Source organism: Pseudomonas sp. NPDC012596, assembly GCF_042902325.1.
GTDB lineage: Bacteria > Pseudomonadota > Gammaproteobacteria > Pseudomonadales > Pseudomonadaceae > Aquipseudomonas.
On the sequence record NZ_JBIBEB010000013.1, the window covers coordinates 1 to 111982 of the forward strand.

107 protein-coding genes (1 of these 107 cut by a window edge) are annotated in these 111982 nt (G+C 63.6%); 54 read left to right on the top strand and 53 right to left on the bottom strand.

All coding sequences use genetic code 11. The annotated features are described in order from the left end of the window. The coding region (locus tag ACFY68_RS16440; RefSeq protein ID WP_387529232.1) for a hypothetical protein at nt 1-292 on the bottom strand (292 nt) is incomplete at its 3' end. Here ACFY68_RS16440 and ACFY68_RS16445 point away from each other — a divergent pair. From ACFY68_RS16445 to ACFY68_RS16460, 4 genes are all read left to right on the top strand, one after another. Then, complete coding sequence (locus tag ACFY68_RS16445; protein WP_387529235.1) at nt 291-818, top strand: (2Fe-2S)-binding protein; 528 nt, start codon at nt 291-293, stop codon at nt 816-818. The two genes, ACFY68_RS16440 and ACFY68_RS16445, sit on opposite strands and share 2 nt — an antisense overlap. Continuing rightward, entirely contained in the window at nt 815-1816 is a 1002-nt protein-coding gene (locus tag ACFY68_RS16450; RefSeq protein ID WP_387529238.1) for an FAD binding domain-containing protein, read from the top strand. The genes ACFY68_RS16445 and ACFY68_RS16450 overlap by 4 nt, the downstream gene beginning before the upstream one ends. Further along, complete coding sequence (locus ACFY68_RS16455) at nt 1813-4014, top strand: xanthine dehydrogenase family protein molybdopterin-binding subunit (RefSeq protein ID WP_387529241.1); 2202 nt, start codon at nt 1813-1815, stop codon at nt 4012-4014. Before ACFY68_RS16450 ends, ACFY68_RS16455 begins: the two co-directional genes overlap by 4 nt. A 100-nt stretch (nt 4015-4114) precedes the next feature. Then, a complete protein-coding gene (locus ACFY68_RS16460) occupies nt 4115-5461 on the top strand; it encodes a cation:proton antiporter (RefSeq protein ID WP_387529244.1) in 1347 nt (448 codons plus the stop codon). Nucleotides 5462-5490: 29 nt separating this feature from the next. Here the strand turns inward: ACFY68_RS16460 and ACFY68_RS16465 are convergent, their stop codons facing one another. From ACFY68_RS16465 to ACFY68_RS16515, 11 genes are all read right to left on the bottom strand, one after another. Then, the gene (locus tag ACFY68_RS16465; RefSeq protein ID WP_387529246.1) at nt 5491-6297 is read right to left on the bottom strand and encodes a DUF3618 domain-containing protein; all 807 of its coding nucleotides are present in this window, start codon (nt 6295-6297) and stop codon (nt 5491-5493) included. Beyond that, the gene (locus ACFY68_RS16470) at nt 6294-6722 is read right to left on the bottom strand and encodes a phage holin family protein (protein ID WP_387529249.1); all 429 of its coding nucleotides are present in this window, start codon (nt 6720-6722) and stop codon (nt 6294-6296) included. Before ACFY68_RS16470 ends, ACFY68_RS16465 begins: the two co-directional genes overlap by 4 nt. Next, entirely contained in the window at nt 6722-7321 is a 600-nt protein-coding gene (locus tag ACFY68_RS16475) for a hypothetical protein (RefSeq protein ID WP_387529252.1), read from the bottom strand. Before ACFY68_RS16475 ends, ACFY68_RS16470 begins: the two co-directional genes overlap by 1 nt. 214 nt (nt 7322-7535) lie before the next feature. After that, on the bottom strand, nt 7536-7808 hold the full coding sequence (locus ACFY68_RS16480; protein ID WP_346614383.1) for a PepSY domain-containing protein: 273 nt from the start codon (nt 7806-7808) through the stop codon (nt 7536-7538). A gap of 66 nt (nt 7809-7874) precedes the next feature. Continuing rightward, nucleotides 7875-9821: a response regulator gene (locus ACFY68_RS16485; protein ID WP_387529255.1), complete on the bottom strand. Its 1947-nt coding sequence runs from the start codon at nt 9819-9821 to the stop codon at nt 7875-7877. Next, on the bottom strand, nt 9811-10686 hold the full coding sequence (locus tag ACFY68_RS16490; RefSeq protein WP_387529258.1) for a sensor histidine kinase: 876 nt from the start codon (nt 10684-10686) through the stop codon (nt 9811-9813). Before ACFY68_RS16490 ends, ACFY68_RS16485 begins: the two co-directional genes overlap by 11 nt. After that, on the bottom strand, nt 10679-11695 hold the full coding sequence (locus ACFY68_RS16495; RefSeq protein ID WP_387529261.1) for an ATP-binding protein: 1017 nt from the start codon (nt 11693-11695) through the stop codon (nt 10679-10681). The genes ACFY68_RS16490 and ACFY68_RS16495 overlap by 8 nt, the downstream gene beginning before the upstream one ends. Next, complete coding sequence (locus ACFY68_RS16500) at nt 11686-12090, bottom strand: ATP-binding protein (protein WP_387529264.1); 405 nt, start codon at nt 12088-12090, stop codon at nt 11686-11688. The genes ACFY68_RS16495 and ACFY68_RS16500 overlap by 10 nt, the downstream gene beginning before the upstream one ends. After that, on the bottom strand, nt 12087-12449 hold the full coding sequence (locus ACFY68_RS16505; RefSeq protein ID WP_346614388.1) for an STAS domain-containing protein: 363 nt from the start codon (nt 12447-12449) through the stop codon (nt 12087-12089). The genes ACFY68_RS16500 and ACFY68_RS16505 overlap by 4 nt, the downstream gene beginning before the upstream one ends. Nucleotides 12450-12453: 4 nt before the next feature. Next, a complete protein-coding gene (locus ACFY68_RS16510) occupies nt 12454-13305 on the bottom strand; it encodes an STAS domain-containing protein (RefSeq protein ID WP_387529267.1) in 852 nt (283 codons plus the stop codon). A gap of 182 nt (nt 13306-13487) precedes the next feature. Next, nucleotides 13488-14624 (bottom strand): GlxA family transcriptional regulator, encoded by a 1137-nt coding sequence (locus ACFY68_RS16515; RefSeq protein WP_387529270.1) that lies wholly within the window; start codon nt 14622-14624, stop codon nt 13488-13490. A 31-nt stretch (nt 14625-14655) separates the two neighbouring features. Here ACFY68_RS16515 and ACFY68_RS16520 point away from each other — a divergent pair, with 31 nt between their 5' ends. From ACFY68_RS16520 to ACFY68_RS16530, 3 genes are all read left to right on the top strand, one after another. After that, complete coding sequence (locus tag ACFY68_RS16520; protein ID WP_387529273.1) at nt 14656-15675, top strand: ABC transporter substrate-binding protein; 1020 nt, start codon at nt 14656-14658, stop codon at nt 15673-15675. Between the two features lie 59 nt (nt 15676-15734). After that, nucleotides 15735-16853, top strand: coding sequence for an aryl-sulfate sulfotransferase (locus tag ACFY68_RS16525; RefSeq protein ID WP_387529276.1), 1119 nt, complete (start codon nt 15735-15737; stop codon nt 16851-16853). Between the two features lie 123 nt (nt 16854-16976). Further along, nucleotides 16977-19268: a TonB-dependent receptor gene (locus ACFY68_RS16530; RefSeq protein WP_387529633.1), complete on the top strand. Its 2292-nt coding sequence runs from the start codon at nt 16977-16979 to the stop codon at nt 19266-19268. A gap of 6 nt (nt 19269-19274) precedes the next feature. Here the strand turns inward: ACFY68_RS16530 and ACFY68_RS16535 are convergent, their stop codons facing one another. Next, nucleotides 19275-20039 (bottom strand): hypothetical protein, encoded by a 765-nt coding sequence (locus tag ACFY68_RS16535; RefSeq protein ID WP_387529279.1) that lies wholly within the window; start codon nt 20037-20039, stop codon nt 19275-19277. Between the two features lie 373 nt (nt 20040-20412). Between ACFY68_RS16535 and ACFY68_RS16540 the strand changes: the two genes are divergently transcribed. From ACFY68_RS16540 to ACFY68_RS16560, 5 genes are all read left to right on the top strand, one after another. Then, the gene (locus ACFY68_RS16540) at nt 20413-21255 is read left to right on the top strand and encodes an IclR family transcriptional regulator (protein ID WP_387529282.1); all 843 of its coding nucleotides are present in this window, start codon (nt 20413-20415) and stop codon (nt 21253-21255) included. Between the two features lie 126 nt (nt 21256-21381). Further along, a complete protein-coding gene (locus ACFY68_RS16545) occupies nt 21382-22764 on the top strand; it encodes an MFS transporter (protein WP_387529285.1) in 1383 nt (460 codons plus the stop codon). A 141-nt stretch (nt 22765-22905) separates the two neighbouring features. Beyond that, entirely contained in the window at nt 22906-23835 is a 930-nt protein-coding gene (locus ACFY68_RS16550) for a dihydrodipicolinate synthase family protein (protein WP_346614397.1), read from the top strand. A 116-nt stretch (nt 23836-23951) separates the two neighbouring features. Further along, the gene (locus ACFY68_RS16555) at nt 23952-25196 is read left to right on the top strand and encodes an OprD family porin (RefSeq protein ID WP_387529288.1); all 1245 of its coding nucleotides are present in this window, start codon (nt 23952-23954) and stop codon (nt 25194-25196) included. Nucleotides 25197-25384: 188 nt separating this feature from the next. Further along, on the top strand, nt 25385-25768 hold the full coding sequence (locus ACFY68_RS16560) for a tautomerase family protein (protein ID WP_346614399.1): 384 nt from the start codon (nt 25385-25387) through the stop codon (nt 25766-25768). Nucleotides 25769-25786: 18 nt separating this feature from the next. Here ACFY68_RS16560 and ACFY68_RS16565 read toward each other — a convergent pair whose 3' ends face one another. Further along, a complete protein-coding gene (locus ACFY68_RS16565) occupies nt 25787-26206 on the bottom strand; it encodes a tetratricopeptide repeat protein (protein ID WP_387529291.1) in 420 nt (139 codons plus the stop codon). 81 nt (nt 26207-26287) lie between these two features. Continuing rightward, nucleotides 26288-27172 carry a LysR family transcriptional regulator gene (locus tag ACFY68_RS16570; protein WP_387529294.1) on the bottom strand — a complete coding sequence of 295 codons (885 nt, stop codon included), beginning with the start codon at nt 27170-27172 and terminating at the stop codon, nt 26288-26290. 106 nt (nt 27173-27278) lie between these two features. On the opposite strand from ACFY68_RS16570, the gene ACFY68_RS16575 reads away from it, so the two are divergent. Beyond that, nucleotides 27279-27713 (top strand): GFA family protein, encoded by a 435-nt coding sequence (locus tag ACFY68_RS16575; protein WP_387529297.1) that lies wholly within the window; start codon nt 27279-27281, stop codon nt 27711-27713. A gap of 34 nt (nt 27714-27747) precedes the next feature. Here ACFY68_RS16575 and ACFY68_RS16580 read toward each other — a convergent pair whose 3' ends face one another. Then, nucleotides 27748-27909, bottom strand: coding sequence for a DUF2986 domain-containing protein (locus tag ACFY68_RS16580; RefSeq protein WP_387529300.1), 162 nt, complete (start codon nt 27907-27909; stop codon nt 27748-27750). 134 nt (nt 27910-28043) lie between these two features. Here ACFY68_RS16580 and ACFY68_RS16585 point away from each other — a divergent pair, with 134 nt between their 5' ends. From ACFY68_RS16585 to arsH, 3 genes are read left to right on the top strand one after another with little or no spacing between them, the layout of a single operon-like run. Next, nucleotides 28044-28391: a metalloregulator ArsR/SmtB family transcription factor gene (locus tag ACFY68_RS16585; RefSeq protein ID WP_387529302.1), complete on the top strand. Its 348-nt coding sequence runs from the start codon at nt 28044-28046 to the stop codon at nt 28389-28391. Between the two features lie 37 nt (nt 28392-28428). After that, nucleotides 28429-28899: an arsenate reductase ArsC gene (locus ACFY68_RS16590; protein WP_387529305.1), complete on the top strand. Its 471-nt coding sequence runs from the start codon at nt 28429-28431 to the stop codon at nt 28897-28899. A 14-nt stretch (nt 28900-28913) separates the two neighbouring features. Then, on the top strand, nt 28914-29615 hold the full coding sequence (gene arsH, locus ACFY68_RS16595) for an arsenical resistance protein ArsH (protein WP_387529308.1): 702 nt from the start codon (nt 28914-28916) through the stop codon (nt 29613-29615). Between the two features lie 77 nt (nt 29616-29692). Here arsH and ACFY68_RS16600 read toward each other — a convergent pair whose 3' ends face one another. Together ACFY68_RS16600 and ACFY68_RS16605 are read right to left on the bottom strand one after the other, a co-directional pair. Further along, nucleotides 29693-29893, bottom strand: a complete 201-nt coding sequence (locus ACFY68_RS16600) for a DUF1289 domain-containing protein (protein ID WP_346614407.1) — start codon at nt 29891-29893, stop codon at nt 29693-29695. A gap of 113 nt (nt 29894-30006) precedes the next feature. Continuing rightward, nucleotides 30007-32238 (bottom strand): methyl-accepting chemotaxis protein, encoded by a 2232-nt coding sequence (locus tag ACFY68_RS16605; RefSeq protein WP_387529311.1) that lies wholly within the window; start codon nt 32236-32238, stop codon nt 30007-30009. A 230-nt stretch (nt 32239-32468) separates the two neighbouring features. On the opposite strand from ACFY68_RS16605, the gene ACFY68_RS16610 reads away from it, so the two are divergent. Continuing rightward, nucleotides 32469-33131 (top strand): class I SAM-dependent methyltransferase, encoded by a 663-nt coding sequence (locus tag ACFY68_RS16610; protein WP_387529314.1) that lies wholly within the window; start codon nt 32469-32471, stop codon nt 33129-33131. 169 nt (nt 33132-33300) lie between these two features. On the opposite strand, the gene ACFY68_RS16615 is transcribed toward ACFY68_RS16610, so the two are convergent. Then, nucleotides 33301-34179 carry a hypothetical protein gene (locus tag ACFY68_RS16615; RefSeq protein WP_387529316.1) on the bottom strand — a complete coding sequence of 293 codons (879 nt, stop codon included), beginning with the start codon at nt 34177-34179 and terminating at the stop codon, nt 33301-33303. 212 nt (nt 34180-34391) lie between these two features. Here ACFY68_RS16615 and ACFY68_RS16620 point away from each other — a divergent pair, with 212 nt between their 5' ends. The 3 genes from ACFY68_RS16620 to ACFY68_RS16630 all read left to right on the top strand — a co-directional run bounded on the left by ACFY68_RS16620 (nt 34392) and on the right by ACFY68_RS16630 (nt 37722). Next, nucleotides 34392-35372, top strand: coding sequence for an aliphatic sulfonate ABC transporter substrate-binding protein (locus ACFY68_RS16620; RefSeq protein ID WP_387529319.1), 981 nt, complete (start codon nt 34392-34394; stop codon nt 35370-35372). A 16-nt stretch (nt 35373-35388) separates the two neighbouring features. Continuing rightward, nucleotides 35389-36753, top strand: coding sequence for an LLM class flavin-dependent oxidoreductase (locus ACFY68_RS16625; RefSeq protein WP_387529322.1), 1365 nt, complete (start codon nt 35389-35391; stop codon nt 36751-36753). A gap of 132 nt (nt 36754-36885) precedes the next feature. After that, nucleotides 36886-37722 carry a bifunctional allantoicase/(S)-ureidoglycine aminohydrolase gene (locus tag ACFY68_RS16630; RefSeq protein WP_008093910.1) on the top strand — a complete coding sequence of 279 codons (837 nt, stop codon included), beginning with the start codon at nt 36886-36888 and terminating at the stop codon, nt 37720-37722. A 108-nt stretch (nt 37723-37830) separates the two neighbouring features. On the opposite strand, the gene ACFY68_RS16635 is transcribed toward ACFY68_RS16630, so the two are convergent. Then, complete coding sequence (locus ACFY68_RS16635) at nt 37831-38958, bottom strand: MFS transporter (RefSeq protein ID WP_387529636.1); 1128 nt, start codon at nt 38956-38958, stop codon at nt 37831-37833. 329 nt (nt 38959-39287) lie between these two features. Between ACFY68_RS16635 and mexE the strand changes: the two genes are divergently transcribed. The 5 genes from mexE (at nt 39288) to ACFY68_RS16660 (ending at nt 48056) form a co-directional block, all read left to right on the top strand. Continuing rightward, entirely contained in the window at nt 39288-40529 is a 1242-nt protein-coding gene (mexE, locus tag ACFY68_RS16640; protein ID WP_387529325.1) for a multidrug efflux RND transporter periplasmic adaptor subunit MexE, read from the top strand. A gap of 12 nt (nt 40530-40541) precedes the next feature. Beyond that, nucleotides 40542-43721, top strand: a complete 3180-nt coding sequence (locus tag ACFY68_RS16645; RefSeq protein WP_387529328.1) for an efflux RND transporter permease subunit — start codon at nt 40542-40544, stop codon at nt 43719-43721. Next, nucleotides 43718-45133, top strand: coding sequence for an efflux transporter outer membrane subunit (locus tag ACFY68_RS16650; RefSeq protein ID WP_387529331.1), 1416 nt, complete (start codon nt 43718-43720; stop codon nt 45131-45133). Before ACFY68_RS16645 ends, ACFY68_RS16650 begins: the two co-directional genes overlap by 4 nt. Nucleotides 45134-45277: 144 nt before the next feature. Further along, nucleotides 45278-46333, top strand: a complete 1056-nt coding sequence (locus ACFY68_RS16655) for a tetratricopeptide repeat protein (RefSeq protein ID WP_387529334.1) — start codon at nt 45278-45280, stop codon at nt 46331-46333. A gap of 94 nt (nt 46334-46427) precedes the next feature. Continuing rightward, complete coding sequence (locus ACFY68_RS16660; RefSeq protein WP_387529336.1) at nt 46428-48056, top strand: response regulator; 1629 nt, start codon at nt 46428-46430, stop codon at nt 48054-48056. Here the strand turns inward: ACFY68_RS16660 and ACFY68_RS16665 are convergent. Further along, complete coding sequence (locus tag ACFY68_RS16665; protein WP_387529338.1) at nt 48040-50028, bottom strand: ATP-binding protein; 1989 nt, start codon at nt 50026-50028, stop codon at nt 48040-48042. The two genes, ACFY68_RS16660 and ACFY68_RS16665, sit on opposite strands and share 17 nt — an antisense overlap. A 332-nt stretch (nt 50029-50360) precedes the next feature. Here ACFY68_RS16665 and ACFY68_RS16670 point away from each other — a divergent pair, with 332 nt between their 5' ends. Both ACFY68_RS16670 and ACFY68_RS16675 read left to right on the top strand, forming a co-directional pair. After that, on the top strand, nt 50361-51053 hold the full coding sequence (locus tag ACFY68_RS16670) for a type 1 glutamine amidotransferase domain-containing protein (RefSeq protein ID WP_387529342.1): 693 nt from the start codon (nt 50361-50363) through the stop codon (nt 51051-51053). Between the two features lie 125 nt (nt 51054-51178). Beyond that, nucleotides 51179-51985, top strand: coding sequence for a CSS-motif domain-containing protein (locus tag ACFY68_RS16675; protein WP_387529345.1), 807 nt, complete (start codon nt 51179-51181; stop codon nt 51983-51985). A 16-nt stretch (nt 51986-52001) separates the two neighbouring features. Here ACFY68_RS16675 and hppD read toward each other — a convergent pair whose 3' ends face one another. After that, on the bottom strand, nt 52002-53078 hold the full coding sequence (hppD, locus tag ACFY68_RS16680; RefSeq protein WP_387529348.1) for a 4-hydroxyphenylpyruvate dioxygenase: 1077 nt from the start codon (nt 53076-53078) through the stop codon (nt 52002-52004). A 301-nt stretch (nt 53079-53379) separates the two neighbouring features. On the opposite strand from hppD, the gene ACFY68_RS16685 reads away from it, so the two are divergent. Beyond that, nucleotides 53380-54966 carry an EAL domain-containing protein gene (locus tag ACFY68_RS16685; RefSeq protein ID WP_387529351.1) on the top strand — a complete coding sequence of 529 codons (1587 nt, stop codon included), beginning with the start codon at nt 53380-53382 and terminating at the stop codon, nt 54964-54966. A gap of 32 nt (nt 54967-54998) precedes the next feature. Next, nucleotides 54999-55886 (top strand): EamA family transporter RarD, encoded by an 888-nt coding sequence (rarD, locus tag ACFY68_RS16690; protein WP_387529354.1) that lies wholly within the window; start codon nt 54999-55001, stop codon nt 55884-55886. Here rarD and ACFY68_RS16695 read toward each other — a convergent pair. Beyond that, entirely contained in the window at nt 55849-57420 is a 1572-nt protein-coding gene (locus tag ACFY68_RS16695) for a TerC family protein (RefSeq protein WP_387529357.1), read from the bottom strand. The two genes, rarD and ACFY68_RS16695, sit on opposite strands and share 38 nt — an antisense overlap. A 258-nt stretch (nt 57421-57678) precedes the next feature. Here ACFY68_RS16695 and ACFY68_RS16700 point away from each other — a divergent pair, with 258 nt between their 5' ends. Continuing rightward, nucleotides 57679-58260 carry a LysE family translocator gene (locus tag ACFY68_RS16700; protein WP_387529360.1) on the top strand — a complete coding sequence of 194 codons (582 nt, stop codon included), beginning with the start codon at nt 57679-57681 and terminating at the stop codon, nt 58258-58260. On the opposite strand, the gene ACFY68_RS16705 is transcribed toward ACFY68_RS16700, so the two are convergent. After that, nucleotides 58253-59038 (bottom strand): AraC family transcriptional regulator, encoded by a 786-nt coding sequence (locus ACFY68_RS16705; protein ID WP_387529363.1) that lies wholly within the window; start codon nt 59036-59038, stop codon nt 58253-58255. The genes ACFY68_RS16700 and ACFY68_RS16705 overlap by 8 nt on opposite strands. A gap of 10 nt (nt 59039-59048) precedes the next feature. Beyond that, nucleotides 59049-59591 carry a helix-turn-helix domain-containing protein gene (locus tag ACFY68_RS16710; RefSeq protein WP_387529366.1) on the bottom strand — a complete coding sequence of 181 codons (543 nt, stop codon included), beginning with the start codon at nt 59589-59591 and terminating at the stop codon, nt 59049-59051. Nucleotides 59592-59742: 151 nt separating this feature from the next. Between ACFY68_RS16710 and ACFY68_RS16715 the strand changes: the two genes are divergently transcribed. Then, entirely contained in the window at nt 59743-60525 is a 783-nt protein-coding gene (locus ACFY68_RS16715; RefSeq protein WP_387529369.1) for an aldolase, read from the top strand. A gap of 33 nt (nt 60526-60558) precedes the next feature. Next, nucleotides 60559-61452, top strand: coding sequence for a dihydrodipicolinate synthase family protein (locus ACFY68_RS16720; RefSeq protein ID WP_387529371.1), 894 nt, complete (start codon nt 60559-60561; stop codon nt 61450-61452). A gap of 47 nt (nt 61453-61499) precedes the next feature. Here ACFY68_RS16720 and ACFY68_RS16725 read toward each other — a convergent pair whose 3' ends face one another. The 4 genes from ACFY68_RS16725 to ACFY68_RS16740 all read right to left on the bottom strand — a co-directional run bounded on the left by ACFY68_RS16725 (nt 61500) and on the right by ACFY68_RS16740 (nt 66782). Next, nucleotides 61500-63707, bottom strand: coding sequence for a TonB-dependent siderophore receptor (locus tag ACFY68_RS16725; RefSeq protein ID WP_387529374.1), 2208 nt, complete (start codon nt 63705-63707; stop codon nt 61500-61502). Between the two features lie 159 nt (nt 63708-63866). After that, nucleotides 63867-65285, bottom strand: coding sequence for a short-chain fatty acid transporter (locus ACFY68_RS16730; RefSeq protein ID WP_387529377.1), 1419 nt, complete (start codon nt 65283-65285; stop codon nt 63867-63869). Nucleotides 65286-65391: 106 nt separating this feature from the next. After that, nucleotides 65392-66048 (bottom strand): CoA transferase subunit B, encoded by a 657-nt coding sequence (locus ACFY68_RS16735; RefSeq protein WP_387529380.1) that lies wholly within the window; start codon nt 66046-66048, stop codon nt 65392-65394. A 35-nt stretch (nt 66049-66083) separates the two neighbouring features. Further along, nucleotides 66084-66782, bottom strand: coding sequence for a CoA transferase subunit A (locus ACFY68_RS16740; RefSeq protein WP_346613175.1), 699 nt, complete (start codon nt 66780-66782; stop codon nt 66084-66086). A gap of 138 nt (nt 66783-66920) precedes the next feature. Between ACFY68_RS16740 and ACFY68_RS16745 the strand changes: the two genes are divergently transcribed. After that, nucleotides 66921-67826 (top strand): LysR family transcriptional regulator, encoded by a 906-nt coding sequence (locus tag ACFY68_RS16745; RefSeq protein ID WP_387529383.1) that lies wholly within the window; start codon nt 66921-66923, stop codon nt 67824-67826. Next, nucleotides 67814-68635, top strand: a complete 822-nt coding sequence (locus tag ACFY68_RS16750) for an aldo/keto reductase (protein ID WP_387529386.1) — start codon at nt 67814-67816, stop codon at nt 68633-68635. The genes ACFY68_RS16745 and ACFY68_RS16750 overlap by 13 nt, the downstream gene beginning before the upstream one ends. Nucleotides 68636-68708: 73 nt before the next feature. On the opposite strand, the gene ACFY68_RS16755 is transcribed toward ACFY68_RS16750, so the two are convergent. From ACFY68_RS16755 to lexA, 4 genes are read right to left on the bottom strand one after another with little or no spacing between them, the layout of a single operon-like run. Next, nucleotides 68709-71789, bottom strand: coding sequence for an error-prone DNA polymerase (locus ACFY68_RS16755; protein WP_387529389.1), 3081 nt, complete (start codon nt 71787-71789; stop codon nt 68709-68711). Continuing rightward, nucleotides 71786-73204: a Y-family DNA polymerase gene (locus tag ACFY68_RS16760; protein ID WP_387529392.1), complete on the bottom strand. Its 1419-nt coding sequence runs from the start codon at nt 73202-73204 to the stop codon at nt 71786-71788. Before ACFY68_RS16760 ends, ACFY68_RS16755 begins: the two co-directional genes overlap by 4 nt. 6 nt (nt 73205-73210) lie before the next feature. Continuing rightward, nucleotides 73211-73831 carry a translesion DNA synthesis-associated protein ImuA gene (imuA, locus tag ACFY68_RS16765; protein ID WP_387529395.1) on the bottom strand — a complete coding sequence of 207 codons (621 nt, stop codon included), beginning with the start codon at nt 73829-73831 and terminating at the stop codon, nt 73211-73213. Then, a complete protein-coding gene (lexA, locus tag ACFY68_RS16770; RefSeq protein WP_346613169.1) occupies nt 73831-74448 on the bottom strand; it encodes a transcriptional repressor LexA in 618 nt (205 codons plus the stop codon). Before lexA ends, imuA begins: the two co-directional genes overlap by 1 nt. 94 nt (nt 74449-74542) lie before the next feature. On the opposite strand from lexA, the gene ACFY68_RS16775 reads away from it, so the two are divergent. After that, nucleotides 74543-75217, top strand: a complete 675-nt coding sequence (locus tag ACFY68_RS16775) for an HAD family hydrolase (RefSeq protein WP_387529399.1) — start codon at nt 74543-74545, stop codon at nt 75215-75217. A 518-nt stretch (nt 75218-75735) separates the two neighbouring features. On the opposite strand, the gene ureG is transcribed toward ACFY68_RS16775, so the two are convergent. From ureG to ACFY68_RS16815, 8 genes are read right to left on the bottom strand one after another with little or no spacing between them, the layout of a single operon-like run. Then, nucleotides 75736-76359, bottom strand: a complete 624-nt coding sequence (gene ureG, locus ACFY68_RS16780; RefSeq protein WP_008093751.1) for an urease accessory protein UreG — start codon at nt 76357-76359, stop codon at nt 75736-75738. A gap of 11 nt (nt 76360-76370) precedes the next feature. Continuing rightward, complete coding sequence (locus ACFY68_RS16785) at nt 76371-77045, bottom strand: urease accessory protein UreF (RefSeq protein ID WP_387529403.1); 675 nt, start codon at nt 77043-77045, stop codon at nt 76371-76373. Beyond that, nucleotides 77045-77590 carry a HupE/UreJ family protein gene (locus ACFY68_RS16790; protein ID WP_387529406.1) on the bottom strand — a complete coding sequence of 182 codons (546 nt, stop codon included), beginning with the start codon at nt 77588-77590 and terminating at the stop codon, nt 77045-77047. Before ACFY68_RS16790 ends, ACFY68_RS16785 begins: the two co-directional genes overlap by 1 nt. A 20-nt stretch (nt 77591-77610) precedes the next feature. Further along, on the bottom strand, nt 77611-78096 hold the full coding sequence (ureE, locus tag ACFY68_RS16795) for an urease accessory protein UreE (protein WP_387529409.1): 486 nt from the start codon (nt 78094-78096) through the stop codon (nt 77611-77613). A 10-nt stretch (nt 78097-78106) separates the two neighbouring features. Next, nucleotides 78107-79810 carry an urease subunit alpha gene (ureC, locus tag ACFY68_RS16800; RefSeq protein ID WP_387529412.1) on the bottom strand — a complete coding sequence of 568 codons (1704 nt, stop codon included), beginning with the start codon at nt 79808-79810 and terminating at the stop codon, nt 78107-78109. Continuing rightward, nucleotides 79807-80124, bottom strand: coding sequence for an urease subunit beta (locus ACFY68_RS16805; RefSeq protein ID WP_346613163.1), 318 nt, complete (start codon nt 80122-80124; stop codon nt 79807-79809). The genes ureC and ACFY68_RS16805 overlap by 4 nt, the downstream gene beginning before the upstream one ends. Nucleotides 80125-80143: 19 nt before the next feature. After that, the gene (locus tag ACFY68_RS16810; protein ID WP_346613162.1) at nt 80144-80446 is read right to left on the bottom strand and encodes an urease subunit gamma; all 303 of its coding nucleotides are present in this window, start codon (nt 80444-80446) and stop codon (nt 80144-80146) included. 9 nt (nt 80447-80455) lie between these two features. After that, complete coding sequence (locus tag ACFY68_RS16815) at nt 80456-81289, bottom strand: urease accessory protein UreD (protein ID WP_387529415.1); 834 nt, start codon at nt 81287-81289, stop codon at nt 80456-80458. 325 nt (nt 81290-81614) lie between these two features. Between ACFY68_RS16815 and ACFY68_RS16820 the strand changes: the two genes are divergently transcribed. The 5 genes from ACFY68_RS16820 to ACFY68_RS16840 all read left to right on the top strand — a co-directional run bounded on the left by ACFY68_RS16820 (nt 81615) and on the right by ACFY68_RS16840 (nt 85764). Continuing rightward, the gene (locus ACFY68_RS16820; RefSeq protein WP_387529418.1) at nt 81615-81992 is read left to right on the top strand and encodes a glyoxalase superfamily protein; all 378 of its coding nucleotides are present in this window, start codon (nt 81615-81617) and stop codon (nt 81990-81992) included. Next, a complete protein-coding gene (locus tag ACFY68_RS16825; RefSeq protein ID WP_387529421.1) occupies nt 81989-82351 on the top strand; it encodes a hypothetical protein in 363 nt (120 codons plus the stop codon). Before ACFY68_RS16820 ends, ACFY68_RS16825 begins: the two co-directional genes overlap by 4 nt. 198 nt (nt 82352-82549) lie before the next feature. Further along, entirely contained in the window at nt 82550-83566 is a 1017-nt protein-coding gene (locus ACFY68_RS16830) for a branched-chain amino acid aminotransferase (RefSeq protein WP_387529424.1), read from the top strand. Nucleotides 83567-83714: 148 nt separating this feature from the next. Further along, nucleotides 83715-84395 carry a response regulator transcription factor gene (locus ACFY68_RS16835; protein WP_346613156.1) on the top strand — a complete coding sequence of 227 codons (681 nt, stop codon included), beginning with the start codon at nt 83715-83717 and terminating at the stop codon, nt 84393-84395. Next, on the top strand, nt 84373-85764 hold the full coding sequence (locus ACFY68_RS16840) for a sensor histidine kinase (RefSeq protein ID WP_387529427.1): 1392 nt from the start codon (nt 84373-84375) through the stop codon (nt 85762-85764). Before ACFY68_RS16835 ends, ACFY68_RS16840 begins: the two co-directional genes overlap by 23 nt. Nucleotides 85765-85871: 107 nt before the next feature. On the opposite strand, the gene cysS is transcribed toward ACFY68_RS16840, so the two are convergent. Together cysS and ACFY68_RS16850 are read right to left on the bottom strand one after the other, a co-directional pair. Then, nucleotides 85872-87254, bottom strand: coding sequence for a cysteine--tRNA ligase (cysS, locus tag ACFY68_RS16845; protein WP_387529430.1), 1383 nt, complete (start codon nt 87252-87254; stop codon nt 85872-85874). A gap of 9 nt (nt 87255-87263) precedes the next feature. Then, nucleotides 87264-88967 carry a glutamine--tRNA ligase/YqeY domain fusion protein gene (locus tag ACFY68_RS16850; protein ID WP_346613153.1) on the bottom strand — a complete coding sequence of 568 codons (1704 nt, stop codon included), beginning with the start codon at nt 88965-88967 and terminating at the stop codon, nt 87264-87266. A 248-nt stretch (nt 88968-89215) separates the two neighbouring features. Here ACFY68_RS16850 and ACFY68_RS16855 point away from each other — a divergent pair, with 248 nt between their 5' ends. After that, nucleotides 89216-89719 carry a peptidylprolyl isomerase gene (locus ACFY68_RS16855; protein WP_387529433.1) on the top strand — a complete coding sequence of 168 codons (504 nt, stop codon included), beginning with the start codon at nt 89216-89218 and terminating at the stop codon, nt 89717-89719. Beyond that, a complete protein-coding gene (locus ACFY68_RS16860) occupies nt 89716-90438 on the top strand; it encodes a UDP-2,3-diacylglucosamine diphosphatase (protein ID WP_387529436.1) in 723 nt (240 codons plus the stop codon). The genes ACFY68_RS16855 and ACFY68_RS16860 overlap by 4 nt, the downstream gene beginning before the upstream one ends. 131 nt (nt 90439-90569) lie before the next feature. Here ACFY68_RS16860 and ACFY68_RS16865 read toward each other — a convergent pair whose 3' ends face one another. Continuing rightward, nucleotides 90570-92882, bottom strand: coding sequence for an acylase (locus ACFY68_RS16865; RefSeq protein ID WP_387529439.1), 2313 nt, complete (start codon nt 92880-92882; stop codon nt 90570-90572). Between the two features lie 199 nt (nt 92883-93081). Here ACFY68_RS16865 and ACFY68_RS16870 point away from each other — a divergent pair, with 199 nt between their 5' ends. Then, nucleotides 93082-93456: a fe2+ zn2+ uptake regulation protein gene (locus tag ACFY68_RS16870; protein ID WP_387529441.1), complete on the top strand. Its 375-nt coding sequence runs from the start codon at nt 93082-93084 to the stop codon at nt 93454-93456. A 34-nt stretch (nt 93457-93490) separates the two neighbouring features. On the opposite strand, the gene ACFY68_RS16875 is transcribed toward ACFY68_RS16870, so the two are convergent. Further along, entirely contained in the window at nt 93491-93679 is a 189-nt protein-coding gene (locus ACFY68_RS16875) for a hypothetical protein (RefSeq protein WP_346613148.1), read from the bottom strand. 148 nt (nt 93680-93827) lie between these two features. Here ACFY68_RS16875 and ACFY68_RS16880 point away from each other — a divergent pair, with 148 nt between their 5' ends. The 4 genes from ACFY68_RS16880 (at nt 93828) to ACFY68_RS16895 (ending at nt 96310) form a co-directional block, all read left to right on the top strand. Next, nucleotides 93828-94286: a hypothetical protein gene (locus ACFY68_RS16880; protein WP_387529444.1), complete on the top strand. Its 459-nt coding sequence runs from the start codon at nt 93828-93830 to the stop codon at nt 94284-94286. A 276-nt stretch (nt 94287-94562) separates the two neighbouring features. Beyond that, entirely contained in the window at nt 94563-94943 is a 381-nt protein-coding gene (locus tag ACFY68_RS16885) for a Mor transcription activator family protein (protein ID WP_387529447.1), read from the top strand. 68 nt (nt 94944-95011) lie between these two features. Continuing rightward, the gene (locus ACFY68_RS16890; RefSeq protein ID WP_387529450.1) at nt 95012-95680 is read left to right on the top strand and encodes a DUF2589 domain-containing protein; all 669 of its coding nucleotides are present in this window, start codon (nt 95012-95014) and stop codon (nt 95678-95680) included. A gap of 72 nt (nt 95681-95752) precedes the next feature. After that, the gene (locus ACFY68_RS16895; protein ID WP_387529452.1) at nt 95753-96310 is read left to right on the top strand and encodes a DUF2589 domain-containing protein; all 558 of its coding nucleotides are present in this window, start codon (nt 95753-95755) and stop codon (nt 96308-96310) included. Nucleotides 96311-96319: 9 nt separating this feature from the next. On the opposite strand, the gene ACFY68_RS16900 is transcribed toward ACFY68_RS16895, so the two are convergent. From ACFY68_RS16900 to ACFY68_RS16910, 3 genes are read right to left on the bottom strand one after another with little or no spacing between them, the layout of a single operon-like run. After that, complete coding sequence (locus ACFY68_RS16900; protein WP_387529455.1) at nt 96320-99994, bottom strand: translocation/assembly module TamB domain-containing protein; 3675 nt, start codon at nt 99992-99994, stop codon at nt 96320-96322. After that, complete coding sequence (locus ACFY68_RS16905) at nt 99991-101733, bottom strand: autotransporter assembly complex family protein (protein WP_387529639.1); 1743 nt, start codon at nt 101731-101733, stop codon at nt 99991-99993. Before ACFY68_RS16905 ends, ACFY68_RS16900 begins: the two co-directional genes overlap by 4 nt. Before the next feature lie 51 nt (nt 101734-101784). After that, a complete protein-coding gene (locus tag ACFY68_RS16910; RefSeq protein ID WP_346613142.1) occupies nt 101785-102435 on the bottom strand; it encodes a GNAT family N-acetyltransferase in 651 nt (216 codons plus the stop codon). Between the two features lie 162 nt (nt 102436-102597). Here ACFY68_RS16910 and xthA point away from each other — a divergent pair, with 162 nt between their 5' ends. Further along, nucleotides 102598-103410, top strand: coding sequence for an exodeoxyribonuclease III (gene xthA / locus ACFY68_RS16915; protein WP_387529458.1), 813 nt, complete (start codon nt 102598-102600; stop codon nt 103408-103410). 51 nt (nt 103411-103461) lie between these two features. On the opposite strand, the gene ACFY68_RS16920 is transcribed toward xthA, so the two are convergent. After that, the gene (locus tag ACFY68_RS16920) at nt 103462-104214 is read right to left on the bottom strand and encodes an anti-sigma factor family protein (RefSeq protein ID WP_387529461.1); all 753 of its coding nucleotides are present in this window, start codon (nt 104212-104214) and stop codon (nt 103462-103464) included. Then, nucleotides 104211-104732, bottom strand: coding sequence for a sigma-70 family RNA polymerase sigma factor (locus tag ACFY68_RS16925; protein WP_387529464.1), 522 nt, complete (start codon nt 104730-104732; stop codon nt 104211-104213). The genes ACFY68_RS16920 and ACFY68_RS16925 overlap by 4 nt, the downstream gene beginning before the upstream one ends. Before the next feature lie 131 nt (nt 104733-104863). Here ACFY68_RS16925 and ACFY68_RS16930 point away from each other — a divergent pair, with 131 nt between their 5' ends. The 4 genes from ACFY68_RS16930 to ACFY68_RS16945 all read left to right on the top strand — a co-directional run bounded on the left by ACFY68_RS16930 (nt 104864) and on the right by ACFY68_RS16945 (nt 108358). Next, complete coding sequence (locus ACFY68_RS16930) at nt 104864-105910, top strand: catalase family peroxidase (protein ID WP_387529467.1); 1047 nt, start codon at nt 104864-104866, stop codon at nt 105908-105910. Further along, nucleotides 105907-106440 (top strand): cytochrome b, encoded by a 534-nt coding sequence (locus tag ACFY68_RS16935; protein ID WP_387529470.1) that lies wholly within the window; start codon nt 105907-105909, stop codon nt 106438-106440. Before ACFY68_RS16930 ends, ACFY68_RS16935 begins: the two co-directional genes overlap by 4 nt. An 87-nt stretch (nt 106441-106527) precedes the next feature. Continuing rightward, nucleotides 106528-107733 carry an MFS transporter gene (locus ACFY68_RS16940; protein WP_387529472.1) on the top strand — a complete coding sequence of 402 codons (1206 nt, stop codon included), beginning with the start codon at nt 106528-106530 and terminating at the stop codon, nt 107731-107733. 79 nt (nt 107734-107812) lie between these two features. Beyond that, a complete protein-coding gene (locus ACFY68_RS16945) occupies nt 107813-108358 on the top strand; it encodes a cupin domain-containing protein (RefSeq protein ID WP_346613135.1) in 546 nt (181 codons plus the stop codon). A 57-nt stretch (nt 108359-108415) separates the two neighbouring features. Here ACFY68_RS16945 and ACFY68_RS16950 read toward each other — a convergent pair whose 3' ends face one another. After that, nucleotides 108416-109021, bottom strand: a complete 606-nt coding sequence (locus ACFY68_RS16950; protein WP_387529475.1) for a 2-hydroxychromene-2-carboxylate isomerase — start codon at nt 109019-109021, stop codon at nt 108416-108418. A gap of 29 nt (nt 109022-109050) precedes the next feature. Next, on the bottom strand, nt 109051-109782 hold the full coding sequence (locus ACFY68_RS16955) for an SDR family oxidoreductase (protein WP_387529477.1): 732 nt from the start codon (nt 109780-109782) through the stop codon (nt 109051-109053). 88 nt (nt 109783-109870) lie between these two features. Here ACFY68_RS16955 and ACFY68_RS16960 point away from each other — a divergent pair, with 88 nt between their 5' ends. Continuing rightward, nucleotides 109871-110434: a TetR/AcrR family transcriptional regulator gene (locus tag ACFY68_RS16960; RefSeq protein WP_387529480.1), complete on the top strand. Its 564-nt coding sequence runs from the start codon at nt 109871-109873 to the stop codon at nt 110432-110434. Beyond that, on the top strand, nt 110421-111014 hold the full coding sequence (locus ACFY68_RS16965) for a DUF4157 domain-containing protein (RefSeq protein ID WP_387529482.1): 594 nt from the start codon (nt 110421-110423) through the stop codon (nt 111012-111014). Before ACFY68_RS16960 ends, ACFY68_RS16965 begins: the two co-directional genes overlap by 14 nt. A 43-nt stretch (nt 111015-111057) precedes the next feature. Here ACFY68_RS16965 and ACFY68_RS16970 read toward each other — a convergent pair whose 3' ends face one another. After that, nucleotides 111058-111982: the 3' portion of a bile acid:sodium symporter family protein gene (locus tag ACFY68_RS16970; protein ID WP_387529484.1), read on the bottom strand. It continues 68 nt past the right edge of the window; only the last 925 of its 993 coding nucleotides appear in the window; its start codon lies off the right edge, out of view; the stop codon is at nt 111058-111060.

The following is a 111982-nucleotide window of genomic DNA, read 5'->3' on the forward strand; positions in this document are numbered from 1 at the left end:
ATGGCCTGACTGGAACGGCGCGTTGCAACAAATGTGGGAGCGGGCTTGCCCCGCGAAGCGCCGCGCGGGCGGCGCTCGATCTCAAGGGCGCTGAAAGTCTCAAGGCAAGCGCGGCGCGATCGGCCGTTGCGGCCTGGTGCGCACGGCGCGGCTGCTGTTCGACGGGTACGTTTGCATTGCGCAGCAGGTCTGGTCGCCCGCCGATAAAACCTGAACGTTTGCCAAACACCTCCGGTCGCAGCAAATAGACGCAGCCGACTGCGCGATGCATTCCTGACCGTGAGGTTTCCATGAGCACGAACTCCCAAGCGGGCGTCGATGGGCATGCCATCAGCCTGACACTCAACGGCGTCCCCCGGTCGCTTCAGGTCCAGCCGTGGACGACGTTGCTCGACCTGCTGCGCGAGCAGCTTGACCTGATCGGCAGCAAAAAGGGCTGCGACCATGGGCAATGCGGTGCCTGCACTGTGCTGCGCGACGGCAAGCGTATCAATGCCTGCCTGACCCTCGCCGTGATGTGCGACGGCGCCGAGCTGGTTACCGTAGAGGGGCTGGCCGAGGGTGAGCAACTTCACCCGATGCAACAGGCCTTCATTACCCACGACGCCTTCCAGTGCGGGTACTGCACCCCAGGGCAGATCTGCTCGGCCATCGGCCTTGCCCGCGAAGGCCGGGCCCACACGCGTGAAGCCATTCGCGAGCTGATGAGCGGCAACCTGTGCCGCTGCGGCGCCTACAACAACATCGTTGCCGCCGTGGAAGAGGCCCTGCCGCTGATGCCCGATGAGCGCGAGCCGCAAGGAGGGTCGCAGCCATGACCCCCTTCAGTTACCACAAGCCGTCTTCTGTCAGCGAAGCGGTCAATCTGGCAGACCAGGCCTCGCGCTTCATTGCCGGGGGTACCAACCTCGTCGACCTGATGAAGGAAAACGTGGTGAGCCCCACCCGCCTGATCGACATCACCGCCCTGGCGTTGAACGGCATCGAGCAGACCTCAAGCGGCGGCGTAATGATCGGCGCCCTGGTCAGCAACGCTGACCTGGCCTGGCACCCCTTGATCGAGCAGCGCTACCCGCTGCTGTCGCAGGCCATCCTCGCGGGCGCCTCGCCCCAGTTGCGCAACATGGCCAGCACCGGCGGCAACCTGCTGCAACGTACCCGCTGCTACTACTTCTACGACACCGGTACGCCCTGCAACAAACGTGAGCCGGGCAGCGGCTGCCCTGCGCGCACAGGCCTCAACCGGATACATGCCATTCTGGGCGCCAGCGACAGCTGCGTGGCCACGCACCCCTCGGACATGTGTGTTGCCTTGGCCGCGCTGGATGCCGTGGTCCACGTGGAGGGCCGGGCTGGGCAGCGGCGCATCCCCTTCGCCGAATTTCACCGGCTACCGGGTGACACGCCCGAGCGCGACAACCAGTTGAGCGCTGATGAACTGATTACCGGTATCGAGCTGCCGCCCCCAGCGTTCGAAACGCATTACCGTTACCTGAAGATTCGTGACCGCGCCTCCTACGCCTTCGCACTGGTGTCGGTGGCTGCCGCGCTCAAACTCGACGGCGACGTGATCCAGGACGCTCGTGTAGCGCTAGGGGGTGTCGCGCACAAACCCTGGCGAAACGAGGCCGTCGAAGCGACATTAAAAGGCCAGGCGGTGTCGCCCGCGCTGTTCGCACGTGCGGCCGACGCATTGCTGCAACAGGCAACGCCGCTCAAGCACAACGCTTTCAAGGTAGCCCTCGGCAAACGCGCGATCGTCCGTGCGCTCACAGAAGCCGCGGCCGGCGCCAGCACCTGCAGGACAGCCCCATGAACCGAATGAAAACTGTAGTGGGCACGCCCCTCGACCGTGTGGATGGGGTGGCCAAAGTGACGGGCAAGGCACGCTACGCCGGTGAGTATCCCGAGCCTGGGTTGCTGTACGGCAGTGTGGTTTCGAGCACCATCGCCTGCGGCCGAGTACGCAGCATCGACACCGCGCAGGCGTTGAACGTGCCGGGGGTGATCGCGGTGCTGCACCACGCCAATCGGCCGCGGATTTCCAGCTATGACGACGATTACAGCGATGCCGACGCCGCCGAAGGTTCGCCGTTGCGCCCCCTGTTCAATGACCGCGTCCTCTACAGCGGGCAACCGCTGGCGCTGGTGGTCGCCGAGAGCCTGGAACTGGCGCGGCATGCCGGCTCGTTGATCCGCATCGACTATGACCAGGAAGGCCACCAGACGGACTTGCATGCCGTGCTCGACCAAGCCCACCCTGCCCCTGCTGAAACCCCGAAGCCCCGTGGCGATTTCGCCGGGCAGTATGCGAAGGCGGCCGTACAGCTCGACGCAACCTACGACACGCCCAACGAGCACCATAACCCCATGGAGCCCCATGCCTCCACGGTGTTCTACAAAGCCGACGGCGCGCTTGAGATCCATGACAAAACCCAAGGCACGCAAAATTGCCAGGACTACCTGCACAAGGTGTTCGGCCTGCCCAAAGACAAGCTCAGGATCCTCGCCGCGTTCGTCGGCGGTGCCTTCGGCTCGGGGCTGCGCCCGCAGTACCAGCTGCCCTTGGCCGTGATGGCAGCCCTGCACCTGAAACGCTCGGTACGCGTAACCCTGACCCGCCAGCAGATGTTCACCTTTGGCTACCGCCCACGCACCCGGCAACGGGTCCGGCTGGGCGCAACCGCGCAGGGCAAGCTGCTGGCGATTGCCCACGATGCCATCGGCCAGACCTCGCGCTTCGAAGACTTCACCGAGCACTTGGTGGAATGGAGCGGCATGCTCTACCAGTGCGACAACGTGGCGCTGAGCTACCGCCTGGCCCCGCTGGATGTGTACACGCCGCTGGACATGCGTGCGCCGGGCGCCGCGAGTGGCGTGATCGCCCTTGAGTGCGCGATGGATGAGCTGGCGTGTGCCGCGAACCTCGACCCAATCGAACTGCGTCGCACCAATTTCGCCGCCAGCAATGGCAATGAAGGCAAACCGTATTCCAGCAAGGAACTGCTGGCCTGTTACGACCAGGGCGCCGCACGGTTCGGCTGGGGCGCGCGTACACCGCAGCCGCGCAGCATGCGCACCGGCAACCAGCTGATTGGCTGGGGGATGGCCGGCGGTGTCTGGGAAGCGATGCAGATGAAGGCCAGCGCCAAGGCCCGCATCGACCGCCAGGGCAAACTGACCGTCAGCAGCGCCACTACCGACATCGGCACCGGCACCTACACCGTGATGACCCAGATCGCGGCGGATGCTGCCGGCGTCATGGTGCAGGACGTGACCTTCGTCCTGGGCGACTCTTCACTGCCGACAGCGCCTTTGCAAGGTGGGTCGTTCACCGTGTCTTCGGTGGGCTCCGCCGTGCGCCAGGCCTGCCTGGCCCTGCGCACCCAGGTGCTGGCGCTGGCACGCCAGGCCTTCCCCGCAATCGCTGCAACGCCGGCGCAGGCAATAAACTTCGGCGACGGGTTCCTGCAGGCTGGCCAACACCGTATCGCTATCGCCGATATCGTCGCCGGGTCTGCAGACGGTGCCCTCGAGGTACAGGTTACCGCCGAGCCCAGCGCCAAGCGTGAGCCATACGCCACGGCCACCCATTCGGCGGTGTTCGTCGAGGTCCAGGTCGATGAGGACCTTGGCACCATCAAAGTGACAAAGGTGGTCAGCGCGGTGGCAGCGGGCCGCGTGGTCAACCCGAAGACCGCCCGCAGCCAGATTCTCGGCGGCGTGGTGTGGGGCTTGGGCATGGCGCTGCAGGAAGAAACCCAAACCGACCACCAGCTAGGTCGGTTCCTCAACCACAACCTGGCCGAATACCACGTGCCGGTGCATGCCGATATCGCGGACATCGAGGTGATATTCGTTGAAGAAAACGACCACATCGTCAACGAACTGGGCTCCAAAGGGGTGGGCGAAATCGGCATCGTCGGCGTCGCGGCCGCAGTTGCCAATGCCATCTACCATGCCACCGGCAAACGCGTGAGGGAGTTCCCGGTCACCCTCGACAAGGTGCTATAGGGCGGCTGACCGGCGGTGGCCCCGCCAGCGGAACGGCTACTGGCCGGGTGGCGTCTGAACTACAGGCCCGGCGCCCGATTGCGCGGAGGCAACTGCACACATGAGCTTTATTGTCTGGGTCGCCATGCTCGGCGCAGTGCTGTTGCTGCTGGCGCTGACCGCCTCCTACCTGCGCTGGGTGCCGGTCACCACCTCGGTGGTGTGCCTGGCGCTGGGCATCGCCTTGGGCCCGAGCGGGTTGGGCCTGCTGCAACTGGATCTGGCCAAGGCCAGCGGCTGGATCGAGCACCTCACCGAAGTCGCCGTGCTGTTTTCCCTGTTTGTCAGCGGGTTGAAGCTGCGGCTGCCGTTACGTAGCCGCAACTGGCGGATTGCGTCGATGCTGGCCGGACCGCTGATGCTGATGTGCATCGGTGGGGTCAGCGTGTTGCTGCATTACGGGTTGCACATGAATTGGGGGTTATCGCTGTTGATTGGCGCGATTCTCGCCCCCACCGACCCGGTGCTGGCGACGCTGGTGCAGGTCAACGACGCGCAAGACTACGACCGCGTGCGCTTCAGTTTGTCTGGCGAAGCGGGCCTCAATGATGGCGTGGCCTTCCCGTTCGTGATCCTGGGCCTGTTGCTGCTGCAGAACACCGCAGGCGAACAATGGCTCATGGACTGGCTAGTCCAGGACCTGTTGTGGGCCGTGCCCGCCGGGCTGCTGTGTGGCTACTGGATGGGGCGCGGGCTTGGGTATTTTGCCCTGTACCTGCGCACCCGGCACGACGACAGCACCGTTTCGCCCAACGATTACCTGGCGCTGGCCCTCATTGCGATGGCCTATGTGCTCGCCGACCTAATCCATGGCTACGGTTTTCTCGCCGTGTTCGCCGCAGGCCTGGGCTTGAGGCAAGCCGAAGTCCACTCCACCCCCGAGCCGCACGAGCCCGCCGAGCACCTGGTGCAGCCGGTGGTTGGCCATCAGCACGTGGCCCCCGAGCATGCGATAAAAGGCGATGTTGCCGACCTGGAAGACACGCAAGTGGCGGCGGGCATCATGCTCGGCGACATGCTTTCGTTCGGCGGTCTGGTGGAGCGTGCGATGGAGGTGTTTCTGGTCACCTTGCTCGGCGTGGTCTTGCTTGAGCACTGGGACTGGCGGGCGTTGTGGGTCGCTGGGGCGCTGTTCGTGCTGATCCGGCCACTCAGCACCTTGGTACTGCCTTTCGGCGGGCTGCTGGACGTGCGTCAGCGCGGCATGCTGGGGTGGTTTGGGATACGCGGGATCGGCAGCCTGTACTACTTGTTCTACGCGCTCAACCACCAATTGCCGCCGGACGTCGCGGCGTCCAGCACCAACCTCACACTGTCGGTGGTGGCGCTGAGCATAGCGGTGCACGGGCTCAGCGTGCAGCCCATTCTGGCGCGGTATCAACAGCGGGGTGCTCGCCCCAGTCGCTGATGCAACCGGGGCGAGCACACGTTGGCGCTTCAGGAAGGGAAGCCCAGGCCCGCAGACAGGTCCGAATCCCCTGCCCTGTGGGTCCCGCTGGGCGCTTCTTTGGCCGTCGCTTCCTTCACCGTTTCCTTGACCGCCTGCTTGGCTTGCTCGCCCTTGGCTTTCAAGGTATCGGTCAAACGGTCACTGCTGGCGCCCATCAGTTGGTCTTCCTTGCGGGTGCCAGGCAGCGCCGCCCCAAGCGCTGCGCCCAAGGCAATGCCCAGGGCGGCCAGCACCAACGGTTGCTCTTTGAGCAGATGATCGAACTGGCCTTTCAATGCCGTGGCTTGTGCACTGACCTGATCGGCTGCACCGCGCAGGCTGTCAGCCGAGCCCTCGACCGAATCCCGAGCACCTCGGCCAATGTCACCCGCCCGGTCCCGCAGGTCATGGGCTTTGCCGCTCACGCTGCGACCGGCATCATGCAGCGCTTCACCCGCATGGGCAAAGGCGCCTTTTACCGCGTCGACCGCCTCGCCAAGCTTTTCACCCATACCCGGCCCGGTATGCGCCGGGCCGGGGTTGAACGGGCGGTTCTGATTAAGGCCCAGCCAGGCCAGCCCCAGTACCGTCAGGGTCGTCGGCACCGGATTGTTCTTAAGCGTCGTGCCCAGGTTATGGAAGAATTCGCCGCCATTACCCTTGGTGTAAGCGAGCATCTGGTCCATCAGCTGGCCCGGGCTCAGGCGTTGTTCGAGGGCATCGACCAGGTCACTGATGTGCTCACGCTTGGCGTTGATTTCCTGCTCGAGCACGTCCGGGTCCTTGTGCGTGTCATGTTCGAAGGAGGTATTCATGGCAGTTTCCTCTTCAGCGCGTCCTTGTCCTGCTGCATGGCATGCAGCGTGCGATCCGGGGCCAGTTGGCCGGGTTCGAACTGTTTCTTGCCCGACTGCAGCATGACGAAGCCGACGATCATGGTAATGGCACCCACGATCAACGCGGCCAGCCAGGGCGCGACGACCATGGCCAAGGCATACACCGCAGCCAGCAGCACGATGATGAAGCCCGCCAGCAGCACGATCGCGCCTGCCGCCACGGCAGCGGTGCCCGCTTTCAGGGTATTGAGGTTGTGCTGCAGCTCTGCCTTGGCCAGCGCCAGCTCCTTGGTAAAGAGCTCGGGTACTTCACGCATCAGTTGACGCAGCAGGCTACCGACACCCACGGCGTCTTCGATGGGGGTGTGCAGCGGGGGGGTGGCTTGTAGCGGGTCCTTGTTCATCATTCACCTCCTTTGAGCGGATCGCGGTCCAGGGGCCCGCCGCTTACCAAGGTTCCGGCGCCCATGCCGACCGGGTCGACCGGGGTATAGGGTTTGTGGGTGGCCACGTCGCTGGCGCGGTCGGGCTGGGGCGCCGTGCTGTGGTAGGGCTCGCTGGCACCATAGGCCGTGGCTGGGGAGGTGGCGGCCGGTACATGGCTGGCGCTGGCACGCAGGAACCGCGACAAGGCGAAACCGACGGCCACGCTGCCGGCCAGGAACAGCGCAGGGTTGTCCCGCGCCAGGCGCGAACCTCTGTGCAGCAGGTCCTCAGCACTCTCGTGGCGGATCTGCTCGGCAAAGCTGCCGATGTATTCAGCGGCCTGGCCCAGGTATTGGGAAAGCCCCAACGAGTCGTTGCCTTCCAGTGCAGAGGCTGCTGACTGCGCGCCCTGCTTCAATGAGTCCAGCTGCTCGGCGGCGGTGTCACGGTAGTGTTCGAACTGCTCGGTGCCTTGCGCCTTCGCCTCGTTCAGCAGCGCGCCCGCTTCGTCGGTAATGGCGTGCAGGTGCTCCTGGGTATCGCTGGGGGGCGATGCTGAGTTTTGCTCGCGTTCCATGGTCATGTCCCTCGCAAGTGGTCATCCGGCGGCTGCCGGAATGTGTGCCTCTCACACGGGTGACGTGGCGCATGGGCGTGGAGTTCATTGAGAGTGATCGGCGACCGGTAGCTGTCGCACCAAGAGCTTGCGTGGGGGTTACTGGTGCGCGACCGGCAACAAAAAGGCTGGGGCCGCTTTGCGGCCCCAGTAACAGCACAGCTCGTTTACCGCATCAGCGATCCAGCTCGTCTTTGATGATGGTGCCGTTGTGCGGGTCTACCTGAAACTCGTATTGCTTGCCATCAGCCTTCAGGCCCTCGCCCTCCCAGTGCCCGTCATCGGCTTCGATCTTGGTGATCTGGGTGTAGCCGGCGCCCTTCAATGTGGCTTCGGCCTGGTCCTTGGTGACCTTCCAATCAGCGCCGGGCTGGTCTGCCCAGGCAGCGGAAGCGCCCAGTGCACCGACCAGAGCCAGGCCGGTAAACAGTCGAGTCATCGCTTTCATTGCCAACATCCTTTTTTGTCGGGTTCAAGACTGCGACTCATCCAAGACTGCGGCAGTTCCATCGGGTCAACTCACCAGGCCCAGCGTGCGCCCGACCTTGGCGAGCAGTTCGCTGGTCTGGAACGGCTTGATCAACAGGTCCATGCCCGTGTCGAGGAAGGCCTGGCGATCCAGCGCCGTCTCGGCGTAACCGGTCATGAACAGCACCGGAAGCCCCGGCCGGTAGGTTCGCGCCATGTCGGCCAACTCTCGGCCACTGATGCCGGGCAGGCCGACATCGGTCAGCAGCAGCTCGATGCTCGGGTCTTCGCGCAGGTGGTCCAGCGCCCGCTCGATGGTGTCGGCCAGGGTACAGCGATAACCGGCATCGGCCAGCACCTCGGCCACCGACAGCCGCACCGAGGCCATGTCCTCGACCACCAGCACATGTTCGCCGCCACCCTGCTGGTCGAGCTGTGGCCCGCGCTCCTCACGGGCCTCCTGCTGGTTGCTGGCCGGCAACAGCAAGGTCACTTCAGTGCCCTGCCCGACAACGCTGCGCAATGCCACATGGCCGCCGGACTGGCGAGCGAAGCCGTAGATGGTCGACAGCCCCAGCCCCGTGCCCTGCCCCACCGGCTTGGTGGTGAAGAACGGGTCGAACACCTTTTCCAGCAGCTCAGGCTCGATGCCACAGCCGTCATCGCGCACCGTGACCGCAACATACGGGCCGTCCTGCAGGTTGGGGTCACCGTGTGACCAGGTAGCGGCGGTGGTCACCCAGATACGCCCGCCCTTGGCCAAGGCATCGCGGGCGTTGATCACCAGGTTGAGCACCGCGCTCTCCAGCTGGATCGGGTCGACCAGGGCAATGGTCGGCTCGCTGGAAAGGGTGAGGGCCAGCACGATGCGCTCGCCGATGGTACGGGTAAGCAGCTCTTCCAGCGACCGTACACGGTCGTTGATGTCCACCGGGCGCGTGTCCAACGGTTGTTGCCGGGCGAAGGCGAGCATCCGATGGGTCAGTGACGCGGCGCTCATGGCCGAGCTGAGGGCCGCGTCGGCGTAGCTTGGGACTTTTTCCACACGGTTCTGCGCCACGCGTTTGCGAATCAGTTCAAGGCTGGTGATGATGCCGGTGAGCAGGTTGTTGAAGTCGTGGGCGATGCCTCCGGTGAGGCTGCCCAGGGCGTCCATCTTCTGCAGTTGCAACAGTTGCGCCTCGGTCCGCGCACGCTGCGCCACTTCGCGGGCCAGCTGGGTATTGGCATCGTCCAGACGCGCCAGGTGCGAGCGCTCACGGTGGCGGTGTTCGGTGACATCCTCGACGAACACCAGGCACAGCCCCGGCGCGCGGTAAGGCGAAAGCTGCCATTCGGTGTCCCGTGGCTGGCCGCTCACGGTCATGCCCAGGTTGCCGCGCCAGCGCTGACCATCCGCTACATGGCGGCGCAAGGCGGCGATGGCGGCCTGCTGGTCGGCGCCGAAGCACTCCTGCAGCGCTTCGGGGTTGCGGTTGTCCTGGATCAGCTGGGCGAACGCCTGGTTGCACTCATGCACCTTGAGCCCGGCATCGAGCACGGCGATGGGCGCAGAGACATTGCTGAAGATCTCACGAAACCGGGCCTCGCTGTCACGCAGCGCCCGCTCGGTATCGCGCACCCGCAACAGGGTACGCAGGGTCGCCACCAGCACGTCGGCATCCACCGGGTGCACCAGGTAAGCGTCGGCCCCGGCATCCAGGCCAGTAATGATATCGCCGCTCTGGATCGACGCCGCCGACACGTGAATCACCGGCAGCAAGGCGGTCGCCGGGTCTGCCCGCAGCAACCTGACGATATCGAAGCCACTCATGTCGGGCAAATTGACGTCGAGGATGAGCGCATCGATCGGTTCGCTGCGGATCAAGGCCAGGCCATCACCCCCGGTTCCAGCCTCCAGAACCTGATAGTCATGCAGCGCCAGGCGCCGGCGCAGGGCATAGCGCGTGGCGGCGTTGTCGTCGACGATCAGCAGGCGGATGTCAGGGTTCATCAGTGCGCGCCTCGGGGGCCAGTGCCAGCGGGAGAGTGACGAAGAATGACGAGCCAACGCCGGGCGCGCTCTCCACGCCCACCTCGCCACCCAACAACGCGGCGAAGCGCTTGCACAGCGAAAGCCCCAGGCCGGTGCCGCGCAGGCGTTTCTGCAGGGGCGAGTCGAGCTGGGCGAAGTCTTCGAACAGCCCGCCAAGCAGTTCGGGCGCAATGCCGATGCCGGTGTCGCTCACCGCAAAACGGACCTGGTTGCTGCCATGCAACTGCGCCGACACCCGCACTTCACCACGGGTGGTGAACTTCAGTGCGTTGGAAATGAAGTTACGCAGTATCTGCGCCAGCTTCTTGTCATCGGTATACATCTGCGGCAAACCTTGCGGCTCTTCGAAGATGAGATCGACCGTGCCGGCGTCGACGATCGGGCGGAACATCCCGCGCAAGGCGGCAAACAGGTCGAGCATGTCGAACCAGGCCGGTGAAATGGTAAGCCGCCCCGCCTCGATCTTGGCCAGATCGAGCAGGTCGTCGACCATGTCGCTGAGTTCGCGCGTCGCGGTGCTGATAAACGCCACCTGCAACTGCTGCTCCTTGCTCAACGGCCCGTCCACCTCGTCGGCGAGCAGGCTGGTGATGCTCAGGATCGACCCCAGCGGCGTGCGGAACTCGTGGCTCATGTACGACAGGAAGCGGCTTTTCAGGTCCGATGCCTGGCGCAATTGCTCGGCCTGGATGTCCAGCTCGGCATACAGCGCCAGCACACCCTGGTTGGTGTCCTCGAGTTCGGCGCGCAGGGCCTGGTTTTCGGCGTGCAGGCGGGCTACGTCGGCCTGCGCGGTGCTGCTGTCGGGGGTTGGCTCAGCCATGCACGGCCTCCAGATCGATGACCAGCACCGTCACATCGTCCCGCCCACGGCAGAAGTCGCGGTGCAGCACGGCGGCGATCACCGCCGGGTGGCGGTGAGCGAGGCCGGGGTAGGTTTGCAGGTTCCAGCGCGTTTGCAGGCCGTCACTGAACATGACCAACAGATGCCCCTTCAAGTGAGCGTAGTCGAACACCTGGCCCTTGCGGTATTGCCCGCCGACGATGCCCGGGTGCGAGGCCAGGCCCCGCGGGCGGTCGCCGCCCACCAGGGTGGCGCCGATATTGCCGATGCCGATGAATGCCAGGCTGTCGCGTTCCCCGTCGTACTGGGCGATCGCCACAGCCCCGCCGCGGGTCCCACCCATGGCATGGTGCAACTCGCCGAGCAGTTGCTGAGGGGGGGTGAAAGGCGCCTGCACGAACGCATCCACGCCGGCCCTGGCCGCGCGCTCGGCTTCCTCGCCGTGGCCGAGGCCGTCGACCACCAAGGCGCTCACGCGCTGACCGTCCAGCGTCACGTGCCAGCTGTCACCGCAAGCCGGGTCGTCATGCAGTGAATGGTGGCTCACGCCCACGCGTACATCCTTGCCCTGGTCGTCTTGCCGGTAAAGGCGTGCCAGCACCACGGCGCCCTGGGCGTCCGCATGCACATCGAACACCTGGGCCAGGCGGCTGACCGCCCCCAGGCCAATGCCCTGGGTGCCCCCGGTGGAATAGCCATCGACCAAGCAACTGGGCAGGTCGAAACCGTGGGCGCGGTCCACCGCGATCAGTTCGATCCCAGGCTGGCTGCCATGCGCCAGCACCCGCAGGTGCAGTTCACCGCGCTGGGCGTGCTTGAGCACATTGCTGGCAAGCTCCGTTGCGACGAGGGCCGCCCGGCCGGCATCGGCCGTGGCAAACCCATGCTGCTCGGCGAGCTTCTGCACCACGCGGCGGGCGTGGCCGACCTGGCTGGCATCGTCGAGCCGCAGGACCTGGGTAAGGCTTGCCGCCAGGTTCAGGCCCATCGGGTGATCGTTACCCGGGTACCTTGCCCGGGCGTGGTGTCCAGTTCGAATTCATCGACCAGGCGCCTGGCGCCGGTCAAGCCCAGGCCCAGGCCACCGCCTGAAGTCCAGCCATCGGTGAGGGCCAGCTTGATATCAGCGATACCCGGCCCTTCGTCGCGGAACACCAGGCGCAGGCCAACCCGGCCGGCGTCCTCGATCACCGCCCAGTCCATGTCGCCGCCACCACCGTACACCACGGTGTTGCGGGCCAGTTCACTGACGGCCGTGACCAGCTTGGTCAGGTCGACCAGGCGCATGCCGCACTCGCTGGCAACCTTGCGCGTGAGTTGGCGGGCCAATACCACATCCTGTTCGATACGCACCGGTTGGCTGCCACTTTGGCGAATGGTCATGGGCGGCCTACCCGCTGGCGCAGCAGGTTCATGCCACGGTCGACATTCAGGGCTGTGCTGACCCCGGGCAGGGTCAGGCCGAGCTCCACCAGGGTGATCGCCACCGCCGGCTGCATGCCCACCAGCACGGTCTCGGCATCCATGATGCGCGACAGCCCGGAGATGCTGGCGATCATCCGGCCGATGAACGAATCGACCATGTCCAGGGCGGAGATATCGATCAGCACGCCACGGGCCGAGGTCTGGTCGATCCGGTCGGTGAGGTCGTCCTGCAGGCGCAGCGCCAGCTGGTCATGCATGTCGACCTGAATGGTCACCAGCAGGAATTCGCCCATTTGCAGAATGGGAATACGCTCCATCGGCTCACACCCGCTCGCCAGTGCTGGTGCCCAGGCGCGACAGCGCCAGTTTCAGGGCATCGGCCAGGTTGGACTTGGTGGTCAGCGTGCCCAGGTCCAGGCCCAGGTGCACGATAGTCTGGGCGATCTGCGGGCGCACGCCGCTGATGATGCAATCGGCGCCCATCAGGCGGATGGCCGTCACGGTCTTGAGCAGGTGCTGGGCCACCAGCGTATCCACGGTGGGCACACCGGTGATGTCGATGATGGCGATTTCGGAGCCGGTGTCGACGATGCGCTGCAGCAAAGATTCCATCACGGTCTGGCTGCGCTGCGAGTCGAGCGTGCCGATCAGCGGCAGGGCCAGTACGCCCTCCCACAGTTTGACGACCGGGGTAGACAGCTCCAGCAGCTCCTCCTGCTGGCGCTTGATCACCGCCTCACGGTTTTTCTGGTAGGTGCGGATGCTGTGCAGGCCTAACGCATCGAGCAGCTGCGAAACTTCCCAGAGCTGCTCGGCCAGCAACGCCGGTTGCTCGCGGTAATGCGCCTGCAGCAGCGTGAACAGCGGGCCTTTGAGGGCAAAGATGAAGTAGGCAGTCTGGTGTGACTCTTGGCCGACCTGCGCACGGCTGGCAGATAGCTTCTCCAGAAAACGTCGGGTTTCCTCCCAGCCCGCAACACCAATCTCGGTACCACACTCGCTGCGCAGGCCGTCGATCACCAGCTGAAGAAAGTCGCGTGTTTCCTGGCGCAGGTCCTGCTCACGGATATTTCGCGTGGCGCCATTGGCTTCGAGTGCGGCCAGCCATTCCCCTAGCAGTTGCGCCTGATTGCTGACAATCGCTTCCAACGTGCTGTTCTGCAGTGCTGCCATGTGCGGTTCGCTCCTGAAAATGACATGCCGACTGACCGATGATCATGGCGGCTTCGAGAAGTGACAGCCGGCGATGAAAATAGTTGTGGTCTGGTTCGATAATTTCATTGCGCCATCTAGCGTGCCGCTAACTTTAGGCCAAGTTCACCGGCCGCGTGGCCTGTCGCGCGAATCAGCCGTGATCAGTTGGCAATGCGCGACAGCCCGACCAGCACCGCTTCATCGTGACGGTAGCCGGTCTGGCCCTGCATTGGCGCCTGCCCTTCCAGTTGCCGGGTGCGCGCCCGCGAGCGATAACCCAGCGGGCTGATGCCAAGCTGGCGTTGGAAACTGCGGCGCATACGCTCTTCGTTGCCAAAACCGGTAGACACCGCAATGCGCTTGACGGGCTCGGCGCTGGTCTCCAGCAGCCGGCAGGCAGCTTCCAGGCGTAGCGTTTCGACGGTCTGGGCCGGCGTGCCGCCGGTGGCTGCAACATAGGCGCGGGCAAAATGCCGGGGGCTCATGCCGAAGCGTTCGGCCAGCCGCTCGACGCGCAGGTCGCCGCCCAGGTTCTCTGCCATCCACGCGTGCAGGCGCACCAGGCGCTGATCCCGGTCGGTGCGCAGGGCGTCGCTCTGGGCCTTGAGGGTGGCGCTCAGTTGCGACTGTTCTGCAGAGCGGCGCAGGAACACGGTGAAGTAGCGGGCAAGGGCCAGCGCGGCATGGGGGCCTAGGTCTTCCTCCAGCAAGGCCAGGCCCAGGTCGATGCCTGCTGCGGCGCCGCCGCAGGTCCACAACCCTTCATCGCGCAGGAACAGCGCGCTGCGCTCCACATCCAGGCTGGGGTAATTGCGCTGCAGGTCATCGGCGAACTTCCAGTGGGTGACCACCCGCCGCCCCTCCAGCAGCCCTGCCGCGGCCAGGGCGAAGGCCCCCGTGCCCACCGAACAGACCCGCCGCAGCGCCGGAACACGGGCACGCAGCCAGTCGATCACACCGCTGTCCTGTTCAACCACAGTAACGCCAGGGCCGCCGATCACGATCAGTGTGTCCACCGCCTCGTCGCCACCGATATCGGCAAGGGCTCGGGTTTGCACGACGATGCCAGAGATGCTTTCGATCGGCCCGCCTGCCGGCGACGCCAGCACCACCCGGTAAGGCGGCTGCCTGGCGAACGCGTCGCCCAGCACGCGCGCGGCGGCCGCAAACACCTCCAGCGGCCCGGCCGCGTTGAGCAGCAATGCCCCTGGAAACGCCAGCACCAGCACGGTACGCGGGCAGCCCATGGCAGAAAAGGAGGGGTGTTTGGCATAGTGGCGCAGCGGTTGCCTCGACATACTCAAGCCGTCCGATGATTCGAGAGCCGCAATGATGCACACAAAGCCGAGCCTGACCAAGCGCCTGCACACCCTGCTCTTCAGTGCGCTGGCCAGCCACCTGCTGCTCGCAGGCCAGGTGCAGGCCGAACCCTCGGCGCTGGCAGGCCAAAGCCCGGCAGCGCTGGCCGAGGCGCAGCTGAAGGTCGGCGACCAGAGCGGCCTGACGCGCGCGCTGCTAAGCGCCGCTGGGGAAGACCGCGCGCTGCCGTATCACCTGGCCTGGCGCCCCTTCGTCGCTGGCCCGCCGCTGCTCGAGGCGCTGAACGCCGGGGCCATCGACGTAGGCGTGGTGGGCAACGCCCCACCCGTCTTCGCCCAGGCTGGCCACGCTCAGGTGCGTATCGTCGCAGCAGCCGAAGGCGCGCAGAACAACAATGCCCTGCTGGTCCCCGGCGACTCGACCGTTCAGCAGGTAGCCGACCTCAAGGGCAAGCGCATCGCCGTGGCCAAGGGCACCAGCGGGCACTACCTGCTGCTCGCCGCCCTTGCCCAGGCGGGGCTGGGCAGCCGCGATGTAGAGGTGGTGTATGCAAGCCCTGTGGACGCGCAGAATGCCTTTGCCGGTGGCCAGCTGGACGCCTGGGCGGTGTGGTACCCCTTCGTTGGCCAGGCCATCGCACAAGGCGCGCGGCGCTTGCTGGACGGCAGCCCGTGGCCGGAGACCGGCCTGAACTTTACCCTGGCCAGTGAGCGTTCGCTGGGCGACCCGCTGCAGCGCGCACTGGTCGGCGACTTTATCCAGCGCCTGGCCAGGGCACAGGCCTGGGCCAGCGCCAACCCCGGGCCCTGGGCCGAGCAGCTGGCGCAGGCCACGCGGCTACCACTGCCGTTGGTGAAGGAGATGCTCGACCATCAGCAGCTGCGCTTCGTACCGCTGGATGATCGGGTCAGCGCACTGCAACAGCGCCTGGCCGATGCCTTCGCCCAGGCCCGCCTGATCCCCCGGCCGGTGCAGGTCAGCGACTTCTTCGACCCGCGTTACAACGCCCTGCTGCCCACCGCCCACTGAACCCGTTTCGCCCGCCTGCCGCCCCACGCGGTACGGCGGCGCTCACCCTGGAGAAACCGATGTCACGACTCGATACCACCACCCTGCGGCGCCACGCCACCGGCCTGATCGCCGTGGACGAACAACGCTCCGCTGGCGGCTACACCCTGTTCGCCCCGCAGACGGCAGGCGGCAAGGTCTTTTTGATCGACCTGCAAGGCCGCGAAGTGCACAGCTGGGCGCTGCCCCAGCGCCCTGGCCGCGATGCAGTACTGCTGGCCAACGGCAACCTGGGCTACAACGGCAACCACCCGGACTCGGCAGATCGCTTCCCGGGCTGGTCGGTGTGGCATGGCGGCCAGTTCAGCGAGGTGACCCCGGAGGGCGAGATCGTCTGGCAGCACACCGACCTTGCGCACCACCACGATGCCCAATGGCTGGCCAACGGCAACCTGCTGTACACCACCGCCGAACCGCTGCCAGTGCACGTTGCACAGCGGGTGCTGGGCGGCATCCCGGGCAGTGAAGCCCCCGGCGGCGTCATCTACGGCGATGTGGTGAAGGAAGTCGACCGCGCCGGCAACCTCCTGTGGGAGTGGCGCAGCTGGGAGCACCTGGCCCCGGAAGACTACCCCCTGCACGACTGTTTCGAACGCTACCACTGGCCGATGACCAATGCCGTGACCCCAGCCAGCGATGGCAAGGTGCTGCTCAGCCTGCGCAGCGTGTCTTCGGTAATCTGCGTGCAGCGCGGCAGCGGCCGTGTGCTGTGGCGCCTGGGCCATGACCTGGTGGCGCAGCAGCATTGCCCCAGCGAGCTGGAAAACGGCAACGTGCTGGTGTTCGACAACGGCATTTCGCGGCCGCATGTGTCGATGCCGCATTCGCGCGTGATCGAGGTCGACCCGGTGGAGCAGCGCATCGTCTGGCAGTATGCCGATGCCCCCGGTTACGCGTTCTTCAGCCCGTTCATGGGCGGTGCCCAGGCGCTGCACAACGGCAACGTGCTGGTCACCGAAGCCAACTTTGGCCGCCTGTTCGAAGTGACCCGCGCCGGTGACGTGGTGTGGGAGTACATCAACCCGCATTTTGCCGCCTACCCGGACGCCGCCTCGCGGGCCTACCTGCCCGGTGAAAACAACGCCATCTTCCGCGCACACCGTTACCAGCGGCAGGACATCCCCTGGCTGCGCGACTGACCCCTACCCCACCCCCAACCGTTGATCACGCTTACGCAAACCACGCGCAGCGAGGTCCATTCATGCCTGGAGTTCATGATGACCACGCCCGTTCCACACCTCGCCTGCGCGTGCGCCTTGCGCATGCTGGCCCCTTCCCTGCTTGCCCTGGCCTGCGCGCCGCCGGTATGGGCCGCCCCCGCTGACAGCACAGCCGTAAACACCGGCGCCGCGGCCAGTGACACCACCCTGCGCACGGTCACCGTCACCAGCCGCCGACGCAGCGAAGATGCGCAGTCGGTGCCTGCCGCCATGACCGTGCTCTCGGCGCAAACCCTCGATGACCAGCGCCTTTATCGCCTGCAAGACCTTCAGCAGGCGCTGCCCAGCGTCAACGTCGCGTTCATGCACGCCCGCCAGTCGAGCCTGTCGATTCGCGGGCTAGGCAACAACCCGGCCAGCGACGGCCTTGAAGGCAGTGCCGGGATCTACCTGGACAACGTCTACCTGGGCCGCCCGGGCATGGCCGTATTCGACCTGCTGGACATCGACCAGCTGGAGCTGCTGCGCGGGCCGCAAGGCACGCTGTTCGGCAAGAACACCACTGCCGGGGTGCTGAACATCAGCACCCGCAAGCCGACCTTCACCCCGGAGGGGCGCGTGTCCAGCTCGTTGGGCGAAGACGGCTACGTGCAGAACCAGGCAAGTGTCTCCGGCCCGTTGAGCACAACAGTGGCCGGGCGCGTCTCGGCTTACCGCACCCGCGAGAACGGCTACGTGCAAAACGATTTCGACGGGCATACCCTGGGCGGCGGCACCCGCCAGGGCGTACGCGGCCAGTTGCTGTTCGAGCCCAACGAAGCGTTCAACGCACGCTGGATCGCCGATTACAACGAAGAAGCGTCCAGTGCCGGTACCCGCTCACTGTTCAGCACCGGGCCGACCATCAACGGCGTCAACCTTTACCAGCAGCGCGCGGACGCGGTCGGCGCCACACTGGCGCACGGTCGCCACGTCAACCTGGACGCCGACCAACGCGTAACGGTGTTCCAGGGGGGTACCAGCCTGGAAGCCAACTGGACCACACCCGGCGACTACACCCTGACATCCGTCAGTGCCTACCGCTGGTGGGATTTCACCCCACGCAACGATGACGAACTGAACGTGCCGGTGATGTACAACGTCGGCCAGTCGGCGCGCGACGAGCAATACACACAGGAGCTGCGCCTGGCGTCGCCGTCGGGTGGCACATTCGACTATGTACTGGGGGCGTTCTACTTCCATCAGGCCATGCGCAACAAGGTGTTCACCGCTTACGGGCCACTCGCCGACACCTGGAACGGCACGCCCCAGGGCGCGCTGAACAACGTCACCAGCATCGGCCACGGGCATGTCGATACCGACAGCTTGGCGCTGTTCGCCCAAGGCACCTGGCACCTTTCGCCCCGCCTGGAATTCACTGCCGGCGTGCGCGGCACCTACGAGGCCAAACAGGCACGCGTTACCCGCGATGCACCGGTTGGAGGTGTGGCCGTCGACGGTCGTGCTGCCAACGTGCGCAACGCAAGGCTCGGCGCCTACGACTCGGGCGACCTCAACCTGTACAGCTTCAGCCCCTCGGCGCTGCTGAGCCTGAGTTATCGCTTCGATGAACAGGTGATGGGCTACGTTTCGCTGTCCCACGGCGAGAAGTCCGGCGGCGTCAACCTGTCAGTGGCCAGCGCCCCAGTGGCAGGCGCCGATTCGCTGCTGATCGGCAGCGAGCGCGCCAACGATGCCGAGCTAGGGATCAAGAGTTCGCTGTTCGACCAACGCCTGCAACTCAACGCCAACCTGTTCTGGACGCTGGTGCACGGTTACCAGACCAACGCTTACGACGACGCCAACCTGACCAGCTACCTGACCAATGCGGGTTCGGTGCGCAGCCGTGGCGCCGAGTTCGAGGCCACCATTCTGCCCGCAAGAGGGCTGACGCTAAACGTCAACGGCGCCTTCAACGACGTGCGCTACCTCTCCTACCCCGACGCACCCTGCCCGGCCGAGATGGCACTGCAGCCAGGCGCGCCGGCTTCCTGCGACCTGGGTGGGCACGCTGTGGTCGGCGCCTCGAAGTGGACCTTCAATGGCAACGGCACCTACGAATGGCAACTGCAAGCACTGCGGCCCTACGTGAATGCCAGTTACGCGTTCCGCTCCCATGCCGTGGGCACAGTCGACGACTCGCGCTACGCACAATTGCCGAGCTATGCGCTGGTGAATGTATCGGCAGGGCTGCGCGGCGACCTTGGGGATGGCCAGTGGGACGTCTCGCTGTGGCTGAAAAACGCCTTCGACAAGACTTACTACACCACCTTGTGGAATTCGCCCAATGGCGCCTACACCGGCGTGCTGGGCACGCCGCGCACGCTGGGGGTAACGGCCCGCTACGACTTCTGAGGGCGCTCAACGCCTGCCCAGCACCTTCGCCAACACGAAGGTCGCCACCACCGCAAGCACCACTGCGGCCGAGATCGACGGCACAGTCCCCAGCGCTACGATGGTGCTTTTCACAGCAAGGTAGAAGCCCAGCACCCCCACCGCGCCAATGGCATTGCCACGCACAATGGCCCCCAACTCGTGGTGCCCGCCCTGAACGTGGGCGAACACCGCGAGCGGCCAGGCAATGATCGGGATCGGCGCCAACAGGCCGCTGGCGACCGGCCCGAGCCATTGGGCACTGGCGGTAATCGCCGCCAGCAGCAGGGTTGCCGTGAGCATGCGCATCGGGATCACCCAGCGTGGTAACGGCACAACGTTCGCGGCATGGGCCTGCGCCTTCGTCGAGGTGACGACGATGATCAGCGTCAGCAGCAGCACCGTCACGCCGACCGACAGCGCCACCGCCCCTATCCGGCTCATTACAAAGGCGGTCGCAGCGTAGACCGCCAGCGCCGCGATGCAGCCGGTAAGCGCACCCACGCGGCGCGTCACCAGGAAGTAGAACAAGTAAGTCGCCTGCACCGCCGCCAACCCCGCCAATGCCCCAGGCACCGCCTGCAACGCAAAGCCCGGCCCTTGTTCAAGGCTCAGAAACAGCATGACCAACGCGGACGTCACGGGCAGCCCGGAGAGCAGCCCGCCAATTTGCGTACCCCAGCGCCTGGCCGCCAGCGAGATGGCCAGCATGAGTGTGGGGGTGATGAGGAACTTGAGATAAAAGACGGTCATCGGGAGCTATGTCAGTTCGCAGAGAAGGGAGCCTGATGCGCCAGGCAGGCGGCATTGGGCGCCCCATGCTAATTGAACCGGGGTGACATTACGCTGTTTTTTAGTGGCATGAAGCGCGTGGGCGATCAGCGCAGAAGCCGTCGACGAGTCCAATGGCACACTGGTTAAACTAATGAAAATAAAAGCATTAATACCGTCCCAGCGCGCAGGGTGTAGCCCAAACGACGCATAGCCAACTGGCTTGCTTATTCATTATCAGAATAGAAAAGAGTTTAAGCGATTAAAAATCGAATAGATCGTTAGCAGACTAAGTGATAATCTAAATGAAAGAAAAATATTTCGCAATCCGAAAAAACAAAAAAGGTGCGAAGCCATGGATAAAGTCGTTAAACAAGTTGCTCCCGGCACTACCGCCATGAAGGAACTGGATGACAAGAAAGCACGCAGTACTGTGCAATCGCTGGCAAAAGGTTTCCGGGTACTGGAGTCGTTCACTGCCGACAATGAAGAGCTCACGCTGAGCCAAATTGCGGCAGCCGCTGACCTCGACCCCGGCACCACGTTCAGGATGCTCAATACCCTGGTGGACTTGGGCTATGTCTCCAGGCTGCCAGAGAGCCGCCGTTTTGCCTTGACGCTAAAAGTGCTCGACCTTGGCTTCCACGCCATTGCCAGAACAGACCTGCGCAGTATCGTGCGCCCCATTCTGCGGGGCCTGGTCAGCGAAACCCATGAGGCGGCAAGTTTCGCCGTGCTGCAGGGGGCCGACGTTCTTTACCTGGAGCGAGTGCGCGCAGGCATCACCCGCCTCGGTGTCGATATTCGAGTCGGCACCACGGTCCCCGCAGCGCAAACCGCTGTTGGCCGTGCGATCCTGGCCTTCCTGCCAAAGGCTGAGGTGGAACGCATCGCCCAATTGCAGCCTTTGATGCCTTTCATCATGAAACCGCAAGCGGATGAACAACGGCTGGCGGACACCCTGGAACACATTCGTGAAAACGGATACGTGCTGACAGACTCCCTGTTTACCGAAGGCTTGAGAATACTCGCAGTGCCGGTGTTGGATATCGATGGTTACCCGGTGGGGGCTATCAGTATTGCCGCGCCGGCGGTTCGTTGTACGGCCGAAGAACTGAAAGTTCGAGCGTTGGAAACAACTCTGGCGGCCGCCGATGCCATTGGCAAAGCACTGCAGGCCAATGGAAGCGTCGGCTGAGCCACCGGCGCGCCTGTATCGAAACAGTGCTGTAACTGCAGCGGTAAACCCAATAGCTGAACAATAGACAGCGGGCTCTGCTCGTCCCTGATAAAGCTAAAAACAATAAAAGGACACGCTATGTTGATGCAGCAGGAAGTTGAAACATTGCCCGACAAGGTCAAAAGCCAGGCGAATATCAGCGCACGGCTTGAACGGCTTCCAATCACCCGTCAGGTGTTCTGGGCACGCAACATCATTGGCGCCGCCACGTTCTTCGACGGCTATACCATCATCGCAATAGCCTATGCCATGCCGGTATTGGCCAAAGAGTGGGGGTTGTCCGGTGCACAGATCGGCATGATTCTCTCTGCCGGCTACCTGGGCCAGCTGTTCGGCGCGTTGATTTTCGGTTGGCTTGCCGAGCGCATCGGGCGCATGAAGGTGCTTACCTTCACCATCCTGTTGTTCGTGGCCATGGACGTTGCATGCCTGTTTGCCTCCAGCGCAGCGATGATGATCGCCTTCAGGTTTATCCAGGGCATCGGCACGGGTGGCGAGGTGCCGGTGGCCAGTGCCTATATCAACGAGTTGATCGGGTCGAAAAAACGCGGCAAGTTCTTTTTGCTGTACGAGGTGATGTTCCTCCTGGGCCTGGTGGGTGCAGGCATCATCGGCTACCTGCTCGTCCCCGTGTACGGCTGGAAAGCCATGTTCGCGGTGGGCCTGGTTCCGGCCACACTGCTGATCCCGTTACGGTTTTTCCTCTTCGAGTCGCCCCGCTGGCTGGCTTCCAAAGGGCGGCTTGAGGAAGCAGACCAGATCGTCAATCGGCTGGAGGACAGCGCCATCAAAGCAGGCAGAGTGCTGCAGCCGCCCGTTGAAGTGCCACAGATCCAGCGCACCCCGGATGCCCAGGGCTGGAAGGAACTGTTCCGGGGCATGTACCTCAAGCGCTCGCTGGTGATCTGGGCGATGTGGTTCGGCTCTTACATGGTCGCCAATGGCCTGATTACCTGGCTGCCCACCTTGTACCGACAACACTTCAACCTGCCGCTGGAAACCAGCCTGGCGTATGGCTTTATCACCTCGGCAGCCGGTGTGGTGGCAGCGGTGATATGCGCCCTGCTCATCGACAAGGTAGGGCGCCGCCGCTGGTACATCGGGGCCTTGTTCCTCGGTTCAGTGCCATTGGCCCTGCTCACCTTCACAGGGGCAACGGCCCCCCTGCAGATCCTCGCCCTGGCGGGCCTGGCATATGCCTTGGTACAAACCGTGACGTTCTCACTGTACCTGTACTCGGCAGAGTTATACCCCACTCGCCTTCGCGCACTGGGCACCGGTGTTGGCAGTGCATGGCTCAGGTTAGGTTCCGCCACAGGCCCATTGATCGTCGGCCTGACAGTAGGCGGTGGCGGTGTCCACTACGTGTTCGGCGCATTCGCATTGGTTCTGGTTACCACAGGCTTGATGACATCGCTGTTCGCCATTGAAACCAAGGGCCGCATTCTGGAAGAACTCTCGCCCTGAAACTAAACCCGCAACGTTTATAAAACCGTAATTACCTGCAACACCGAAGTTCAGATCCCAACTTACCAGAAAGTACAGACCTGTATTTTTTGCGCCCCCGCACGCGTCAGTGGCGGCATTTCATAACCAAGAGGAAACATCATGAGCACTAAAAATACCCTGGATCTCAAAGGCCTGGTTCCTGCGCCGGTTACCCCATTCACCCGTGAGGGCCAGGTGGACTACGACGCCATTCACAAGCTGGGGGCCTGGCTGGCCAGTTTCGACGGCGTCAAAGGCCTGGTGGTGCTGGGCCACGCCGGTGAAGGCACCTTCCTGACCCAGGCTGAACAAGGGCGTGTCATTCAAGCGTTCAAAGAATCCTGCGGTGGCCGCCTGCCTATCATCGCCGGCATTACCGGTGAAGGCACGCAAGTGGCTGCCGAAGAAGCAAAGCGTGCCGTAGATAATGGTGCCAGCGCCGGGCTGGTGTACCCCTCCCACGGCTGGCTGCGCTTCGGCTACCAGAAAGGCGCAGCACAAGACCGTTACAAGGCAATCTATGAAAACAGCGGCCTGCCGTTGATCCTGTTCCAATACCCGGATGCCACCAAAGCCACCTACGACCTTGAAACACAGTTGGAGATCGCCAAACAACCCGGCGTCTTCGCCATGAAAAACGGCGTACGCAACATGCGCCGCTGGGACACCGAAATCCCGGTGATCCGCAAAGAAGTGCCTGAACTGCAGATCCTCACCTGCCACGACGAGTACCTGTTGCACACCATGTTCGACGTCGATGGCGCTCTGGTGGGTTACGGCGGCCTGACCCCTGAGCCTCTGATCGACTTGATCGCTGCCGGCAAGCGTCGCGATTACCCAGCTGCTCGCGCCATTCACGACAAGTTGCTGCCGGTAACACGCAACGTCTACCACCGTGGCTCCCACATGGAAGGCACCGTGGCCCTGAAGCACGGCCTGGTTGCCCGCGGCATCCTGGACCACGCCACGGTACGCTCGCCGCTGCTGCCACTTGCCGAAGGCGCAGATCGTGAAATCGCCGACGCACTGCGTTCGGCTGGCTTGATCTGAACAAACCCTTGGCGCCTGCCCCAGGCGCCGCACTCAACCACTGAAACAAACAAGGCCCTGTGTTGACAGGGCCTTGTCACCACCTGAACCCATCAATAAAAATAACAAGGGTTGGCATGTTGAAAATACACGCGGGTTCGCGCATCAGGGTATTAGTGATTCCCTTCGCCATGGGCGCTGCGCAGGCTTATGGCAATGACTTTATCGACAACACGAAAGCGACGCTAACGACCAGAAACTTCTTGTTCGATAGAAACTTCACGTCATCGAATACCCCTCAACACCACGCACGCGAGTGGACACAAGGTTTCATCTTCGACCTGAAATCCGGCTTCACCTCAGGGCGTTCAGGCGTGGGCATTGATGTGCTTGGTAAATATGCCATCAAGCTTGACGGCGGCGCGGGGCATTACGGCGCGCTCTTGCTGCCCAAAGATGATGACGGAGGCCCCGCACGCAACTTTGGCCGACTGGGCATCGCCTTCAAGGCGAAGTTTTCAGCCACTGAACTGAAAGCGGGTGAATGGATGCCCAATCTTCCTCTTGTTACAGCAGATGACTTCCGCGCGCTGCCGCAAACGTTCAGGGGCGCACAGCTTACCTCTGACGCCCTCAAGGACTGGAGCCTGTACGCTGGCGAGTTCACAAGCACCAGCTTGCGCAACGACTCTTCGATGGAAGACTTGGCGTTCGCAAATGCCCGCTCGGATGCCTTCCGTTTCGTGGGCGCTGACTATCGGCTACCCACGCAAAAGACCCAGTTGCGCCTGGCATCAGGGCAGCTGAAGGATATCTACAAGCAGCACTATGTAGGCCTGATGCAAGGTTGGCAGCTCGCGCCCGGGATAGCACTGAACGCAAACCTTGCCTATTTCCAGGGCAGCGACGATGGGCGCGCGAAGGCAGGGCGCCTGCAGAACAAGACGGCGTCCGCATTGATCGGGCTCACTGTGCGGCAGCACACCGTGAGCATGGGCCTGCAGGATGTCAGCGGTGAGAGCGGATGGATGAGAATCACCGGCACCGGTGGCGGTTACCTGGCCAACAACACGTTCAACCATGCGTTCGATAACCCCAGGGAAAAATCCTGGCAGGTTCGCTATGACCTCAACTTCGTAGGCTACGGCATCCCGGGCCTGACATTCATGACGCGCTACGTGCAGGGCCGCAACGTGAAGACATCGGCCGTGGACAATGGCAAGGAATGGGTCAGGGAGACGGAGATCGGGTACGTGATCCAGAGCGGGCCGCTGCGAAATGCATCAGTCCGCTGGCGCAACGCGAGTGTTCGCCGTGGCTTCAACGCCAGCGACTACGATGAGAACAGGCTGATTATCAGTTATCCGATAAACATCTTCTGACATCTGGCCTGGCCAGTCGTGGCTGTTTTGTAGCCGCGGCAAGGCCGCTGCCACAAAGCCCGCGAGCGCCGCAGTGGCAGCGTTCAAGCAAGGTCGCCGCCGATGATGATCGGCCAGCGGCGGTGGCTTGCGTTGGCTAAGCTCGCAGGTGAGCTGACCTGCCAAGCTTTCAAGCCTAGGAGCCGCCCATGCCTCTGGTACGCATCGACATCAGAAGACACCCCGACCCCACTCACCTGCAAAAGCTGGGTGGCGTCGTTTACGCCGCCCTCAAGCAAACGATCAATGTGCCCGATCACGACAACTTCCAGGTGCTGACCGAGCACGATGGCGACCGCCTGGTGTATGACCCACAGTACCTGGGCATCCAGCGCACCGATGGCCAGGTGTTCATCCAGATCACGCTCAGCGAGGGGCGTACGGTCGAACAGAAAAAGGCGCTGTACCTGGCCATCGCCGAAGGGCTCAACCGCGAAGCCGGGGTGCGCATGGAGGATGTGTTCATCAACCTGGTCGAGGTGCGCAAAGAGAATTGGTCGTTTGGCAACGGCATTGCCCAGTATGCCCTCTAGCACCCGCGCAGCGGCAGGCTAGTGACTTTGAATGGCTGAGGCCTTCATGGCGCGGGGCAGCTTGCCTGACGCGCGGGCCTTGTTCGCCGCCTGAATCAATTGCAGGTTGCGATTGCGCAATGCCACGTTGCGCCCGACACGCAAGTTGGAACGTGCCGCCAGCACTTCAGCCTGATCGTACTGCCCCTGCTCCAGCCGCAGCACACCGAGGTAGTGCAGCGTGGCGGGATTGCTCGGCTGTATTTGCAGAGCCCGCTCCAGTGTGGCGGCAGCCTGGTCGAGCCGGCCTTCGGCATATTGCCTGGAGGCGGTTTCGATCAACAAGGTCGAGGCGGTGTTACTGCGTGCAGGCGCCCTATGCTCGCCGGCGAGGCTCAAAGAGCACACGGCGACACTGAACAACAGGGTAAGGGCCGACAGCATACGCTTGCTAGGCATCAAGAAAGCACTCGACAAGGCCAGGTGGGTCTGGCTCGAAAGAAGGGGCTATCGACCTCAACAAGGCATCCAAGTTCCCGTTCAGGCGCTCAGGTGGCCATGCAACGCCTCGCCCAACACCTCGAACACCTGAGCGATACGCTTGATCCGGCGCAGGTCGCTGTGCATCGCGATCCACACATCGACCTCAAAACCGAAGCTGTCGGGTAGCACGTGGGTGAGCCCCTGCTGTTTGCCGATGCAGGTCGGGCACAGGCCGAAACCCAGCCCAGCCTTCAGCGCAGCGAGCTGGGCCAGATGATTGTCGGATGCTACGGCGAAATACTGATCCGGTTCACATAGCCCTGTTTCAACCCACCGGCGCACATCGGCCGAGCGCCGGTCAGGGCCGATCAGCGGGCCGCGGCGCAACGCATCGAGGTTTTCAGGTTTGCCGTAGCGCTGCAGGCATTCGGCGCTGGCATGCACGCCGATGCGCAAGCTGCCGACGCGCCTAACGGTGATGTCGGCTTCAACCGGGCGCAGCAGGCGCACGGCAATGTCCGACTGCAGCCTGGCGATGTCTTCCAGCGCGTCGCCGATGCTCAACTCCAGCTTCACGCCGGTGTGGCGATGATGAAAGTCGCGCAATAACCCAGGCAGCACCTCGACGCCCAGCAAGTTGCCACAGGTTACCCGCACCGTACCGCTGTCGGTGGCCGTTTCGGCGCTGGCCATGCGGCTGAACGCCTGCGCAGCATGGTCCATACGCTCGACATGCTCGATCAGCCCGCGCGCCGCCGTGGTCGGCGTGAGGCCCGCAGGCGTGCGGGTGAACAGGCTCAGGTCCAGCGAGCGTTCCAGGTGGTCGAGCCGGCGCCGCGCCGTGGCCTGGGCAATCCCCAGCAGCTTCGCCGCGCCGCTCAGGCTACCGGAACGCAGCACCGCCAGAAACACCCGCTGGCTTTCCCATTCAAGCCCGCTCATACATTCTTGACCAACGGCTGCTCCCTTTTCGCTCTTCTACCGGGGGCGGCCAACGAGGATGATGCGCCCCTGATTCGTCTCGGACGCCATTGTAAGGACTAACACCATGCGATTCACCGGTCATTGCCGCTGCGGGCAACTCGCGCTCGAAATCGAAGCCGCTGCGCGCCCTCCCCTGTATGCCTGCCACTGCCTCAATTGCCAGCGCTGGAGCGGCAGCGCGTTCGGCCTGCATATGCTGTGCGTGGCGTCAGCGGTGCAGTTAACGGGGGAACCCAGCATCTACACCCATGAACATGAGGGGCAGACGTCGACGCAATATGCCTGTGGCATCTGTCATACCCGCATGTTCAACGAGACGACAGCCGCGCCCGGCATGCGCGTGGTGCGCGCCGGCGTGCTGGAGGGCGCAGAGCACCTCACCCCTGTCGCGCATATCTGGGCCCGACGCAAACAGCAGTGGGTAACCCTGCCGGAAGGCGTTGCACAGTGGCCGGAAACGCCAACAGCCGAAGCCTTCGCGGCTGCGTTGATGGGGTGAGACGCCTGGGGTAGCGGCCGCCAGGCAGGCGGCCTCAGCCCTCGGAAACGGTGCTCTGCTCGCCGGCAGCCTGCGCCTCCATCTTCAATCGGTCGGCCTTGCAGATGTACTTGGGCTTGCTCTTGGGCGCCAGCTTCGCCGCGGCTTTTTTCTGGTGGGCTTTCAGTAGCTGGTTGATTTTTTTGCGACGGTTCATGGTGCCACTCGGTTAACAGGTTTGATCAATTGGCATCATACGCGTGCTCCTAACCAACATCACATTGCTGATGAGGGCTTGCGATAGAAATTCGAATATGCGCATATACGTATATTCACATCCAAGGATGCCCCATGATCACCCCTCCTGAAGTCTTCAAGAGCCTGGCGGACGAAACCCGTGCCCGCGCCACGCTGCTGATCGCCAGCCAGGGCGAGTTGTGCGTCTGCGAACTGATGTGCGCGCTGGATGACAGTCAGCCGAAAATCAGCCGGCACTTGGCGCAACTGCGCAACAGCGGCCTGTTGCTGGACCGTCGCCAGGGCCAATGGGTCTATTACCGCCTCAACCCTGCCCTGCCGGCTTGGGTGGGCGAGATGTTGCACGTCACGCTGCGGGCCAATGCCGATTGGCTGGCGCACGACTGCGCACGCTTGAAAACCATGGACGGGCGCCCCGTCCGTGAAGCCACCTGCTGTTGAGCCCTTTGACGCCGCCACACAGCGGCAGGAGTTATCGATGCGAGTGTTGTTCATGTGCACGGCCAACAGTTGCCGCAGCATCCTGTCCGAAGCGCTGTTCAATCACCTGGCGCCGGCAGGCTTTGAAGCTGTCAGTTCCGGCAGTTTTCCCAAAGGCCAGGTATTGCCGCGCAGCCTCACCACGCTGCAGCAGGCGGGTATCTCGATCGAAGGCCTCAGCAGCAAAGGGAACGATGCCTTCGAAGGCAACCCGCCAGACCTGGTCATCACAGTCTGCGACAAGGCAGCCGGCGAGACTTGCCCGGTGTACTTCGGCGCTGCCCTGAAGGCGCACTGGGGGCTTGAAGACCCGTCCGATGTCACAGGGGACGATGCACAGATCAACGCCGCTTTTGTCGCCACGCTGCTGCGCATCGAAGTGCGCTGCAGAGCCTTCTTCGCGCTCGCCTTCGACGAGCTCGGCCCTCAACAACTCAAGCACGAGCTGGACCGCATCGGCTCGCTCTGAACAGGTACAACTGCATGCACGATGAATTGCCCAACCTCGACCTTTCCCTGTTCGGCGATGCCCCACCCGAAGCCCGCGCCAGCAACCACAAGCCGCGCATCTTGCTGCTGTACGGCTCCACGCGAGAGCGTTCGTTCAGCCGACTTCTGGTAGAGGAAGCCGCCCGCCTGCTGGAGCACTTCGGTGCGCAGACCCGCATCTTCGATCCATCGGGGTTGCCGCTGCCCGACGATGCGCCAGTCGAGCATTGCAAAGTGCAAGAGCTGCGCGACCTCATGCAGTGGTCGGAGGTCCAGGTGTGGTGCTCACCAGAGCGTCACGGGGCGATGTCTGCCGTGTTCAAGGCGCAGATCGACTGGGTGCCACTGGCGCTCGGTGCCGTTCGCCCCACCCAGGGCAAGACGTTGGCGGTGATGCAGGTTTGCGGCGGGTCGCAATCCTTCAACGTGGTCAACCAGCTGAGGGTGTTGGGCCGCTGGATGCGTATGTTCACCATCCCTAACCAGTCTTCGGTGCCCAAGGCGTATCTGGAGTTCGACGAGGCGGGGCGAATGAAACCCTCGGCCTACTATGACCGGGTTGTCGATGTGATGGAGGAACTGGTGAAGTTCACCCTGCTGCTGCGCGATCGCAGGGACGCGCTGGTGGACCGCTATTCCGAGCGCAAGGAAAGCGCCGAGCAGCTGTCGGCGCGGGTCAATCAGCGTTCCATCTGAAGCCCGCCATGAACTGGGAGCAGGATCGTGCTCGGCCGCTTGCGGCATGCACGGCCTGGCCACTAACGGGTAAAGAATCAGTCGCTGCCCTTGCGCTTGGCGCTTTTCTTGACGATGGCCTTCATTCGCGTGGCGGCCCGCTGCACCGTGGCCATTTTCTCGGGGCGCTTCATGCCGCGCCACTTGCGTATTTCATCCCGCGTTCGGCCACAGCTCACGCACAGCTCGCTGTTGAGCTGGCAGAGCGAGACGCAGGGGTTGTCGATGTCCTTGGCCATGGGCGGCTCCGTTTGCGGGGTGCGGATGGTAACGCAAGGCAGCAGCGTTGGGTGAATCGCAAATAGACCGCCGCCCATAAACTCGCGCCCAAGTCATTGAGCCACACTGCAGTTCACGCCGCTGCCACCCGTTCGCTATCGCTGCTGACCTCGAACTGCCCTACCAGCTTTTGCAGTTTGTTGGCATTGACCTTCACCGTCTCTGCACTGTTCTGCAACACCACCGCCGTCTGGCGCATTTCGCTGGAAGACTGGTTGACCTGCTCGATGGTCTTGCCATACACGAGGCTGCGCCTGTGAAGCTGCTGAATGATCGCGAACATGCCTTCCACCGCTTGATGCAACTGCACGTTTTCCGACGACGCACCTTCAGCCAGGCGCAGGCTGTCATCGACGTTCTGCACGCCCTCCTCCATGAAGCTCACTGCTTGTTGGGTTTCGTTCTGCAGGCCTTCGACTTTGTCGCGGATGTCATCGGCGGCGCGCGCAGTGCGCAGGGCCAGGCTGCGTACCTCATCCGCCACCACTGCGAAGCCGCGGCCATGTTCACCCGCCCGCGCGGCCTCGATGGCAGCATTGAGGGCCAGCAGGTTGGTCTGGTTGGTGATGTCGCTGATCAGCCCGGTGATGTTGCCGATCTGCGTCATCCTGCTGTCGAGCGACTGCACGCTGGAGGCTGAGCGCGCCACCACATCACGAATCGACTGGGTGCCCTCCTGCACCGCCAGGTATTGCTCACGGGCACGGCTGACCACCTCATCCATGGCCTGTTTCATCTGCTCGGCGCTGACCGAAGCTTGCTGCAGTTCGCCCAGTTGATCCTCCATGATGATCATCATCTGGTGCACTGCATCGGCTACCTCGGCAGAGCTGACGCTCGCCTCCTGGCTGCGCCCCAGCATCATCTGGTTGGTGGCGCCCACCGTGCGGCTGGCCTTGACCACTTGCCCCACCACGGAATCCAGGCGGTCGATGAAGCTGTTGATCCAGCGCGCCATGTCGCCGGTCTCGTCATTGGCCATGGCCGTGGTGTCCAGGCGTTGGCGCAGGTTGCCTTCACCCTCGGCGATGGTCCGCAGCACCCCGCTCATGTCATTGAGCCTGGCCGCCAGCCTTCGGGGCCCAACCACGCTGAACAACAGCGTGGCCCCCAGCATGCTCAAGGCTGCCAATGCATCGTTCAGCCCTTGGGCCAGGCCGGCGTAGTGTTGCACCAGGAAGTTGCAACCGAACAGCCCGGCCATGATCGCAATGTACGGTTTCATCAGCCCGTAGCTGAGCGAGCGCCGGCGGTAGACTTCTTCCAGGTCGGCTTCACACATCATCCCCCAACGGTCCGGTGAACCGGGCAACTGAAACGTGACGCCTTTGCCCACTACCGGTACATGGCGGTAGTCGGAATAACCGGGGTATGTGACGAACAGGTTGGCGCCGTGGCGGATGGTTTCCCGCACGCCGGGGTGAAGTAGCTGCGTGGCCGGGTCGGTGAAGCGCAGCTCAAGCTCCGTATGGCGTTGAACCTGCACGGTGGCCCAGCGCGTATGTACCCCGCTCTTGAGGTTTTCGCCCTGGGTGAACGTAGCGTCTTCGAAACGCGAGCGTGACAACGCGGTGCCCGGCTGGACTGCAGGGTCGAAGCGCGAGTGCGCCATGAACAGGTAGTTGTCCCCCGACTCGGCGAAGATGTGCCCGGCCTCACGCTGGATAAGGTCCCCCAACACATCGTTGGGCACCCGGCCGCAGAGGCAGCCGACCACCTTGCCGTTGGCCTTGAGCGGCTGATAGAACATCAAGGTGACTTCATCGTGAAAGCGCGACGACGAGGGGCCAATCTGCAGGGTCAGCGGGTCCCTGTAGGGGCCGTGCAGGAACGCTGCCTTGAGCCCTTCGGCCACGGCTGCGGTTTGCTCGACCCGCTGCTTTGCGCGTTGCGGCCAGGTCGAGGCGATGACCGTGCCGGTGCAGTCGATGACGAACAGTTCCGAGAAGTCTTCAGCCTGCGCAAGCTTGCTGTGAAGTGCCGTACTGTCGAGATTGGCGAAGCCCGGCGTCAGGTGATCGGCCAGTTCGCTCAAGTGCTCCCACTGTTCACGGGCCCAACTGTGCAGCAACTGCATGCGGGTCTGGGCGATGGCTTCAAACGTTTGCTCGATCACTGGGTAGCTGGCCCGGTTGAGCCAGCAGGCCCAGCCCATGCTGAATCTACCTGTTTTTCCCAACCAAGGGAGCCAACGCTTTTCGTTTGAGGACAACGGCATGGAGCTGCTTGAAAGCGACATTATCTTCACCACATGCGACATGAAAGTGGCAAAGTGATAGCAAGTAATGCGCCAACTCGTACGCATGCTAACGATTTCGTCGTTGTGGGCTACTCAACGCACGCGTGCTGCGCACCAATTAGGTGCTTCGATCACGCCGCGCGCCGAAGCGGAGCGACGCGCCGTCAAGCCGCAGCAGGGGGTGAGCAGCCTGAGGCCGGCGAAGTACGTGAACCCCGCATGGCGGTGGCTGGCAGGGGTAGCCGGAGCCGCTCCGGGGCATTTATGCTTGGTGAACGTTTCGCCAGGATACCGCCATGCCGTCCTCTGAAGCCGACTTGCTGCATAGCTGGCAGCTCAATGCCAAAGCCTGGATCGACGCCGTTCGCGGCGGCGCCATCGAAAGCCGGCGGCAGGTCACCGACCAGGCTATCCTGCTGGCGATTCTCGGCCGCCAGCCTGAACGGGTCCTCGATCTTGGTTGCGGCGAAGGCTGGTTGCTTCGCGCCTTGGCTGACCGGGGCATCGATGCTGTCGGAGTGGACGGTGATGCTGTGCTGGTCGAAGCGGCGCGCGCAGCCGGTTCGTCAGCGGTTCATAAAGCCAGCTATGAACAACTGGCCGCTGAAGAAGTGGACATTGGCGGCGACTACGACCTGGTCTGCGCCAACTTCGCCTTGCTGCACCAAGACATCATCCCCCTGCTGGCGGCGATGAAAGCGCTATTGGCCCCAAGCGGCACGATGGTGATCCAGAGCCTGCACCCTTGGAGCATGGCGAACGGGGATTACCAGGATGGTTGGCGCGAAGAATCGTTTACCGGGTTTGCCGGCCAGTGGCAGCCGATGCCGTGGTATTTCCGCACCTTGGCCAGCTGGTTGAATGCGCTGGATATGGCGGGGTTGCGCTTGGTGAACTTGCAGGAGCCGCAGCATCCTCAAAGTGCTGTGCCGCAATCTTTATTGTTGGTCGCTGAATAAGTGTTTTGCTGCGCCACCCATTCGCGGGGCAAGCCCGCTCCCACAGAACAAAAGCTAACTTACTGATTTGGCAGGGATCCTGTAGGAGCGGCTTCAGCCGCGAACACCGGCAAAGCCGGTGCCGAAGGGCTGGGTAATCTCCCACAGATACCGTCGTACAGACCCGCCGCTAACGCTGCGCGGTGCTGTGCTCGGCCGGTGGAGTCAGTTGCAGCACGCGGTTGCGGCCGCCTTCGGCCAGCAGGTAGCCGCCTTTGCCATCCGCCACGATCGACTGTGGCGCCTTGAGGAACGTCAGCACCGTGTGCTGGGTGCCATCGGCATCAACGCGCAGCAGGCGGGCGCGGTGCGTATTGTCTTCGCTGATCCACAGGCCGCGCTGATCGCACATCAGGAAGGTGGGGTGGCGCAAGCCTTCGACCACCACCGGGTCCTGGCCATCGTCAGACAGCGCACGCACCTTGCCGGTGCCTTTTTCGGTGTACAGCAGGCGGCCATCGGCGCAACGGGCCAGGCCTTCGGTTTCGGTCAGCCCCGAACGCAGTACGTCCAGCTGGCCGCTCGCCCACTGGTAACGCATCAGCCGGCCATTGCCCCTGCGGTCCTCGATGGCATACAGGTAATCGCCGTCGTTCCACAGCCCCTGCACGCTGTCCCCTTCGAACAGGTGGGTCACCTGGCCATCGCGAGACAAGCTGACCGGCGCCTGGCCACCTTCCTGGCTGAACACCCAACCGCCTTGCGCCGCCACCATGCCGTCGGGCTTGGACAGGTTGTCGATCAGCACCACGCGCTCGCCCTGGGCGGTGATTTTGAGGATGCTGCCATGCCCATCATCCAGCTCACGGCTGACCAGCAGGCTGCCATCGGCTTGGGGCAGCAGCGATGCGGCCTTGGCGACGTCCGTGTGCAGTACCTCAACGCTCCAGCCATTGCTGGCCTGGACCGGGTAAAAGCTTTGCCAGGCAAAAAAGCCCAGGGTGGCGGTAAGCAGTGCGGCGGTAGCGGCAAGGGCAATGCGCGGGCCGCGCAGGCGCAGGATGGGCATGAAAAGGGGGCTCCAAAGGTTCGCGCAGGATCCTAGCAAGAGGATGTGAAAAAATTGTCAATCGCGAAAAACAGCCTCACACGTGCTGCAAAAAATAAAAGGATATAAAAAGAACAAAACATTCTAACTAAATGGAATTAAAAAATTGAAAGCCAAACGCCACCTCCTTAGGCTGGGTACACCGCTTCCCACCCCGCCCAAGGATCGCTCCCATGCCCGCCCGTGCCTTCTCACCCCTGCGCCGCCTGCTCGTCGGCGGCTTGCTGGCGACCGTCGCCAGCGCCCTGCTGCCCTGGTCCAATGCCGCCGCCGATGACGGCAAGACCCTGCGCATCGGCTATCAGAAATTCAACAGCATCAACATCCTCAAAGGCAGCGGCGCCCTCGAAAAAGCCCTTGCCCCGCAGGGTGTAAAAGTCAGCTGGCACGAGTTCGCCGCTGGCCCGCAACTGCTCGAAGCCTTGAGCACCGGCGCCATCGACCTTGGCCACGCCGCCGACGCGCCCTCGGTGTTCGCCCAGGCTGCTGGCAAGCCGGTGGTCTACCTCGCCGCCGAACAACCCTACCCACGCGGCATCGGCCTGGTGGTACGGGAACAGGACAACCTCGGCGGCGTGCAGGACCTCAACGGCAAGCGCGTGGCCACCGGCCGCGGCTGGAACGCCCAGTACCTGCTGGCGGTGGCGCTGGAACAGGCCGGCCTGAGCTACAAGGACATCACCCCGGCCTACGTCAACAACGCCGCCGACGCCGTGGCCGCCTTGCAGTCGGGCAGCGTCCAGGCCGCCACCCTGTGGGACCCGTTCCTTGCCGCCGCGCAAAGCCAGCCTGGCCTGAAAAGCCTGCGTGATGGCAGCGGCCTGTCCAACAACCGCACCTTCTACTTGTCCACCGCCGCGTTCGCCGACCAGCACCGCGCGCTGCTCAAGACCTTCTTTGCCGAGCTGGGCAAGGTCAGCCGATGGGCCAACGCCCAACCCGCCGAAGTCGCCGCGCTGCTGGCGCCGCAACTGGGCATCAACGCTAGCGTGCTGGAAGTCGCCAGCGAGCGGCGCAACTACAACGCCGTGGCCATCACCCCACAGATCGTCGCCGAACAGCAGAAGCTGGCCGACACCTTCCAGGGCCTGGGCCTGATCCCGCACAAGCTGCAGGTGGCCGATGCGGTCTACCCGGCTTCCGTGCTGCCTTGAGCGGAGAACCTTAGCGATGCCCCGTCACATTCGTTTCAACGCTTTCAGCATGAACGCCGCCAGCCATCAGTCGCCTGGGTTATGGCGCCACCCGCGCAATACCAGCGTGGCCTTCAATAGCCTCAGCTACTGGACCGACCTGGCGCGCCTGCTGGAACGCGGGCTGTTCGATGCGCTGTTCATCGCCGATGTACTGGGCATCTACGACGTGTACCAGGGCGGCCCCGACGCCGCCCTGCGCGGCGGCGTGCAGGTGCCGGTCAACGACCCGCTGCTGCTGGTGCCGGCGATGGCCGGGGTCACCGAACACCTGGGTTTTGGCGTGACCTTTTCGCTGACCTACGAACACCCCTACCCCTTCGCCCGGCGCATGTCCACGCTCGACCACCTGAGCAATGGCCGCGTCGGCTGGAACATCGTTACCGGCTACCTGGACAGCGCCGCGCGCAACCTGGGCCTGGCCCGCCAGCTTGGCCACGACCAGCGCTACGACCTGGCCGAGGAGTACCTGCAGGTGTTGTACAAGCTCTGGGAAAAAAGCTGGGACGACGACGCCGTGGTACTGGACCGGGAAACCGGCCGCTACATCGAACCGTCGAAAGTGCACGCCATCGGCCATGCCGGCGAGCACTTCCAGGTGCCTGGCATGCACCTGTGCCAGCCCTCGCCGCAACGCACGCCGGTGCTGTTCCAGGCCGGCGCCTCGGCACGCGGCCAGCAGTTTGCCGCCATGCACGCTGAATGCGTATTCATCAGCGGGCCAACGCCTACCGTACTGCTCCGCTATGCCGACGGCATTCGCCAGGCCAGTGAAGTGGCCGGCCGTGGCCGCGACGAGGTGCTAATTTACGCCCAGGCACTGCTGATCGTCGCTGCGACCACCGAGCAAGCGCAGGCGCGTTTTGCCGAATACCGCCGCTACGTCGACCTGGATGCAGCGTTGGCCCTGCTGTCGGGCTGGACTGGCATCGACTTCGCCGGCCTCGACCCGGACACCCACATCGAGTATGTCGAGAACGATGCCGGCCGCGCCGCCCTGGCTGCCTTCACCGCCGCCGACCCCGATCGCCGCTGGACCGTGCGCGAAGCCGCCGAGTTCATTGGCCTGGGTGGCCGCGGCCCGGTGCTGGTAGGCAGCGCCAGCGAGATTGCCGACCAGCTGGAAACCTGGCTCGACCAGACCGGCATCGACGGTTTCAACCTGACGTATGCCGTGCAACCAGACGACCTGGCCAACGTGGTCGAGCTGCTGGTGCCCGAGCTGCAGCGCCGCGGCCGCTACCCGCTGGGCTATGCCGACGGCACCTTGCGCCACAAGCTGTTTAGCCGGGGCGATCATCTGCCTGAAGCCCACGCTGGCCGGCAAGTCCGCATTCAGTAAGCAAATACGGGGTATTACAACATTTAATTTGTGGATGACACGGGCTGGCCCCTATGCTGTCCGTGCATCCCCTGCACGCACCGGCCGGTGTGGTCCAAGGCACGGGGAGAGAACAACAAGTCGAGACCGTTCATGTCGAATCACTCCTACTTCGCCCCCCACGGTGGGCACCCAGCTCAAACCGAGCTGCTGACTGACCGTGCCATGTTCACCGAAGCCTATGCCGTCATCCCTAAAGGCGTTATGCGTGACATCGTCACCAGCCACCTGCCGTTCTGGGACAAGATGCGCATGTGGGTCATCGCCCGCCCGCTGACCGGCTTTGCCGAAACCTTCTCCCAGTACATCGTCGAGCTGGCCCCGGAAGGCGGCAGCGAGCGCCCGGAGCTGGACCCTAACGCAGAAGCTGTGGTGTTCATCGTCGAAGGCGAGCTGGACATCACCGTTGAAGGCAAGCACCACACCCTGGTACCTGGCGGCTATGCCTTCCTGGCCCCAGGCGCCGAATGGAGCCTGCGCAACAACAGTAAGTCCAACGTCACCTTCCACTGGCTGCGCAAGCACTACCAGAAGGTCGAAGGCCTGGACATTCCCGAGTCGTTCGTCACTCACCGCGACAACGCCACCGTCATCGAAATGCCGGGCACCGAAGGCCGCTGGAAAACCACCCGCTTCGTCGACATGGCCGACATGCGCCACGACATGCACGTCAACATCGTCACCTTCCAACCGGGCGGCGTGATCCCATTCGCCGAAACCCACGTGATGGAACACGGCCTGTATGTGCTGGAAGGCAAAGCGGTCTACCGCCTGAACCAGGACTGGGTCGAAGTGGAAGCCGGCGACTTCATGTGGCTGCGCGCCTTCTGCCCGCAAGCCTGCTATGCCGGCGGCCCAGGCAACTTCAGCTACCTGCTGTACAAAGACGTGAACCGTCACGTGCACCTGACGCTGAACCCACAGCGTTAAGCACTGACAGCTTCAGCGAAGCCCGCCTTCTGGCGGGCTTTGTGTTTGCCATGACGCTCAGCGCGCCTGGAAGACCGAGCGGCGCTCGGTCTGCGCCGCACTGAAACTTTATCGCCAAGCCCCGGATCGCACGCGCCGCATCACCACCCCCACCAGCACCACATTGACCAACGCCAGCGAGCACAGCGTCAGCAACACCCCCATCGAGCCAAAGTGCTCGAACAGGTAGCCCCCCACCAGCGGCGTCAACGCCTGCCCGATCAGCGAGGGCCGCGACATGCGCCCCATCAGCAGCACATATTGCGCCGGCGGCATCATCGCTAGCGGCAATAGCCCGCGCACGATCGCCCGCAAGCCATTACCGCAGCCGAACACCAGCAGCCCCACCGCGGTGGCCGCCGGTACCAGCGTCACCATCAACAGGCCCACCAGCACCAGGCTTACCCAGGCCAGCGCCGTCCAGATCGGGTGACGTTTGCCAGCCAGGATTTGCAGCACTCTCGATGCCACCTGGCTGGGGCCGAGCATCGCCGCCAGGCCGATCGCCACCGGCAGCGAATGCCCAAGGCCCTGCAGCACGGCCACCAGTTGCACGGCAATCGCCGTCATGATGATCGCGCCAATGGCGAACATGCTGGTCAACAGCAGGTAGAGCGGCCGATCCACCCCGGTATCGGCGTTTTTCTCCTGGGACTTGCGCGCCTCGACCCGCCCGCCCGGCGGTAACACCCGCCAATACAAGGGTGCTACCACTAACAGCAACACGATTGCATAGCACACGCAGGTGATGCGCCAGCCCAGGTGTTCGATGGCCAATGCCACAGTTGGCCAGGACAGGGTCGAGGCAAAGCCGGCGATCAAGGTAATGCCGGTAATGGCCTTGCCGGCGCCGTCGCCATATAGCCCGCCAAGCGTGGCGAACAGAGCCTCGTACAGCCCCATGGCCATACCCACCCCGATCACCGCCCACGCCAGCAGAAACAGCGCCAGGCTTTGGCTGACAGCCATGATCAGCAGGCCCACTGCTACCACCGCGCCGCTGGCCGCCATTTGCGGGCGGCCGCCATAACGGGCGACCAGCCGGCTGGACAGCGGGGCGAACAGGGCAGACACCATCAGGCTCAGCGACAGTGCGCCATACACCCACTGGCTGGGCCAGCCGGTGTCGCGGCTGATCGGGTCGGCCATTACCGCCATGAGGAAGAACGAACCGCCCCAGACCAGGATTTGCAGGATGCCCAGGCAGACGATGCCAAAGGGCCTGGGGAATTGCGGGGTACTGGTCACGGTAAGGCCTTAGGTCATGTGCGGGGTGTCAGGGCCGGCCTCTTCGCGGGGCACGCCCGCTTCCACAGGTAGCCGATTGCCATCGAGTGCTGCACGGTACCTGTGGGAGCGGGCTTGCCCCGCGAAAGGGCCGGCACAGGCACCCTACCATGCCCGCCATCGATGAAATATCCCGACATATCATTGCGCGTGATAATAACCTTCGCTGCATTCGATTCGTGCGTCACGCGCAAGGCACTCACACTCCGCCCACTACTAATACATTGGCGGAGTTCTCCATGGACCACTCACTCAAACCCTCGCGCTTTCCCCTCGCTGCCCTGGCAGTGGTGGTGCTCAGCGCTTGCGGTCGAACCCCAGACGCCGTGCAGGCTCCCGCCGCGCCGAAAGTCACCGTTGCCAAGGTGATCGAACAACCGATCAACGAGTGGGACGAATTCACCGGCCGCCTCGAAGCGCCGGAAACCGTTGAAGTACGCCCACGGGTCTCCGGCCAGATCGACCTTGTCGGCTTCACTGAAGGCGCCCAAGTCAAGAAAGGCGACCTGCTGTTCCAGATCGACCCGCGCCCGTTCCAGGCTGAAGTGCGCCGCCTCGAAGCCCAGCTGCAACAAGCCAAGGCCACGGCCATCCGCAGCGCCAACGAAGCGCGCCGCGGTGAGCGTCTGCGTGACAGCAACGCCATCTCCGCCGAGCTTGCCGAATCGCGCAGCAGCGCCGCCGCCGAAGCCCGCGCCGGTGTGGATGCGATCCAGGCCCAGCTCGACCTGGCCCGCCTGAACCTCAGCTTTACCCGCGTCACGGCGCCTATCAGCGGCCGTGTCAGCCGGGCCCAGTACACCGCCGGCAACATCGTCAGCGCCGATGTCACGCCGCTGACCAGCGTGGTCTCGACCGACAAGGTATATGCCTACTTCGACGCCGACGAGCGCGTGTACCTCAAGTACACCCAGCTGGCGCGCGAAGGCCAGCGCGGCCAGACCACCCCGGTGTACCTGGGCCTGACCAACGAAACCGGCAGCCCGCACCTTGGCCAGATGAACTTCGTCGACAACCAGGTCAACCCGCGCACCGGCACCATCCGTGGTCGCGCCGTGTTCGACAACCGCGACGGCCAGTTCACCCCCGGCCTGTATGCGCGCCTGAAACTGGTCGGCAGCGCCCAGTACGACGCCATGTTGATCAACGACGAAGCCGTGGGCACCGACCTTGGTAAGAAGTTCGTGCTGGTCATGGACAAGGACAACAAAGCCACCTACCGCGCCGTGGAACTGGGGCCGAAGCTTGAAGGCCTGCGCATCGTGCGCAGCGGCCTGGCCAAGGACGACCGCATCGTGGTCAAGGGCCTGCAGCGGGTACGGCCGGGCTCGCCCGTCACTCCGGAAGAAACAGCAATGGCCAGCGAACAGACCCTCGCCGCCCTCGCCAAGCAACGCCAGGCGCTCGAGGCCAGCAACACGGCGCAGAAGGTAGCGGGCTCCACCGAGAAAGTCGCCAGCGCCCAAGCGCCACGCGGTTAAGGGATCACTCCGATGAACTTTTCCAAATTCTTCATTACCCGGCCGATCTTCGCCGCGGTGCTATCGCTGGTGCTGCTGATCGCAGGTTCGATCTCGCTGTTCCAGTTGCCGATCAGCGAATACCCGGAAGTAGTACCGCCTACCGTGGTGGTGCGCGCCAACTTCCCCGGCGCCAACCCCAAGGTGATCGGCGAAACCGTCGCTGCGCCCCTGGAGCAGGCTATCACCGGTGTCGAGAACATGCTGTACATGTCCTCGCAGTCCACCGCCGATGGCAAGCTGACCCTGACCATCACCTTCGCCCTGGGCACCGACCTGGACAACGCCCAGGTACAGGTGCAGAACCGCGTCACCCGCACCCAACCCAAGCTGCCGGAAGAAGTGACGCGTATCGGTATCACCGTCGACAAGGCCTCGCCGGACCTGACCATGGTCGTGCACCTGACCTCGCCGGACCAACGCTACGACATGCTCTACCTGTCCAACTACGCCATTCTCAACATCAAGGATGAGCTGGCGCGCCTGGGCGGCGTGGGCGATGTGCAGCTGTTCGGCATGGGCGACTATTCGCTGCGCGTGTGGCTCGACCCGAACAAGACCGCTTCGCGCAACCTGACCGCCAGTGACGTGGTCGCAGCCATCCGCGAACAGAACCGCCAGGTAGCGGCCGGCCAGTTGGGTGCCCCGCCCGCCCCCGGCTCAACCAGCTTCCAGCTGTCGATCAACACCCAGGGCCGCCTGGTCAACGAGGAAGAGTTCGAGAACATCATCATCCGTGCCGGTGCCGATGGCGAAATCACACGCCTCAAGGACATCGCCCGGGTCGAGCTCGGCTCCAGCCAATATGCCCTGCGCTCGCTGCTGAACAATCAGCCGGCCGTCGCCATCCCGATCTTCCAGCGCCCAGGCTCCAACGCCATCGACATCTCCGACGAAGTGCGGGCAAAAATGGCCGAGCTGAAGAAGGATTTCCCGGAAGGCATGGACTACAGCATCGTCTATGACCCGACCGTCTTCGTGCGCGGTTCCATCGAAGCGGTGGTGCATACGCTGTTCGAAGCGCTGGTACTGGTGGTACTGGTGGTAATCCTGTTCCTGCAGACCTGGCGCGCCTCGATCATCCCACTGCTGGCTGTGCCGGTATCGCTGATCGGTACCTTTGCCGTGATGCACCTGTTCGGCTTCTCACTTAACGCGCTGTCACTGTTCGGGCTGGTACTGGCGATCGGCATCGTGGTGGACGACGCCATTGTCGTGGTGGAGAACGTCGAGCGGAACATCGGGCTGGGCCTGAAACCCCTGGAAGCCACGCAAAAGGCCATGAGCGAAGTGACCGGGCCGATCATCGCCACGGCGCTGGTGCTGTGCGCCGTGTTCGTACCTGCCGCATTCATTTCCGGCTTGACCGGGCAGTTCTACAAGCAGTTCGCGCTGACCATCGCCATCTCCACCGTGATTTCGGCATTCAACTCGCTGACGCTGTCGCCGGCCTTGGCTGCGGTGCTGCTCAAAGACCACCACGCACCCAAGGACCGTTTCTCGCGGTTCCTCGACAAACTGCTGGGCAGCTGGCTGTTCGCCCCGTTCAACCGCTTCTTCGACCGTGCGAGCCACCGTTACGTGGGTGGCGTGCGCCGGGTCATCCGTTCCAGCGGCATCGCCCTGTTCGTTTATGCGGGCCTGATGGGCCTGACCTACCTGGGCTTCTCGTCCACTCCGACCGGTTTTGTGCCGGCCCAGGACAAACAGTACCTGGTGGCCTTCGCCCAGCTGCCGGATGCCGCCAGCCTCGACCGTACCGAGGCGGTGATCAAGCGCATGAGCGAAATTGCCCTGAAGCAACCGGGCGTTGCCGACTCGGTGGCCTTCCCGGGGCTGTCGATCAACGGTTTCACCAACAGCCCGAACAGCGGCATCGTGTTCACCCCGCTCAAGCCGTTCGATGAGCGCAAGGACCCAAGCCAGTCGGCTGCGGCCATCGCCGCCGCGCTGAATGCCCAATTCGCCGACATCCAGGACGCCTACATCGCGATCTTCCCACCGCCGCCGGTACAGGGCCTGGGCACCATTGGCGGCTTCCGCCTGCAGATCGAGGACCGCGGCAACCTGGGCTACGAAGCGCTGTACAAGGAAACCCAGAACATCATCGCCAAGAGCCACAACGTGCCGGAACTGGCGGGCCTGTTCACCAGCTACCAGGTCAACGTTCCGCAGGTCGATGCTGCCATCGACCGCGAAAAGGCCAAGACCCACGGCGTGGCGATCACCGACATCTTCGACACCCTGCAGGTCTACCTGGGCTCGCTGTACACCAACGACTTCAACCGCTTTGGCCGCACCTACCAGGTCAATGTCCAGGCCGAGCAGCAGTTCCGCCTCAATGCCGAGCAGATCGGCCAGCTGAAGGTGCGCAACAACTTGGGCGAAATGATCCCGCTGGCGACCTTCCTCAAGGTCAGCGACACCTCCGGGCCTGACCGCGTGATGCACTACAACGGGTTCATTACCGCGGAAATCAACGGTGCCGCAGCCCCAGGCTACAGCTCCGGCCAGGCCGAGGCGGCCATCGAGAAGCTGCTGAAAGAGGAACTGCCCAACGGTATGACCTTCGAGTGGACCGACCTGACCTACCAGCAGATCCTCTCCGGCAATACCGCGCTGCTGGTGTTCCCGCTGTGCGTACTGCTGGCGTTCCTGGTGCTGGCGGCCCAGTACGAAAGCTGGAGCCTGCCGCTGGCGGTGATTCTGATCGTGCCGATGACTCTGCTGTCGGCGATTACCGGGGTGATCGTCTCGGGTGGCGACAACAACATCTTCACCCAGATCGGTTTGATCGTACTGGTGGGCCTGGCGTGCAAGAACGCGATCCTGATCGTCGAGTTCGCCAAGGACGAGCAAGCCAAGGGCCTCGACCCGCTGGCCGCAGTACTGGAAGCCTGCCGCCTGCGTCTGCGGCCGATCCTGATGACCTCGATCGCCTTCATCATGGGCGTGGTGCCGCTGGTGTTCTCCTCCGGTGCCGGCTCGGAAATGCGCCATGCCATGGGTGTCGCGGTGTTCTCGGGGATGATCGGCGTGACCGTGTTCGGGCTGTTCCTGACCCCGGTGTTCTTCTTCCTGATCCGCCGTTTCGTCGAGCGTCGCCAGGCCCGCAAGGCCGAACGCGTTCAATCGCTGGAGAGCCACGCATGAACCTGCTCAAACCCCTGACCCCGAGCTTGCTGGCATTGGCCCTGGCAGCCTGTGCGGTAGGCCCGGATTACCAGGCGCCGGCCACTGAACCTGCACATCTGGACAGCACCGTGCAGGCCAAGGCCTTCGACCGTAGCCGCTTCGAGAGCGTGTGGTGGAAGCAGTTCGACGACCCGGTTCTGAACCAGCTGGTGCAGGCGTCGCTGGACGGCAACCGTGACCTGCGCGTGGCCTTTGCCCGGCTCAAGTCGGCACGGGCGATTCGCGACGATGCCGCCAACGACCAGTTGCCGGTGGTCACCAGCCGCGCCAGCAGTGAAGTCGGCAAGGGCCAGGTGCCCGGCGAGACCGAGCAGCGGGTCAACAGCGAGCGTTACGACCTGGGCCTGGACATGGCCTGGGAACTCGACCTGTTCGGCCGCATCCAGCGCCAGATCGAAGCCAGCGATGCCCAGGCCGACGCCGCCCAGGCTGACCTGCACCAGCTGCAGGTCAGCCTGATCGCCGAGCTGGTCGATGCCTACGGCCAGCTGCGTGGCGCGCAATTGCGCGAAAACATCGCGGTAGCCAACCTCAAAACCCAGCAGGAGTCACGCACCATCACCGTGACCCTGCGCGATGCCGGGGTCGGCAACGAGCTCGATGTGGTGCGTGCCGATGCGCGGCTGGCCGGGGTCGAAGCCACCGTGCCGCAGCTGCAGGCGGTACAGGCACGGGCGCGACATCGCATCGCCACCCTGCTCGGCCAGCGCCCGGACGCCCTGACCGTGGACCTCTCGCCCAAGGCCTTGCCGGCAATCGCCAAGGCGCTGCCGGTGGGCGACCCGGGTGAGCTGCTGCGCCGCCGCCCGGACATCCGCAGTGCCGAACGGCAGCTGGCCGCAGCCACTGCCAACGTTGGCGTAGCCACGGCCGACCTGTTCCCGCGGGTGAGCCTCAGCGGCTTCCTGGGTTTCACCGCCGCGCGCGGCTCACAGATCGGCTCCTCGGCGGCCAACGCCTGGGCGCTGGGCCCCAGCATTACCTGGGCAGCGTTCGACCTGGGCAGCGTGCGGGCCCGCCTGCGCGGCGCCAAAGCCGACGCCGAAGGCGCCCTGGCCAATTATGAGCAGCAGGTGTTGCTGGCCCTGGAGGAATCGGCCAATGCCTTCAGCGACTATGACAAGACCCAGCAGCGGCTGTTGTCGCTGATGCGCCAGAGCGATGCCAGCCGCAAGGCGGCAGAGCTGGCTTCGGTACGCTATCGCGAAGGCACCGTGGACTACCTGGTGCTACTGGACGCCGAACGTGAACGGCTGAGTGCCGAGGACGCCCAGGCGCAGGGCGAAGTTGACCTGTACCGCGGCATTGTCTCGATCTACAAGGCACTTGGCGGTGGCTGGCAGCCGGAGACAGTCGCCAGCGCACGCTGACTCGTCCCGTTTCAACGACTCCTTTGGTTGGCTCCTCCCCCAACCGTTTGCCCCGCTGGCCTCGGCCCGCGGGGCTTTTTTATGCGGCTTGCACCCCAGGGCATTCTGCCCCAAGCTCTTGCTTCCCCCGCTTTGGACCGCCCGATGCCCAGACGTCACCATTACCTGATCGCTGTGTTGCTGCTGATCCTGGTATCGGTCGGTATCGCGTACCTGCGCCGTGAGCCCCCCTCGGCGCCCGCGGCACTGCCGCCGCACAGCTACGTCAAGGCACTGCGCCAAGCCCACGACGGCCAGCCGGGTGCTGCCCGGGTGCTTTACCAGCAGCTGCAACGCCACGACCTGGCGCCGATCCGCCGCGCCGCCCTGTACGCAGAGCTGCCCAACTACCCGTCGCCGCAAGCGCTGAAACTGGCCCAGGTAGACCTGGAAAACGATGAACCACTGGTGCGTCGCGCCGCGATCGCCAGCATCCGCCGCCTGCTACCCGCTGCCCAGCGCAGCCTGGTGCTGGGGCCGCTGCTGGACGATGACGAGCAAAGCGTGCGGTTTGCCGCTGTCGATGCCTTGCTCGGCCTCGACCCGGACGCCATCGGCCTGTATTTCGGCCCGCTGCAAGCTGCATTGGAGCAGTATCAACAGGCGCTGCAGCAAAAGCCTGACGACGCCGAAGCCCAGGTTCACCTGGCGCGCCTGTACTTGCATGAAAATGAATACACTCAGGCCGCAGCCGCCCTGCAGCGCAGCCTCGCCCTGGCCCCGGAAAGCCCCGATGCCCTGGCGACGCAGGTGCGCCTGCTGGAGCGCCAGGGCCATCATGACCAGTCCAGACAGGTGCTGGCCAAGGCTTTGGCACTGCGGCCTGACTCGGCCTTCCTGCAGCACGAGCTGGGCCTCTGGTTGATCCGTCACGACCAGCGTGAATACGCCCTGCTCGCCCTGTCACGCGCGGTCGAACTGGAGCCGGACAACGCCGATTATCGCTACACGCTGGCGGTAACCCTGCATGATCTGGAGCAGTCCGATGCAGCACAGAAGCAGCTCGAAACCTTGCTCAGCCGGCAACCGGCCAACCGCCGGGCACGGGTGCTGCTGATCCAGTACTGGAAAGAAACCGGGCAGTTGCAGAACGTTCAGGTATTGCTGGCTGAACTCGAACGGCAAAACCCGGACGACCCTATCTTGCAGCAAGGGTTGTAGATGCTTTGAACCCTGGGGGAAGGGCTGTGGTCCAGAGGGTATCGGACCACCCACGGCATGGCCAAGCATGGCAGTGCCTTCAAGGAGAATCGCATTGGCCAGCTCGCTGTCGCTGGACGAACGTGCCCTTATCCTGGCACCCACGCAACTCGCCACGGACACCTCGACGTTTTTGGCGAGCGCCGGGATCGATTGCCTGTGCTCGCGTGATATCGGCAGCTTGCGAGACGGCCTTGGCGAAGGTGCAGCGCTGGCCATCATTGCCGAGAATGCGCTCAACGGCAGCCAGCGCGATTTACTGCAGGGCTTTATCGATGAGCAGCCCCCGTGGTCGGATTTGCCCATCGTGCTGCTTACCCATAGCGCTCAAGCCTCCCCTGCCACGACACCTAACGACCATCCGCTGGGCAACCTGACGCTGTTGACCATTCCATTCGAAGAAGAACAGCTGCTGGAGCTGATCAAGCTCGCGTTGCGCCACCGTCGTCGCCAGTATCAGGCACGCGACAAATTGCTCGACCTGCAGCAGCGCCTGGATGCCCGCAGCCAGGTGCAACAGAGCGCCGAACTGGCCCTGCACCAGACCCGCAAAATGGAGGCGATTGGCCAACTCGCCGGCGGCGTCGCTCACGATTTCAACAATTTGCTCACGAGTATCGGTGGCAGCTTCGAACTGATCGACCGCCGCCTGAAACAAGGCAGTACCAAGGGCGTTGAGGGCATCCTGCGCATGGGCCAGGAAGCCGTTTCTCGCGCTGCGCGGCTGACCCATCGCCTGCTGGCGTTTTCTTCAAGGCAATCACTGCACAGCCAGCGCATCGATTTGCATGCCATGTTGCAACAGCAGCGGCTCCAAGCCCCGTTTGAGCAAAACGTTGTTCTGGATGTGCGTCTACCTGCCGACCTCTGGCCCGTGCAGGCCGACGATGGGCAATTGCAGGAAGCACTCGACAACCTGTTGCTCAATGCCCGTGAAGCCATGCCCAGTGGCGGCGTGCTGCGCATCGTGGCGAGTAATTGCAAGGTGGCGACGAAGCAGTTCGCCGACGGCGGCCTGGCAAACGGTGACTATGCGTGCCTGAGTATCATCGATGAAGGCCAGGGCATGTCGCAAAGTACCCTGGAACATGCCTTCGAGCCGTTCTTCAGCACCAAGCCGGTCGGCCAGGGCATCGGCCTGGGCCTGTCGATGGTGTACGGCTTCAGCAAACAGTCGCAAGGCCATGTGGAGCTGCACAGCCAGATAGGCCAGGGCACTCGCGTGGACCTGTACCTGCCACGTCACATCGACCAGGCGCAGGCGCACAAGCCTGCCAAGCCGCTCCCGACGGGTAACGGCTGCGATGTATTGCTGGTTGAGGACGACCCGCATGTTCGCCAGCTGTTGTGTCAGGCCCTGCAGGAGCACGGCTACCCGTGCCGCAGTGCCTGCAATGCCAGCGAAGCTTTGCAGGTGCTGCGCTCATCCCAGTCGATCGACCTGCTGATCAGCGACGTAGGGCTGCCCGGCATGAACGGCCGCCAACTGGCAGAAATTGCCCGCACCTTGCGCCCGCAACTGCCGGTGCTGTTCATCACCGGTTACGCCGAGACGGCAATGGCGCGGGAGGGGTTTCTTGGCCCAGGCATGCAATTGATCTGCAAACCGTTCGAGCTCAAGCAGTTACAGGCCCAGGTGGCACAGATGATTGGCGAGGCCAGCCCCGTCAATCGGCCAGCATGAGCAGCGCCTGATTGCCCAGGGTGGCCAGTTCGAATGGTTTGAGCAGCAACGCTGTACCCGGGACTTCCAGCAATTGCGGCTCCAGCGGGTGATCAATGTAGCCAGTGATGAAAAGAATCTTCTGTTCAGGGTTGATCATGCGCACCGCTCTGGCCACTTGGCGCCCACTGAAGCCACCCGGCAAGCCGATGTCGGTGATCACCAGGTCGAAAGGCCCATCGTGCCTGTACCGCCCCAGCGCAGCATTGGCATCCGTTACATCACACACCACAAAACCACGTTCGCGAAGGTATTCCCGCATCAGCAAACGCAGGTTGTGCTCGTCATCGACCAGCAGCACGCGCTGCCCCTTGGCCGGCGAAACTTGCGGCACAGGCGGCATGGGCGGCTCTGCTATCGCCTCATGGCAACGAGGGAACAGCATGCAGGCCTTGGTCCCGTGGTCCGGCACCGATTCCAGCCAGATGTAACCACCCGACTGGCCGACAAACCCATGGACCATGGGCAACCCCAGCCCGGAGCCGCGCCCGGTGGATTTGGTGGTGAAGAACGGCTCGAAGGCCTTGGCCAAGTCATCGGCCGGCATGCCATGCCCATCGTCCATGACCTGCAGGGCAACATAATCTCCCGGCGGCAGCCCGAGCTCATCAGGGAACGCAGAGGCCAGGCGTGTGTTGATCGTGCGTATCGTCACATTGCCCTGCCCCAGGCAGGCTTCGTACGCATTGGCGCAAAGATTGACCAGGCTGTTCTCCAGCTGGCCGACATCCAGCAAGACGGCCCACGGCTCTACATCCATTTCCCAGTTCAAGCGGATTTCCGCACCGAGCACCTGACGCAACAATGGCTCCATGTCCGCAAGCTGGCTGTTCATGTTCAGCGGCTTGGGGGCCAGGGGCTGTTGCCGGGAAAACGCCAACAGCCGATGCGTCAGGCTCATGGCGCGCTGCACCGAATCGCGGGCCAGGTCCACATAACTGTCGATGCGCTCCATGCGCCCTTGGCTCAGGCGTCGCTGCAACAACTCAAGGCTACCGCCAATCCCCGACAGCAGGTTGTTCATCTCATGTGCCATGCCGCCGGCAAGATGGCCGACAGCCTCCAACCGCTGGCTGTTTCGCAACAAGGCTTTCGACTGACGCATCGCCTCTTCGCGATCCTCGCTGATGTCACGCCCCACGGCCGTCAGCACATGACCATCAAAGCTGGCATTCCAACGGAACCAGCGGTAGTGGCCATCCGCATGGCGCATGCGTGTTTCGAGCTGTTCGGCGCCGCGCTGGCGGACGAAATCCATCACAGACACTTGCAACTCGGCCCGGTCTGCCGGGTGGATCAGTTGCAGGATCGGCAAATCCTTTACCTGTTCCTCGCTCCAGCCCAGGATACGGTGCCAGGCCGGGTTGGCAGACTGCAGCTTGAGGTCGCGGGTGACAATGATCATCGCGTCGCGCGACAGCTGCCACATGTACTCGCGATCATCCATGTAGCGCTTGATCTGGCGCTCGAAGGTCTGCGCCTGCTCGCGCCATTTATGATGCAGATCCACGCTGGCGGTGGTTTCGATCACTGTATGCAGAAACCCCACCACCTCGTGTTGCTCGTCACGAATGGGCGTATAACTGAACGCATACCACGCCTTGACACCACTCTTCGCGCACTCGATCCATAGTGGTTGATCTTCGACAAAGCTGGAGCGCCCCTCGAGTGCCTTGAATACCCATGGGCCCACATCACTCCAGGCCGCCTGCCACAACGTATCGAAGCTTCTGCCCAACCCATGCTCAAGATTCTCGAGCAATGCCACATAGGCGTCATTGTGGATGACGATCAAGTTCGGCCCCCAGACAACAGCACTGGGAAACGGCGAAAGCAGCATCATGTCCACAGCAATGCGCAACGACGCCTGCCAGTGCGGCAACTGGCCAAGCCCGGTCTGCCGCCAGTCGAAATGCGCGATCCTGTCACCCATGCCTGCGGCCGGCTTTGCGCCCGAGGACAGCTGCACGCCACGGGGCGAAGGTTTGTGCGAAGGACCGTTAGCGCTCAATGGAGTGATCCGCCTGTGCTCTAGGGGAAATAGGGTTGCTGCATCATCTGCTGCCGTGTTCGCTACTGCAATAGCGGCCGTGTGAACACCGTCGCTATCCAGCCGCACGCTGAAGGACAGCACATGATGGCAGCCCAACAAAAGTAGCACAATGCCACCAGTCAAGTGCATATCCCTGAGCGGCAGCTATGCTGTTCAGGTTTCCCTGCTCCATGGACTGACTTCCCCGTTTGACTACAGACAGGAGTGTAGTGATGAGCAAGAAGATTCTGGTTGTGCTGACCAATACCGCCAAGTACCCGAGCCTGAACCGAGCCACGGGTTTATGGCTTGGCGAGGCGGTGCATTTTGTCGATACCGTACAAAAAGCCGGCTATACCGTGGACTATGTCAGCCCCGGTGGGGGTTACGTGCCAATTGATCCGCATAGCCTGCAGATGGCGCCAGAACTGGATTGGCACTATTACGACGACAAAGCATTCATGAACCGGCTGGGCACTTCGTTGAGCCCCGGCCAGGTCAAGGCCGACGAATACTGTGCCATTTATTACACGGGTGGCCATGGGGTCATGTGGGACTTCCCTGATAACCAGCCGCTGCAAGAGTTGGCACGCAAGATCTACGAAAAAAACGGAGTTGTCGCCGCCGTGTGTCATGGGGTGGTCGGCCTGCTTAACATCAAGCTCAGCGATAACAGGTTATTGCTCAAGGATCGCCAGGTCACAGGTTTTTCGAACACTGAAGAAAAACTTGCGGAGCTTGAAGGTGCAGTGCCATTCCTGACTGAAAACGAACTGGGTGCGCGAGGCGGCAACTACATAAAGCATGATGAGCCCTGGAAACCTTTCGTGATGTGCGACGACCGCGTGCTGACAGGACAGAACCCGGCCTCAACCCAGTTGCTGGCCGAAAAAGTTGTCGAGGCACTCGAAAAGTTATCGGTCTGACACGCCGACTGCGTAAATCGTCAGGCAAACGCGGCTGCGGATTACAGTAAGGGCATCCCCGACTCCATAGGCTCTTCGTTCAACTGTCCAGCTCGGACAACTTGAATCAGGAGGGCTGCAGGCCTATGTCAAAATTCAAGGTTATTGGTCGCGGGGTGATGGACCTGGTGCTCACGTTGGCGATCAGTTCCATACCCATCGCTTCAGGCCTGATGGTGATGCACTACCACCAGGACAGCAAACTCAGTGAAACCGCGCGTGTTTCGGCCAAGGAAGCCATTTTCTCCGTTGATTTGGCTATAAACCGATTACATGAAGCGGCGACAGCAGCAATCCCGTATGCCGGCAGCCCTTGCGAAACAGCAAAGGAGCATCTGCTCAAGCAGATACAAGACGTTCAGTATCTGCGTGCGTTGGCGTTGGTTGCCGATGGTCGGACCTATTGCGACACGTTGGTACCGCCCCACGAAAACGACTTGCTGTATGCCGCCCTGGAATCACCGGTACAACTGATCTTCGATTCACCCGCCACACCCAACGCAGTACTTGTCGCCTATCAACTGCGTCAAGGAAATCTGAGCGTGATCGCCTCAACCTATGGCATGGAGCTACGCAACGAGCTGCGTGCATTTCAAACGGGCGTGGTATTGCTGCTGGAATTTGGTGATACATACATATGGGCTGACGGTGACAGCCGCGACGCTGTACGCCCTTCTCAATCAGAGTTCTTCACTACAGAGCATTCGACGAAATTTGGCTACACCGTGAAAGTCGGCTACCCCGAAGGTTTTGCAGCCAACGATCGGCGCCAAGCGTTGACGCAGGTGCTTCCGTCACTTGCGCTGGTCGGCATCATCACCGGCTCGATCTTCTATTGGAGTGTGTTCAGGCAGCGCAGAAGCCGTGGGCGTACCGCCGCCGACAACGCGTGACGGCGGTACGCTTCACTCATTCGGCGTTAAGTACACCGCGGCGTACCTGGTCGCGCTCGATCGACTCGAACAGCGCCTTGAAGTTACCTTCACCAAAGCCATCGTCACCCTTGCGCTGAATGAACTCGAAGAACACCGGCCCGAGCAGGGTTTCCGAGAAGATCTGCAGCAGCAGGCGCTTGTCGCCCTGCTCGGAAGCGCCGTCGAGCAGAATGCCACGCGCCTGGAGCTGGTCAACAGGCTCGCCATGGCCCGGCAGGCGCTCTTCGAGCATTTCGTAATAGGTCTGCGGCGGCGCGGTCATGAAGCGCATGCCGTAACCCTTGAGCGCATCCCAGGTCTTGAGCAGGTCGTCGGTAAGGAAGGCTACGTGCTGAATGCCCTCGCCGTTGAACTGCATCAGGAACTCTTCGATCTGCCCCGCCCCTTTGGACGACTCCTCGTTGAGCGGAATGCGGATCATGCCGTCCGGCGCGGTCATGGCCTTGGAGGTCAGGCCGGTGTACTCGCCCTTGATGTCGAAGTAGCGAATCTCGCGGAAGTTGAACAGCTTCTCGTAGAAGCCGGCCCAATAGGCCATACGCCCGCGATAAACGTTGTGCGTCAGGTGGTCGATGATCTTCAGGCCTGCGCCCACCGGGTTGCGATCGACGCCCTCGATGAAATTGAAATCGATGTCGTAAATCGAGCTGCCTTCTTCGAAACGGTCGATCAGATACAACGGCGCACCACCGATACCCTTGATCGCTGGCAGGCGCAATTCCATCGGGCCTGTTTCGATTTCGACAGGCTGGGCACCCAGTTCCAGGGCGCGGGCATAGGCTTCATGGGCATTGCGCACGCGGAAGGCCATGCCACACACCGACGGGCCATGCTCGGCGGCGAAGTAGGAAGCGATGCTTTTCGGTTCGTTGTTGAGGATCAGGTTGATGCCACCCTGTCGGTACAGGTGCACATCCTTGGAACGGTGGGTGGCCACCTTGGTGAAACCGAGAATTTGGAAGACCGGTTCCAGTACGCCAGGCGTCGGCGAAGCAAGTTCAATGAATTCGAAGCCCATCAGGCCCATTGGGTTCTCAAAGATATCAGCCATGTTCGTGTCCTCATCTGCAGCGGAAATTATTGAATGCTCAGGATGTTGAACACAAAAGGCGGGGCGCACGGAATACCGCGCACACTGCGGGCGAGGAACCCACCCATGATCAGCTTGAACCCATTGTCTGCCATATGGACCCATTCTCGGTCGAGTTGACCCTTCGACAACGAAGGACCTTATTGTTGTATTCGTAAACGGATTCTACAGTGCGTAAATTCCTTTGTCGCGTATTACTTGGCCACGGGCTCCGACAAGCGGCTATCCTCTGCACATTCTCCTACATGAAGATCAGGCTAGCATGCCCCTCTCGGTTAAACGTTCCGCCCGCTGGAGTTGGCGCGCCCTCCTCCCCTGGGCCATTGGCGCAGTGCCGCTGGTGTTCGGCCTGGTGGTGATGAACTGGCAAATCGAGCGGGAACTTCGCGCCAGCAGCCAGGCCACCACACGCCAAGTGGTGGAGCAGGTGGAGCGCATCCTCGACAACCTCGCCCAGGCTGCTCAGGCCCTGCTGCCGTTGGCCGGCAGGCCGTGCGAGGAGGCCCAACTGGCCCTGCGTGGCGAGGTCACGCGCAATGCGTTCGTGCGCTCGACCAACCTGTTCCAGCACGACACCCTGTATTGCACCTCTTTGTTCGGCGAATTCGATGAACCGGTCGACGCCAGCGACTACACCGATGGCACGCTGTGGCTGATGGACGGCAACTCGGTCACACCTGGCCACGCGCTGCTGGTTTACCGCACCAGCAGTGGCGACCGCGGTGCCATCAGCACCGCCGATGGCGACCACCTGGTAACCGCACTTCGGTTGATCGCCCCCGATGAAGACCTGCAATTGCGCGTTGGCAATGCCTGGATGGGCAGTGACGGGGTTGTACATCACGGCCAGCCACCGGCGTACCCTGTCGCCGACATTACCTTGGGTTCGACCCGCTACCCGTTCAGCGTGCACGGCGGTTTTACCGCCGCCAAACCCGGCGAACTGCTGCGTAACCACTACCCGGCCCTGCTTAGCCTGCTGCTGTTGCTCGGGGTGGCGGCCGGCGTGGTGTGCCGCTGGCAAATCCGCCGCGCCAACTCCCCGCGCGCCGAATTGCGCCGCGCCTTGGAGGCTGACGAGTTCCTGCCGTACTTCCAGCCCGTGGTGCGCAAGGGTGATTACCGCTGGGCCGGTGCCGAAGTGCTGATGCGCTGGAACCACCCGCATGAGGGCCTGGTACGCCCCGACCTGTTCATCCCCTACGCCGAGCACAGTGGCCAGATCGTCGAGATGACCCGCGCACTGATGTTGCATACAGCACAAAGCCTGGCGCCTTATGCGGCCTTGCTGGAGGACGGCTTCCATATCGGCGTCAACATCACCGCCGACCATTGCCGCGACCTGGCGCTCATCAACGATTGCCAGACCTTCCTTCAGCACTTCCCGCCCGGCCGGGTGCGACTTACCCTGGAGCTGACCGAACGCAAGCTGATCGAAGCGACCCCCGCTACACTGGAGCTGTTCGAGAAGCTGCATGAAATGGGCGTGATGATTGCCCTGGACGACTTCGGCACGGGCCAGTCCAGCCTCAATTACCTGCGTCAGTTCAAAGTCGATTACCTGAAGATAGACCAGAGCTTCGTAGCGATGATCGGCAGTGACGCGCTGTCGCAACACATCCTCGACAGCGTCATCGAACTGTCCGGCAAACTGGGCCTGGGCATTGTTGCCGAAGGCGTGGAAACCGAAACTCAGCGTGACTACCTTGCCAGGCACGATGTGGACTATCAGCAGGGGTATCTGTTCGCCCGCCCGATGCCGGCGGCCGAATTTCTCCAGGCGCTGGCCACCCGTCCAGGCGTTGCGCGGTTGCCGCAGGACGCGCCCCCTGAGATCATGCGCGGCTGATCCAGCCGCTTACCCCCCAATTCGAGGCATTCGTGTCAAAAGGCATTCTCTGTTCGGTCACGGCATCCTGCCTGTTCGCCGTGATGTACTTCTATACCTCCCTGCTCGCACCGCTTGATGGCGAAGAAATCTTCGGCTGGCGCACATTGTTGACCCTGCCTTGCCTGACGCTGTTCATGCTGGTGAGCAAAGACTGGACGCGGGTCGGCGACCTGCTCGCACGCGTGCGCCAGACGCCCGTATTGTTGCTGGGCATGGTCGGCACCTCGTGGTTGATGGGCGTGCAGCTGTGGCTGTTTCTTTGGGCGCCACTGCATGGGCGCAGCCTTGAGGTGTCGATGGGCTACTTTCTGCTGCCGCTGGCGATGGTACTGACCGGCCGGCTGGTCTATGGCGAACGCCTGTCTCGCCTGCAAAAAGTAGCGGTGGGCTGCGCGGCGCTGGGGGTTGGCCATGAGCTGTACCAAAACGGCAGCTTTGCCTGGGAGACCATGCTGGTGATGATCGGTTACCCGATCTACTTCGTTCTGCGTCGGCGCTGCCGCACCGACCACCTGGGTGGCCTGTGGTGCGACATGTGCCTGTTGCTGCCGTGGGCGTTGTACTTCGTGATCCAGGGGCCGCTGTCGACAGCAGACTTGCTGGGCCACCCAGGCCTGTACGGCCTGATCCCCCTGCTTGGGGCGATCAGTGCCTCGGCCCTGATCGCCTACGTGCTGGCCAGCCGCCTGTTGCCGTTCAGCCTGTTCGGCCTGCTCAGCTACGTCGAGCCGGTGCTGCTGGTGGGCGTGGCGCTGCTGCTGGGCGAGAGCATCGGCCCGGATCAGTGGCTGACTTACCTGCCGATCTGGGCCGCGGTCCTGGTGCTGGTGCTAGAGGGCTTCAAGCATTTGATGCGCCAGCGTCGGCGTTCGGTTTGAGGCGCACCTGGCGCACCCGCCGCTCCTCCACCGCCACCACGGTCATGCTCCAGCCGTTCCAGGCCAGGTGGTCGCCGACCACTGGCAGGCGGTCCAGCAGGCTCATTACCAGGCCGGCGAGGGTCTGGTAATCCTCGGTGGCGCGGGCGCTGAAACCGGTCCGCGCCTGCACCTGGCTGAGGTTCAATGCACCGCTGACGACGAAGCCGTCGGCCTCCTCGACGATGCCGGGGCCTTCCACCTCACTGGCATCCGGCAGCTCACCCGCGATCGACTCAAGGATGTCGGTCATGGTCAGCAGGCCGGTAAAGTCACCGAATTCGTTGACCACGAAGGCGATGTGCGTCGACTGGCTGCGCATCTGCTCCAATGCGTTGAGGATGCTGAAGCTTTCCAGCAGGTTCAACGGTGCCCGGGCCATGCGCTCAAGGTCTGGCTGATTGCCTGACAAAAACTCCTTGAGCAGCTCCTTCTTGTGCACGAAGCCCAGCGGCTCATCGATACGACCCTCGCGAATCAGCGGCAGGCGCGAGTAAGGCGAGTTGGCCAAGGCCTCGGTAATGGCAGCTGCAGGCTGCGCCAGGTCGAGGACATCGACTTCGGCGCGGGCGGTCATCACCGTGCGGATCGGCCGCTCGGCCAGGTTGAGCACACCACTGATCATCACTCGCTCGCGGCGGTCGAACAACACATGCTCTTCACCGCCCTCGACCAGGTCGGCGATCTCTTCACCCACTTCGTCCGCCTCCACCCTGCGCCCGCCCAACAGGCGCAGCACGGCATGCGCAGTGCGCTCACGCAAGGGCCGGTGCTGCTGCAGGCTACGCTTGCGGCGGGCACGGGCCAGCTGGTTGAACAGCTCGATAAGGATCGAGAAGCCGATGGCCGCGTACAGGTAACCTTTCGGGATATGGAAGCCCAGGCCTTCGGCAGTCAGGCTGAAACCAATCATCATCAGGAAGCCCAGACACAGCATGATCACCGTCGGGTGGGCGTTGACGAAGCGGGTCAGCGGCTTGCTGGCGACAATCATGATGCCGATCGAGAAGACCACCGCGATCATCATGATCGACAACTCTTCGACCATGCCCACGGCGGTAATTACCGCATCCAGCGAGAACACCGCGTCAAGCACGACGATCTGCGCCACGATCGGCCAGAAGGCGGCATGGCGCAGCGTACCACTGGCTTGCGTGACATGGCCTTCGAGGCGTTCGTGCAGCTCCATGGTGGCCTTGAACAGCAGGAACACACCACCGAACAGCATGATCAGGTCACGGCCCGAGAAGCTCTTGCCAAACACATCGATCAGCGGCGCGGTCAGGGTGACCATCCACGAGATGCTGGCCAGCAGGCCCAACCGCATGATCAGGGCCAGGCTCAAGCCGATCACCCGCGCGCGGTCGCGCTGATGCGGCGGCAGCTTGTCGGCCAGAATGGCGATGAACACCAGGTTGTCGATACCCAGCACCAGCTCGAGGACGATAAGCGTCAACAGGCCCAGCCAGGCCGTGGGGTCAGCTAGCCATTCCATTAGCGGGTACTCTCGGGGACGGCGTCACGAGGACGCAGGGAGGATGGCCGTGAAAGCCAGAAACTGGGGGGCTCCGCGAAGGTGCTCATAGGGACCTTGATAGAAAATTGGGAAAATGATCCTACTAGAACAGCAGATTTTTTTGATAGCGCATAACTATTACAAAACCTGTAGGAGTGTTTGAGGGGACTTTTCTTCAATACCCGCTCTGCCCTCACGCGCAGAATGTCGAGCATCTCCAGCTAAGGAACTTCCCCGATGAGCCTGTCTCTTTCCATGGCTGCGTTCGCCCTGGCAGCCTCGATATCTCCCGGCCCCGTCAATATCGTCGCGCTTGGCAGCGGCGCCCGCCACGGCTTGCGCGCCAGCCTTGCGCATGTGGCAGGGGCGACTCTGGGGTTCTGCCTGCTGTTGGTTGTGGTTGGCTTGGGTCTGCATGCAGTGCTGATACGCTGGCCGTCAGTGGGTGCAGCACTGCACTGGGGCGGCGTGGCGTTCTTGGTGTACATGGCCTGGAAACTGGCCATCGATGACGGCCATTTGGGCAGTGAGTGCCAGCGACGCGCACCCTCGGCATGGCAGGGAGCGGCGATGCAGTGGCTGAACCCCAAGGCCTGGCTGGCGGCAGTGGCGGGCGTCGGTGCCTACACCGGCGGGGAGCAGCCGCTGCTTTGGCTGTTTACTGCAATCTATGGCCCCGTCTGTTTTGTTTCGGTGGCCAGTTGGGCGTGGGCGGGCAGCGTGATTCGGTCTTATCTGAGTGAGCCGTGTCATATGCAGTTACTCAACCGCGCCCTGGCCGTATTGCTGGTGATCAGTGCAGGCTACCTGGTCATTTGAGGTTGGCATCGCGATAATGCCCCGGCGTTGCTGCCAGGTGCTGTTTGAACGCGCGCTGCAGATGCGCCTGATCGGAAAACCCGGCTTCCAGCGCCACCTCGGCAATCGCTCGCCCGCTGCGCAGTTGCGCCCGCGCATGTTGCACCCGCTGGTCGAGCAGGTAGCCGTGCGGGGTCAAGCCAAAACGCTGGCGAAACGCGCGGATCAGGTAAGACCGGGAAAGGTTGCTGGCACTGCAGATGTCTTGCAGCGTGAGCGCGTCAAGCCGATGGGCGCGAATGAACGCCGCTGCCGCGTCAAGGCGCGGGTGTGCATTTTGGGGTTCTTCGCAAGCTGCCTGCAGATAGCTCGGCAGCTCAATGAAAAAGCTCGTCAGGCGCTCTTCCCGTCCTTCCTGCTGGCTGTCGAACAGGTCAGCAAACAGTTGCAGCAGGCGACTGTACAACGCAGGAGAGGTGCTGCAGGTCTGCACTGGCAGTGCGAAGCCAAGCGTTTGCAACCAAGGCATATCGACGAAAAGCATCAGATATGACCACGCCTGCCCCGCAATCGGATTGCAGGTGTGGACCACGCCTGGGTTCATCAGCACGGTGGTGCCGGCACGCACCTCGCCCTGGTTGCCACCACTCAGGTAGGTGCTGCGCCCGCCCGTGATCACGCCAATCGAGAAGCTCTCGTGGGAATGGGCGGCATAACACACCTTGCGCCCATCCCCAACGCGCCGCGCTTCGACAAAGGGCAATGCCGGATCCCGCCAGAACCGTGACACCTCGATCATCGCCCTGCCCTCAATCGCCGCTGTCGTGCACCACCACCAGCAACTGCGCCGGGCGCTCGCCGACCGAGCGCAGGCGGTGGGGTGTCTGGGCATTGAAGTGCAGCGCGTCACCCTGCTGCAGCAGCACCCGTTCATTCATGAAGTCCACTTCCACTTGCCCTTCATGGACGAACAGGAACTCTTCGCCCTGATGCTCCTTGAAAGTGGGGTCGCTGAACGCGGTCGGCGGCTGGATCAGAAACGGCAACAAACTCCGCTGCCCAACCTGGCTGGTCAGCGCTGCATAGCCCGGCCCGTGCCCATCCCCCACCAGGGCCTGGCGCTCGCCTTGGCGCACCAGGCTGTAGCGGCTTTGCCCGGGCTGCTCTTCGGCGAACAATTCTTCCACATTGACGTTCAACGCCCGCGCCAGCTTCAGGGCGGCAGCGATCGACGGCGTATTGAGGCCACGCTCGACCTTCGACAGGTAGCTCTTGGTCATGCCGGCCTTGTCAGCCAGCGCCTCAAGCGTAACGCCAAGTTTTTTTCTTAGTAATTTCAGTCGGTTAGACATGCAAAGCGATTTTCCCGGGCTTACCTGCTTGCTTATGACACTTTGTGTCATATAGGATATTTTGTGTCACCAGCTGAACACCCCTCCACCGACCAAAGCATCGGAGTGTTCAGGCACTGACACCGCTCATCACGCCCCAGAGGACGCTTCCATGGCCAAGACCCTGACCCACAGCAAAGACCAACTGGTACAGAAAGCATTGGCGCAGATGCAAGGCTCGCTCGCCGATAATACGTGGACTGTGCAGGAAAAGCTGGCCCTGACCTGCCGAATTCTCTTCGACCACGGCCACGACTCGGGCCTTGCCGGGCAGATCAGCGCCCGCGGCCCGCAGCCAGGCACCTTCTATACCCAGCAACTGGGCCTGGGCTTCGATGAAATCAGCGCCAGCAACCTGCTGCTGGTCAACGAGGACCTCGATGTGCTCGAAGGCCAGGGCATGCCCAACCCCGCTAACCGCTTCCACAGCTGGGTGTACCGCGCCCGCCCGGACGTGAACTGCATCATCCACACCCACCCCACCCACGTGGCGGCGTTGTCCATGCTGGAAGTGCCGCTGGTGGTCTCGCACATGGACCTGTGCCCGCTGTACGACGACTGCGCGTTCTTGGAAGCCTGGCCCGGTGTGCCGGTGGGTAATGAAGAAGGCGAGATCATCAGTGCCGCCCTCGGTGACAAGCGCGCCATTCTGCTCTCGCACCATGGCCAACTGTCCACCGGCACCAGCATCGAGCAGGCCTGCGTGTACGCCCAGCTGATCGAACGCGCCGCACGCCTGCAGTTGCTGGCCATGGCCGCCGGCACCGTCAAGCCCATCGCCCCGGCACTGGGCCGCGAAGCGCACGACTGGATCGACCGGCCAAAGCGCCACGCCGCCGCCTTCAACTACTTTGCCCGGCAGAGCCTGCATACCCACGCCGACTGCCTGAACTGACCCCTGAATGCCTTGCTTGCGGAGCCTACAACCATGACTACAGATTTCCACGGCATCATCGGCTACACCATCACCCCATTCAGCGCCGCCGGTGAACACCTCGACCTGCCAGCGCTCGGCCAGTCCATCGAGCGCTTGCTCAAGGGCGGCGTGCAGGCCATCGCGCCACTGGGCAGCACCGGCGAAGGCGCCTACCTGAGCGACGGCGAATGGCAGCAAGTGGCCGAATACAGCCTCGCCCAGGTCGGTAAGCGTGTGCCGACCATCGTCAGCGTGTCCGACCTCACCACCGCCGGCGCCGTGCGCCGCGCTCGCTTCGCCCAGGCACACGGCGCCGACGCGGTGATGGTGCTGCCAGCGGCGTACTGGAAGCTCAGCGAGGCTGAGATTCTTCAGCACTACAGCACCATCGGCAAGGCGATCGATATCCCGATCATGCTCTACAACAACCCCGCCACCAGCGGCACCGATATGCCGGTGGAGCTGATCCTGCGCATCGTGCGCGAAGTCGCCAACGTCACCATGGTCAAGGAGAGCACTGGCGATATCCAGCGCATGCACAAGCTGCAACTGCTGGGTGAAGGCCAGGTGCCGTTCTACAACGGTTGCAATCCCTTGGCACTGGAAGCATTCGTGGCGGGGGCCAAAGGTTGGTGCACGGCGGCACCGAACCTGATCCCGGCGCTTAACCAGCAGCTTTACCAGGCAGTGCTGGCCGGCGATCTGCAGCAGGCCAAGGCAGTGTTCTACCGGCAGTTGCCATTGCTCGATTTCATTCTCAAGGGCGGGCTGCCGGCGACGATCAAGGCCGGGCTGGGGATGACCGGGTTGGCGGTGGGCGAGCCGCGGCGGCCGGTGTTCGGGCTGGATGAGCAAGGGCGTAAGTGTTTGGCCACACTGCTTGGCAAATTGGACATCGAGGTCTGATACCCCCCTGTAGCAGCAGCAAGCCTGCTGCTACAGGATCCCAGTTTTTAAAGCGTCCAGTCCAGGCTCACCATCATCGTCCGTGGCTCGCCGTGGTACACGCCGTTATAGAAGCCCAGATTGTTGTAGTAATGCTCGTCGAACAGGTTCTTCACGTTCAGCGAAGCCGACAGGTGCTCGTCGAACCGGTAGCGCGCCATCAACCCAACCACAGAAAACGCCTTCTGGCTGATGGTGTCGGCAACGGTGATGATCCTGCCATCCGCATTGCGCCCTACTGGCCGGCTGGCTGCCTTGTAGTTGTCGCTCTGCCAGTCTACCGTGCTGCCCACGGTCAACGCCGGGGTGAGCTGGTAGGTGGTGGAGAAACGCACCAGGTTCAGCGGCTGCTCGGTGTTCTTGCGCTGTTTGTCGCCGGTGGCGGCGTGCGTGTAGCTGTAGCCCAGGCTCATCTGCCAGTCAGGGGTCAGTTCGCCGGCAATCTCGGCTTCGAAACCTTCCACCACCACGCCCTTGCCACCGGATTTGTAATAGATCTCGCCATTGGGCCCCGGCGGTACCGAGTCGTCCTGCTCGGCGACGTTGTCCTGCTTGCTGCGGAACACCGCGGTGCTGAGGTTCAGTCGGTCATCCAGCAGCCCGCCTTTGAGGCCGACTTCGTAGACCTTGCCGACGATGGGCTCGAGGTATTTCTCGTCAACATCGCGCACCGTCTGCGGGTTGAAGATGTCGGCATAGCTGGCATACACGGTGTACTGCTCGCTCAGGTCATAGAGGACCCCGGCGTATGGCGTCCACTGATCGTTCTGGGTCTGTTCGCTGCGTGTGCTGCGGGTCACCGCGAGGTTGCTGTCATAGGACCAGGACTTGCTTTCGGTTTCCCAGCTGCCATAACGGCTGCCGAGGACGAAATGCAGGCGGTCGGTCGGGTTGAGGCGCGTGGCGATGTAGCCGGCCTTCTGCCTGACGTTCGAACGCGATGAATCCAGGCCGGTGTCGTAGTCACTGAACTTGACGATAGTGCCCATGTACTTCCAGTCGGGAATCACGCCGTAGCCAGCTGGGTCATTGCGCCCGGCAAAGAATGGCTGACGGTTACGGCGCTCGGACACACCGTAGCCGATCATGAAGTCGTGGCTGCGACCGAGCAGTTGGTAGGGGCCCGCCAGGTTCAGGTCCAACGCATCCATTTTCTCCTCGCCGGAGAAGTGGCTGATGTAGGCGCCCATGCCGCTGCGGTCGGCTGCGGGGAAGCCGCTGCCGCCGTAGTACACCTTGCCATCGGTATCGCTTTGGCGGTGGGTGTAGGCCGCCTTCAGCAGCCAGTCATTGGCCAGGCGTTGGTCGAGGGTGACGAAGGCGGTCTTGTCTTTCAATGGCCATGACGACCAGGGCGCCGACATATTGGTGGAACGTGGCAGGTCGGCCTTGCCGCCCTCGGCGCTCCAGTATGGCACCGTGCCCCACGAGGCCCCCTGCACGTCCTTGTTCTGGTAGTCGTAACCTACCGCCAGGACCGTGCTGTCGGTCAGGTCGGCTTCGAGAATGCCGTAGGCCACTTCGCGCTGGCTGGCGTATTTGTCCATGAACGACTTGCTGTCGCGGTAGGCCAGCACGGTGCGCCCGCGCAGCCGGCCGTCCCAGCCCAGTGGGCCGCCGACGTCCAGGTAGCTGTAGTAGTTGTCGTAGCTGCCGGCGCTGACGCCACTCTTCACCGCCAACTCATGGGTCGGCCGTTTGCGCACCATGGCGATGGTGCCAGAGGGGTCGCCGGCGCCGGTGGTCAGGCCGGTGGCACCGCGCACCACTTCGATCCGGTCGTAGATGATGGTGTCCGAGTCCGACTTTAGCCCTGAGAAGGTGTTGAGCATCCCGTCGATCTGGAAATTGTTGATCGCGTAGCCGCGCGAAAAATACGTCGGCCGCTCGGAGTCGTTGCGCTGCACGGTCACCCCGGTGACATGGGCCAGCGCTTCGGACAGGCTGTCGAGCTGGAAGTCGTCGAGCTGCTGGCGGGTGATGACCGAGACCGATTGCGGGGTTTCCTTGATCGACAGGTTCAGGCGTGTGGCCGTACTCATGCTGCCGGTGGTGTATGAACCGCTGTGTTCGGTCGTGCTGCCCAGGCCTTGGGCGAGGATTTCGGTGGAGCCAAGTTCCAGCACCCCCTCTTCTGCATGTGCTTCGACCGAGCTGAACAGGCTGGCACACAGGCCCAGGGTCAGGGTGGTGGAACGGTTGATGGGCGCGAACATCGCTGCCTTACTCCTTGTACGTTCGATGAAAATCCATGGCTGCCAATAAGCGGCATTCACATGAAAACGAATCTCGTATGAGAATCGTTATTGATTTGTCAGCAAAACGTAAAGAAGGGCGGTGTTCAGCCGCCCTTCTGTCTGCAGCAACCCGTCAATTCAAGGCATCACCGGCGGCACGTATTGCAATGTCGTGCCCAACGCCCACAGCAGCACCAGGACCAGTGGCACATGCACCAGCAGCTGGACAAACGAGAAGCCGATCAGGTCCCGCGCCTTGAGCCCCAGCACACCGAGCAATGGCAGCATGTAGAACGGGTTGATCAGGTTGGGCAACGCTTCGGCGGCGTTGTAGATCTGCACCGCCCAGCCCAGGTGATATTGCAGGTCGTTGGCCACCAACATCACGTACGGTGCTTCGATGATCCACTTGCCACCGCCCGAGGGGATGAAGAAGCCCAATACTGCCGAGTACACGCCCATCAGCAACGCATAGGTGTCGTGAGTGGCGATCTGGGTGAAGAACAGCGAGATGTGATGGGCCAGCGTCTGTTCGTCGATACCTTTGACCTGGGTGAGGATGGCGGCAATCGAGCCGTACAACGGGAACTGGATCAGCACACCGGTGGTGGTCGGCACCGCACGGGCCACGGCGTCGAGGAAGCTGCGCGGGCGCCAGTGCAGCAAGGCACCGAGCATGATGAACAGCAGGTTGTAGGTGTTCAGCCCGGAAATCGCGGTAATGGCCGGTTTGGTGGCGAACTCCTGGTACAGCCAGCCGCCGGCCAGGGCCACCATCAGCAGGATCAGGATCGGGCTGTATTCCAGCCACTCGCCCGGGCGCGTGCGCTGGGGCGCCGGCGGTGCAGTGAAGCTGGGGTCGACGCCGCAGTCTTCGGCGCTGCGCGCGCTGTTGGGGCCGGGTGCGGTGGCGTACGCGATCACCAGCGAAACGATCACCAGCGCCGCCAACAGGACCCCGGACTGCCAGAGGAAGATGGTTTGGGTGAACGGGATCACCCCGGTGATCGACAGGATCGACGGCGGCAGGCTGGCCGGGTTGGCCTGCAACTGCGCCGCCGAGGACGACAGCCCCAGCGCCCACACCGCGCCCAGGCCCAGGTAGGCGGCAGCGCCGGCGGCGCGGTAGTCCATCTTGAGGTCGCTGCGACGCGCCAGCGCACGCACCAGCAAGCCACCGAACACCAGCGACAGGCCCCAGTTGAGCAGCGATGCCAGCATCGAGATCAGCGCTACCCAGCACACCGCTGAGCGGCCATTTTTCGGCACCCGCGCCAGGCGGTCGATCAGCCGGGCGGCAGGTGGCGAGCTGGCCACTACATAGCCGCCGATGACCACGAAGGCCATTTGCATGGTGAACGGGATCAGGCTCCAGAAACCATCGCCAAAAGCCTTGGCAGTGTCGGTGGGTTTGCCCCCCATGGCCAGGGCGCCGAGGCTGACCAGCATGACGGCCAGGGCGGCAAACACCCAGGAGTCGGGGAACCAGCGCTCGGCCCAGTTGGAACAGCGCAGGGCAAAACGGGCGGAGCGGCTGTCTTGGATATCAGCGGCCACGGTGACTTCCTTTTATTGGTTTTATCGGATTGATCTGCAAAAACGCAAAAACCCTGCAGGAGCAGCCTTGCCGGGGCGCTCCTGCAGGGGGGGGACGGTGGAGGATTTAGAAGGACATTTCCTTCACATCATCCGGCACGATCAGCTTACCGGCGGTTTTCGCGATGATCTCTTCAACGCTCACCCCCGGCGCAGTTTCGCGCAGGATAAAGGCGCCGTCTTCGATCTCCAGGTAGGCCAGGTCGGTCAGCACCTTGCGAATGCAACCGGCGCCGGTCAGCGGCAGGCTGCAACGCGGCAGCAGCTTGGACTCGCCGTCCTTGGAGGCGTGGGTCATGGTGACGATGATGTTCTCGGCACCGGCCACCAGGTCCATGGCGCCGCCCATGCCCTTCACCAGCTTGCCAGGGATCATCCACGAGGCGATGTTGCCTTCCACGTCCACCTCGAAAGCGCCGAGCACGGTAAGGTCGACGTGGCCGCCGCGGATCATGGCAAAAGACTGGGCCGAATCGAAAATCGAAGCACCGCGGCGGGCGGTGACGGTCTGCTTGCCGGCGTTGATCATATCCGGGTCGAGGGTGCTTTCGGTGGGGAACTCGCCCATGCCGAGCAGGCCGTTTTCCGACTGCAGCATGACGTCCATGTCGGCCGGTACATAGTTGGCAACCAGGGTCGGGATACCGATACCGAGGTTGACGTAGAAGCCGTCCTTCAGTTCTTGGGCGACGCGTTGCGCCATCTGTTCGCGGGTCAATGCCATTGTCAGGATCTCTTTGTTGTTCTGAAGGGCGGCGCTCAGGCCTTGACGGTGCGCTTTTCTATGCGCTTTTCGAACGTGCCGACAATCACTCGGTCGACGAAGATACCCGGGGTGTGGATTTCGCTGGGCAGCAGCACGCCAGGCTCGACGATCTCTTCCACTTCCACCACGGTGATCTTGCCGGCGGTGGCGGCCAGCGGGTTGAAGTTTTGCGCCGTATTGCGGTACACAACGTTGCCGTAGTGGTCAGCCTTCCAGCCCTTGACGATGGCGAAGTCGCCGGTGATGGCTTCTTCAAGGATGTACTTGCGGCCCTTGAACTCGCGCACTTCCTTGCCCTCTGCGACCGGGGTGCCGTAGCCGGTGGCGGTATAGAAGGCCGGGATGCCGGCGCCGCCGGCGCGCATTTTTTCGGCCAGGGTGCCCTGCGGGGTCAGTTCTACGTCGAGTTCGCCGCTGAGCAGCTGGCGTTCGAATTCGGCGTTCTCGCCCACGTAAGAGGCGATCATCTTGCGGATCTGCCGGTCTTCCAGCAGCACGCCCAGGCCGAAGCCGTCGACGCCGCAGTTGTTGGAGACAACGGTCAGGCCCTTGACGCCACGGCGCTTGATTTCGGCGATGAGGTTTTCCGGAATGCCGCACAGGCCAAAACCGCCGGCCAGTACCGTCATGTTGTCGGTCAGGCCTTCGAGGGCCTGTTCATAGGTTGCTACGCGCTTGTCCAGTCCGGCCATGCTGATCCGCCTTTTGTAGTTGTTGACCGACGAGGCTGTCGGTGAGCGTGTGCAACCATCTTCACCGCTGGCGACTGATTTGTTAATTTTGTTTTCGTCATTGATTGATAACTTTTTCAAAACAACCGTGAGCCCGCCATGAACGTCAAACAACTGCGCGCCTTTGTCGCCGTGGCCAAGTACCAGAGTTTTGCCCAGGCCGGTGAACACCTGCATGTGTCCCAGCCGGCCCTGAGCCTGACCATCAAGGCGCTGGAGGACAACCTCGGCGGCGCCCTGCTCACCCGCACCACCCGCAGCGTCAGCCTGACGGCCGAGGGCGAAGTACTGCTGCCCCTGGCCCGGCGGCTGCTGGCCGACTGGGATGACACCGAGGAGATGCTGCGCCAGCGCTTTACCCTGCAGCTGGGGCGGGTATCGGTGGCGGCGATTCCGGCCTTTGCCGGTAACCTGCTGCCCCATTCACTCAAGGTATTCCGCCAGCGTTACCCCAAGGTCAACGTCACGGTGCACGACGTGATCAACGAACAGGTGCTGGAACTGGTGCGCCATCGTCGCGTCGAACTGGGCATTGGCTTCGAGCCAGACAACACCGACGGTTTGCGCTTCCACCCGCTGTACATGGACCGCTTCGTTGCCGTGGTGCCAGCCGACTCTCCGCTCGCGTTACAGGGCGAAGTCAGCTGGACACAATTGCTGGCCGAGGATTTCATCGCCCTGCAACGCCCCTCGGCGGTGCGCCTGTTGCTGGAGCAGAACGTCGCGGCACTGCACGGCAAGCTGGCGGTGGCGTTCGAGAGCCACCAGCTATCGACCATCGGCCGCATGGTCGCCAGTGGCCTGGGGGTCAGCGCGGTGCCAGCCCTGTGCATCAACCAGATGCAAGAGCTTGGCGCGCGCTGCCTCAGGCTGGTAGAGCCAGCGGTCGAACGGCGCATCGGCGTCATCGCCCTGGGCGACCATAAACTCTCCACGGCAGCCCAGGCGCTGCTTGAGGTACTGCTTTGCACCACTCAGACTCCGGAGGTGACATGCGATACGTGAAACTGGCAGGTAGCGACGTACCGGCCATTGGCCAGGGCACCTGGTACATGGGCGAAGACCCCGCCCGCAGGGCGGCCGAGGTTGCCGCCCTGCAGCAAGGCATCGACCTGGGCATGAGCCTGATCGACACCGCCGAGATGTATGCCGAAGGGGGCGCCGAAGCAGTGGTCGGCCAGGCCATCGCCGGGCGGCGCGAGCAGGTATTTCTGGTCAGCAAGGTGTACCCGCACAACGCCAGCCAGCGCGGCGTGCCGGCTGCCTGTGAACGTAGCCTGAAACGCCTGGGCACCGATGTCATCGACCTTTACCTGCTGCACTGGCGTGGCCAGTACCCGCTGGAAGAAACCGTTGAAGCGTTCGAGCGCTTGCGCGAGCAGGGCAAGATCCGCCGCTGGGGCGTTTCCAACTTCGATGTCGACGACCTTCGTGAACTCCACAATCCGGATTGCGCCACCAACCAGGTACTGTACAACCCGGCGCAACGGGGGATCGAGTTCGACCTGTTGCCGTGGAGCCGGCAGCGCGGCTTGCCGACCATGGCTTACTGCCCGTTGGCCCAGGCAGGGCAACTGTTGCAGCACCCGGTAATGGCCGAGATTGCCGAGCGGCATGGGGCAACGCCGGCGCAGGTGAGCCTGGCCTGGGTCACGCGCGATGACGGGGTAATTGCCATTCCCAAGGCCGTGGCGCCTGAGCATGTGCGGCTCAATGCGGCGGCGGGGGCATTGACCTTGACCAGCGAGGACCTGCGAGCGATCGATCGGGCGTTTCCGGCGCCAAAGCGCAAGCAGCATCTGGCGATGGTCTGAGAGATTCCGTAGACCTCTTCGCGGGTGAACCCGCTCCTGCAGGAGCGGGCTTGCCCGCGAGGCGGCCGTAAGCTCAGTGAAAATCCCGACTACGAACATCCAGCCCTTGCAACAACGGGCTGACATCTTCCAGCCGCCGCGCAATCAGGTGCCGCACCCCGTTCTCCTGCTCCAGCCGCCCGCTCACCTTGAGCAGTTGCGACCCCACCAACGCCCGCCGCTGCCGCTCGGCCAGATCGCGCCAGACCACCACATTGACCATGCCGAACTCATCTTCGAGGGTGACGAAGGTCACGCCGCTGGCAGTCTGCGGCCGTTGCCGCCCCACCACCAGGCCGGCCACGGCGACCGCATCGCCATGCTCAACACGCGCCAGCTCGCGTGAACTGCGACAGCCCAGCGCCCGCAAACGTGGGCGCAACAACGCCAGCGGATGGGGCCCGAGCGTCGTGCCCAGGGTGTCGTAATCGGCGACCAGGTCCTCGCCGATGGTTGGCGCAGGCAGCGCGACTGCAACCTCAGCCGCCGGCTCCACGTCTGCAAACAACGGTAGCTGCGGCTGCACCGCAGCCACCTGCCAGCGTGCCTGATGGCGGTCGCTGGCCAGCGCGCGCAGTGCGCCGGCATCGGCCAGGCGGGCGCGGGCCCTGCTGTCGAGGGCTGCACGCAAGCACAGGTCTTCAACATCGCGCCACGGCTTGGCCGCCCTCGCCTCCTCGAGCCGCCGGGCATCGGCTTCGGCGAACCCGCGAATCTGGCGCAACCCCAGGCGGATGGCCAGGTCCCCCTCGGCAACCGGTTCCAGGGTGCAATCCCACTGGCTATGAAACACATCAACCGGCCGCACTTCTATCCCTTGGCGTCGCGCCTCCTGCAGCAGCTGATCAGGGCTGTAAAAACCCATCGGCCAGCTGTTGACCAGGGCACAGGTGAATATCGCCGGCTCATGGCATTTGAGCCAGCTACTGGCATAACACAGCAACGCGAAACTGGCCGCGTGCGACTCGGGGAAACCGTAGCTGCCAAAGCCCTTGATCTGCTCGAAGATGCGCTCGGCAAAGGCCAGGTCGTAACCATTGCGCAACATGCCCTGGACCAGCCGTTCACGGTGCGGCTCCAGGCCGCCGTGGCGCTTCCAGGCGGCCATGCTGCGGCGCAACTGGTCGGCCTCGCCTGGGCTGTAGTCGGCAGCGACCATGGCCAGCTCCATGACCTGCTCCTGGAACAACGGTACCCCCAACGTACGTTCGAACACTTCCTTGAGCTTGGGCGACGGGTAGGTGACCGGCTCCTGCTTCAGCCGCCTGCGCAGGTAGGGGTGCACCATGTCGCCCTGTATAGGCCCCGGGCGCACGATCGCCACCTCGATCACCAGGTCGTAGAACGTCACCGGCTTGAGCCGGGGCAGCATGGCCATTTGCGCCCGAGATTCGATCTGGAATACACCCATGGTCTCGGCGCGGCTGATCATCGCGTACGTGGCCGGGTCTTCGCTGGGGATGCTCGCCAGGGTCAGGTGCCGGCCACGGTGGTGCTGCAACAGGTCAAAGCAACGGCGCAAGGCACTGAGCATGCCCAGAGCGAGCACATCGACCTTGAGCAGGCCGACCATGTCCAGGTCGTCCTTGTCCCACTGGATGACCGTACGTTCGGCCATGGCGGCGTTTTCCACCGGCACCAGGTGGTCCAGTGGCTGTTCGGAAATGACGAAACCACCCGGGTGCTGGGACAGATGACGCGGAAAGCCGATCAGCGCGCCGGCCAGCACCAGGATGCGCTGCAATGAAGGGCTGCCAGGCTCGAAACCAGCCTCGGCCAGGCGCTGCTCGTCGGGGATACGATCACTCCAGCGGCCACAGCATTTTGCCAGGGCATCCACCTGATCGGCAGGCAAGCCAAGCACCCGAGCCACATCGCGTACCGCGCCGGCAGCATGATAGGTGTTGACCACCGCGGTGAGCGCAGCGCGATGCCGGCCGTAGCGGCGGAACACGTACTGGATCACTTCTTCGCGGCGCTCATGTTCGAAGTCCACGTCGATATCCGGAGGCTCGTTGCGCTCGCGGGACAGAAAACGCTCGAACAGCAGCCGATGGGCCATCGGGTCCAGTTCGGTGATACCGAGCACGAAGCACACCACCGAGTTGGCCGCTGAGCCGCGGCCCTGGCAGAGGATGTGCTGGCTGCGGGCAAAAGCGACGATATCGTGCACGGTCAGGAAGTAGCTTTCGTAGCCAAGTTCTTCGATCAGCGCGAGCTCTTTTGCCAGGACGTCCCTGACCTTGTCGCTCGGCCCTGAGGGCCAGCGCAGCGGCAGGCCGCGCTCACACAGTTGGCGAAGCCAGCTGGCAGGCGTTTGCCCCGCGGGCACCAGCTCACGTGGGTATTGATACTTGAGTTCGCTCAGGTCGAACTGGCAACGCTCGGCAATGCTGAGGGTTTCGGCCAGCAGGTCGGCCGGGTACAGCTCGGCGAGTTGTTCCCGGGTGCGCAGGTGGCGCTCACCATTGGCGAACAGGAACCGCCCGGCCTCGGCGACGCTGCAATGCTGGCGGATCGCGGTCATGCAATCTTGCAGCGCACGCCGACCGCGAATGTGCATGTGCACGTCGCCACAGGCTACGGCTCGGACACCCAAACGAGCCGCCAGAGCGCGTAGTTGAGCCAGGCGAAGTGGGTCATCGCTGCCGCGATGCAGGTGCACGCCCAGCCACAGCCGTTCGCCGAACAAGGCTTGCAGCCACAGGCCGGGTGTGGGGTCGCTAGGGTCGTCGGCAATCCATAACGCCAGCAGACCTTGGTGATGCTGGCGCAGGTCGTCACCGAAAAGCTGGTAATCGCCCTTCTCTGCGCGCCGCCGTGCGCGGGTGATCAACCCACACAGGTTTTGGTAACCGCTGAGGTTTTGTACCAGCAGCACCAGTTTCGGCCCGTCCTGCAGCTGTACTTCACTGCCGACGATCAAGCGTAACTGCTGCTCCTTGGCGGCCTGCCAGGCGCGCACGATTCCTGCCAGGGTGCACTCGTCAGTGATTGCCAGGGCCTGGTAGCCCTGCTCTCGAGCGCGACGGAACAGCTCCTCGGCGCTGGAGGCGCCGCGCTGGAAACTGAAGTTGGACAGGCAGTGCAATTCGGCGTAGCCCGGCGTGCTCATGCGAACCACCCCTGCAGCCACAGCGGGCCGGGTTGCGCCAAGTCGTGATAGGCCCAGCCGCGCAACCCTTCACGGGTTTCGATGCGGTAATAGTCGCGGCGCACATCGCCACCGTCCCACCAGCCCGACTCGATGCGTTCGGCCTGCCCCAGCAACCGGTGCCCGCTGGCCTCCAGCACTTGCGGCTGAGGCAACAGCCAGCCGGGGCGGCTCCCGGGCGTGGCCGGCAGGCTGCCAGGGGCGCCTTGTTCGGCGGGCAGCCAGGCACATTCGGGGCGGTGGTCGGCTTCGGCGCGCAGGCCCTTGACCGCTTCGTCGCCCAAACGGGCACGCAGGCGTTCGCGCAACTGTTCCCAGGGTTGGGCCTGCTGGGCACGGGGATCGAACAAGGCCTGGTGCTGAGGCACGAATGGAGGCAACTCATCGGCTACCAGCCGCACGTTGCGCACCGGTGACGGAATACGCAGCGGCTCCAGGCGCCCACGTGCCAGCTCGAACAGCATCGCCGCATCACGCTCGGCGGCCAGCAGGCCAACCTGTAATTGCGTGTCCGGCCCTTCGGCGTGCTCCAGGTACAGGCAAAAGCGCTGAACGCCGCAGTCACGCCCGGCAAGAAAGGCGCCAAGGTCGTTGAGCATGCGCCGCAACGGGAACAGCAGCGCCTGGTGGGACTCGACATCGAAGTTGAGTTCCAGGCGCGTTTCGAAACGGTCTGGCGGTTGATAGAAACCCAGCCCCAGCGTGCGCAGGCCTAGCAACTGGTCCAGGTGCAACTGGACCTGGGCGGAAAAACGCTTGGCCAAGGCATCGCGTGGCAGTTCCAGTACCTGGCCAAGCTGATGCAAGCCCATGCGGGCGAAGGCTTCTGCGGCTTCCTTGGGCAGCCCTATCCGCGCGGTGGGCATGCGTGCCAGCGCGGCTCGGGTGGCTTGTAGGTCGGTCAGTGCCAGGCCGTCATGGCCGTTGGCAAGCATGCGGGCTGCCACTGGGTTGGTGGCCAGTACGATACGCTGGCGCAGCCCCAATGCAGTCAGCTCCTCGCGCAGGCGGGCCTGGAACACCGGCCAAGGGCCAAACAGCTGCAGGCTTGAGCCCACTTCCAGCAACAGGGCGCGCGGATAGTGCAGGCTCACCTGGGCACTGTAGCGATAGGCCCAGGCCGCGAGCAGTTGCTGCAGTTGGTCGATGCGCGCGTCATCGGCCTCGACGCAGTGGAAACCATCGGCCAGCGCGCGTGCGGCGGTCAACGTTTGCCCGGCGCGCAAGCCGAGTGCAGCCGCTGAGGGGTTGACGGCCTGCAGCACGCGACGCTGCACCGGCCCGCCGATCAGTACCAGTGGCGCATCGGCGTCGTCGCGTTCGCGCAGGATCGCGTCCAGCGCCAGTTGCGGCAGGAGAATGCAGGCCCAGAGCATGCTGCATCAGCCCCGCCCAGGGCAGGCGATGGCAGTAGCCGGCGGCATACCGCCCCGGCACTTGAGCACGCGCCATTGCGCGGGCCGGGTGTCGATGGCGATGCGCAGCGCGGCCGGCGAAGGGTTGTGCGCGGCCTGTTGCGGCCTGCAGGCAAAGGCCAGCGCCTGACCGGTTTCGGCCGCCACCTGCAGCCGCCGAAGGGCACGGTCATCGGCGCGCTCCGGCCAGCACAGCACGGCGGCGCAGCTGCCAGAGCGCAGGCACTGCTCCGCAGCCCACAGCGCATCGGCCTGCTCGGCATCCACCTGGACCAGCCAGCGTAGATCCACGCCAGCCGCTTGCCAGGCAGGCGCGTAAGGAATGAAAGGGGGGGCGACCAGCACCACGCGCCCACCTTCGGCCGTCAGCCGCGCCAATGAGGGCCACAACAGGTGCAGCTCGCCGCAACCAGGGCTGGCCAGCAACAGTTCGCTGAGCGCTGCCGCAGGCCAGCCGCCATCGGGCAGGCGCTGGTCCAGCAGGGCATGGCCGGTCGGCTGCAACCCGCTCGGGCGCACCTGGGCTTGCCGCCCCCGCCAGACCTGGCGCTGGTCCAGCAGCCGATCGAGATCGACCACGGCGCCCATCAGTCGCGCCTCAGTAGGCCGCAGAACACGCCTTCGATGAAGAATTCGCGCTCGGGGCCGACATCGATCGGCGCATAGGCCGGGTTGCGCGGCAACAGCCGGTAGCCGCCGGGCTGGCGTTGCAGGCGTTTGATGGTGACCTCGCCGTCCAGGCGAGCGACTACGATCTGGCCATCACGGGCATCACCTTGCTGGCGAATACCCACCAGGTCACCGTCGAAAATGCCGTCATCGACCATCGAGTCGCCGCGCACCTTCAGCAGGTAGTCCGGGGTACGGCGGAACAGGCTGGGGTCGAGCAGCAACTGTTCGTGAATACCCAGGTCGGGGCCGATGGGCGCACCTGCCGCCACCTGGCCCAGCACGGGCAGCTCGAGAATTTCCGGGCGGCGCAGCGGCTCGGCCAGGCGGATGCCCCGCGCCTGGTTGGGCGTGACGTCGATGTAACCGGCCTGGCACAAGGCGGTGATGTGCTTGCGCGCGACGCTGCGCGAAGCGAAGCCGAAGCGGCTGGCAATGTCGGCAAGGCTCGGCGGCTGGCCGTGATCGCCAATGCGCTCACGGATGAATTCGAGAATGGCACGACGTTTGGGGGTTAGATTGTCCATGGAGCACATTTGTACTCTTTTCGTAGCACACTGAACAGCCCCCTTCGTCGTCAGGTTTCGCTATCATCCCCAGGCTTATGTTTTTTCAATGCCTGGATACCTGATGCTGACTGCCCTGCTGTTCGACCTCGACGGAACCCTGACCGATACCGACACCCTGCACTTGCAGGCTTTCCGCCAGTTGCTGCGCGAACATGACGGCCGTGAACTGACCCAGGCGCAGTTCGATGCCCAGATCAGTGGCCGCGCCAATGGGCCGTTGTTTGCCGACCTGTTTGCGCAGGCAAGCGCGGCTGAATGCCTTGCACTGGCCGATCGCAAGGAGGCGCTGTTCCGTGACCTGGCCCCGGCGCTCGAACCCATGCCGGGCTTGTTGCGCCTGCTGGAGCATGCCCAGGCCAACGGCATTGGCATGTGTGTGGTGACCAATGCACCTCGGCTCAATGCCGAGCACATGCTGGCAGCGATGGGCCTGGAGGCGCGCTTCGAGCATGTGCTGGTGGCTGAGGAGCTGGCGCGGCCGAAGCCGGATCCGCTGCCTTACTTGACTGGCCTTGAGCGCCTGGGCGCGGAGGCTGGGCAGGCGCTGGCGTTCGAGGATTCGTTGCCGGGGGTGAAGGCCGCCAGCGGTGCCGGGATTTTCACCGTTGGCATCGCCACGACCCAGGCGCCAGAGCGGTTGCTGGCTGCGGGAGCGAGTTTGGTGGTGGAAGATTTCGATGATCCGCGGTTGTGGGCGGTGATTGCGCAGATGGAAGCCGGGCGGCTGGTGAAATGAGTGATGCCTTGGTGTGTTCGCCGTGGGGTGGTTGGTGTTCTTGAGATCGAGCGCCGCCCGCGCGAAGCGCTTGCCTTGGGATCTTCAGCGCCTGGGAGATCGAGCGCCGCCCGCGCGGCGCATCGCGGGGCAAGTCGGATCGCCGCACCGCCGCTCCCACATTTGTTGCAACGTGCCATGGCCTGATAGGCCATAGTTGCCAGCCTTGTTAGCACGACGCGATTTTTTGGTTGGCGCGGCCGGCGCCCCACCTGTCTTCAGCCATGCGCCAAGGCGAACAACCATGGCCTGACTGGAACGGCACGTTGCAACAAATGTGGGAGCGGGCTTGCCCCGCGAAGCGCCGCGCGGGCGGCGCTCGATCTCATAGACGCTGAAGATACCAAGACAAGCGCTTCGCGCGGGCGGCGCTCGATCTCAAGGGCGCTGAAAATCCCAAGGCAAGCGCTTCGCGATACACCGCCCGCGCAGCGCTCTATCTCTGCACCACTGAAGTTTTGTGTCATGCCGGACAGGCATCACCCCCTGACCCCGAGCATCCCGCGTTCAACGATAAAATCAATCACCGCCTGCAAACCCTCACCTTTCTTCAGGTTGCTGAACGTCCACGGACGCTGGGGGCGCATGCGCTGGGTGTCGCGCTCCATCACTTCCAGCGAGGCGCCGACATAAGGCGCCAGGTCGGTCTTGTTGATCACCAGGAAGTCCGACTTGGTGATACCGGGGCCACCCTTGCGCGGGATCTTCTCGCCTTCGGCAACGTCAATGACATAGATGGTCAGGTCGGCCAGCTCCGGGCTGAAGGTGGCACTGAGGTTGTCGCCGCCGCTTTCCACGAAGATCACTTCGAGGTTGCCGAACTTGCGCGCCAGCCCTTCCACGGCGGCCAGGTTCATCGAGGCATCTTCACGGATGGCGGTGTGCGGGCAGCCGCCGGTCTCGACGCCGACGATGCGCTCAGGCTCCAGTGCACCGGCCTCGGTGAGGATGCGCTGGTCTTCCTTGGTGTAGATGTCGTTGGTAACCACAGCGATCTGGTAGTGATCGCGCATGGCCTTGCACAGGCATTCGAGCAGCGCGGTCTTGCCGGAACCGACCGGGCCGCCGACACCGACGCGCAGGGGTTGCTGATAGCTTTGCATGTTGGCAGTCCTCAAGAACGGAACAAACGGGTGTATTGGGTTTCGTGACGCGATGAGGCGATGGCCAGCAGCGGCAGGCCGCCGCCAAGCTGGTCGTCGCCCAGGGCCAGGGCCTGGTCGATGACCTCGGGCAGCGCTGCGCTCAGGTCGCGCAGCAGGGTCTGGGCCGCCTGCTGGCCGAACGGTACCAACTTGACACCGGCCATGACTGCGCCCTCCAGCCAGGCGAAGGCATGCCCGAGGGCAAGCTGGCGCAGTGGGATAGACCAGTGCACGGCGAGCCAGGCCATGCCGCCCAGTTGGCTGAGTTCAAGGCTGGCGCGCCAGGCCGAGGCTTGGCCCAGTTGCCAGCCGTCGAGCAAGCGCGCCAGCGCCGCGCCTCGCTGCTGCTCTTCCAGGCGCAGTTCGGCGGTTTCGCGGTTGGCCAGCAGAAAACGGCTCCAGCGCGCAAACGCTTCGGCATCGTCTGCCTCGCAGGCGTGGTACAGGCGCGCCAGGACCGGCCAGTCCAGGTAAACGAGGGTGTCGTGCATCTGCTCGCGCTGCCAGGCGCTGAAGCCTTCGATGTCACGCACCCAGCCCGCCTCCACGGCCCACTCAAGCCCCTGTGAATAGGTGAAGCCACCCACCGGCAGGCCGGGGCTGGCCAGCTGCAGCAGGCGCAGCAATGCCAGGTCGCTGTTCATCAACCGGCCAGCACCACGGCAGCACCGGCCAGCAGGCCGCCGCCAAAGGCTTTTTGCAGGCCGCTGTGGCGGCGCAGCAAGCAGCCGACCGCAAAGCCCACCACCAGCAGCAGGCCGCTGACGGTGACAAAGCCGGCGCTGAACAGCCAGAACGCACTCGGCGTGGCTTCCACGCCATGGGCCCAACCATGGAACAGGGCAAATACCGGCATGGCCAAGGCCAGCAGCAACTGGCGGCTGGGCAGCAGTACGGCGGCGGCAGCCACCAGCACCGAGACGGCGATGACGGTTTCCATGCCCAGCATGCCGCCGAACAGGTGGCCGCACACGGCACCGGCGAACATCGCCGCCAGGGTCGCCAAGGGCAGGCTCAGGTTGCGACGGGTCAAGGCGGCGAGCACGCCGGTGCCCAGCAGCATCAACAGGTGGTCAAGGCCGGTCAGCGGGTGCAGCAGGCCATCGTGCAGCGGGTTGCTGTCGTGGCCAGGGTGGGCGAAAGCCGGCAGTGCGACCATCAGCAGGACAAGGGCGAGTGTTTTTTTCATTGTGGGCTCCGGTGGGCGGTTCAGGAATGCGCGGGCAGGCGCACGAATGGATGGTCGTGTGCGTGGCCATGGCTGTGCGGAGCGCTCTGATAGGCCCCGGCTTCCGGTTCGAACGGCGCCTGCTCGGCCTCCACGGTCAAGCCCAGGCCGCGCAGCATGTCATCCAGCACGTAGTCATGCTGGTAGCGCAGCAAGCCCGGCTCGATTTGCAGCGGTACATGGCGGTTGCCCAGGTGGTAGGCCGCGCGCGCCAGCAGATGGGGGTCGCGGCAGCGCACCGTCGACACGGCTTCGGGGGCCGCGAGCACGCGCACCACCTGGCTGCCGCTGGCATCGGCAAGCAGCTCGCCGCCGCGCAGCAGGTGGCCGCGCTCGAGCATCAGGCCGGCATCGCGGCCATCGTCGAGGGTCACTCGCAGCCGGCTCTTGATGCGGCTGTCGACGTCCAGGGTGACGGTGCCAGTGATCGTGTCGGATTCAGCGATCCGGCGGGTCAGGACAATCATCTTCGCTCCTTCAGAACAGGAAATAACGCTGGGCCAGCGGCAGTTCGCTGGCCGGTTCGCACACCAGCAGCTCACCGTCGGCGCGCACCTGGTAGGTTTGCGAGTCGACTTCGATCACCGGTTGCAAGGTGTTGTGGACCATGTCGGCCTTGCGCACGCGGCGGCAGCCATGGGCCACGCCGATCAGGCTCTGCAGCCCCAACTCCTGGGCCAGGCCTCGGTCCATGGCGGCCTGGGGCAGGAAGGTCATGCGCGTGGCATGGCGGGCCGCGCCGAGTGCGCCGAACATTGGCCGGTAGTGCACGGGCTGCGGGGTCGGGATCGAGCCGTTGATGTCGCCCATGGGCGCGGTGACGATCATCCCGCCCTTGATCACCAGCGCCGGCTTGACCGCAAAGAACGCCGGCGACCACAGCACCAGGTCGGCCAGCTTGCCCACTTCGACCGAACCGACTTCATGGGCGATGCCATGGGTCAGCGCCGGGTTGAGGGTGTATTTGGCGATGTAGCGCTTGACCCGGAAGTTGTCGCTGTAGCTGCTGTCCGGCGCCAGCGGGCCGCGGCGCACCTTCATCTGGTGCGCCACCTGCCAGGTGCGCAGCACCACTTCGCCCACCCGGCCCATGGCCTGGGAGTCGGACGACGTCATGGCGAAGGCGCCCATGTCGTGGAGGATGTCTTCGGCAGCAATGGTTTCGCGGCGGATGCGCGACTCGGCAAAGGCCACGTCCTCGGCGATGCTCGGGTCCAGGTGGTGGCAGACCATGAGCATATCCAGGTGCTCGTCCACGGTGTTGACCGTGTACGGCAGGGTCGGGTTGGTCGAGGACGGCAGCACATTGGCCTGCCCCGCCGCGCGGATGATGTCCGGGGCATGGCCGCCGCCGGCGCCCTCGGTGTGGAAGGTATGGATGGTGCGGTCACCGATGGCGGCCAGGGTGTCTTCGATGCAACCGGACTCGTTGAGCGTGTCGGTGTGGATCGCCACCTGGATGTCCATCTCTTCGGCCACGCCCAGGCAACAGTCGATGGCGGCCGGGGTCGAGCCCCAGTCCTCGTGCAGCTTCAGGCCCACGGCACCGGCGGCGATCTGCTCGCGCAGCGCTTCGGGGCGAGAGGCATTGCCCTTGCCCAGCAGGCCGATGTTGATCGGCAGGCAATCGGCGGCCTGGAGCATGCGCGCCAAGTACCACGGGCCCGGGGTGCAGGTGGTGGCGTTGGTGCCTGTGGCTGGGCCGGTACCGCCGCCGATAAAGGTGGTGACACCGCTGGTGAGCGCTTCTTCGACCTGCTGCGGGCAGATGAAATGGATATGCGAATCGATGCCGCCCGCCGTGACGATCTTGCCTTCGGCGGCGATCACTTCGGTACCCGGCCCGACCGCCACGGTGACGCCCGGTTGTACGTCCGGGTTGCCAGCCTTGCCGATGGCGGCGATGCGCCCATGCTTGACGCCGATATCGGCCTTGACGATACCCCAGTGATCGATGATCAAGGCGTTGGTCAGCACCAGGTCCATGGCCTCGGCAGCGAGCATCTGGCCCTGGCCCATGCCATCGCGGATGACCTTGCCACCGCCGAACTTGACCTCTTCGCCATAAATAGTGAAGTCCTTCTCCACCTCCACCCACAACGCGGTGTCTGCCAGGCGCACGCGGTCGCCGACGGTGGGGCCGAACATGTCGGCATAGGCTCGGCGCGAAATACGGCTCATGCCCTGCCCTCCAGCGCGCCCATCACCTTGCCCTGAAAGCCGTAGACCTCGCGTTTGCCGGCATAGGCCACCAGGTGCACGGTGCGTGACTGCCCGGGCTCGAAGCGCACCGCCGTGCCGGCCGGGATGTCGAGGCGAAAGCCCCGGCTCGGCCCACGGTCGAACACCAACGCGTCGTTGACCTCGAAGAAGTGGTAATGCGAACCGACCTGCACTGGCCGGTCGCCATGGTTGGCCACGCTGACGCTGACCGTTTCACGGCCGACATTGAGTTCGATGTCGCCGGCGGCGGTCTGGATTTCACCTGGGATCATGCTGGGCTCCTCGGCCAGGTCAGACGATGGGGTCATGCACGGTCACCAGTTTGGTGCCGTCTGGGAACGTGGCTTCAACCTGCACGTCATGGAGCATCTCGGCGACACCGCTCATGACCTGCTCTCGGCCGATCACTTCACGGCCCAGGCTCATCAGCTCGGCCACCGTGCGGCCATCGCGCGCGCCTTCGAGCACGGCGGCGCTGATCAGCGCTACCGCCTCCGGGTAGTTGAGCTTAAGGCCACGGGCCAGGCGCCGCTCCGCCAGCAGTGCGGCGGTGAACAGCAACAGTTTGTCTTTCTCTCTTGGGGTCAGCTCCATGGCGCTCTCTCAGGTAGCCCAGATGCGCGGCGGGCACGCGGGCAGGCCGAGAACGGCCGGCCGCAGCACGTGCCAGAGGCGCTGCAGGGTGTGTTGCAGGTGTTGGTTATCGTGGTCGAGCAGGCGGATCACCAGCAGCGGGCCGAGCAAGGTCGCGCCTGCGGGGGTGTCGAGTTCATCGAGCAGCGACCGCACCTGTTCCAGTACGGACGGGTCGGCCGGTGACGCGCAGAACGTCGCCACCAGCGGGTGCCCGCCGAGCTTGTCGAGCTGGCCACCGGTGATACGCAGGCGTTCATGCAGGCCAGGCTCGCCGGGCAGGTCGATGTTCAGTCGGCTATCCAGTGCGCCATGCTCGAAGCATTCGCCCATGACCGGCCGCCCCAGGCACAGGGTTTCCCAGGCCAGCAAGCGGGCGCCGGGTTCGAGGGTGAAGCGGCTGTCGAGGTTGGCGCGGGCGCCGGAGAAGAAAATGCTGTCCTGCGGTAGCCACTCCAGCGTGCTGTCGGCTTGCAGGTGAAAGCGCTGGGTCAGCCACGCGGTGGGGCCGATACTGCGGTAGAACTTGCTGGCACCGGGCATGGTCAGCAGGGCATGGCTACCCGGCTCCAGGTGAATGTCCAGGTCCAGGCGGTCCCCTGCGACGATGCCGCCAGGCGGGTGCAGCACATAAACGTGGCACGGCGCGCCTTCCGGATAGAACGGGCGCTGCACCAAAAGCGGGCCGAAATGCCGGCGCGCACCAAGGCGGGTCACGCCACCGCGTGCGATGAAGCGCAACTGCAGGTGGGCGCTCCAGCCCGCATCCTGTTCAGATTGTTCGAGGCGTTCTGCCAGAAACATCCTATAGCCCCTGATATTCATGGCCCATGGCCGTTACAAGGGTCGGGGGCCGCGCACGGAGGCGCTGCAGGCCTGACCACTCGATCAATTTCGATTGGCTGGGATATAGCAGTTTGCGGGCCAACTACGCAGGTGAAGGCGCATGAAACTTTTGCGCAGGGGCTCTGGCATGGGGCACACAGGCGCATCACGCACGATACGAGGGCGGTCACCGGCCCTGTTTCGGTGCCGGCGGCAAGCCGCTGCAGAGCCCAGGCGAGACAGCCAGGCGGGAGAAAACGTAGACTGCACTGCAGTGCACTCAGCCTACGGCCAAGGAACCGCCATGCCCCTCGCCCCTGCAATCCCCGTCCTGCGCATCTTTTCGGTCGACAAGGCCAGGGAGTTCTATTTCGACTTCCTCGGTTTCACCCTGGACTGGGAACACCGCTTCAGCCCCGACCTACCGCTGTATATGCAAATTCACCGCGACGGGTTGATCCTGCACCTGAGCGAGCACCATGGCGACGCCTGCCCAGGCTCAACCGTATTCGCCCGTACCGACGAACTGCTGGCCCTGGAGCGCGAACTGCAGGACAAACAGTACGGCTACGCCCGGCCACAAGCCGCGCGCCTCGACTGGGGCCTGGAGATGCTGGTGCGCGACCCGTTCGGTAACCTGTTGCGCTTCTGCCAGCAAATCGACGAAGAGGCCCCGCAATGAAAGCACCAGGCAAACGCGAGCTGGCGCGCCTGGAGCGCGAACTGGTCGCCTGCCTGACCGACGCCTGCGAAACCGCCAAGGCGGAAATCGTCGGGTTTACCTGGCTGACTCACCGCCTGGACGCTGACGAGTTCCCTACCAGCCTGCGCATCACCTGGGTCTTCGAACACGAGGCGGACAAGGCCGCAGCGCTGGCAGGGGAAGCGAAAGCGCGCATGCTCAAGCTGACGGCCCAGGCACTCGACGAGGCAGGTGTGCAGCTGGACCACCCGGCCTGGCATGTGCGTTTTGACAGTGAAGAGGCTTGCGCTCGTGGGCACGCCGGAGATTGGAACAAGCGGCTGGGTGCCAGTCGGTAGAGGTGCAGCAGATATGAGATCGAGCGCCCCGCGCGATGCTCGACCTCATATCCACAGCAAACCACCTGCCATGCACGCCTGCCCTCCACCAATTCGTGACTGGCCGTTCCCGATCCGCGACGGATGTATTATCGTGGCGAGGTGCGCAAATAACAGCAGCCTGAGCGATCAGGCATCTGCAAGACAAACGAGGGTGTCATGAGTAACGAGATTAACTGGGACAAGCTTGGCTTCGACTACATCAAGACTGACAAGCGCTACCTGTCCGTGTTTCGCGATGGCGAGTGGGACAAAGGCACCCTGACAGAAGACAATGTGCTGCACATCAGCGAAGGTTCGACCGCCCTGCACTACGGCCAACAGTGCTTTGAAGGCATGAAGGCCTACCGTTGCAAGGACGGCTCCATCAACCTGTTCCGTCCCGACCAGAACGCCCTGCGCATGCAACGCAGCTGCGACCGCCTGCTGATGCCGCGCGTGCCAACCGAACAGTTCATCGAAGCCTGCAAACAGGTGGTCAAGGCCAACGAGCGCTTTGTCCCGCCGCATGGCAAGGGCGCCCTGTACCTGCGCCCGTTCGTGATTGGCGTGGGTGACAACATCGGTGTGCGCACCGCACCGGAGTTCATTTTCTCGGTCTTTGCCATCCCGGTCGGCTCCTACTTCAAAGGCGGCATGACGCCGCACAAGTTCCTGATCTCCGACTACGACCGCGCCGCGCCACAAGGCACCGGCGCCGCCAAGGTCGGTGGCAATTACGCTGCCAGCCTGCAACCAGGCTACGAGGCAAAGAAAGCCGGCTTTGCCGACTGCATCTACCTCGACCCGCTGACCCACAAGAAAATCGAGGAAGTTGGTTCTGCGAACTTCTTCGGCATCACCGCAAACAACGAGTTCGTTACACCGAAGTCGGCGTCGGTGCTGCCGGGCATCACCCGCTTGTCGCTGATGGAGCTGGCCGAATCGCGCCTGGGGCTCACAGTCATCGAAGGGGACGTTGACATCAACAACCTCGAGCGGTTCGTCGAAGCTGGCGCCTGCGGCACTGCCGCGGTTATCACCCCGATCGGTGGCATCCAGTACAACGGCAAGCTGCATGTGTTCCACAGCGAAACCGAAGTCGGCCCGGTTACCCAGAAGCTCTACAACGAGCTGACCGGCATCCAGAGCGGTGACGTCGAAGCGCCAGCTGGCTGGATCGTCAAGGTCGCCTGAGCCGCTGCGCCACGCTGAACCACGGGGCATGCCAGGCACTGGCATGCCCCGTTTTGTTTTCCGGCCGTGGGTAGATGAATTTTTCTTAAATCGCCGTTTGGCTAATCTTTGGCACAATCAAGTCTTCAATAAACGCCCAGGAACCAGCATGACACGCGTACTGACCATCGAAGACGACGCCGTCACCGGCCAGGAAATCGTCGCCGAACTCACCAGCCATGGTCTGGATGTGGATTGGGCCGACAACGGCCGCGAGGGCCTGGCCAAGGCCATTGCCGGCGGGTACGACCTGATAACCCTGGACCGCATGCTGCCCGAGGTCGATGGCCTGACCATCGTCACCACCCTGCGCAACCTGAAAATCGCCACGCCAATCCTGATGATCAGCGCGCTGTCCGACGTGGATGAGCGCGTGCGCGGGCTGCGGGCCGGTGGCGATGACTACCTGACCAAGCCGTTTGCCTCCGACGAGATGGCCGCTCGGGTCGAAGTGCTTCTGCGGCGCAACAGCGTACCGATGACCCAGACCCGCCTGCAGGTCGCCGACCTGCAGCTGGACCTGATCAGCCACGAGGCGCGGCGCGGCGAGCAGACGCTCAACCTGCTGCCCACCGAGTACAAGCTGCTGGAATACCTGATGCGCCACAGTGGCCAGGTGATCACGCGGATGATGATCTTCGAAGAAGTCTGGGGCTATCACTTCGACCCCGGCACCAACCTGATCGACGTGCACATCGGCCGCCTGCGCAAGAAGATCGATTCCCCCGGGCAGTCGCCGCTGATCCGTACCGTACGGGGCTCCGGCTATGCCATTGCTGAACCCGTCTAAGGGCTGGAGCTCCTCGACCAGCCGCCTGCTGGCGCTGTACAGCTTCCTCTTCGTGGCCTGGAGCAGCATCCTCATGGGGGTGCTGTACTTCGAGGTTTCCAGCTACCTGAACAAACTCACCCGCCACTCCATGCTGCAGCGCCAGCACCTGTTCGCGCACATGAGCGGCAAGCAGCTGGATGACGCCCTGATCGCCAGCCAGGCGTTCGAAGAGCGCGCCTTCGATGCCTACGGCCTGTTCGACGCCCAGCTCAACCCGATTGGCGGGCGCATCCGTGCCATTCCGCCCGAGCTTGGCATGGACGGCAAGGTGCACGAGCTCAAGCGCTGCCTGGATGCCGATGACCCGCACATGCCCCGTGACAGCTGCGACGCAGTGGCCATAAAGGTGCAGGACGGCCGCTGGCTGGTGCTGTTCCGCGACAACGGCTCGCTGTTCGTGGTCACCCGCATCATCCTGCATGCGTTGCTGTGGGGCATCTCACTGACTCTGATTCCCGGCTTTGCCGGCTGGTACCTGCTGCGGCGCAGGCCGTTGAAGCGCATTCGCGCGATCCAGGCCCAGGCCGAGCTGATTGTCGCCGGCGACCTCACCCACCGCCTGCCGCTGTCGGCTCGGCGCGACGAGCTGGACATGCTGGCCGACATCGTCAACGCCATGCTCGACCGCATCGAACGGCTGATGCACGAGGTAAAGGGTGTGTGCGACAACATTGCCCATGACCTGCGCACGCCGCTGACCCGCCTGCGGGCACAGCTGTACCGCATTCGCCAGCAAAGCCCGGTGGACTCACCGCAAGCCGAGGCACTGGACCAGGCCATCGGTGAAACCGATACCCTGATGGCACGGTTTCGCGGCTTGCTGCGCATCAGTGAGCTGGAAGACCGCCAGCGCCGGGCCGGTTTCGTGCAGCTGGACCCGCATGATCTGCTGGTGGAGCTGCACGATTTCTACTTGCCGCTGGCCGAGGACGGCGGCATTCGCCTGAACCTGCAGCAGCCTGCGCAGTTGCCGGCATTGCATGGGGACCGTGAATTACTGTTCGAGGCATTGGCCAACCTGGTGGGCAATGCCATCAAGTTCACGCCTGAAGGCGGAAGGGTGGGCATTACGGCGACCCAGGACGATGCGGGCGTGCATATCGCCATTGAGGACAGTGGGCCAGGGATTCCCGAAGAAGAGCGAACTGCAGTGCTGAAGCGGTTCTATCGCAGCGAGGAAGGCCACCGCCATGCGGGGTTCGGGCTGGGGTTGTCGATCGTTGCGGCGATCGTCGACCTGCATGGGTTTGGGCTTGAGATTGGCGAAAGTGAGTTGGGTGGGGCGAAACTGGTGTTGCATTGCCCGCTGGCTGGGCCAGCCAAGTAAAGCCTGGGGCTGCTCTGCAGCCCAATCGCCGGCAAGCCAGCTCCCACAGGTATGCAGCGCTGCAAAATTTGTGGGAGCCTGGGGCTGCTCTGCAGCCCCCATTTACATTAGTCAGCCAGACGCCAGGTAGTCGCACCCTTGCTGTCTTCCAGCACCACGCCCATGGCGGTCAGCTGGTCACGGATACGGTCGGACTCGGCCCAGTTCTTGTCCGTCCGCGCCTGCAGGCGGGCCTGGATCAACGCTTCGACTTCAGCCGCGTCAACCTTGCCCTCTGCCCCTGCACGCAGGAAGTCATCGGCGTCCAGTTGCAGCACACCCAGCACATCACCCAGCTCACGCAGGCGACCGGCCAGGCCAGCAGCGGCCTCAGGGTCGCTGTCGCGCAGGCGGTTGATCTCGCGCACCAGGTCGAACAACACGGCGCAGGCTTCCGGGGTGCCGAAGTCGTCGTTCATCGCCACGCTGAAGCGCTCGACAAACACTTCGCCACCCTTGGCCGCCACCCGCGGCAGGCCGCGCAGTGCGTGATAGAAGCGCTCCAGGGCGCCCTTGGCATCACGCAGGCTGTCTTCGGAGTAGTTGATGGCGCTGCGGTAGTGGCTGGCCACCAGCAGGTAGCGCACCACCTCCGGGTGGTACACGTCGAGTACGTCACGGATGGTGAAGAAGTTGTTCAACGACTTGGACATCTTCTCGCCATTGATCCGGATCATGCCGCAGTGCATCCAGGCGTTGGCGTACTGCTTGCCGGTGGCCGCTTCGCTTTGGGCGATCTCGTTCTCGTGGTGCGGGAACTCCAGGTCGCTGCCACCACCATGGATGTCGAAGCTCTCGCCCAGGCAGCAGGTAGACATCACCGAGCACTCGATGTGCCAGCCCGGCCGGCCCGGGCCCCAAGGCGATTCCCAGCTCGGCTCGCCCGGCTTGACGCCTTTCCACAGCACAAAGTCCAGCGGGTCTTGCTTGGCCTCGTCGACTTCGATACGGGCACCGATGCGCAGGTCTTCGATCTTCTTGCGCGACAGCTTGCCGTAGCCGACGAACTTGCCGACCCGGTAGTACACGTCGCCGTTGCCCGGCGCGTAGGCGTAGCCTTTGTCGATCAAGGTCTGGATCATGGCGTGCATGCCGGCGATATGGTCGGTGGCACGCGGCTCCATGTCCGGCTTGAGGATGTTCAGGCGGCGCTCGTCCTCGTGCATCGCGTCGATCATGCGGGCGGTCAGTGCGTCGAACGCTTCACCGTTCTCGTTGGCCCGGTTGATGATCTTGTCGTCGATGTCGGTGATGTTGCGCACGTAGGTCAGCTCGTAACCACTCTTACGCAGCCAGCGGGTGACCAGGTCGAAGGCCACCATGCTGCGGCCGTGGCCCAGGTGGCAGTAGTCGTACACGGTCATGCCGCAGACGTACATGCGCACCTTGTTGCCATCGAGCGGCTTGAAGGCTTCCTTGGTCTTGCTCAGCGTGTTGTAGATGTTTAGCACGGCGGTTCCTTAGCTGCCCCAGGAGTCACGCAGGGTGACGGTGCGGTTGAACACCGGGCGGCCCGGCTGGCTGTCCTTGAGGTCGGCGCAGAAGTAGCCTTCGCGCTCGAACTGGAAGCGGTCTTCCGGCTGTGCCTGGCCCAGCGACGGCTCGGCACGGCAACCGGTGAGCACTTGCAGCGAATCCGGGTTGATGTTGTCGAGGAAGCTGGCGCCCTCCTCGGCCTTCTCCGGGTTCGGCGAACGGAACAGGCGGTCGTACAGGCGCACTTCGCATTCGACGCTGGCGTCTGCCGGCACCCAGTGGATCACGCCCTTGACCTTGCGGCCCTCTGGGTTCTTGCCCAGGGTGTCCGGGTCGTACGAGCAGCGCAGCTCGACGATGTTGCCGTCAGCATCCTTGATCGCTTCGTCGGCGCGGATCACGTAGCTGCCGCGCAGGCGCACTTCACCGGCCGGCTCCAGGCGTTTGTAGCCCTTCGGCGGTTCTTCCATGAAGTCGTCACGGTCGATGTACAGCTCGCGGGCGAACGGCAGCACGCGTACACCCATGTCTTCCTTCGGGTGGCGCGGCAGCTCGAGCTGCTCGACCTGGCCTTGCGGGTAGTTGGTGATGACCACTTTCAGCGGGCGCAGCACGCACATGGCGCGCGGCGCGGTACGGTCGAGGTCGTCTCGGATGCTGAATTCGAGCATCGACATGTCGACCACGCCGTCGGAGCGGTTGGTGCCGACCATCTCGCAGAAATTGCGGATCGAGGCCGGGGTGTAGCCGCGGCGGCGGAAGCCCGACAGGGTCGACATGCGCGGGTCATCCCAGGCGCTTACGTGCTTTTCGTCAACCAGCTGCTTGAGCTTGCGCTTGGAGGTGATGGTGTAGTTCAGGTTCAGGCGGCTGAACTCGTACTGGCGCGGGTGCGCCGGTACCGGCAGGTTATCGAGGAACCAGTCGTACAGCGGGCGATGGCCTTCGAACTCCAGGGTGCAGATCGAGTGGGTGATGCCTTCGATGGCATCGGACTGCCCGTGGGTGAAGTCGTAGTTCGGGTAGATGCACCACTTGTCACCGGTCTGGTGGTGGTGGGCATGGCGGATGCGGTACAGGATCGGGTCGCGCAGGTTCATGTTCGGCGAGGCCATGTCGATCTTGGCACGCAGCACGCGCTCGCCGTCCTTGAACTCGCCGGCCTTCATGCGCGCGAACAGGTCGAGGTTGTCTTCGACGCTGCGCTCGCGGAATGGGCTGTTCTTGCCAGGCTCGGTCAGGCTGCCGCGGTATTCCTTGGCCTGATCAGGGGTCAGGTCGCAGACATAGGCCTTGCCACGCTTGATCAGTTCAACGGCCCAGTCGTGCAGCTGGTCGAAGTAGTTGGAGGCATAACGCACGTCGCCGGCCCAGTCGAAGCCCAGCCATTTGACGTCGCGCTGGATGGCGTCGATGTATTCCTGGTCTTCCTTGGCCGGGTTGGTGTCATCGAAGCGCAGGTGGCAGACGCCGCCGAACTCCTTGGCCAGGCCGAAGTTGACGCAGATCGACTTGGCATGGCCGATGTGCAGGTAGCCATTGGGCTCCGGCGGAAAACGAGTGACGATGCTGCTGTGCTTGCCCGAGTCCAGGTCGGCCTGGATGATCGGCCGCAGGAAGTTCGCAGGGACGGCGGGGGCGCCTTTGGCAGCGGCGTTGGGCGCGTTGTCGGCAGTGGGCTTGCTCATAGGATCCTTGAATGCACGTGTCCGGCCTGGGTAGGCCGATTGAATCAAAGGGCCTATCATAGCCGAAGCAGTCAAGCTGCTGACAGCCAGGCCCGGACAAACTGCCGTGATTTATCGCAGCTTTTTGCCGCAGGCTGGCAAAATGGCCAGTGCGCGCCATGTGTCGCGGTCGCCCGATGTTGCGTCAGGTGACTAAAGGCGCACTGCGCACCCTAATTCCCAAATGCCTTGAAAGAGCGAATTTGAGCATGTCCAAAGTCAAACTGACCACCAACCACGGCGACATCGTCATTGAATTGAACGCTGAAAAGGCCCCGATCACTGTGGCCAATTTCATTGAATACGTTGAGGCCGGTCACTACACCAACACCGTTTTCCACCGTGTGATCAAGGGTTTCATGATCCAGGGCGGCGGCTTCGAACCGGGCATGAACGAGAAGCGTGACAAGCGTGCCAGCATCCAGAACGAAGCCGACAACGGCCTGAAGAACGCCAAGTACAGCATCGCCATGGCTCGCACCATGGACCCGCATTCGGCCTCCGCGCAGTTCTTCATCAATGCTTCGGACAACGATTTCCTCAACCACAGCGGCAAGAACACCCAGGGCTGGGGCTACGCGGTGTTCGGCGCAGTGACCGAGGGCCGTGAAGTGGTCGACGCCATCGAGAAGGTCGCCACCGGCTCCAAAGCTGGCCACCAGGACGTGCCGAAAGAAGACGTGATCATCGAGAAAGCCGAGATCATTGAGTGATACTGCTGATCTCTGATCTGCACCTGCAAGAAGAACGCCCGGACATTACCCGGGCGTTTCTTGATCTGCTCGACGGCCGCGCACGGCATGCCAAGGCGCTGTACATACTAGGCGACTTCTTTGAAGCCTGGATCGGCGACGACGCCATGACGCCCTTTCAGCAGACGATCTGCCAGGCCCTGCGCCAGCTGAGCGACAGTGGTACGGCGGTCTACCTGATGCACGGCAACCGTGATTTCCTGATTGGCCAGGACTTCTGCAAGGCCGCTGGTTGTACGCTGCTGGCCGACCCGAGTGTGATCGAACTGGGCGGTGAGCAGGTGTTGCTGATGCATGGCGACACCTTGTGCACCCGCGACCTGGCCTACATGAAAATGCGCCGCTACCTGCGCAACCCGCTGAGCCTGTGGATCTTGCGGCATCTGCCGCTTGCCACCCGGCAGAAGCTGGCACGCAAGCTGCGCAGCGAAAGCCGCGCACAAACACGCATGAAGGCGACCGAAATCGTCGACGTCACGCCGGAGGAAGTGCCGAAGGTGATGGCGGCGCACGGTGTGAGAACGCTGGTGCATGGCCACACCCACCGGCCGGCGATTCACAAGCTGGTGGTCAACGGTGAGCCGGCCCGGCGCATCGTGCTGGGCGATTGGGACCGACGCGGCTGGACCCTGCAGGTAGATGCGCAGGGCTTTCAGCTGGAGCCGTTCGAGTTTTCCTGAAACTGCTCGCTTTGCCGTTGCGGCCTCATCGCCGGCAAGCCGGCTCCCACAAGGTACTTCACTGCTCCCAAGAGCAGCGGTTTACCTGTGGGAGCCGGCTTGCCGGCGATGAGGGCGGTGCAGATTACAACTCAGGGCTGGCGTGCTACCGCAGCCTTGTCCCGCTCACTGATCACATACTGCCGATACTCAGGGTCAGCCTTGATCTGCGCCTCGGTGAACGGAATGGGCGCCAGCTGCTTGGCCGAGAACGCCTTGGTCTGATCGCTCGAATGCGCCGAAGCGGCTTCGCTGGACTGCGAGAACGCCAACAACCCACGCGCCTGCGGCCCCTGCTCGGTAAAGCTGACCAGCTGCAGGTAGCTGGTTCCGCTGACCACCAGCCGCTTACCCGGCCCGTGTGGCACACTGAAGATCGCGTTGTAAACACCCAGCGCCTGCGGGCCACCCGGGACCGGCGTGCCATCGGCCGACTGCTGGATCTGCCCCCAATGGCTGTCTTCAGCAACACCGGCCTTGGCGACCTGCTGCATTGAAGCCAGCGCCGCTTCGCGCAGCAAGGTGCGCACCGCCGCCTGCTCGACCGCCAACCCACGCGGGGTGTGTTGCGGATCTGCCGGGTCAAAAGCCACGCGCCAGCTTTCCGGGTGCTTGGCCAAGGCGTCGACGATATTCTGGAAGTGCACCAGGCCAATGCCACTGTTCAGGTCTGCCTTGCCGTTCCAGTTCGCCAGGCTCTCGCACAGCGCCTGCAGATCAGCCTCGGCACCTTTGCACCATTGCTGCAGGTCCGGCAGCACCAGGCTGGCCAGGTAGACTTCGTCATCCATCACCATGCGCTGCAGGTCGTCCACGCCCAGCTTGGCATTGCCTTGCAGGCGCTCGAGGGCGAAGCGCCCGCGCATGCCCAGTGGCTGGTCATTGCGGCTGACCAGTGGTGAGTAGCCGGTCAACGGCTGCGCCGGGTTGGTCATCCAGGCGGGGTCGTTGGAGCTCTGTACGAAATCGTTGCGTTCTAGGCTGGGTAGCAGGTGCGCAGGGAAGATACCAGGCTGGGCTGCCTGCGCATCGACCTTCCACTGGCAGGCGCTGCGCGAGCCATCCAGTACCACCAGCGGCCCTTGCGCCGCTGGGTTGCTGCACTGGTTCAACAACGGCTGGTCCACATACGGCACTACCGACTGGTTCAAGAACAGCGCCCGGCCCCCGGCATCGACGGCCAGGGTATTGACCCAAGGGATACCTTGCAGCTGCTCGATCGAGCCCTTCAGTGCGTCCAGGCTGTCGGCGCGGTTGATGCGATACCACTGCTGCAACACACGGGTGTTGTCCAGGTTGGCGTCCCGCAGGCTGTAGGCCGCTTGGTTGTCCCACTCCAGGCGACCTGGCCACTGCACCACCGGCCCGAACTTCGAGCTGTAGACCTGTCGCTGCACTTGGTTCAGCGTGCCATCCGCAGCCTTGACCGTGACGCTGACGGCCTGGCGGGCCAGCGGCAATGACTGGCCATCGTACAGGTAGCGCGTAGGGTCCTTCGGGTCCAACTGCAAACGGTAGAGGGTGAAGTGCTTGGACGTGTCGACCGTGTGGGTCCAGGCCAGGTGGCGATTGAAGCCGATGTTCACCACGGGCAGGCCCGGCAGTGCCGCGCCCATCACATCCAGCTGGCCGGGGATGGTCAGTTGCATCTGGTAGAAACGCATCCCGCCCATCCACGGGAAATGCGGGTTGGCCAGCAGCAGGCCACGGCCGTTGGCGGATCGCCCTGCACCCACCGCAACGGCATTGCTGCCACGCTCGGAGGCAAAGCGCTGTTGCTGGGCCAGTGCCGCGCCAAAGCCGGGCGCCGCCTGCTGGCTCGCCAACTGGGGCGGCTGCGCAGCCGCTACCGCTTCGGCAAACTGGCCGAGCCCGCCCTCCGCCAACAGTCGGCGGGTCAGCTTGATCAGGTCGAGGCTGGTAATCGGCCGCAGCCACTCACCATCGCCGCACTCGGCCGGCAAGCCCTGGCTGCGCCGCTCAGCCAGCGCGCGGTTGAAGCCACTGGCATAGCCCTCCAGCAGATCACGCACCGTGGCCGGCTGAGCCTGGAGGAAGCCGTTCACGGCAGCCGGTGTATTGAACCATGTAAAGAACACGTCGCTGGCCAGGTTGTCGCGCTGTTCGAGGGTTTTGCCCTGCGCACCAAAGTAGCGAGAGCGTTCACCGTTGACCGTCAGCACCTCGTTGGCCAGCAGGCACAGATTGTCTTGAGCGTAGGCATAGCCGATACCGTAACCGAGGCCGCGCTCGTCCTTGGCCACGATGTGCGGCACACCGAAACTGGTACGGCGAATCTGGGCACTGGCGTCAGTGCTGGTTTCCCGCGCCTGCACGGCAATGCTGGAGGCGACCAGCGCAGCCGCCAGGCTCGCGCAAGTCAGGGGACGCGAAATAGAGAACACGGGCATTCCTCGGATACAGGGATCATTCCCGATCAGACGAGTGGCCAGATGAAAATTTTACGCAATTTGCGCGGCAGGATCGTCTTCTTCAAACGGCAGGCAACTTTTTTCACCCTCAGGCTGCAGATTTGCCGCTCTCATTCGTCCTAGTAAGTGAGGCACCCATATTTCGGGATAGTCCACGAAAAGGAGCATTCACATGTACAACCCGCAACCCTCATTGCAGACCGGGCGCGCCCCGGCCAAGGCGAACAAAGGACAGGACGCCTGCGGGGAAGAGCGTGTCGGCAACGAGCAGATCCGCGAACTGTTGCGCACCTATGGCCTGCGCACCAGCCTGATCCGCCTGAAGGTCATCGACGCTCTGCACGCTGCAGGCCGCGATGGCCGCAGCATTGGCGTGCGCGGCGTGCACGCGCAACTCGAGCAACTGGACATTCCGCTGTCGTTCCTCAGCGTACGTGAGGTACTCAAGCGGCTGTGCACGGAAGGTGTCATCAGCCTCGGCAGTGACAAGTGCTACAGCCTCAATCCGCAAGCGCGCGCGGTGCTCGACCAGCCGTCGCCGCGCTGATGCAGGGCCGGCCAGGTCTGGCCGGCCGGCACGGTCAAGGTTTGACCTTGCGCCGCATGATCCCGTTGATCACCACGACCACCACCGCGATGGCGATAGCCAGCATCTGGAAGGTCTGTTCACTGATCGTGCCCTGTTTCTGCAGGTGAGACAGGCCCAGCATGAGGCCCAGCACCACCAGGATGATCAGAAGGGAATATTTGAGGCGCTGCACGTGTGTCATCGATAGTTCCTTGCTACATCGGGGGCAAATGGCTCGCAATGAGCCGCGGCAATGATACAACGCCTGTGGGTTACGGCGCTGCATTTCCTGCTTAGCGTTGCCCACCAAGCCTGAAAGCATTGGGCCCCAACCCAATGCCGGAGGCGTTATGTTCAAACCCGCCCTGTTCACCTTGCTGATACTGCCCTCACTCCCCTCCCACGCGCTGGACACCCACCCACTACCGCCTGAACAATTGCTCACGCTGGGCACCAAGCTGGCTGCCCACGCCGGCAGCAACCAATGGCAGCAGTTGTGGCAGCGAACCCGCGCAGCTGGCCATTTGCAACCCGAACCTGGGCGCGCCTACTTCACGCTATCGCAAGCGCAATTGCCACAGCTTGCCCGCGAGACCTTGACCAAGGCAGACCAGGTCGAAGCCCAGAACAAAACCTTCGCACTCTACCGCCGCGCTTTCCCTGGGCAGGTCGTCGGCATGCTCGATGAGCAACCCCTCAACGCCTTCTGCCTCGTCATCGACTGGCGCAGCCTGCCCCAGAACATGGCCGACTCCCCCTCCGCCTATCTCAGCAGCGCAAGCCTGGTGCATGGCTACCCCTGCCCTTGAGGGTACGGGCACCCTCACTGCTCGTGGAAAAGCGACCTCTTGAGAAATCAATGCCTTCAGGGCGGCGGTGAAGCGATGTCCTACAAACAGCTAAACCGTTGCCTTCAAATAGCGCTCACGGAGGCTACAAACACCAGCCCACTTGGCGCCTAGCGACGGTATTCGTCGCTCACTGACAATTCAGCCATGCCAACGACTGAACAGCGCTGGTAATCGCTGACCCGCCATCCCGGGTCTTTAAAGCATCGCGCCCCACATACCGCGAGGGAGCCTCCCATGGAATTGCCAGATCTCACCGCCATCGATATCAGCCAACTGCCGCATTCGCTGCAGGCCCTGATCGAATGCATCGGTATTGAAAACGCCTACCAGCTGACCTGCGCCTACGGTGGCAGGCCCAAGTACATCCCCAAGCACCGCGAACGAACCAAGCTCGCCGACGTACTCCCTGGCGCAGCACTCGACGCCCTGATCAAGCGCTTTGCCGGCGTGGCCCTGGAAATTCCCAAGGCGGACCACTTCCTGCGGCAGTTGCGCAACCTGCAAATCCAGAAAGAAAGCGCTGATGGCTTGTCACGCAGCCTGCTGGCTGACAAGTACGGCTTGAGCCTGCGCCAGATCGGCAATATCCGCCGCCAGGAGCCTTGCGCTCGTTGACGGCAATCACCCTGGCCGCCCGTTGACGGCCACATTTGCAGCATCAACCACAGAAAGAGAATCCCGCTATGTCCATAGACAGCAGCCTTATCGGATCCGTCATCAATGCCTTGCCCATGGACCGGATGATCGCCGGCCCGCTTCAAGCCATGGTTCAGGCCCAGGTCACTGCGAGCAAGTCTTATGCTGACTTCCTCATGCAGGTGTGTGTACAGGACGGCAAGGCGGTCGCCATCCAGTTCGACTATGACGAAACCATCGTCGATGAGCAGGGCGACTACAAAGGTATCGTCAGCAAGTCCATGAAGGTGCCGCTGATGGCGGCCATCACCCACCCGAACATCGTCATCGAAGAGGGTAAAGTCGAATTCGAACTGACCATCAGCCAGGCGGCCGAAGACTTCAGCGAGACTGCCAAGAGCGGCGAGGTTGCTGGCGCACTGGGCTGGGGGCCGTTCAAGCTGGACATGAAAGGCAGCATTAGCCACAAGTCCACGCAAACCCGCAAGACCGATACCCGCGCCCGCTATGCGTTCAGTACCACGTTGCGCCGCCAGGATCCGCCAGAGGCGGTGATGAGGGTGATCGATTTTCTAACCGATGCCGCCACCAAGCCAACGGTCGGACCCAACGCGATCCTGGCTAGCACTGACGCCATTTCGACCGACGGTGTCCTGACGGGTAAACCGTCGCCGGACACCAATGAGCCGGCAAGCCCAGTTCCAGAACTGGCGTGACGTCTCTGGCAGCCCCCCCTGAATGATCGCCCCGCAGTCACAGCGGGGCGCTCCTGCCCCTGGAGCGATTGATTGGAAAAGCCACCAGCCCCAATGACAGCCATTGACCTTCGGGATATCACCCGGGGCCTTCAAGAAGCCGCAGCGGCCACCAACAGCCTTATTGCCCAGCAATACATCAACTTGTTCGACCAGTTCTTCGATATCGACTCCGAGGCCCTCGGCGCGCCGATGAAAGCCAAGATGGTGGAAGTCGCCATGGACGAAAACCATATTATTCGCGTGCCATTGTTCGCCCTTGTTTCACCCAAGGGGCTGGCCTTGGAGCGCATGCAGGTTGACCTATCGGTGCGGGTGAATGGCACGGAGGCCCTTCGCGCCCTGCAGGCGGAAAGCGAGCGCGACAGCACTGCAGCGTTCAAGGTGACGATCGGCGCGCAAGGCCGCCAGGGTGATACCCGCGACCCCGACGAGGTGCAGATCCGCATGCAGTTTCAAGCCAGCGAACCGCCCGAAGCCCTCAATCGCCTGATAGAGGAATACACCAAGCTGATCACCCCCGCCCGCAAGCCCCTCACCCCGCCTGCCACCGACACCAACGAGTTCGTCGAAGCTGCCACCGTACGCTGACGGCAGCCCTCAGAAGTCGCGTTTGTAGAAGATGTCCAGCGAGCTCGCCAGCCCGCTGGCCGCTTCCAGGTAAACCTTTTTGCTGAGCTTGTAGCGCAGCGCAATGGTGTTGGCCGGCTCGAATACGCCTACCCCGTACCGCAGGCTGAGCTTCTCGGTCAGGTTACCGCTGGCTACCACACTGGTTGTGTTGCCGGAGCCTTCGGTGTCCAGCTGGAAATCTTCAATACCCAGGCCCGACGCCAGGCTACCGGTAATCCCGGCGCTGCCAGCCAGGCCCAGGCCCAGTGCAGCTTCAGCAAGCATGTTGTTGTCTTCACCCGAGGTGCCAAGGGGGCGACCCAGCACCAGGTAGGACAGCGCTTGTTCCTGGCTCATGGCCGGTTCGGAGAACACCTTGGTGGTGGGTTGCTCGGCGCTACCACTCAGGCGAATCCCGGCGATCACATCATCCACTTGGCGGATGGCTTCGATATCCAGGTAAGGCTGATCGATAGGCCCGGCAAACAGCAGGCGTGCCCGGCGAATGGTCAAGCGCTGGCCATAGGCGCGGTAGCGCCCATCGGCCAGGCTCAGTTCGCCGCGGGTGTCCATGTTGTCGCCGATGTGCACGTGGCCGAGCAGGTTGGCGGTCAGGCCAAAGCCTTTGAACGACAGCTTGTCCTGCCCCACCTCCACATCGATATCCATGGCCATCGCCATGGGCGGCTTGCCCTCCTCGGTCTGGTGGCCGACGATGACGGTGTCATCCGACACTTTGACGGTTGACGGCGGCAGCTCACGCACGGTGATGTTGCCCTTGGGTACCAGGACCTTGCCGGCGACTGCCAGCTTGTCGTCGATCAGGCGCAGGCTGAGGTCTGGCGATACCTCGAGCGTTGCGTAGGGTTCAACCGTGACCGGCAACTGCTGGCCTTGCAAACGCACATCCATGCCCAGTACCTGGCCCCAGGTCAGCTGGCCGGTCAGCCGCGCCCTGCCCGCCTCGCCACTGCGCCAACCACCACTGAGCTGCACCTGCTCGCCAGCGATCAGTGCTTGCAGCGACAGGTCCTGCACACTCACCGGCAGCTCGGCGCCACTGACTTCGCCGCCACTGAGCAGCAAACTGCCGTTGACCTGCGGGGCCAGCAAGGTGCCGGACAACCGGCCACTGCCATTCAATTGCCCGGCCAGGCGCTCGACCATGGGCACGAACGGCCGGGCAATCGACACGTCCAGGCCGGCAAGGCGGAAATCGCCGGACAGCGGTTTGTCCTTGCCCAATGGGTCGATGCGCGCATTCAGCGTCAGCTCGCCAAGACGCTCGCCCCGGAAATTCAGGCGTGTATCGATACGGCGCGGCGCCAGGGTGCTGTCCAGGCGCAAGGCCTGGTAGGGGAAGTCGACCCAGCGCGCCTTGTCGCGCACCTTCAGTGTGCCGCCACTGGCATCAATGCTGAAGGTACCCTTCGGGCCGCTCGCGGGAATGTCCAGGTTCACATCAGCATTGAGCAGCCCCTGCCAGGCAAAATCTTTCGGCAGCCACTGGGCCAGGCTTTCCAGCGGGAACTGCTTGAGGTGGTAGCGCAGGCGCGGCTCCGGTGCCAGGCGTTGATCCTCGCCACACAAGCTGGCCTGGCCGGAGCGCCAGCAGTGGGCGCCGAAGTCCAGCTGGCCGCTGGCCAGGCGCTGCAGGCGAGCCGGCGCCTGCAGCTGCCAGTCCTGCCCGCCGGCCTGGATCCTGCCGCTGGCCAAACGGCCACGCCAGTCACCCTTGCTCAACTGGCCGTCCAGCCCCAGAGCGAGCTTCAATTGCGGGCCGTCAAGCCCAAGCGTCAGCGCCTGCTGGCGGATATCGCCCTTGCCGTTGGCCTGCAAGGTACCCAGGACCGTATCGCCCAGGCGGATGCCATTGGCCTTGAGGTCGATCACGCCGCGCTGGGCATTGTCCAGGCGCGCGTCCAGGTCAAGGCGCTGAATACGGTTCTGTTCCTGGGCCAGTTGCTGCCCCAGCAAGGTCAAGGTGCCCTGCGGGGCAGCCAGTGTACCGCTGACGTCCAGCCGGCCCTTGGCCTGGCCCTGAAGCCCGGGCCACAGCTGCCCCAGCCGCGGCAGGTCGAGGTCGACACGCCCGGCCAGGCGCTGTTGCAGGCTGCCACTGCCATTTATGCGGTTGTCCCCCAGCTGCACCGCCAGGGCGCCGAGCGTCCAGTTTTGCCCGGCGCCTTTGGCCTCGACCTTGAGTATGGCCGGCTGGCCTCGCAGGCGGCCCTTCAGGTCAAGCTGCGCATCGAGGGTAAGCTGCTCCCCCTTCATCTCGCCTTTGCTGCGCAACGGGCCGGCCAGGGTACCCGGCAGCTCGGCGAGCCAATAGGCCGGGTCGAGGGCCGACAATTGCAGGTCGACGTCCCAGGCCAGGGTATCGGCAAAGCGCACGGCGACGCTGCCGGCTGCCTTGCCCTGCCCCGCCGTGAGCGCAAGCTGGGGCAAACGTACCTGGCTCAGGTCGCCCTCGAACGGGCTGGCCAGTGTGAATGCCCCGGCAGGGCCGTCGAGGTCACCGTTGAAGGTGCCTTGGTAATTGCCGTCACGGTATTGCACCTGGGCATTGAAGCGCTTGAGGGTCACTTCGGGCGGCGTTTCCAGCGGGTAAAGGCGTAGCCACGGGAAGTCCTGCCAGTCGAGTTGGGCGTCAGCCAGCAAGCCCTTTTGCCAGTCGACGCTGGCCTGCAGTTTGACCCGTTGGGCATCACTGGCCATGAGGTCAAGGGCCTCCAGTTTCGCGCCTTTGGCATCTACCTTGCCCGCAAGCTGCAAGGCAATCGGCGACTCTTCGGCGGGCAGGCTGGCGTTACCGGACAGCTGGTAACCCTTGAGCAAGTCGCCCTTGGCATCAAGCGTGAGCTGATTCAGTTGCAGGGTGTCTGGTAGGGATGCGGAAGGTTTGAAGGCGTCGGAGCTGATGTGCAAGGCAGCCGGCAGGTGTTCGGCCAGGGCTTGCAGCTCGCCGGTCAGCCGCGCGTTCAGATAGCCGCTGCTGGTGCCGTCGAGCTCGAGGGTTTTCTGCAGCTCACCCTTGGCGGTCAATGCCAGTTGCCAGGCCTGCCCTTCCACGGCAGGCAATTGCACCTGCCCTTGAAGCTGCACAGGCCAGTCGCCCTCGGGCTGCACGTCGCCCTGCACATCCACGTGCAGGTCATCACGTTGCAACTGCAGGCTGTCGACCCGCAGCCCGGTGGCTGTCCAGTGCGCCGCCAGGTGCAGGTCGCCCAGCAGGTCGCTGCCATCCAGGCGCAGCTGGCCAACCTTGACCTCGCCCAGCTCGATGGCCAGCGGCAGGCGCAACGTCGGCAGCTGCAGCGGGCCAGTGTCTGCAGGTTGTTCGCTCGGCGCAAAAGCCATGTCGATACGCTGGGCGTGCAACTGATCGATGCACAGCTTGGCGCGCAACAAACAGGCTGGCGACCAGTTCAACAGCGGTGCCTGCACCTCGACCCGGCTGCCAGCGTCGCTCCAAATCAAGCGACTGGCCTGCCAGGTTCCGCCAAGGCGCCCCTGGAAATCGTTGACCTCAAGGCCCGGCACGCGCGCGAGCAGCCAACGGCTACCGCCCTCGGTACCCAGCAACACGCCGAGCGCCAGAACAACGAGCAGCACACTGCCGAGCATAGCCAGCAGAATGAATTTGAACACACGCATCACAGCTCAGGCCCCATGGAGAAGTGCAGGCGAATCCCACCGTCGTCATCGAGGGCCTTGGCAAGGTCCAGGCGCAGCGGCCCGACCGGCGAGACCCAGCGCACACCAAAGCCGACACCGGTCTTGAGGCTAGGCAGTTCCAGCGTATTGAACGAATTACCTTGATCGACGAAGGTCGCCACGCGCCACTTTTCGGTCAGCGAGTACTGGTACTCGACACTGCCCGCCACCAGGTAGCGGCCACCGATGCGGTCGCCGTCGCTGTTCTTCGGCGACAGGGTCTGGTAGTCATAGCCGCGCACGCTCTGGTCGCCACCGGCGAAGAAGCGCAGTGATGGCGGGATGTTGTTCTTGTAACCGTTGGTGGCGCTGCCGCCGAACTGCACGCGGCCAAGGAAGCGGTGGTTGTGGCCCAGGGTGGTCAGGCCCTTGAGCAGGACATTGCCGTGCAACAGGTTGGTGTCGGAAACCAGCCCCTCCTTGGCCACCTGTGTATCGAACTGCAGGCGGTAGCCGTTGTGCGGGTCTATGCGGTTGTCGCTGCGCAGATAAGAAAAACTTACACCCGGCATCAGCAGGTTGCTCAAGCCCGAATCGTCACCCAGGCGATACTCTTCGCGCTGGTACTTGAGCGAAATCACCCGCTGCCAGCCGCTGGGCAACTTGCTGTGCCACTCAGGCCCAACCGTCAGCAATTTACTGAGCGTATCGGTGCCGGCGATTTCTTCGTTCTGGTAACCGCCGGCGAAGCGCAGCTTGTCGGTCAGCGGCGGGTCCAGCGGTACGTCGTACCACAGGCCAACGTTCTGCCGGGGTGCCGACAGCTCCGTCTCCCAGCCATAGCTATGGCCTTGGGGGTTGACCCAGTGGCGCGTCCAGTTGGCCTTGCCGCGCGGGCCGACGTCGGTGGAGAAGCCAAGGCCCAGGCCCATGGTGCGCGGCTTGCGGATATCGAGGCGAACGTCGACGGGGATTTGTTCCGCCACCGCAGCGGTAGGCGCGGCATCCACCCGCACGCCCTCGAAATAGCCGCTCGATTGCAGGTCGTTGTTCAGTTCGGCGATCAGTTCGGAATCGTAGGGGGTGCCCGGTTTGAATGACACCATGCGTTGCAGCAGGTCTTCGTCCAGCGGCGTGTCACCGCTGAACCTGACCGCCCCCAGGCGATAGCGTGGGCCGCTTTGGTAAACCAGCTCGATGTCGGCCACCCCGGCCTGCGGGTCGACCGCCAGGCGCTGACGGCTGAAGCGGCCGCTGAAGAACCCATAGCGCGAAGCCTGGTTCTGGATCAGCCGCTTGGCGTCTTCGTACGAGCCATGATTGAGTGGCTCGCCGGCGCGCAGGGCTTTGCTGTCGGGTACGCGAAATGCCTTCATCTCGCTGGCCGGCCCTTCGATGCGCACGGTCACGTTGCGCAGGCGCACGGGCTCACCGGGGTCGATGTGGATGATCAGCTTTGCCGGTTGGTCGGCCTTGGCGGGCGGCTGGACCTCGGTGTCGATCTGCGCCTGATAGTAGCCAAGTGCCTGCGCGGCCTTGCGCGCCTGCTCCTGGGCCCCGCGACTGAAGCGCAGCAGCGCCTCTTCATCGCGGTCACCAAGGGTACCTATATAACCTTCGACATTGGCTTTGAGCGCCTTGTTGGCTGGCTTTACCTGCACCAACAACTCGCTCTGGCCCCATGCTGCGAAACTGGCGGCCCAGAAAACCAGGCCCCAGGTTAGTCTTCCTGAATACGTCATGCGGCGCATGCTACCAGAGCCAGGCGCTCAAGGGAGCCGCCTGGCGCCCTTTCAGGCAATTGAGGGCATGGATGACACCGGGTTGGGATGAAAGAACACCCGCTCTCGGATTGGCCCTACAGCCACCTCGCCTATCTCTTCATAGCCCTGACGCTGGTAAAACGCGAGGTAATGCTCGTTACCCGAGTCCAGCACCACACCTTGGGTGTTGGGGTCTTCCGCGCACCAGTCGTGCACAGCCTGTAACAATTGTTCGCCGTAGTGCTGGCCGCGGAACTGCGGGTGCACGCCCAGCAGCGGCAGCACGTGAACCTGATCGGTCGGCAGGCAGCTCATCAGCGCCGCCTGGTACTCCATGTAGCGCCGAGTACAGCGCTGGCCAGTGCCCAGCAGCATACGCAGGCGCCATGCCCAACTGTCGGCCACCCCCAGCCTGCGCTGCGGAGGCACAATCAGCGCCAGCGCGATCAGGCGGTCGTCCAGCAGCAGGCCGATGGCGGGCAATTGCAGGTAGAAGTGCTGCCGCACCCATTCACGCACCATGACCCGCAAGCGTCGTTCGTAACCTGGGCGCTGGCCCTCGAAGATGTAGGCAAAGGTGGGCTCGTGGCGGTAGGCGTTGTACAGCAGTGAGCGTGCCTCACGGCTGTAGCCGTCATCGAGCGTGCAGACGCGAGCCTGGGCGGCAGTAGCTTCGGGCATTGCGGGCAGTCCTCCTGGAATGGGCATACAGTGCCTTGGAGGTGCACCGCGGCGCTTCGTTCACCCCTGACTGCACGTTAGCAGTGCCTTTGCCAGGCCGCCACGCTGGTGATCAAGGCCGATGTCGGCTAGCATCCGGCCTTTTACCAGGATTGTCTTTCGATGAAGATCGTCTGTTTCAACATCAACGGCCTGCGTGCCCGCCCCCATCAGCTGGCGGCGCTGATCGAAAAGCACCAGCCCGACGTGATCGGCCTGCAGGAAACCAAGGTCAGCGACGATCAGTTCCCTTTGGCCGACGTGCAAGCCCTGGGCTACCACGTGCACTACCACGGCCAGAAGGGCCATTACGGTGTCGCGCTGCTTTCGCGCCAGGCACCGCTGAGCCTGCACAAAGGCTTTGCCACCGATGAAGAAGACGCCCAGCGCCGCTTTATCTGGGGCACGTTCGCGGATGCGAACGGCACACCGATCACGGTCATGAATGGCTACTTCCCACAGGGCGAGAGCCGTGACCACCCCACCAAGTTCCCGGCCAAGCAGCGGTTTTACAGCGATCTGCAGGCGCTGCTGGAGGGGCAGTTCAAGAATGACCAGCCGCTGCTGGTGATGGGCGACATGAACATCTCGCCCCAGAACTGCGATATCGGTATCGGCCCGGACAACGCCAAGCGCTGGCTGAAGACCGGCAAATGCAGCTTCCTGCCTGAGGAGCGCGAGTGGATGGAGCGCCTGAAGGGTTGGGGCCTGGTGGACAGTTTCCGCCACCTGCACCCGGAGGTCGCCGACCGCTTCAGCTGGTTCGATTACCGCAGCCGTGGGTTTGAAGACGAGCCCAAGCGTGGCCTGCGCATCGACCTGATCATGGCTTCGCAACACTTGGTGCCGCGCATCAAGGCAGCGGGTGTGGACTATGACCTGCGCGGGATGGAGAAACCTTCGGACCACGCGCCGATCTGGCTGGAATTGAGCTGATCAATGCGGCCTTTCGCGGGGCATGCCCGCGAAAGGCCGCTGCGGCTCATGCTACAGCCCGAGCCTCAACGCTTCCCCCACCCCCGCCCCCCGCACATCATCCGCCGCACTGACCAGGGCAAAGTTGTATGCCCCATGCGACCAGTAGCGCGCCTCCAGCTGCCCATCGACCCGCTGCCCTTGCGGCATGCGCTCGTAACGCTGGCCCGGTGAGCGCAGGAACAGGCTGATGCGCTGGCCAGTGCGGTCCTGGAACACCAGCAACGCGGCCGGCCCCTGCTCGTTGCTCAGCAACCGCGCGCCAACCGGCTGGAAGCCGTAGCCGGTCAGGTCGGGCAATTGCCCTACCCGGTTGAAATGCCGGCCAAGCCAATCGCGCAACTGTGCCGGGTCACTGGCCTGGATATCCAGCGCCTCGCTGCCAGCAAACAACCGATGCGCCTGCACAGCATCGGCCATCGGCAATTCACTGCCTGCCAGCGTCACCTGACGCGCTTGCCAGCCACCCAGCCCGCCCACCCCCAAAGCCAGCAGCAGAACCGCCGCCGAAGCCAAACGCCGCTGCCGACGTTGGCGCAAGCGCCGCTGCACCTGGCCCAGGTCGAGCTGCGCCGCCCCCGGCAGCTCGCCAAAGCCAGCCAACGCCGCCCGCAGGCGCCGGGCATCGTTGCGCCAGGCGTCGATGCGTGCGGCTTCCTGGGGGTTGGCCGCCAGCCACGCCTGCACCTCGGCACGGCGCGGCGGCGTGAGCCGGTCGTCGACATAGGCGTGCAGTTCGTCTTCGCTGGGAATCAGGCGTGTCATTTGAGTCTCCGCAAGGCCGGGGGCTGGGGGTTGCCCTCGGTCAGTTCACGCAAGGCGGCACGGGCGCGGGACAGCCGCGACATCACCGTGCCGATGGGGATCTGCAGCGCGACGGCCGCCTCCTTGTAGCTCAGCCCCTCGATACTGACGAGCAACAGCAAGGCGCGCTGCTCGGCCGACAAGCGCGCGAAGGCTTGCAGGTCGGCCTGGGCCAGCACAATGTTCTCAATATTCCCGCCGAGGGCTTCCTCTTCGCGTTCGGCATTACCGAACCACGACAGCCAACGCGCATGCAGGCGTTCGCGGCGTTTACCGTCGAGAAACAGCCGATAAAGGATGGTGAACAACCAAGCGCGCAACGCATCAGCGTCGCGTTGCTGGCTGCTGCGGGCCAAGGCACGCTCGACGGTGCCCTGCACCAGGTCATCGGCGCTGCCCGGCTCGCGGGTCAGCCACAGGGCAAAGCGGCGCAGGCGCTGCAGTAATTCGCGCCACTGCTGTTCGTCCAGGTCGTGCATGGCTAGTTACCGGCCTTTGGGGTTATTCAGTGTATGGGGCAGACGCCTGGCAACAAAATCTATTCCCACCGATGGAATAACTTTTCTGCTGCCGCGTCGTACCGGCATCTTCACTGAACCGGACAAACACCATGAACTCACCCTTGCACGGCCCGGCGAAGGCTCTGCGCCTGGCGGGTATCGGCGCTGTGATGCTGGCCCTGGGCGCCGGCTTTGCTTATGCCGCAGGCTGGATCGGCGGGCCGCAGCTCACCCCGCAACGCATCATCGACACCTTCGAGGCCCAGGCCGGCCACTACGCGGGCTATCGTAAAAACCACGCCAAGGGCCTGTGCGTCAGTGGCTACTTCCAGCCCAGCGGCCAGGCTGCGGTACTGTCGACAGCGCGTGCGTTCAGCCAGCAATACGTGCCGGTGATCGGCCGATTTGCAATCGGCGGCGCCAACCCGTTCGCCCCGGATACCGCCGTGCCGGTACGCAGCCTAGCCATCCAGCTGAGCACTGACGACGGCCAGGTGTGGCGCACTGGGATGAACAACCCGCCTGTGCTGGCCGTGAGCACGCCCCAAGGGTTCTATGACCAGGTGCTGGCCAGTGCACCGGACCCCGCCACCGGCAAACCGGACCCTGCAAAGCTGCAGGCGTTCTTTGCCGCTCACCCGGAAAGCGCAGCGTTTCGCCAATGGGCTGCGGGCTACAAAGCCAGCGACAGCTTCGCCAGCACCCAGTACCACAGCATCAATGCGTTCCGCCTGATCGATGCCCACGGCACTGCCCACCCGGTGCGCTGGCAACTGGAGCCACAAACCCCATTCGCGGCGCTGCCCGGCCAGGTCGATGACAAGCGGTTCCTGCAACACGACCTGCAGCAGCGCCTGGCCCAGGGCCCACTGCGCTGGACCATGCGCCTGGTGCTGGCCGACCCGGGGGATGCGCAGGACGACCCCGCCCGCCCCTGGCCCGCCGAGCGTAAAACTGTCGATGCAGGCACCCTGGTCATCGAACAGGTGGATGCCCAGGAGCAAGGCGGCTGCCGTGACCTGAACTTCGACCCGTTGATCCTGCCCAGTGGCATTCAGCCGTCCGATGACCCGATTCTCGCCGCCCGCTCGGCTGCCTATTCGGAATCCTTCAACCGCCGCAGCCGCGAATCGCTTGGCGCAGGAGCCCACCCATGAAACCCGAAGCCTTCCACCCGCTGGCTCGCCTGCTGCACTGGCTGATGGCGATATTGATTCTGGCCATGCTGTTCATTGGCGTGAACATGGTGGGCGACCTGTCGCTGCGCCACCCCACACTCGTCGAGTTGCACAAGGCGACTGGCCTTGCACTGCTGGTGTTGGTAATCGTGCGCATCGGCCTGCGCCTGGCGCTGCCACACCCATCGCTGCCACGCGACCTGCCCGCCGTGCAGCGCATCGCCGCTGGCGCTTCGCACCTGCTGCTATATGGCCTGATGCTGGCCATGCCGCTGCTGGGTTGGGCGATGCTGTCGGCCGGCGGCTACCCGCGCCCGCTGCAACTGCCCGCCATCGCCCCGCACGACCTGCAGCTGTACGCAGTACTTCGCCAGGCACATGGCTGGGCTGGCTACCTGTTGTTCGCCACGGTGCTGGTGCACCTGGGTGCGGCGTTGATGCATGCACTGGTGCGCCGGGACGGGGTGTTGCGTAGCATGTGGCCAGGCCCCCTGCGGCGCAGCGAATGATGGCATGCGGCACAGGGCAGGCTCGACAAACGATAAACGCTCTCATTAAGCTGAGTGGTTTATGCTCAACTGCCCTGGATTGCCAACATGAATGCCGCAAAGGACCCTGCCACCCTCACCCCAGCCGCCACGCTGGACTTACGCCCCCTGCTGCTGGCCACCATGGCCTGCACCATGTCGATGATGGCCTTCGTCGCCCTGATCGGGCCCATCGCCCGCCTGCTCGGCATGGCCACCTGGCAAGCCGGTGCGGCGGTGACCGTGGCCGGCGTGGTCTGGGTGCTGCTGGCCCGGCCCTGGGGCCGCGCGGCCGACCGCCTGGGCCGTCGGCGCATCCTGCTGCTGGGCAGTGCCGGGTTCACCGTGGCCTACTGGCTGTTGTGCCTGTTCGTCGAAGGCGCCCTGCGCTGGCTGCCTGGGGCGACTTTGGCTTTTGTCGGGCTGATGATTGCGCGCGGCTGCATCGGCGCCTTCTATGCGGCCATACCGGTGGGTTGCAATGCGCTGATCGCCGACCATGTCGGGCCGCAACAGCGGGCCCGGGCCATGGCGTCGCTGGGCGCGGCCAACGCCGTCGGCCTGGTGCTGGGCCCGGCACTGGCGGCGCTGCTTGCCCGGCATAGCCTGAGCCTGCCGTTCCATGTGATGTCGCTGCTGCCTGCCAGCGCATTTCTGGTGCTGCTGTTCAAACTCAAGCCGCAACCGCTGGCGGTCAGCCATGCGCCCAGCCCGGTGCGGCTGAGCGACCCACGTTTGCGCCGGCCGCTGCTGGTGGCGTTCAGCGCCATGCTGAGCGTGACGGTGTCGCAGATCATCGTCGGTTTCTTCGCCCTCGACCGCCTGCAGCTGGGGCCGGCCGAGGCCGCCCAGACGGCCGGTATTGCCCTGACTACGGTGGGGGTGGCGCTTATCCTCTCCCAGGTACTCCTGCGCCAACTGGAGTGGCCGCCGCTGAAAATGATCCGCGTCGGCGCCACGGTGTCTGCGCTGGGCTTCGCCGCTGGCGCACTGGCTACCAGCGCGCCTTGGCTGTGGGGTTGCTACTTCGTCGCCGCCGCCGGTATGGGCTTTGTATTCCCGTCCTTCTCGGCGCTGGCGGCCAATGCCATGCACGCGTCTGAACAAGGCGCCACTGCCGGCTCCATCGGCGCTGCACAAGGCATGGGCGCGGTGATCGGCCCGTTGGCCGGAACGCTGGTCTACGCGCTCGATCCACGCCTGCCGTTCCTGGCGGTGGCCCTGCTTTTACTGCTGGTCGGGCTGTGGCCAATGCCGCGCGAACGACGCGCCTGACAAGCACAGCGCGCAAGCGTGCAGAGTGTGTTTTAATGCGTCGCTCATTATTTTTAACACCTCTGATTACAAGGCGGCTATGGACACGGGGACACGACTCAAACTGGTGCGTGAACGCAACAGCCTTTCCCAACGGGAACTGGCCCGCCGTAGCGGGCTGACCAATTCGACCATCTCGCAGATCGAACAGAACCGCGTCAGCCCCTCGGTCAGCTCACTGAAAAAGCTGCTTGAAGGGATCCCGATGACCCTGGCGGAGTTCTTCAGCTTCGACGAGCCGGTACGGGAAGAGCGCTTCGTGTTTCGCGCCAGCGAGCAGCCTGACCTGGGCCGCAACGGCCTGCGCATGCTGCTGGTCGGGGCCAGTGTCGAGGCACGCCAGATGCGCATGCTGCGCGAACTGTATGCACCGGGCGCCGACTCTGGCGAGCCGATCGTGCATGCCGAGGGCGAGGAATGCGGGCTGGTCACACGCGGCACCGTGGAGCTATGGGTCGATGGCCAGGTCAGCATCCTCAACTCAGGCGATGGCTACTACATCCCCACAACCTTGCCGCACAGCTTCAAGAACATCGGCCAGGACGAGGCGGAGATCATCAGCGCCAATACCCCGGCCAACTTCTGATCTGGCTGTGAGCCGTCCGGCCCCTTCGCGAGCACGCCCGCGAAGGGGCCGGCACTGTCATGCACCGACTTGCTGCCTCAGCGCATCCTCGACGAAATCCAGGCGATCCTGGCCAAAGTACATCTGCCCTTCGACAAAACAGGTCGGTGCGCCAAACACACCTCGCTCCACCGCCTCCTCCGTGGCCTGCTTGAGTGCCGCCTTCACCTCACTGTCAGTAGCCAGAGCCTGCAATTCAGCCGGGTCGAACCCGGCCTCTCCAAGCACCTGAGCCAGCACTGTGTTATCTGCAAGGTTTCGCCGCTGCGCCCACAGCCCATTGAACAGCGCCGCCAGCAACGCTTCGAAGCGTTCCGGCGAGCGCAGCTGCATGCCGATCACGCCACGCATCAAGGCCAGCGTATTGAGCGGAAACCCGGGCGGCAGCCCGAACGGCACGCCATAGCGCACCGCATAGCGCCCCAGGTCGGTGAACATGTAGCGGCCTTTGGCGGGGATCATCGCAGGCGATGCATTGCCCGTTGCCTGAAACACCCCGCCGAGCAGCATCGGCCGATAACGCAGGGTGGCACCATGGCGGGCGCACAGCGTGGGGAGCTGGGTCCAGGCCAGGTAACTGGCCGGGCTGCCCAGATCGAAGAAGAATTCGACGGTTTTGCTCATGCAGCACACTCCTTTGACGAGTCGGGGGCTTACCAGCGCTCCATCCACGGGCGCAGGTCGAGTTCGAAAGTCCAGGCATCGCGTGGCTGCGCGTGCAGGAACCAGTAGCTGTCGGCGATGTGAGCGGGGTCGAGGATGCCGTCCTGGTCCTTGAGGGCGTAACGCTCGGGGAAGCTGTCACGGATAAACGCGGTGTCGATGGCGCCGTCCACCACCACATGGGCAACATGAACATTGCGTGGTCCCAGTTCACGCGCCATGCTCTGAGCCAGGGCACGCAGGCCGTGCTTGGCCCCTGCAAACGCGGCAAACCCGGCCGCACCGCGCGTGCCAGCGGTAGCGCCGGTAAACAGAATGGTGCCGCGTTCACGGGCAACCATGCGCCGCGCCACGGCCTGGGCGGTAAGGAAGCCGGCGAAGCAGGCCATCTCCCAGATCTTGAAATATTTGCGCGGTGTTTCCTCAAGAATGCTGCACGGCACATTGGCGCCAATGTTGAAGACAAAGGCTTCAATCGGACCGATATCGCGCTCGATGGTCTCGACCAGCTCGGCAACCTCCTCTTCCTTGCGCGCATCCGAGCCAAAGCCGTGGGCCTGCCCACCCGCCGCACGGATTTCATCCAGCAAGGGCTGCAGCTTTTCGGCCTGCCGGCGCGTGACGCAGGCGGTATACCCCTCGCGGGCAAAGCGCTTGGCGATTTCGCCACCCGTGGCATCCCCCGCCCCGATCACCAGCACCACTTTTTGTTGTTTTTTCATGCGCGCCCCTATTGATGAATGATCGTTTAGTAAACGAACGCTATGTTATGATCCGCGCCATCGTCAAGCCCGCGCGTAGAGGTTTCCCTTGCGCTATTCCACTGACCACAAGCAACAAACCCGTGACAGGTTGCTGGCCAGCAGCGGCGCGCTGGCCAAGCGCGGCGGCTTTGCCAGCACCGGTGTTGCCGGGCTGATGAAGGCCATCGGCCTGACCGGCGGCGCCTTCTATAACCACTTCCCGTCCAAGGACGACCTGTTTACCGAAGTGGTCCGCCAAGAGCTTTGCAACAGCCCGTTGGCGCGCCTGGCCACCCAGGGTGCCAGCCGCGAGCGCCTGGCGCGCTGCCTGCAGCAGTATTTGAGCCTCGCGCACCTGCACAATGCTGAAGGCGGCTGCCCGTTACCCCCCCTTGGCGTCGAGATCGCCCGGGCCGAGCGGCCGGTGCGTGAACAAGCCGAACATTGGCTGGTGGGCCTGCATGCCGCCTGGAGCCAGACACTGGAGGATGAGGCACTGGCCTGGGCGCTGATCAGCCAATGCGTCGGGGCATTGGTGGTCGGGCGCATGCTGGCCAGCGAAGCCGTGCAAACCCAAGTGTTGGACGCCAGCCGCCGCTTCGTCGACAGGGCCCTGAATGAGAGCCGCTAGCCTGCTGTCTGCGCTGTTGCTCAGTACACCGGCATGGGCCGAGCAGGCTTGCCCACCCGGGCAATATCAGGTCTGCCTGATGGGGTGCTTCTGCGCGCCGATCGACCCCGGCCAGGCGGGCCAGGTGCTCAAGGACGTCGAGGTGATGGCCTCGAGCAGCCTGGCCTTCGCGTTGCGCCAAGCCCGCGACGAAGCAACGGCCAGCGGCAGCGAGCCGATCCCGTTGCATATTCGAGCCCAGCTCGAACCCTGGTATGACTTTGCCGTGCTCGATGCGGCGCGGTACCGGGTTGGCGACGAGCAGCAGATCAGCGCCGCCAACGCCTTATTGCAGAACCCGGATGTGAATGCAGTGACGCTGATCGACACCATCATCTTCCGCCATGCCAGCGATGCCGAGGATAACGTGGCGCTGTGGGCGCACGAGCTCAAGCACGTGCAGCAGTACCTGGAACTGGGGGTGGAGGCGTTTGCCACAGGCTATACGCGCAATTACGAGGCGCTGGAGGGGCCGGCTTACAAGATCGAGGCCGAAGTGGAGAAGGCGCTGCGCCAGCGCAGTTCGGGGCAGGCGCGTTAGCGTGTACCGGCCTTGGGCCGGCCGGTACGACAGCCTCAATCTATCAGGATGAAGCCGTGGAAGCCTCGCCCTCCTCTACCCGGCTGGCATAGCGCTGGGCCAGCACCGCACACACCATCAACTGGATCTGATGGAACAGCATCAGCGGCAAGATCATCGCCCCGATGCCACTGCCCACGAACAGCACCTGCGCCATCGGCACCCCGGTTGCCAGGCTCTTCTTGGAGCCTGCAAACAGAATGGTAATGCGGTCTTCCAGGTTGAAGCCCAGCACCTTGCCCAGCAGGCGCGTACCTAACAGCACCACTGCCAGCAGTATGCCGCACACGGCGAACAGCCCCGCCAGGTGTTGCGGCGATACCGTGTGCCACAACCCGGTGACCACGGCCTCGCTGAACGCGGTGTAGACCACCAGAAGGATCGAGCCCTGATCCACCACCTTGAGCCAGCGCGCATTGCGCTTGACCCAAGCACCGATCCAGCGCCGCGCAATCTGCCCGGCGACGAAGGGCACCAGCAACTGCAGGGTAATCTTCAGCACCGCATCCAGCCCCGAGCCGGTATCACCGCTGGCACCCAGCAACATCACCACCAGCAGCGGGGTCAGGAAGATACCGATCAGGCTGGAGGCCGCAGCGCTGCAGATGGCCGCTGGCACGTTGCCCCTTGCCAGCGACGTGAAGGCAATGGCTGACTGCACGGTGGCCGGCAGTGCGCACAGGTACAGCACGCCCAGGTACAGCTCGTTACCCACCAGCGGCACGAACAGCGGCTTGAAGGCCAGGCCCAGCAACGGGAACATCACGAACGTGCAGGAGAACACCAGCGCATGCAGGCGCCAGTGCCCGGCACCGGCGATTATTGCCTCGCGCGACAGTTTGGCACCGTGCAGGAAAAACAGCAGGCCAATGGCCAGGTTGGTCAACCAGCCGAAATAGACGGCGCCGTCGCCCGAGCAGGGCAGCACG

Bases quoted from the DNA above. Each gene is read 5' to 3' on its own strand.
- ACFY68_RS16445 (WP_387529235.1), top strand. From the start codon at position 291: ATGAGCACGAACTCCCAAGCGGGCGTCGATGGGCATGCCATCAGCCTG.
- ACFY68_RS16450 (WP_387529238.1), top strand. From the start codon at position 815: ATGACCCCCTTCAGTTACCACAAGCCGTCTTCTGTCAGCGAAGCGGTC.
- ACFY68_RS16455 (WP_387529241.1), top strand. From the start codon at position 1,813: ATGAACCGAATGAAAACTGTAGTGGGCACGCCCCTCGACCGTGTGGAT.
- ACFY68_RS16460 (WP_387529244.1), top strand. From the start codon at position 4,115: ATGAGCTTTATTGTCTGGGTCGCCATGCTCGGCGCAGTGCTGTTGCTG.
- ACFY68_RS16465 (WP_387529246.1), bottom strand. From the start codon at position 6,297: ATGAATACCTCCTTCGAACATGACACGCACAAGGACCCGGACGTGCTC.
- ACFY68_RS16470 (WP_387529249.1), bottom strand. From the start codon at position 6,722: ATGAACAAGGACCCGCTACAAGCCACCCCCCCGCTGCACACCCCCATC.
- ACFY68_RS16475 (WP_387529252.1), bottom strand. From the start codon at position 7,321: ATGGAACGCGAGCAAAACTCAGCATCGCCCCCCAGCGATACCCAGGAG.
- ACFY68_RS16480 (WP_346614383.1), bottom strand. From the start codon at position 7,808: ATGAAAGCGATGACTCGACTGTTTACCGGCCTGGCTCTGGTCGGTGCA.
- ACFY68_RS16485 (WP_387529255.1), bottom strand. From the start codon at position 9,821: ATGAACCCTGACATCCGCCTGCTGATCGTCGACGACAACGCCGCCACG.
- ACFY68_RS16490 (WP_387529258.1), bottom strand. From the start codon at position 10,686: ATGGCTGAGCCAACCCCCGACAGCAGCACCGCGCAGGCCGACGTAGCC.
- ACFY68_RS16495 (WP_387529261.1), bottom strand. From the start codon at position 11,695: ATGGGCCTGAACCTGGCGGCAAGCCTTACCCAGGTCCTGCGGCTCGAC.
- ACFY68_RS16500 (WP_387529264.1), bottom strand. From the start codon at position 12,090: ATGACCATTCGCCAAAGTGGCAGCCAACCGGTGCGTATCGAACAGGAT.
- ACFY68_RS16505 (WP_346614388.1), bottom strand. From the start codon at position 12,449: ATGGAGCGTATTCCCATTCTGCAAATGGGCGAATTCCTGCTGGTGACC.
- ACFY68_RS16510 (WP_387529267.1), bottom strand. From the start codon at position 13,305: ATGGCAGCACTGCAGAACAGCACGTTGGAAGCGATTGTCAGCAATCAG.
- ACFY68_RS16515 (WP_387529270.1), bottom strand. From the start codon at position 14,624: ATGTCGAGGCAACCGCTGCGCCACTATGCCAAACACCCCTCCTTTTCT.
- ACFY68_RS16520 (WP_387529273.1), top strand. From the start codon at position 14,656: ATGATGCACACAAAGCCGAGCCTGACCAAGCGCCTGCACACCCTGCTC.
- ACFY68_RS16525 (WP_387529276.1), top strand. From the start codon at position 15,735: ATGTCACGACTCGATACCACCACCCTGCGGCGCCACGCCACCGGCCTG.
- ACFY68_RS16530 (WP_387529633.1), top strand. From the start codon at position 16,977: ATGCTGGCCCCTTCCCTGCTTGCCCTGGCCTGCGCGCCGCCGGTATGG.
- ACFY68_RS16535 (WP_387529279.1), bottom strand. From the start codon at position 20,039: ATGACCGTCTTTTATCTCAAGTTCCTCATCACCCCCACACTCATGCTG.
- ACFY68_RS16540 (WP_387529282.1), top strand. From the start codon at position 20,413: ATGGATAAAGTCGTTAAACAAGTTGCTCCCGGCACTACCGCCATGAAG.
- ACFY68_RS16545 (WP_387529285.1), top strand. From the start codon at position 21,382: ATGCAGCAGGAAGTTGAAACATTGCCCGACAAGGTCAAAAGCCAGGCG.
- ACFY68_RS16550 (WP_346614397.1), top strand. From the start codon at position 22,906: ATGAGCACTAAAAATACCCTGGATCTCAAAGGCCTGGTTCCTGCGCCG.
- ACFY68_RS16555 (WP_387529288.1), top strand. From the start codon at position 23,952: ATGTTGAAAATACACGCGGGTTCGCGCATCAGGGTATTAGTGATTCCC.
- ACFY68_RS16560 (WP_346614399.1), top strand. From the start codon at position 25,385: ATGCCTCTGGTACGCATCGACATCAGAAGACACCCCGACCCCACTCAC.
- ACFY68_RS16565 (WP_387529291.1), bottom strand. From the start codon at position 26,206: ATGCCTAGCAAGCGTATGCTGTCGGCCCTTACCCTGTTGTTCAGTGTC.
- ACFY68_RS16570 (WP_387529294.1), bottom strand. From the start codon at position 27,172: ATGAGCGGGCTTGAATGGGAAAGCCAGCGGGTGTTTCTGGCGGTGCTG.
- ACFY68_RS16575 (WP_387529297.1), top strand. From the start codon at position 27,279: ATGCGATTCACCGGTCATTGCCGCTGCGGGCAACTCGCGCTCGAAATC.
- ACFY68_RS16580 (WP_387529300.1), bottom strand. From the start codon at position 27,909: ATGAACCGTCGCAAAAAAATCAACCAGCTACTGAAAGCCCACCAGAAA.
- ACFY68_RS16585 (WP_387529302.1), top strand. From the start codon at position 28,044: ATGATCACCCCTCCTGAAGTCTTCAAGAGCCTGGCGGACGAAACCCGT.
- ACFY68_RS16590 (WP_387529305.1), top strand. From the start codon at position 28,429: ATGCGAGTGTTGTTCATGTGCACGGCCAACAGTTGCCGCAGCATCCTG.
- arsH (WP_387529308.1), top strand. From the start codon at position 28,914: ATGCACGATGAATTGCCCAACCTCGACCTTTCCCTGTTCGGCGATGCC.
- ACFY68_RS16600 (WP_346614407.1), bottom strand. From the start codon at position 29,893: ATGGCCAAGGACATCGACAACCCCTGCGTCTCGCTCTGCCAGCTCAAC.
- ACFY68_RS16605 (WP_387529311.1), bottom strand. From the start codon at position 32,238: ATGCGTACGAGTTGGCGCATTACTTGCTATCACTTTGCCACTTTCATG.
- ACFY68_RS16610 (WP_387529314.1), top strand. From the start codon at position 32,469: ATGCCGTCCTCTGAAGCCGACTTGCTGCATAGCTGGCAGCTCAATGCC.
- ACFY68_RS16615 (WP_387529316.1), bottom strand. From the start codon at position 34,179: ATGCCCATCCTGCGCCTGCGCGGCCCGCGCATTGCCCTTGCCGCTACC.
- ACFY68_RS16620 (WP_387529319.1), top strand. From the start codon at position 34,392: ATGCCCGCCCGTGCCTTCTCACCCCTGCGCCGCCTGCTCGTCGGCGGC.
- ACFY68_RS16625 (WP_387529322.1), top strand. From the start codon at position 35,389: ATGCCCCGTCACATTCGTTTCAACGCTTTCAGCATGAACGCCGCCAGC.
- ACFY68_RS16630 (WP_008093910.1), top strand. From the start codon at position 36,886: ATGTCGAATCACTCCTACTTCGCCCCCCACGGTGGGCACCCAGCTCAA.
- mexE (WP_387529325.1), top strand. From the start codon at position 39,288: ATGGACCACTCACTCAAACCCTCGCGCTTTCCCCTCGCTGCCCTGGCA.
- ACFY68_RS16645 (WP_387529328.1), top strand. From the start codon at position 40,542: ATGAACTTTTCCAAATTCTTCATTACCCGGCCGATCTTCGCCGCGGTG.
- ACFY68_RS16650 (WP_387529331.1), top strand. From the start codon at position 43,718: ATGAACCTGCTCAAACCCCTGACCCCGAGCTTGCTGGCATTGGCCCTG.
- ACFY68_RS16655 (WP_387529334.1), top strand. From the start codon at position 45,278: ATGCCCAGACGTCACCATTACCTGATCGCTGTGTTGCTGCTGATCCTG.
- ACFY68_RS16665 (WP_387529338.1), bottom strand. From the start codon at position 50,028: ATGGGTGACAGGATCGCGCATTTCGACTGGCGGCAGACCGGGCTTGGC.
- ACFY68_RS16670 (WP_387529342.1), top strand. From the start codon at position 50,361: ATGAGCAAGAAGATTCTGGTTGTGCTGACCAATACCGCCAAGTACCCG.
- ACFY68_RS16675 (WP_387529345.1), top strand. From the start codon at position 51,179: ATGTCAAAATTCAAGGTTATTGGTCGCGGGGTGATGGACCTGGTGCTC.
- hppD (WP_387529348.1), bottom strand. From the start codon at position 53,078: ATGGCTGATATCTTTGAGAACCCAATGGGCCTGATGGGCTTCGAATTC.
- ACFY68_RS16685 (WP_387529351.1), top strand. From the start codon at position 53,380: ATGCCCCTCTCGGTTAAACGTTCCGCCCGCTGGAGTTGGCGCGCCCTC.
- ACFY68_RS16695 (WP_387529357.1), bottom strand. From the start codon at position 57,420: ATGGAATGGCTAGCTGACCCCACGGCCTGGCTGGGCCTGTTGACGCTT.
- ACFY68_RS16700 (WP_387529360.1), top strand. From the start codon at position 57,679: ATGAGCCTGTCTCTTTCCATGGCTGCGTTCGCCCTGGCAGCCTCGATA.
- ACFY68_RS16705 (WP_387529363.1), bottom strand. From the start codon at position 59,038: ATGATCGAGGTGTCACGGTTCTGGCGGGATCCGGCATTGCCCTTTGTC.
- ACFY68_RS16710 (WP_387529366.1), bottom strand. From the start codon at position 59,591: ATGTCTAACCGACTGAAATTACTAAGAAAAAAACTTGGCGTTACGCTT.
- ACFY68_RS16715 (WP_387529369.1), top strand. From the start codon at position 59,743: ATGGCCAAGACCCTGACCCACAGCAAAGACCAACTGGTACAGAAAGCA.
- ACFY68_RS16720 (WP_387529371.1), top strand. From the start codon at position 60,559: ATGACTACAGATTTCCACGGCATCATCGGCTACACCATCACCCCATTC.
- ACFY68_RS16725 (WP_387529374.1), bottom strand. From the start codon at position 63,707: ATGTTCGCGCCCATCAACCGTTCCACCACCCTGACCCTGGGCCTGTGT.
- ACFY68_RS16735 (WP_387529380.1), bottom strand. From the start codon at position 66,048: ATGGCATTGACCCGCGAACAGATGGCGCAACGCGTCGCCCAAGAACTG.
- ACFY68_RS16740 (WP_346613175.1), bottom strand. From the start codon at position 66,782: ATGGCCGGACTGGACAAGCGCGTAGCAACCTATGAACAGGCCCTCGAA.
- ACFY68_RS16745 (WP_387529383.1), top strand. From the start codon at position 66,921: ATGAACGTCAAACAACTGCGCGCCTTTGTCGCCGTGGCCAAGTACCAG.
- ACFY68_RS16750 (WP_387529386.1), top strand. From the start codon at position 67,814: ATGCGATACGTGAAACTGGCAGGTAGCGACGTACCGGCCATTGGCCAG.
- ACFY68_RS16755 (WP_387529389.1), bottom strand. From the start codon at position 71,789: ATGAGCACGCCGGGCTACGCCGAATTGCACTGCCTGTCCAACTTCAGT.
- ACFY68_RS16760 (WP_387529392.1), bottom strand. From the start codon at position 73,204: ATGCTCTGGGCCTGCATTCTCCTGCCGCAACTGGCGCTGGACGCGATC.
- imuA (WP_387529395.1), bottom strand. From the start codon at position 73,831: ATGGGCGCCGTGGTCGATCTCGATCGGCTGCTGGACCAGCGCCAGGTC.
- lexA (WP_346613169.1), bottom strand. From the start codon at position 74,448: ATGTGCTCCATGGACAATCTAACCCCCAAACGTCGTGCCATTCTCGAA.
- ACFY68_RS16775 (WP_387529399.1), top strand. From the start codon at position 74,543: ATGCTGACTGCCCTGCTGTTCGACCTCGACGGAACCCTGACCGATACC.
- ureG (WP_008093751.1), bottom strand. From the start codon at position 76,359: ATGCAAAGCTATCAGCAACCCCTGCGCGTCGGTGTCGGCGGCCCGGTC.
- ACFY68_RS16785 (WP_387529403.1), bottom strand. From the start codon at position 77,045: ATGAACAGCGACCTGGCATTGCTGCGCCTGCTGCAGCTGGCCAGCCCC.
- ACFY68_RS16790 (WP_387529406.1), bottom strand. From the start codon at position 77,590: ATGAAAAAAACACTCGCCCTTGTCCTGCTGATGGTCGCACTGCCGGCT.
- ureE (WP_387529409.1), bottom strand. From the start codon at position 78,096: ATGATTGTCCTGACCCGCCGGATCGCTGAATCCGACACGATCACTGGC.
- ureC (WP_387529412.1), bottom strand. From the start codon at position 79,810: ATGAGCCGTATTTCGCGCCGAGCCTATGCCGACATGTTCGGCCCCACC.
- ACFY68_RS16805 (WP_346613163.1), bottom strand. From the start codon at position 80,124: ATGATCCCAGGTGAAATCCAGACCGCCGCCGGCGACATCGAACTCAAT.
- ACFY68_RS16810 (WP_346613162.1), bottom strand. From the start codon at position 80,446: ATGGAGCTGACCCCAAGAGAGAAAGACAAACTGTTGCTGTTCACCGCC.
- ACFY68_RS16815 (WP_387529415.1), bottom strand. From the start codon at position 81,289: ATGTTTCTGGCAGAACGCCTCGAACAATCTGAACAGGATGCGGGCTGG.
- ACFY68_RS16820 (WP_387529418.1), top strand. From the start codon at position 81,615: ATGCCCCTCGCCCCTGCAATCCCCGTCCTGCGCATCTTTTCGGTCGAC.
- ACFY68_RS16825 (WP_387529421.1), top strand. From the start codon at position 81,989: ATGAAAGCACCAGGCAAACGCGAGCTGGCGCGCCTGGAGCGCGAACTG.
- ACFY68_RS16830 (WP_387529424.1), top strand. From the start codon at position 82,550: ATGAGTAACGAGATTAACTGGGACAAGCTTGGCTTCGACTACATCAAG.
- ACFY68_RS16835 (WP_346613156.1), top strand. From the start codon at position 83,715: ATGACACGCGTACTGACCATCGAAGACGACGCCGTCACCGGCCAGGAA.
- ACFY68_RS16840 (WP_387529427.1), top strand. From the start codon at position 84,373: ATGCCATTGCTGAACCCGTCTAAGGGCTGGAGCTCCTCGACCAGCCGC.
- ACFY68_RS16850 (WP_346613153.1), bottom strand. From the start codon at position 88,967: ATGAGCAAGCCCACTGCCGACAACGCGCCCAACGCCGCTGCCAAAGGC.
- ACFY68_RS16855 (WP_387529433.1), top strand. From the start codon at position 89,216: ATGTCCAAAGTCAAACTGACCACCAACCACGGCGACATCGTCATTGAA.
- ACFY68_RS16870 (WP_387529441.1), top strand. From the start codon at position 93,082: ATGTACAACCCGCAACCCTCATTGCAGACCGGGCGCGCCCCGGCCAAG.
- ACFY68_RS16875 (WP_346613148.1), bottom strand. From the start codon at position 93,679: ATGACACACGTGCAGCGCCTCAAATATTCCCTTCTGATCATCCTGGTG.
- ACFY68_RS16880 (WP_387529444.1), top strand. From the start codon at position 93,828: ATGTTCAAACCCGCCCTGTTCACCTTGCTGATACTGCCCTCACTCCCC.
- ACFY68_RS16885 (WP_387529447.1), top strand. From the start codon at position 94,563: ATGGAATTGCCAGATCTCACCGCCATCGATATCAGCCAACTGCCGCAT.
- ACFY68_RS16890 (WP_387529450.1), top strand. From the start codon at position 95,012: ATGTCCATAGACAGCAGCCTTATCGGATCCGTCATCAATGCCTTGCCC.
- ACFY68_RS16905 (WP_387529639.1), bottom strand. From the start codon at position 101,733: ATGACGTATTCAGGAAGACTAACCTGGGGCCTGGTTTTCTGGGCCGCC.
- ACFY68_RS16910 (WP_346613142.1), bottom strand. From the start codon at position 102,435: ATGCCCGAAGCTACTGCCGCCCAGGCTCGCGTCTGCACGCTCGATGAC.
- xthA (WP_387529458.1), top strand. From the start codon at position 102,598: ATGAAGATCGTCTGTTTCAACATCAACGGCCTGCGTGCCCGCCCCCAT.
- ACFY68_RS16920 (WP_387529461.1), bottom strand. From the start codon at position 104,214: ATGACACGCCTGATTCCCAGCGAAGACGAACTGCACGCCTATGTCGAC.
- ACFY68_RS16925 (WP_387529464.1), bottom strand. From the start codon at position 104,732: ATGCACGACCTGGACGAACAGCAGTGGCGCGAATTACTGCAGCGCCTG.
- ACFY68_RS16930 (WP_387529467.1), top strand. From the start codon at position 104,864: ATGAACTCACCCTTGCACGGCCCGGCGAAGGCTCTGCGCCTGGCGGGT.
- ACFY68_RS16935 (WP_387529470.1), top strand. From the start codon at position 105,907: ATGAAACCCGAAGCCTTCCACCCGCTGGCTCGCCTGCTGCACTGGCTG.
- ACFY68_RS16940 (WP_387529472.1), top strand. From the start codon at position 106,528: ATGAATGCCGCAAAGGACCCTGCCACCCTCACCCCAGCCGCCACGCTG.
- ACFY68_RS16945 (WP_346613135.1), top strand. From the start codon at position 107,813: ATGGACACGGGGACACGACTCAAACTGGTGCGTGAACGCAACAGCCTT.
- ACFY68_RS16950 (WP_387529475.1), bottom strand. From the start codon at position 109,021: ATGAGCAAAACCGTCGAATTCTTCTTCGATCTGGGCAGCCCGGCCAGT.
- ACFY68_RS16955 (WP_387529477.1), bottom strand. From the start codon at position 109,782: ATGAAAAAACAACAAAAAGTGGTGCTGGTGATCGGGGCGGGGGATGCC.
- ACFY68_RS16965 (WP_387529482.1), top strand. From the start codon at position 110,421: ATGAGAGCCGCTAGCCTGCTGTCTGCGCTGTTGCTCAGTACACCGGCA.